Genomic DNA, 80909 nt, shown 5'->3' on the forward strand with positions numbered 1-80909 from the left:
CGGCGTTGAGGGTGTTGTTGGGGCCTTTGCGGAAGGTGGTGCCGATGGGGTGGATGGGCGGGAGGTAGACGACGTCGAAGCCCATCGCGGCGATCGCGGGCAGGCGGCGGGCGGCGGTGCCGAAGGTGCCGTGCGGCCGGGCGGGGGTGCCCTCGGAGCGGGGGAAGAACTCGTACCAGGAGCCGTACAGGGCCCGCTCCCGCTCGACCAGCAGCGGCAGCGGCTCACTGCTGGTGACCAGCTCCCGCAGCGGATGCGCGGCCAGCACCGCGTCCACCTCCGGCGTCAACGCCGCCGCCAGCCGGGTGGCGCAGGGCAGGGAGTCGTCGCGCAGGGTCTCGGCCGCCGCCAGGACCACGTCCTGTCCCTCGTCCCGCGGCACCCCGGCCGCCGCGCGCTCATGGAGGTCGGCGCCCTCCTCCAGGACCAGCCCGGTGTCGATGCCCGCGGGGACCTTGATGGCGGCGGTCCTGCGCCAGGTGGCCACGGGGTCGCCCCAGGCCTCCACGCGGAAGGTCCACAGGCCCGTGCCGTCCGCGACGACCTCGGCGCCCCACCGGTCCGTGCCGGGTGCCAGCTCCCGCATCGGCGTGAACGGCCCCGGACGCCCCTCGGGGTCCTTCAGCACCACATTGGCGGCCACCGCGTCGTGCCCCTCCCGGAACAGCGTGGCCGTGACCTCGAACGTCTCGCCCACGACGGCCTTCGCCGGCCGCCTGCCGCAGTCGACGGACGGCCGGACGTCCCGTACCGGGACACGACCGATGGTCCGGGTCGTCTTCATGGGTCTTCGCACCTCCGCCGTGCTCGACGCCCGGGCCGGTGCCCGGGCGTGGGACCAAACAGCGGCGGGAAGGTCACTGCCTTCCCGCCGGGGAGCGCCGCTCGATGGCCGGCGGGCCCCGTCTGACCGTGGCGGCCGGACGGGGCCTGTCGTTCTGTTCCTGCAGATAGGTGACGACGGTGCTGCGCAGATACCGCTCGGCGGCGTCCGCTGCCTCCCGGGCGCAGCGCTTCCCCATCAGCACACAGAGGGTGTATCCGGAGTCCTCGAAGGTGGCCCGCACCGTGTGGTCGGCGGGGGCCGCGAGCATCACGCGTTCCCAGGCCCGGTAGCGACGCAACTGCCGGGCGACTTCGGCTTTGGCGGGTAGCAGCATGCGCCGTTGACCTTTCCGGGGCTCGATGGAGGCGCGTTGTCCCGACGGTCGGGCAGGAGCGTGCGCACAGGTGCACGGACCCGTAACGGCGATCGAGGTCTTCACACATGGTGCACGGGTGATGACACGTCGTCTTGTTGGATTTTCAATCAGCCTCCGCCGCTTCCTTCGCGCCGCGACGGGGCCTCGAGCGCTCGGTTGTCGCCCCGTACGCCTCACCCGTGCGCTCGTGTTGCACGAATGGACCAACCCCCTCACTCTGAAGGTGACTCAGAAGCGATACCCGCTCACGTTCCGTGTCCGGGGGCCCGTCCCGAAGGGGCGAGGAGGAACGCGAGCTTCGCGGTGAGGAGCCAACGACCATGAAGACCGCAGTGCCCTGCTACTACCACCTCGACGTCGAAGTCAGCCCGGAGAAGGTGGGACAGATCAGCCGCATACTGGCCGCTCACCTCCGGTTCTGGGACCTCGAGAACCTGATGCAGCCCGTCTGCGGCGGCGCCGAGATGCTGCTGCGCGCCATCGCCGAGCACGCGACCGACAGGAACACGTCGATCGAGATGTGGTGGAACGGCCAGCACCTCATCACGGCCATCGGGGACAACAACCGCGCCCTGCGCCCCGACCAGGAACTGCGCGGCTGCCTCGAGCACATCGCGGCGAGCAGCGACGGCTGGGGCTGCTGCGCCACCGAGACCGGCAGCAAGGTCATCTGGTTCTCGCAGCGTGCCCGCGCCGGCGAACGCGTCCCGTTGGTGCCGACGGCGCCCGACCCGCGCGAGAGCGAGGGCCTGGAGGTGCCCCGCGAACCGACCGTCGCCCAGCTCACCGGCCGGGTGCGAACGCCGGGCGGCCTCCTGGAGGAGGTCCGGTGACCCGGCGGCAGAACCGGAAAGGGGCGCCCGCGTGGAGCGGGCGCCCCTACCCGCTGGGTGCGTCCTACGACGGGGAGGGCACCAACTTCGCGCTGTTCAGCGAGGTCGCCGAACGCGTCGAACTGGTCCTGGCCGACGACGACGGCCGGCACCGCACCGTACGGCTCACCGAGGCCGACGGATTCGTCTGGCACGGCTACCTCCCCGGCGTCGGTCCCGGACAGCGCTACGGCTACCGCGTGCACGGACCGTGGGCCCCGGCGGCCGGCCACCGCTGCAACCCGGCGAAACTGCTCCTCGACCCCTACGCCACCGCGGTGGACGGCCGGATCGACAACCACCCCTCGCTGTACGAGCGCAACCCGCACGGCCCCGACCCGGCCGACAGCGCCGGACACACCGTGCTCGGCGTGGTGACCGACCCGGCCTTCGACTGGGGCGGCGACACCCCACCCAGCCGTCCCTACTCCGACACGGTGATCTACGAGGCCCATGTCAAGGGCATGACCCGCACCCACCCCGACGTCCCCGAGGAACTCCGGGGCACCTACGCGGGTCTCGCGCACCCTGCCGTGGTCGAGCACCTCACCTCGCTGGGCGTCACCGCCGTGGAGCTGATGCCGGTGCACCAGTTCGTCCAGGACGGTGTACTGCAGGGCCGTGGCCTGGCCAACTACTGGGGCTACAACACCATCGGCTTCTTCGCGCCGCACAACGCCTACGCCGCCCACGGGACCCGCGGGCAGCAGGTCACCGAGTTCAAGAACATGGTCAGGACCCTGCACGCGGCCGGGCTCGAGGTGATCCTGGACGTCGTCTACAACCACACCGCCGAGGGCAACGAGAAGGGCCCCACGCTCTCCTTCCGGGGCATCGACAACTCCTCGTACTACCGCCTGGTGGACGGCGACTGGCGCCATTACTACGACACCACCGGCACCGGCAACAGCCTGCTGATGCGCCACCCGTACGTACTCCAGCTGATCATGGACTCGCTCAGGTACTGGGTCACCGAGATGCATGTCGACGGCTTCCGGTTCGACCTCGCCGCCACCCTGGCCCGGCAGTTCCACGAGGTGGACCGGCTGTCGGCGTTCTTCGACCTGATCCAGCAGGACCCGGTGATCAGCCGTGTGAAGCTGATCGCCGAACCCTGGGACGTGGGCGAGGGCGGCTACCAGGTGGGCAACTTCCCGCCGCTGTGGTCGGAGTGGAACGGCAAGTACCGCGACGCGGTACGGGACTTCTGGCGCGGTGAGGACCACACGCTCGGCGAGTTCGCCTCGCGGCTGACCGGCTCCGCGGACCTGTACGCCCACAACAGGCGCCGGCCCCGCGCCAGCGTCAACTTCGTCACCGCGCACGACGGGTTCACCCTGCGCGACCTCGTCTCGTACAACGACAAGCACAACGAGGCCAACGGCGAGGGGAACCGGGACGGCGAGAGCGACAACCGGTCCTGGAACTGCGGTGCGGAGGGTGCCAGCCGCGACCCGGCCGTGCTCGAACTGCGCGCCCGCCAGCAGCGCAACTTCCTCGCCACGCTGCTGCTGTCCCAGGGCATCCCGATGCTCTCCCACGGAGACGAGCTCGGCCGCACCCAGCGCGGCAACAACAACGCCTACTGCCAGGACAACGAGACCTCCTGGATCGACTGGCGGCTGACCGACGAGGAGCGCGGCCTGATCGCCTTCACCCGCACCCTCATCTCCCTGCGCGTCACCCACCCCGTGCTGCGCCGCCGTCGCTTCTTCCGGGGCGAGACCGTGCGCCACGCCGGTCAGCCGCTGCCCGACCTGGTGTGGCTGCTGCCGGACGCACGGGAGATGACCGACGACGACTGGCAGCGCTCCGACGCCCACTCGGTCGGGATGTTCCTGAACGGCGACGCCATCGTGGAACCCGGCCCCCGTGGCGGGCGCGTGGTCGACGACTCCTTCCTGCTGCTGCTCAACAGCCACTGGGAGCCGGTCGACTTCCGGCTGCCGGACGCGTCCTACGGCGGACGCTGGACGGCGCTGATCGACACCGCCGACCCGGACGGCGCCCCCGACGAGTCGGAACGCAAGGCCGGTACCACCCTCACCGTCGACGCCCGCAGCCTGGTGCTGCTGTCCCGCCCGTCCCGCACGCCCCGGTGAGGGCGGGTCCCGGGGAGGTGTCAGCGCTCGCGGCGTGAGGTCACCGTGAACTGGGCGCCCTCGTTGTCGCGCAGCACGGCCTCCTCGGGGCCCTGGGAGAGGACACTGCCGCCGTGGAGCTCGGCGGCGCGGGCGCACGCCGCCACGTCCTTCACCGCGAAGTGGACCTGCCAGTGCGGCCGGATCGCCGGATCGGGTGCCGAACCCAGCGCCCCCGACTCGATGCGTGCCACCACGGCCCCGCCGCTGCGCAGCACCACTTCCCCGCCCTCGTACTGGACCTCGCAGCAGCCGGGCTTGTCGGACGCCCAGTCGAAGACCTCGCCGTAGAAGATGGCGGCGTCGAACGCGTCCCGGGTGTGCAGCCGGATGAACGCGGGCTGCGCCCGCCGCCAGGTGGGCCAGTCGGTGAACAGCTCGCCCTCCCACACGCCGAACGTCGCACCGTCCCGGTCGGCCAGCAGGGCCGCGCGGCCCGGCGGCAGGGAGATCGGACCGACCGCCGCGGTGCCGCCGCGCTCCTGCACCCGCGCCGCGGCCTCGTCCGCGCTGCGCACCGCGAAGTACGGAGTCCACGCCACCGCCATGTGCCACATGCCGGCCACCGCGGCGATCCCGGCCACCGGCTGACCGTCGGCCAGCGCGATGCGGAACCGGTCGCCGAGGCGCACCGGACGCCACTCCCAGCCCAGCACGGCCCCGTAGAACTCCTCGGTGGTCTTCACGTCGCGGCTGGTCAGACTCACCCAGCAGGGCGCACCGAACACGGAGTGCGTCGAGAAGACGTCCGTCGAGCCGGCGGGGGAGGGCATGTCGTGGTTCATGGAAGTCGCGTCCTGATCTCGTCGGCCTGGCAGCCACCCGGATGGCACCAGTGTCCGCCGGGTACCGGCCCGGGCGCCTGCCGAGTACCCCGGCGGCGGCCCCGAAACGGTGACCCGGGCCGCCTGCGGACCGCCCCGGTGGCACACGGCGGCCCGAGTGGCGACGATGGATGTCGGACACTGGGTGAACGCACTCAAGCACTATGCGAAGGCAGCACCGGAGCGGCACACCGGACCCGGAGGTGACCATGCCCACGGACGGGGGCGCGGACCGCATCCTCCAACTGGAGGAAGAGATACAGCAGCTGAAGGAAGCGGTCGTCTCGCACGCGGTGGTGGACCAGGCGATCGGCATGATCGTCGCACTCGGGCGGGTCTCGCCCGACCAGGGCTGGGCCGTGCTGAAGGAGGTCTCCCAGCGCACGAACATCAAGCTCCGCAGCGTCGCCGACATGATTCTCCTCTGGGGGCGCACCGGACTGCTGCCGACGGAGGTGCGGACGGTGCTGGAGGAGGTACTGGACCGGCTCGGCCCCACCCGGCTCCCGGGCGTGCGGCCGGAGCGCTGAGCGTCCGCGCGGCGGGTGCGGCGGTCAGCCGGCCTCGGCCTGCAGTTCCTCGCGCAGCCGGGCGAAACAGCTGCTGAGCAGCCGGGACACATGCATCTGCGAGATGCCGAGCTGCTCGGCGATCCCGCTCTGCGTCATCCCCTTGAAGAAGCGCAGGTACAGGATGAGCCGTTCGCGCTCCGGCAGCGCCTCCAGGCAGGGCCGCACCGCCACCCGGTCGACGACGGTGTCGTAGGCCGGGTCCGGGCCGCCGATCACGTCCCCGAGGGCGTATCCGTCGGTGCCCGGCATCTCCGCCTCCAGGGACAGCGTGGAGAAGCACTCCAGCGCCTCCGTCCCGGTGCGCACCTCGTCCTCGGTGAGCCGGGCGTGCGCGGAGATCTCGGCGACCGTCGGCGCCCGGCCCGGAGTCGTCTGCGCCAGCTCCTTCGCCGCGTGCCGCACGCGGTTGCGCAGGTCCTGGACCCGGCGCGGTACGTGCAGCGTCCACATGTGATCGCGGAAGTGGCGCTTGATCTCACCGGTGACGGTCGGCACGGCGTACGCCTCGAAGGCGTTGCCGCGCGCCGGGTCGTAGTGGTCGACGGCCTTCACCAGGCCGAGGGCCGCCACCTGGTACAGGTCCTCCAGGGCCTCGCCACGGCCCCGGAAGCGGACGGCGATCCGCTCGGCCATGGGCAGCCAGACCGTGACCAGCTCGTCGCGCAGCATCCTGCGCTCCGGCCCTTCGGGCAGCCCGGCCAGACGTGCGAACTCTCCGGCCGTGTCGGGGGCGTCGTCGTGCGGGTGCGGCTTCCTGGGGCTGACGGTACGCATCGCGCGCACCTCCCTGAGCGGGGTGCCGGATGGACGGACCCCGTGGGAAGCGGCGGCTCGGACCAGGGCGGGCCCGGGGCCGGCGAGCCGGTTCCCACGGACGTGCCTCCTGTCCGAAGCACTGAGAATTCCATTCCCCGTGCGCCCGCGTGTCAAAACCCTTTCCCGAATTCACGCGCACGCATTCCGGAAATGCGCACGGTCCGGAACCAAGGGAATTCGTGGGGTGAAACGCACGGCGCCGGCGCGGGCGGAGGAGGCCCGGCCCGCGCCCGGCGGCGCGGACCGCCCCCTCGGCCCACCGGTGATCACGGCGGCGGACGTGATGTGCGGCACGCCGCGGCCGTGGCCCGGTCGGCCGGTCGGGGGATTCCTCCAGCGCAGCGCTTGATCGTCGATCAGATCGGGCGAACTGCCTGACCACGGCGCATTCCGCTCATTTGACAGTGCGCCGAACCCACAGATAGGAAGCAGCGGACAGAAGTCGAGAGGTGGACTGTGTACGAGCCGAACGTGGTCGGGGACTGGCAGGAGTACGACGAGCAGGCCGGTCTGCGGGTTCGCGTCCATCGTCTGGAACCGGGCGAACCGCCACGCGGACGGGACGACGCCGCCGAAGGGCTGACGTACTTCAGTGTCCGTGTCACCGTCGAAAATCGCGGCGACCGGCCTTTGTGCATTCACCTCGAGGACGGCCAGATCGACGTGAGGACCGGCCCGGACGGCGAAAGCGCGTTCATCGACTGGCGCAACTCGCAGTTCATCGAGGGATTCGACGTCTACCCGCTGCGCCGTGCCACCGCGGTCCTCTACGCCGCCGGTCCCGAGGCGTCCCTGGGCCAGGTCGACGTCCAGGTGCAGTTGCGCGCCGACGAGGAGTGGGCCGGCCGCCGGTTGTGGACGGGCGGCGTCGGCGTGCACGAGGGGACCGCGGGGGCGCCCGTCGGCGCGTGCCGGGACACCCTCGCGCAGCAGGTGAGCGTCTTCCTGCAGGAGCAGGCGGAGGAAGGCACCTCCTGACCCGGCGTCAGTGCGGGATGCCGTCGATGATCTCGCGGGCGCCCTGACGCAGCAGGGCCACGGCGACGGACGTGCCGAGGGTGGCGGGATCGAGCCGCCCCGCCCACTCGTGCGCGTTCAGCCGCGTCTTGCCGTCCGGGGTGAAGACGCAGGCCCGCAACGACAGTTCGCCGCCGCGGTCCACCCGTGCGCACCCGGCGATCGGGCTGTTGCAGTGACCCTGCAGCACGTGCAGGAACATGCGCTCCGCGGTGGCCTCGCGGTGGGTGTCCGGGTGGCCGAGGGCACTGACCGTGTCGATCAGGCCGGTGTCGCCCTCGCGGCACTGCAGCGCGAGGATGCCCGCTCCGACGGGCGGCATCATGGTCTCGGGGGAGAGCACCTCGCTGATCACGTCCGTGCGGCCGATGCGTTCGAGGCCGGAGGCCGCCAGCAGCAGGGCGTCCGCCTCACCGGCCGCGAGCTTCTCCAGCCGCCGGTTGGCATTGCCCCGGAACGGCACGCACCGCAGGTGCGGGTGGGTGGCGGCCAGCTGGGCGGTCCGGCGCACCGACGAGGTGCCGATCCGGGTCCCGGGCGCGAGCTCGTCCAGGGTGAGTCCGCCCGGGTGCACGAGGGCGTCGCGGACGTCGTCCCGCCTCAGGAACGCCGCGAACACCGTGCCCGCCGGAAGCGGCCGGTCGGCGGGCACGTCCTTGAGGCAGTGCACGGCGACATCCGCCTCACCGGAGAGCAGCGCGGCGTCCACCTCCTTGGTGAACGCGCCCTTGCCCTCCACCTTCGACAGCTCGCCCAGCCACTTGTCCCCGGTCGTTCTGACGGGCACCACCTCGGTGCGCACACCGGGCCGGGCGGCGGCCAGCTCCGCCCGGACACGGTCCACCTGGGCGAGCGCCATGGGGGAGTCGCGGGACACGATGCGGATCAGTTCCGGGACGGACATGCCGACACGATAGACCCTCGCGCCACCCCGGGGCGCCGGGAACGCCGTACGGCGCCCCCGGCGTCAACTCGCTTGTTGCGGTCAGGCGTTCGGGTCGAACGGGATGCCCGGCGGTTTGGCCGCCGCGAGATGGGAGGCGAAGCTGCCGTCCTTCAGTCCGAAATGGGCACTGCCGAAGTCGTGCGAGACGAGCTTGTCGCGCAGACCCGCCGGATAGCCGTTCCAGCCGATCAGGGCCGGGTACTGCCAGCCGCCCCGGTGGTTCTCCGGCGGCTCGTCGCCCGGACCGGCGAGGCGGAAGCAGTGGGTGCCGACGCCGTCCTTGTGGTAGACGATCTTCGGATGGGTGCCGTCGAAGCGGACCGCCGAGCGCGCGTGGATCGAGAACGAGCCGTGGTTGGACGTCGAGACGTACTGCACGGTGTCGTTCTGCACCCACACCACGACGTGCTCCCAGTCGTGGCGGTGGCCCCCGAGGCTGACGCCCGGCAGGGCCTGGTCCTTCTCGAAGTACAGGGCGTAGACGACGGCGCACCAGCCGTTGTTGCACGTGGTGCGGGCGTAGCCGTTGGTGTTGTCCAGGTCCGAGGCGTCACGGCAGTTGCCGTTGAGGGCGCCGGTCGGCTTGAGGCCGGTGTTGACGGAGCCGTCCGGGCCGATCGCGGGTGTGGGGTAGCAGCCGTCGGTGTCGTAGTCGTAGGCGGGCTGGAAGGTCCGCTCCAGGACGTCGGCGTCGGCGGGCAGGGCGGGTGGGGGAGCGGCGTAGGCGGTGGCGGGGAAGGCGATCACGAGTGCGGCCGCGCCGGCCAGGCCGGTCAGCCATCTCCTGCGGTGCGTGCGGAACGTGCTCGACGGCACTGCGTCCTCCTCTTGGTCCGGGCGCAGCCCAACGGCTGTTGGGTGTGGGGGAGTTCAGCATCCCGGCTGGACGTATACATGCCAAGAGGGTCCAGGCGTACCGTGGGTGAAGCGCGGCGCAACAGTCCGGGCGCCGGACGTGCGGATCACACCATGTCGTCCGAGATGTCGGCCGCCGACTCCTCGGGAGCGAGGTCCGGCCGGAGCCGCAGCCAGGACGGCTGGCGCAGCATCCCGTCCCGGGTGCGGGTGCTGTAGCGCACCTCGCCCACCAGCCGGGGCACCACCCAGTGCGCGCCCGGAGCGGCCGGTACGGGGTCGAAGGGGCACACGTCGGTGGCCGCCACCCGCAACAGCCCGGCGAGTTCGGTCCGTTCGGCCTCGCTCCAGCCGGTGCCCACGCCGCCCACGTACCGCAGCCGCCCCGCCGCCCGCTGTCCGACGAGGACGGCTCCCGGCAGGCCGGTCAGCCGCCCCTTGCCGGGCAGCCAGCCGCCGACCAGGACGTCCTCGCTGCGCATGTTGCGGATCTTGATCCAGGAGCGGGACCGCACCCCCGGTTCGTACACCGAGTCGAGCCGCTTGCAGACCAGCCCCTCGAGCCCGTGCTCGGCGGTGGCCCGCAGCGCCTCGGCTCCGTGGCCGACGATCGCGGCGGGGGTGGACCAGGCCGGCCCGTCGAGGCCGAGCCCCAGCAGTGCCTCGCGGCGCCCGGTCCAGGGCAGCCGGATCAGCGACCGTCCGTCCAGGTGCATGACGTCGAACAGGACCAGGTGGACCGGGACCGCCGCCGCCCGCCGGGCCGCCCTGCCGGGAGCGTGCGCCAGACCCATCCGGGACTGCAGCAACTGGAAGCTCGCACGGCCGTGTTCGTCGAGGGCGAGCACCTCGCCGTCCAGGACCGCGGGCCTGGCGCCGAGGGCCGATGCCAGCGGGTGGAGCTCCGGATACGCCCCCGTGATGTCCTGACCGGACCGGGCGCGCAGGACGAGGGTCCCGTCCCCGGGGAGGTAGACCACCGCCCGCTGGCCGTCCTGCTTGGTCTCGTAGGCCCAGCGGGCGTCCGCCGCCGGCGGCGGAAGGGAGCCGGACGTGGCGAGCATGGGCGGGATCAGCGGCAGGGTCACGGGTGAGGTGTGGACACCCGTGCGGACCGCCACGCGCCCGCCGCCGGGCTTTCGCCCGAACGGCCGTGACGAGGGCGGGCCCGCGGCCGGGAGAGGGGCCGCCGGGCGGCCGTGAGAGGGACGGGCGATTGATTGAGTTACGCAATGAAATGGTAAAGTGCGGGCATGTCCGCACCCCCGCTCCCCGACGGTCCCGCCTCCCCGGAAGTGGCCGACATCGAGCGCGCGCTCCACCGCATCACCTATCTGAGTTCGCGCGCCCGTCAGCACGAGCGGCTGATGGCCATGGCGGGTGTGCCGCTGGACCGGGCCGCGGTCGCGCTCCTGCGGAAGATGGCCGACACCGAGCCGATGCGGCCGGGGGAGCTGGCCGCGCGGCTGGGCGTGGAGGCCTCGCACGTCACCCGTACGGTGCAGCAGCTGCAGAAGTCCGGTCACGTCACGCGCGTCCCGGACCCCGACGACCGCCGCGCGCAGCGCATCGAGCTCACCGACGCCGGCCGGCAGGCCATCGCCCGGATCCGTGAGACCGGGGTCCGGGGCATGCAGGCCGCCCTCGCCGACTGGTCGCCCGACGACCTCCGGCAGCTCGCCACGCTCTTCCACCGCATGGTCGACGACTTCTTCGCGTACGCCGCCGACGAGGAGTCCGAGCCCGCGGCCACCCCCTGACCCGGAACCCCGCCGCCCCTCCCCCCGCGGCCGGAACCTGTCACCCCAGCAGTACTTACCGTCGGGTAATATCGCGCGGCAGGTCAATCGGAGGAGGAACCGTGTCACGGTCCGAACGCTCGCCCCTGCTGCTCGCCGGCCTGCTGGCCGCCGCGGGCGCCGCCCACTTCGCCGTCCCGCGCCAGTTCGACCACATCGTGCCGCGCTCCCTGCCCGGCTCGCCCCGGACCTGGACCTACGCCAGTGGCGCGGCGGAACTCGCGCTGGCCGCCGGGGTGGCACTGCCCCGCACCCGCAGGACCGCCGCACTGGCCGCCGCGGCCTTCTTCGTCGGCGTGTTCCCCGCCAACGTGAAGATGGCCGTCGACTGGCGCCACCGCCCCGCCCCGCAGAAGGCCGCGGCCCTCGGCCGGCTGCCGCTGCAGCTGCCCCTGGTGCTCTGGGCGCGCGGCGTCGCCAGGAACGCGGAACGCCGGTCGTGAGCCGGCACCCGGGGTAGGGCGACGCGGTCGAACGACTTCGCGCTGCCGGACGGGACCGGCACCGTACGCCGGCTCTCCGGCCTGCTCGCCGAGGGGCCCGCGGTGCTCTTCTTCTGCCCGGCCGCCCTGAGGCCCGGCTGTGTTGCGGGACTCGATCTTCGGCGCGGGCATGCCCGCCAGGTTCCGGGCCGCCCGCCGGCTGATGGAGACCGGGGTGGACGGGCCGGCAAGGAGGACGCCTGGCGGTGCGCGTCCGGAGGACGGGGTGAACCCGCCGGCGACCAAGGCCGGTACGCGCGCACGCGGCGCTCCCCGGCGGCGTGGACATCGCGGCCACCCAGGTGCGCGGACTCCGGGGTGCCGGCGGGGCGCTGCGCAGGCGCCGCGGGAAGTGGAGCTGAGGTGCCGAATCGGGCCGTGTCCGGTCCGGGGTGCGATGTGTACTGTGGTGGCACATGAAGGCCGAAACCCTCAGGGGCAACCTGGAAGGCATGCTGCTGTCGGTCCTGGAACCCGGGCAGCTCCACGGCTACGCCGTCATCGAGGAACTCAAGAGGCGCAGCGGTGACGCGATCAACCTGCCCACCGGCACGGTCTATCCGGCACTGCACCGGCTCGAGGCCGCGGGTCTCGTCGGCAGCGAGTGGGCACGCCACAACGGCCGCAGGCGCCGCAACTACTACCTGACGGCGGCCGGCCGCCGCGCGCTGGCGGACAAGCGCATGGCCTGGCAGGAGGTCTCCTCGGTGATCTCGGTTGTGCTGGGAGGGGAGGCATGACGGAGACCGCCGTGCTGCGCCGCTACACCGACCATCTCGCCCGGCACCTGGTCGGCCCGGACTCACGTCGTGCGGCGATCCTCGACGAGGTGATGGACGGTCTGGAATGCGCCACGGAGGGGAACCTGGACACCTGTCCGGACCCCGAGGCGGCGGCCCGCCGTGCCGTGCAGGAGTGGGGGCCGCCCGGTGAGGTGGCCCGCGCGTACAACGACGCGACGCTGCGCATCAGCGCCAACCGGCTGTCCATGAGGGCGGTGTGCGTCCTGCCGCTCCTGGCGGCGACCTGGGCCTGTGCGCTGCTCGGAGGGCCGGCCGGCCCGTGGGCGTACCGGCACCCGCCGCTGCTCCTGACCGGGCTGTCCGTCGTCGCGTTCGGCTGCGTCCTCTCCCTCGCCGGAGCGGTGTCCGGACTGCGCAAGGGAAGCGGGTTCGCGGCGGCCGGGGAGCGGCGGGACGCCACGGTGACGACCGGCACGCTGGCGGCTCTCATCGGGCTCCTGTGCGTGCTGGGCGCGCTGGTGGTGCTGCTGCTGAACCGGGGCCTGAGCCATCCGGAGTCCCTCGACTGGCCGATGGTGTCCGTTCCGGCGACCATCACCGTGGTGTCCGGGGCGTACTTCGCCTTCTCGCTGAAGCGCTTCGTCTCCGTCGTCAGAGGTGCCCGGGCGTTTCCCACCGCACCCCAGAGCGCCTCTCGGTAGGCGATCCCCGCGCGCGCCGGCCCCGCCCGCACCGCGTCCCATACCAGAGAGCCCCCGCGAGTCCGTGCCGTTTCGGCATCGTTCCCGCCGGGGCTCTCTCGCGTATCCGGTATTGCCCGATGCCCGCCAACCGGCCTGCTCCGAAGGGTGATTGCGTTGCGGACCGTACGCGCGGAGGTCTATGTTGACCCTCATAAGTAGCGCAGCTACACAATAGCGTCCCTACAGGAGGTTGAACCGTGGAGCGCATGACGCGGTGGGTGCTGTCCCACCGGTGGCCCGTGGTCCTCGTCTGGCTGGTGCTCTTCCTCGTCGGGGGCGCCATGTCCAGCGGAACGATCGACAAGCTCTCCTTCGAGTCCCGGCTTCCGGACAAGCCGGCCCAGGAGGCGAACGACACCCTGGCCCAGCGCTTCGCGCAGACCGGCGGCAAGAACGCCCCCCTGCTGCTGGTGGTCACCGTCCCCCAGGGGGCGACCGTGGACAGCGAGGACGTCCGAGGCCAGTGGAGCGACCTCGTCGCCAAGGTGACGCCCGAGGGCGGGCGGAGCGTCTCGTACGCCGACACCGGCGGCGAAGCCCTCCTCTCGGAGGACAGGCGGACCACCGTCGCGATGGTCTACCCGCCGGCGAACCCGACCAACAACCCCTACGAGCAGTCGCTGCCGGCCATCAAGCAGACCGTCGAGCAGACGCGCATCGCCGGAGCCCAGGTCGAACTGACGGGGCAGCCGGTGCTTTCCGGCCGGGACAGCGGGGCGGAGCGGGGACCGATCTACGAGACCCTCATCGGCGCGCTGGGCGCCCTGGTCGTCCTCGCGCTGGTCTTCGCGAGCGGACTGGCCGTCGTGCCCCTGCTCATGGCCGCCGTCGCCATTCCCACCACGTTCCTCCTGGTCCGCGGTATCACCGGCATCACGGACGTGTCCTTCATCGTCCAGTACCTGATCGCACTGATCGGCCTCGGCATCGCGATCGACTACGCGCTCCTCGTGGTCACCCGGTGGCGCGAGGAGCGTGCCAAGCCCGGTGCCGACGGCCCCGGTCCGGAGGCCCGGCGGCTCGCCGTCGTGCGCTCCGTGGCCAGCGCGGGCCACGCGGTCGCGCTGAGCGGCGCGACCGTCGCCATCTCCCTGGCGGCCCTGGTCGTGCTTCCCGTGCCGTTCCTGCGCAGCGTCGGATACGCGGGCCTGCTCATCCCGCTGGTCAGCGTCGCCGTCGCGCTCACCCTCCTTCCCGTGCTGCTGTACTCGTGGGGCGACAAGCTCGACCGCCCGCGGAGGGCACACCGCCCGGACAGCCGGATGTGGACCCGTATCGCGGGTGTCACCACCCGCAGGCCCGCGCTCACCGCTGCTCTCAGCGGCGCGGCTCTGATCGCGCTCGCCGCGCCCGTCTTCGCACTGCAGCTCGGTCAGCCCGCCACCGCGACCCTCGCGCAGGGCGGCAAGCCCGCCGCGGCCTTCGAGCGGATCGTCGACGCCGGATTCGGCGAGGGCATCGCCCGTCCGGTCGAGGTCCTGGTGGAAGCCGGCGGCGCGGAGGCCATGAAGGGCGACCTCGCGGGCGTGGACGGTGTCGCCGGTGTGGTGGCGCCGGCCGACTGGCAGCGTGACGGACTCGGCATCGTCGACGTATGGACCACCGCGGACCCGTCCAGTGACGACGGCCGCGCGGTCGTGGACGGCGTCATCGACACCGCACGGCAGACGCCCGGCGTGCTCGCCGGAGGCGGGCCCGCCCAGGACGCCGCCTTCATCGAGGCGGTCTACGGCTCGCTGGGTCTGATCCTCGTCTTCGTCGGCCTGCTGACGTTCATCGTGCTCGCCCGGACACTGCGTTCCGTCGTCCTGCCGCTGAAGGCCCTGGTGCTCAACGCGCTCTCCACCTGCGCCGCCTACGGGGTCGTCGTCCTGATCTGGCAGAAGGGCTACGGCAGTGAGCTGCTGTTCGACACCCCGGCGGTGGGGGCGATCACCATCTGGGTCCCGATGGCCGTCTTCGCCTTCCTGTTCGGCCTGTCCATGGACTACGAGGTCTTCATCCTGCACCGAATCCGCGAGACCCATCTGGAACTCGAAGCCGAGGGGGAACGGGACACCGTGATCCCGTCGGTCGTGACAGGTATCAGCCGCACCGGGCGCCTCGTCACCTCCGCCGCGCTGATCCTCTTCCTCGCCTTCACCGCACTCGCCAGCATTCCCGTCACCGACGTGAAGGTGTTCGCCACCGCTCTGGCGGCGGGCATCATCATCGACGCCACCGTGGTCCGGGGTCTGCTCACCCCGGCACTGGTCACCCTCCTCGGGCGGTCCAACTGGTGGTTCCCGCGCGCCTTGGGCCGGTTGCTCGTCACCACCCCCGGACAGGCTTCCGGCCCGAGGTCCCCCTCCTCCTCCGCCGCAGCGACGGCGGAGGAGGAGCCGCCCGGAGGGACGGCGGACCAGACGGCCGCCGGATCGTCCGAGCCGGGCGTGAGCGGACGCGTCTGACCCGAAGGGCCACCGCCCCGGACTTCCGGGGCGGTGGCTCATCCGTACTTTGTCCCGCCTTCATCGCGCTCCGCGAGGCTGGTGGCGACCGACTACGCGAAGGGACCCGACAGTGTCCGAACACAGGCCCGACTACGACGTGGCGATCCTCGGGTCGGGGATCGCCGGCTCCACACTCGGCGCGGTACTGGCACGAGGCGGTGCCAAGGTGCTCCTCGCCGACGCCGGCACGCATCCGCGGTTCGCGGTGGGGGAGTCGATGATCCCCCAGATGATCGCCTGGCTCCAACTGATCGCCGCACGGTTCGACGTACCCGAGCTGGAGGCCTTGGCGGATGCCACCACGATCAACGAGAAGGTGAGCAACACCTTCGGACGCAAGCGCCACTTCGGCTTCCAGATGCACCGGCCCGGCCGGGAACCCGATCCCGCCGAGGGCCACCAGTTCGTCATCCCCGACGCGCTGACCTCCGCGAGCCACCTCTTCCGTCAGGACAGCGACGCCTACCTGTTCCGCGTGGCGGTGGGGTACGGCTGCGACACCCGGCAGCAGTGGCGGGTCGCGGACATCGGCCTGGCGGACGACGGTGTGACACTCACCGGCGCCGACGGCCATGTCGTAAGGGCCCGCTACCTGGTGGACGCGAGCGGCTTCCGCTCCCCGGTCGCGGACAAGCTCGGACTGCGGGAGGAGCCGGCCCGCTTCAAGCACCACTCACGGTCGCTGTTCACCCACATGGTGGGGGTCCGGCCCTTCGACGACGTCGTGGACGTGCCGGAGGACGGCCGTCCCGCCGTCCCCTGGCACGACGGCACGCTGCACCACGTCTTCGAGCGGGGCTGGTTCTGGGTCATCCCCTTCGACAACCATCCCCTCTCGCGCAACCCGCTGTGCAGCGTCGGTGTCACACTCGACCCCAGGCTCTACCCGAAGCCGGCGGACCTGACCCCGGCCGAGGAGTTCGCCTTCCTCGCGGCCCGTTTCCCCGCGGTGGAACGGCAGTTCGCCCAGGCGCGCACGGTCCGGGAGTGGGTGTCGACCGGACGGCTCCAGTACTCCTCCAGCCGCACGGTCGGCCACCGCTGGTGCATGATGTCGCACGCGGCCGGCTTCCTCGACCCCCTGTACTCGCGGGGGATGTCGAACACCTTCGAGATCATCAACGCCCTCGCACCACGCGTTCTCGCGGCGCTGGAGGACGACGACTTCTCCGACGAGAGGTTCCGTCACGTCGAGGAACTGGAGCAGGGGCTGCTGGAGCACAACGACACCCTGGTCAACTGCTCGTTCATCTCCTTCTCGCACTTCCGGCTCTGGGACGCCGTGTTCCGGGTCTGGGGAAGCGGCAACACCCCCGGCGCCATGCGTATCAACAACGCGCTGCGGGCTTTCCGGACCGACCGGGACCCCGCCGTCTTCGACGCCCTGGAGAAGGTTCCGCACACCGGGCTGTGGTGGCCCGACAGCGACGCGTTCAAGGCGCTGCTGGACGAGACCGCCAGAGCCTGCGAGGCGTTCGAGGACGACCTGATCGACGGCGACACCGCGGCGGACCGCATCCTGGAGCACCTGCGCGCCTCCGAGGCCGTCTCCCCGGTCTTCGGCTGGAAGGACACGGCCCACCGGTTCATCCACCCCGACCGGACGCAGATGCGCGAGTTCCTGCGCTGGGCCGCCGAGTCGCCGCTGCCCGAACTGAGCACGGCGGGCCGGCAGAGTCTCGAGGCGTTCCGCGCGACGGGCGGCACGGCGGAGGACGGCCGGTGAACGGCCGAACCGCAACGGACGCCGCTGTGGAGGAGGCCAACAAGGCGCTCGCCAGGTACTGGTTCCAGGAGGGGTGGAACCGGGGCAACGTCGAGGTCGCGGACCGCGTGTTCGCCCCGGGCTTCCTGCTCGGTGGCGAGCCGGTGGGACCGGAGGGGCCCAAGCGCAGTGTCAGGGCGCGCCACGCCGCGTTCTCCGGACTGACCGTGGACGTCGGCCTCCAGTTGGCCGACGGTCCATGGGTGGCGAGTTGGTACGCCATCCGCGCCACCCATGTGGGCACCTTCGCCGGAGTGCCGCCGACGGGACTTCCCGTCACGTCGGAAGGAATTCAGCTGTGGCGTGTGGAGAACGGGCAGGTGGTGGAGGACCGCAACATATTCGATCTGTGGCGCGTCATATCCCAGCTGAAGGACGGCGGAGCGAAAGAGGGAGACGCCATCGAATTCCCTAAGGGCCGGCGTGGATGATGTGCTGCTCGTACGCGAATATCACCGCGTGCACCCGGTTGCGCAGCCCCAGCTTCTCCATTACTTTCTGAATATGGGATTTCACCGTGCTCTGACTGAGTGTCAGTTCCGCGGAGATCTCGGCATTGCTCAGGCCGCGGGTGAGGAGACGGAAGACCTCCGTCTCCCGTTCCGTGAGCTGGTCGAGCGGGGAGGCCCCCGGCGCCGGCCGCACGGTGGGGATCAGCAGGGACCGCCCGGTGGCCATGATGCGGACCGCGGCGGCCAGTTCCCGGGAACTGCTGGCACTCGGGAGCAGCCCTCTGGCTCCGGCGCGCAGTACCTGGCCGGCCGCCGCGTCCACGTCGTCCACCAGGACCAGCACGTTCGCCGCGGAGGGCTCCGCGGACAGCGCTTCCACGCTGTCCAGAGCCTCCTCCGCGGCGCCGTGCGCGTTGACGATGACGACCTGGGGGCGCAGTTCGCGGTACCGGGCGGCGGCGGACGGGCCGTCGTGGGCGACTCCTGCGACGAGGAGATCGGAACAGCTCCCCACGATGGTGCGCAGTCCGGTCAGTGAGATGGGGTGGGAATCGACGAGCAGGACGCTGGTGGGTGCTGAGCCTGACATGTGTTCCCCCGGGATGCGTGGAATCTGCCGAGCGTTCAGACAGAATAGAGTGACGGGCGTCGGTCCGATCCAGGCCGACACTTATCCCATATTGCGAATCGGCGTGGCGGTGCCCCGACGGTTGCCCGGACGTGCGCGGGCCGTACGCGTACCGCGCCCGCCCCCGGTCCGCGGCCCCGGGGGCCGGGCCCGGCGGGCCCGTTCCCCGAGGGCTGTCCTCAGATCTTGCGTCCGACCACCGCAGTCGTCAGCGCGGGCAGTACGGCGGTGCGTTCCACGGTGAAGCCCGCGTCGCACATCCACGAGGCGCACTCGGCCGGGGCGAACAGGCGTGCCCGCGCGGACTGGAGCATCATGACGACGCTCAGCAGCAGTGTCGACGCGCGCTCCCGCGCGTCGTCCGTCATGTTGTCGTAGACGATCACCGTGCCGCCGTCCTCGACGGCGTCGTAGGCCTTGCGCAGCAGCAGCGCGCGCCGGTCGTCGGACCAGTCGTGGAGCACGCCCCCCAGCACCAGCACGTCCGCGCGCGGCAGTTCGTCCTCGAAGAAGTCTCCCTCGGCGAAGCGGAGCCGCTTCGCCACCCCGCGCTCGGCAGCCAGCTCCTCGAAGAACGGCCGCATCGCGGGGCGGTCCAGCACCGTGCCGCGCAGATGGGGGTGGGCGGCGGCGACGTGGGCGGCGAGGTTGCCGCGCCCGCCCCCGATGTCGGCGAAGGTCGTACAGGCACTCCAGTCGATCAGCGCGGACACGCCCGGCGCGATCGCGCCGCTGAAGGCGTCCATCGCCGACAGGAACTGCCGCAGTCTGCCGGGGTCGTGGAAGATGCGGGTGAACGGCACCTCGCCGTCCGCGTCCTGGCCCCGCGCGCTGCCCGTCCGCAGCAGACCGGTCAGGGCGCCGTTCGCGCCGGTCCCCGTCAGCTCGGACGTCATCCGGAGGAAGCCGCCGACGTACCCCGGGCGGCCGGTGACCAGGTGCCGGGCGGCGCCGGGACTGTTGCGGTACCGCCCGTCCCGTCGGACCAGCAGGCCGAGCGACGCGAGGGCGTCGAGGAAGTCGCGTCCGGCGCGCGGGTGCAGGCCGGTGCGGAGGGAGAGTTCCTCCGCACCGAGCCGGCCGTCGCCGAGCGTGTCGAAGACCCCCAGGTCGAGAGCCGCGGTGAGCAGTCCGCCGGAAAGGAACGACCACCCGACGAGCATCACGTCGAACGGATCGTCCAGCGGTGCGGCGGGCGTGCCGGCCGGGACGGCGAACGCCCCGGCCGGTCCGGAATCCGTGTGCCTCATCCGGTCCTGACCTCATTCCTTGGCGGGAGCGGCACCGGCCGCCCGGCGCCGGTCGTCGGCGTGCGGCCCGGTGCGGCCCGGTGAGGCGGGCACCCGCCGCCCGATCCGTGCGCGCAGCCAGAGTTCCGCCGGGCGTTCGTAGAACTGGTGGAGGAGCGCGCTGACGAGGATCGCGAGCCCGAGCGCCAGCAGGACCCACCACAGGTTCGTCCAGCTCGCCCCGGCCGGCATCATGTAGAACTCGACGATGCTGTGGCGGTCGGACACCCGCGACGCGATCTCGAAGAGCACGGTGAAGTGCAGCAGGTAGAAGGCGTACGACCACTCGCCGAGCGCGACCATGGGTCCCCGGGCGAGCCAGGAGGAGCTCCCGCCCATGTCGCGTTGCGCGACCGCCACCACCAGCAGCGCGTAGAGGGGCGCGGTCACCTGGCCCAGGGCGTCGAACACGACGTACAGGCGCCAGGTCTCGTCACGCAGCAGCCACAGCGCGACCAGGCCGGCGAGGAGCAGTCCGGTGGCGCCGCGCACGCCCAGCGGGGAGCGCCAGCCCTTGCGCACGGCGGCCGCCGCGACCACGCCCAGCAGGAACTCCCAGACCCGGGCGATGGGCGAGTACGTGCCGAAGATCAGACCGTCCATGCCGGTGAACGACGGCCTCGGCGTGGGCGGGTAGGCCTCCCACAGCCAGAGCTTGATGCCCCAGCCGACCAGTACGAGCGTCACCGCGGCCCAGCCGAGCCACCGCAGTGAACGGCGCAGCGCGTAGGGGGCGACGAACGGGAACACCGCGTAGAAGAAGGCCTCGCACGCCAGCGACCAGGTCACCGGACTGGTGCCGCCGAGAATCCAGTTCGGCACCCACGCCTGGTAGAGGAGGACGGCGGACACCGCCATCAGGATCAGGGTGTTGGACTGCGCGTCCGGCGCGTCGGGCAGCTGCAGCAGCAGCGGGACGGTGACCCCGATGACCAGCAGCGGCCAGATGCGTGCGAACCGGCGGCCGTAGAAGGGCCCCGTCCGGTCGCCGGACGTCCATGTCCAGGTCAGGACGAAGCCGGAGAGGACGAAGAAGAAGGTCACGCCGGACGAGCCCATGGCGAAGACCGCGTCGGTGTGGGGTATCGGCAGCAGCGTGCTGACGTGGGAGAGGAACACCGCGAGCGCCGCGATCCACCGCAGTCCGGTGAGGGAGTGGAGCCGGGGCGCGGGGCCGCCTTCCGGCGGGAGGACGGAGGCGGGCGGGGATCCGGGTCTCTGTGCTGAGGAGGTCATACCAGTTGCACCAGCCATTTCGACGGTGGCGGGAAGGAGCGGACCGTTCGGCTGCGATTCCGGTCGGAGAATGCATCTGAATGTTGAATGGGTTAATGCCCGGCCGATCGCGCGGGCATCATTACATCATCGGCCGATGAATCCCTGATTAAGCGTCAATAAATTGCTTCCGTGCGGGTATGCGGATCGAAAGGGCTGCTGTATTTCGAGCGGATGCCGGGTATGGTTCGGGAACCGGTCCTGGAATTCGAGGAGATACGGGGAATGGCATGCGACGATTTCCGTACGGCAGGGCGCTGGTCACCGGTGCGTCGAGCGGTATCGGGGAGGGGTTCGCCCGCCGGCTGGCCGGGGAGGGCGTGGACCTCGTTCTGGTGGCACGCCGCGGCGACCGCCTCGCACAGCTGGCCTCCGAGCTCGGCTCGCGTCACCGGGTGGACGTCGAGGTGATGAAGCTCGACCTCACCGACGAGGGGGACGTCGCCGCGGCGGAGGAACGGCTGGCGGCGACGGAACGGCCCGTCGGTCTCCTGGTCAACAACGCGGGATCGAGCGGTTCCGGGTACTTCGCCGACCTCCCGGTCGACCGGGAGGTCCGGACGGCCGTGCTGGGCACCCTGGTGCCGCTGCGGCTCTCCCACGCCTGTCTGCCGCGCATGATCGGCAGCGGGTCGGGCGGCATCGTCAATGTGTCGTCCCTGGTCGCCGTGCTGCCCAAGCCGCGCTCCGCCACGTACGCCGCGTCCAAGGCGTTCATGTCCTCGATGGGGGAGAGCCTCGCCATGGAAGTGGCGCGCCACGGCGTCCACGTCACGACGGTGCACACCGGGCTGACCCGCTCGGAGTTCCACACCGTCGCCGGGGTGTCCCCGGACACCCTGCCGTCCATCAAGTGGCTCACACCGGACCAGGTGGCGCAGGCCGGACTGGAGGCCGTGGCAGCGGGGCGCCCGTCCGTGGTGCCGGGACGCGCCTACCGGATCAGGCTCCCGCTGATGCGTGCCATGCCCCGCTCCGTCGTACGGACCGTCATGCGGCGCGTCCACAAGGCATGACCGACCCCGGGCGACGGCACGGCAGAGCCGGCCCCACCAGTGAAGGAGGGTTTCATGACCACCCCACGCCGCGGCCTCTCCGTACGCCACAGGGCGCGCAACCGCCTCGTCGTGTTCGCCCACCGGGTCGGCCTGCCGTTCGGCCCGATGCACCTGCTGACGGTGCCGGGCCGGCGCAGTGGCGTGCCGCGGACCACCCCGGTGGCACCCGTGCTGATCGACGGCACCCGCTACCTCGTCCAGGCCTACCCCGGCTCCGACTGGGCGAGGAACGCCCGGGCGGCGGGACACGGCCTGCTCACCAGGGGACGCCACCGCGAGCGGGTGGACCTGGTGGAGCTGCCGGTGGACGAACGCGCCGCCGTGCTGCGGCGGTTCCCCCGGCAGAACCCGCGCGGCACGGGCGCGTTCCTGCGCAACGGACTGGTGGCATCGGCATCTCCCGAGCACTTCGCTGCGGCGGCCCCGTCCTGTCCCGTCTTCAGGGTCGTTCCGCGCCCCGGCGGCGGCTGAGCCGGGAGGCGGGTACGGCGAAGGGCGGGCTCCCCGGGGAGCTCCGCCCTTCGCCCGGCCCGCGCCGCGCGTGTCAGTGCGGTACCGGAGTCTCCTGGTGGTCCGGGGGCAGTGCCCTGCCGTGCGCGTCGACCCCCGTGGTGAGGTAGCGCAGCTCCCCGGGTCCCTCGTGACGCAGCCAGTGGGCCATGCGCCGCAGATCGTCGGGTTTCGGATACACGAAGCGGCACGCCGGATCGCGCAGCCCGAGGTGGTCGAGCACCACGGGGGAGGACGCCACGGCATCCAGCAGCCGCGCGCCGGCGACCGCGGCCGGCGTCTCCCCGCGGTCGACCGCTTCGCACTCCCCGACCATCTCGTCGAACAGCGCCTTGTAGCCATCGGATCCGGGCACGGGGAGTCCGGGGTGCGGCGCCTCCTCCATGGCGCGCAGGACGCCGTCGTCCCCGGTCCGGGTGAACCGCTCGGTGAACCGGTCGAAACGCAGGTTCACCGGCACCTCCGCCGCGCACCACACCCGGTAGACGGCGTTCCACAGAGAATGGTCGGCGAAGGACACGAAGGCGCAGTTGACCAGTTCGTCGTTGTAGCGGATGAGCCCCTGCTGCAGCGCGTCGACGTAGGAGAAGCGCTGCTCGTCGAAGTCGTCATCGGCCAGGGCCGCCAGCAGCCGCCACGCCAGGGAGTTGATCACCTCGCCCGTGTTCGTCAGGCCCCGTGAGAAGAGCGGGTCGATGAAGCCGGCCGCGTGGGACATCAGGCACCAGCGGTGTCCGACCGTCCGCTTCGACGCGTACTGGATGCGTCCCGCGGAGACCCACGGACGGACGGTCCGCGCGTCGGCGAACAGCCGCTCGACGGCGGGGAACCGGGCCGCGAAGGCGCGGAACTCCTCCTCGGGGGAGAGATCCGGCGACCGCGGGTGGAGACGCTCGTCCAGTGTCAGGCCCACGCTGATCAGCGGGTTGCGCGAACCCGGGGCGTTGTTGAAGGGAATCGACCAGAACCAGCCCCGGTCGAAGAGGTGGTGCATCGTGCCCTCGACCCAGGGAATGGGCGGAGCGTCCTCGGGCCCCACCCGAAGGCACTCGTCCGTCGGGCGGACGCCGATCATGTGCGTGAACAGGGAGCGGGAGTGGTGCTTCAGCGCCTCGGGGGGACTTCGCAGGTCCAGCCGGGCGGCGAGGGGCGACCGGAAGCCGCTGGCGTCCACCAGATAGCGGCCCTCGTGCCGCTCGCCGTTCCCGCCCACGACGGCGACGTGGCCGTCGGCCAGTTCCACGTCCGCGACCGGGAACGCCTGCAGGGCGTCACAGCCGTAGCGGATCGCCGTGTGGAAGAGATGGGCGTCCGTGTCCTGGCGGAACAGATGGCTCGTCTGAAGCACCTTCGACGGCGGGCTGAACTGCAGGAACTCGGAGGGATCCGGCTCCTTGCCCTCTTCGTGGCGGATAAAGCCGAAATGGCGCTTGGTGCCGCAGGTGGGGGCGATCTCGTCACGGCAGCCCTCGTACGAGGTGAGCGGTTCGAGTTCGGGAACCCCGTAGCGGCGGGCCAGCAGGCGGAACACCTTCAGGGTGTAGAGCGTGGTGGACTCGCCGACGGCGAACCGCGGGTGTGTCCCGCCGTCGATCAGCAGGACCGACACGCCCTGCCTGGCGAGGATGGCGCCGAGAGTGGAGCCGGCGATACCGGACCCCAGGATGATCACGTCGTGGGCGCGGGGCCGGTCGTTCCGAGGTCGTGGTGGGAGCCCGGGCATGCTGTCCTCCTCCGTGTGCTGTGCGCGCCTGTCGCGGCACTGTGACGTGTGGTCGGAGCTGCCGAGGGGGCGCGGCCGCCGGCCGTCAGGACCTGGGCGGGCCGCGCCCCCGGGGCGGGCGGTTCAGCGGCGGCCGGCGGCCGGCCGGGCTCCCCGCGACGGTCCGGGCAGGTCGCCGTGGGCGCCCGGCGGCGGCTGGAAGCCGCGCATCCGGTGCTCGTTGGCGAGCTCCTGCATCTTCGCCCAGTCCGGCTTGCCGTTCGCGACCAGCCGGGACAGCCCGATGAAGAAGTTCTCGACGCCACCGGGCGTCGCGATCACCAGCAGCTGGCCGGGCTCCTCGCCGACGTTGAGGAACTTGTGCGGCACCCCCCGGGGGCCGAAGATCACCGTGCCCTCGGTGATGACCTGGGACACGCCGCCGACCTCGAATTCGTAACGGCCCTTGTTGACGAAGAACGCCTCGTCGGCGGTCTCGTGCACATGCAGCGGCGGACCGCTGCCGGGACGCGTGGTGATCTGGTAGAAGCTGTAGAGTCCGCCCGTGTCCTCCTTTCGGAGAAGGAACCGGCCCTCCTCCCCGAACCAGCAGACGGGCTCGACCTCGTCCCGGCTGACGACTTTCCTCTCGGGCTTCGACACGATGCGTTTCCTCTCGATCGGTTGGTCAACGGCGCGGCCGCTGAGCTCAGCGAAGCAGCGGCTCGAAAGGGGCTGATAAAGAGGCGGAAAATCCGCTGGCCCCGCAGTGCGTGGCGGGTCAGGCGAAGGTCGTGCCGCCGTCGGCGAGGAGGCAGGCGCCGGTGAGATAGCCCGCCCGTTCCGACGCGGCGAAGGCGATGATCTCGGCCACGTCCTCGGGAGTACCGTTGCGGCGCAGCGCGGCGCGCTCGGCAGCGGCGCGGCGCTGCTGCTCGGGAACGCCGTGTGCGAGTTCGGTGAGGACGAGGTTCGGCTCCACCGCGTTGACGCGCACACCGTGGGGGCCGGCCTCCGTCGCGAGGGAGCGCACCGCGGCCGCGACGCCGGCCTTCGCGACGGCCAGCGGCAGGAACCGGGGTGCCGGCCTGCGGGCCAGGGCCGCTCCCACCGCCACGATCGAGCCCCGGCCGCGTTCCGTCATACCGGGCAGCACGACCCGTGTGGTGAGGAACAGCGCCTTGAGCTGCCGGACGACCACGAGCTCCAGGTCGTCCCAGCCGAGCTCGGCCGCGGGCGCGATCCGCGCCTCGTGCGCGCCGATGCCCGCCGCGTTGAGCACGAGGACGTCCACCGGGCCGAGTTCCGCCTCGACGGCCGCCACGAGGGCGTCCACCTGCTCCGCGTCGGTGACGTCGCCCTGGAGCGCGACCGCGCGGCCGCCCGCCCGGGTCACGGCGTCGACGACCTCCTGCGCCCGCTCGGCGCTCTTGCGGTAGTTGACGGCCACGGCGGCGCCCCGGGCAGCCAGCAACCGGGCCGTCGCGGCACCGATGCCGCGTGCCGCGCCGGTCACGAGGGCGACGCGGCCGGCGAAGTCCCCTCCGGCATCCGCCCGCAACGGTGGCGGGGTGCCCGTAGGCCGTGCTGTCTCTTCGTGATCCACCGGATCAGCTCCTCGCAATGATGGGAAGTCAGGGCCTGCCGGGCGGAACGGGCCGGGAGCCCGCCGCCCCGGTAGGTGCGTTTCGGTCAGCAAGGCGCCCCCACCGCGTTCGCCGCGGCGGGTGCGGACCGGTGACCGGCCGGTGCGGCTGCGGTCCGCGGCACCGTCACCGGGCACCACCGGTGTCGCCACGCCCGGGCCGTCACCGGGCCACCGGTGCCGCTACGCCCAGGCCAGCGCGCAGCCGCCCAGCGCGGCGAGGAACGCGAACACGGCGAACGCGGTCCGGGTCCGGTTGGCCCGGGCCCAGTCGGAACGCAGTTCCGTCCAGGTCTCCGGGTACTCCCCGGCCCTCGCCCAGGCGTCGACGCGCCGGTTCATACGGACGTTCCGCAGCTCCGACACCAGTGCCACACCGACGACTCCGGCCAGCGCGGCGGCGAAGGCGGCCTTCGCCGCCGCGCCCGGGGCGAGGAGGGCGAGCGCGAGGCCCGCCGCCAGCGCCACCTTGTTGACCCGCGGCATCAGCGGATCGAAGCCCGGGTCGAGGAGCCGGTGCACCTCGGACCAGGTCTGCCGAGCGAGGCTGAGCAGCATGGGCACCACCGCGCGTTCGACGGCGACCAGCGCACCGGCGAGCGTGCCCGTGCACATGACGAACACGGCGGCCACGGTGGGGAGGAGCATCAGGAACCCCTTCGGTCCGGTACCGGGCCGGCTGGTCCGGCGATCGGCACGGGGTCCGTCTGCAGCCGGTCGTCCAGCATGAGCGAGTAGCTCTGTCGCCGGGCCACGCTGTCGAAGAACGTGTACATCATCAGATCGCGCAGCCGGGACGGGATCGCTCCGTGCATCAGCCCCAGCCTGCCGATGTTCCACGAGGTGTCGACCATGTCCGCCGCACGTCCCCGGCGCACCTCTTCGAACCGGCTCAGCACGGACGCCACGTCCCGCCGGTCGCACGCGCCGAGCATCGAGGCGAGCACGACACCGCTCTCCACCGCCTGGCCCGCCCCCTGACTGAGGTTGAGCGTCATCGGATGTGCCGCGTCCCCGACGAGCACCACACGGCCATGACTCCATCCGCCGCCCGGCGGGCGGTCGTGGATGGCCACGGGGAGCAGGGCGTCGTCGCCGGTCGAGGCGATGATCTCGCCGACGGGGTCGGGCCAGTCACGGTACGCCGCGGCCAGAGCGGCCCGCGGGCTGTCCCGCACGGTGTCGAGGCGGGCGGCCGCCCGGTCGCTGGTGATGGCGTCCCAGTAGACCTCGTTCTCGCTGAGGCGGCAGTACAGGAACCGCAGTCCGCCCTTCCCCCACAGGTTGAAGAAGGTGCCCGTGGGCACCAGCGACTCGCCCGGCAGCCGGGTGATGGCCTGCCAGGCCGTGTAGCCGGCGTACCGGGGCGGCACCTCGAAGCCCCGGCGCATCGTCGAGCGGACCGCCGAACGGAGCCCGTCGGCGCCGACCAGCGCGTCGCCGCGGGCGGAGGAACCGTCCGCGAACCGCGCCGTGACGCCGTCGTCGTCCTGGGTCCAGCCGGTCAGCCGCGCACCGAGGCGTATCCGGTGCTCGCCCACCGCCCCGGTGAGGATCTTGTGCAGGGACGACCGGCGCAGCGCGCACGCCGGCGCCCCGCACGCGCGGGTGGGACCGTCGAGGTCCCACCGTGCGAGCCGGCGGCCGCGGTCCGAGCGGAACTCGTGGACACGCATCCGCACCGCGTCCGCGGCGACGGCCGTGTCGAGGCCGATCCGCCGCAGTGACAGGAAGGCGTTGTGCCACAGCATGAACCCGCCTCCGGTCAGCAGGCGGCCCGGCGACGGGCGGGCCTCGAAGACCTCGACCTCGACACCCTGCCGCACCAGTCCGGCCGCCGTGGTGAGTCCTCCGATGCCGGCGCCCACCACCAGTACCTTCTTCACGGTCGTCGTCGCCATGACCGGCCGTTCAGGTGTGTGTGGGCACACTGTCGAGCCGGGTCCGCAGGTCGTAGATCCGCCGCTCGATGCCCCCGCCGCTCCAGTACGGGAACATCGGAGCCGCCGTCTCGCGGTGGGAGGGCGCGTCCTCCCAGCGCCGGAACGCCTCCTCGCTCTCCCACTCGGCGAGCAGGATGTAGCGGCCGGGTTCCTCCGCGTCCCGCAGCAGTTCGTCGCGGAGGTGGCCCGGGGTGCCGCGCACGGCGGCGGCGACCGACCGGTACGCCTCCTCGAAGGCCTCCCGGTCCTTCTCCTCGATGCGGGCGGAAACCATGACACGTACGGTCATGCCGGATCACTCCCCAGGTTCTCGTCGGTGGTCACGTGCTCGAGCGCTTCGAGCACACGCTTGTGCGCGGAATCGCGGAACTGCTCCAGACGCGCGCTCAGTTCCGCGCGGGCGGGACCCGACCGGAACGCCTCCAGGGCGTCCCGGTCGGCCCAGTCGGCCATGATCAGATGGGTTCCCGGGCGGGAGGGGTCCCTCAGCAGCGTCTGGGCGACGCTGCCCGGCAGCAGGGCCGCCGCCCGCGCGGTCTCCAGCCAGGCCGCGCGGAACTCCTCCTCGCTCCCCTCACGGACGGTCATCTCCAGTACGGTGCGCAGCACCTCATGTCTCCTTCTCACCGGCCGTGTCAGATGCCGCCGTCGGCGTCGAGAGTGGCGCCGGTGACGTAGCGGGCGGCGTCCGAGACGAGGAAGAGCACCGTGTCGGCGATCTCCTCGGGGGCTCCCATCCGGCCCAGCGCGATCATCTGCTCGTAGCGGGCGCGGCCCTCGGGCGTCACGGTCCGCATCTGGTCGGTCTCCACGAGACCGGACGCCACACAGTTGACCCTGACGCCGCGCGGGCCGAGTTCCTTGGCGAGCGCCCGGGTCAGCCCCATCACGCCGGCCTTGGAGGCCACGTAGTGCGCAGCCGCCGGCATGCCGTGGTGGGCGACCGCCGAGCTGATGTTGACGACCGAGGCGACCTCGGACAGGTGGGGCAGCGCCGAGCGGATCACGTGGTACATGCCCGTGAGATTGGTGTCCAGGACGCGGTGCCACTCGGCGGGTTCCAGCTTCTCCAGCGGCAGGTGGCTGATGACGCCCGCGTTGTTGACCACCGCGTCCAGCGGCCCGTGTGCGTCGTGCGCCTCCGCGCACAGGCGCGTCGTCTGCTCGATGTCCGCGATGTCGCACCGGACCAGCCGGTTCGAGGTCCCGCGGTCGCGCAGTTCCCGCCGCAGCGACTCGACCTGCGCGCTCTCGTTGACGTAGCAGGCCGTCACGGAGGCGCCCTGGCTGGCGAGGGCGAGTACCGTGGCACGGCCGATGCCGCGGGCACCACCCGTCACCAGCACATGCCTGCCCTTCAGCCCGAAGTCCACGGCGTTCACCGGGTCACCGCCGCCGCGCTGCGGGCCTCAGCCTCGACACGCTCCTTGATCACGGCGAGTTGCGCCGCCGAGTTCGTGTTGATGCGCTCCGTCATGCCGGCGTCGTCGATCGGGGCGTCGCGCCTCATGTGGAACTCCTGCACCCAGCGCATCTCCACACCGCCGTCCACCTGCCGGTAGTACCAGCGGATGTTCATGAAGGCGAAGGGCCCGGGTTCCACGCGGTGGGCGCGCACCGTGAGGGCCGACCGGTCGGCCACCCGCTCCGACACCCAGCTCCACACCTTGCCGTCCGGTTCGGGGTGCAGCGAGAGCCGGAAGCGCACGGTGTCGCCCGAACGGTGGAGGATCTCCGCGGAGGCGTACTCGGTGAAGAGCCCGGGCCACTTCGCCACGTCGTTGGTCATGTCCCACACGAGACGCAGCGGGGCGTCGATGACGACGCTGTTCTCCGTGCGCGCCGCGGCCGGCGCCAGTTGCTCGTTGATCAGCGCGTGGATCTCCGAGAAGCAGGTGACGCCCTCCGTCTCCAGCCGGACGTCGTAGCGGTTCTCCACCTCGGTGACGACGCCGAGCAGGCCCAGGGAGTCCACTCCCATGTCCTCGATGGTGGTGTCCGGGCCTTCCGTGCCCAGCACGTCCGCGGGTACACCGGTGCAGCGCTGCACTATCGCGAGGAAGTCCTCGTAGGTCAGGGGGTCGTCGGTCATGGGTCCGGTCCCTTCGCGGTCGGATGGGTCTGTCGCGCCGCGCTCCGCGGCGGTCACGTGAGGCCCCTGACGACGAGGGCCGAGTTGAAGCCCCCGTAGCCGCGGGCGATCACCAGAGCGGTGTGCAGGGGCGTTTCACGGGGTCGCGTCACCAGATCGATCCCGAGCGCGGGATCGGCCCGCACGTGCGGGCCGGTCGGCGGGATCACCTGGTCCCGCAGCGCCAGCAGGGCGGTCACCACGTCGAGCGGCGCGCCGCCGGCGTAGAGGCGTCCGTAACGGGCCTTGGGCGCCGTCACCGGGACCCCGCCCGCGCCGAAGACCTCGGCCAGGCAGGCCGCCTCGGCCCGGTCCAGTTCCGGGGTGGCCGCCGCGTCGGCGAAGACCATGTCGATGTCCGACGCGTCCACCCGGGCATCCGCCAGGGCCAGTTCGACCGCCCGCCGCAGCGAGTCGTGGCCGGCCGGGCCCGCGCCCGGAGCGGGGTCGAACGTGGCGGCGTGCCCGGCGATCTCTCCGTAGGGCCGGTCCACCCCGCGACGTCGTGCCGCGTCCCGCGACTCGACGACGAGCAGGGCACCGCCTTCGCCGGGCACGTGCCCCGCCGCACCGGCGTCGAACGGGGTGTACGCCCGCTCGGGGTCCGTGCCGGCGCTCAACCGTCCCGACGTGGTCTGACAGGCCAGTGCGTACGGACTGAGCGGCGCCTCGGTGCCACCGGTCAGCACGACCTCGGCGTCTCCCGTCACCACCGCGCGGCGGGCCTGCGCGATGGCGTCCAGACCGCCGGCCTGCTCGGCGACGGCCACATGGCACGGCCCCCGCATCCCGTGCCTGATGGACAACTGGCCGGTGGTCGCCGCGTAGAACCAGGCGATCGACTGGTAGGGGCCCACATGGCGCGGCCCCTTGGACCACAGTGCCTGGATCTCGCGCTGGCCGAAGGCGTTGCCGCCGGACGAGGAAGCGGTGATCACACCGAGGCCGTACGGGGCCGTGCCCTCCGGACCGACCCGTGCGTCCGCCAGTGCCTCCTCGCCGGCCAGCAGGGCGAACTGGGTCCAGCGGTCGGTCTGCACCGCGAGTCGCGGATCGATGCCGGGCAGTGTCCCGTCCGCGTGGACCTCTCCGGCCACGTGCACGGGGAAGCCGTCCGTGCCGAAGTGCGTGACGGGCCCGAGGCCGCAGCCGCCGTCGAGTACGAGCCGCCAGAACTCCTCGGCGCCGCTGCCGCCCGGGGCGATCGCCGAGAGACCGGTGACCACGACCGGGCCACGGGCCGTCGTCGTGTCACCCATGACCGGGCTCCCCCCGGGGAGCGGTGAGCACCACCGCCGTCTGGAAGCCGCCGAAACCGCTGCCCACGCTCAGCACGGTGTCCGTCCGGTGCTCCCGGGCGGTGAGCGGTACGTAGTCCAGGCCCAGTTCGGGGTCCGGCGTGTGCAGATTGGCCGTCGGCGGCACCGTGTCGGTGTCGATCGCCAGTGCGCAGGCGGCGAGTTCCAGGGCTCCGATGGCCCCCAGCGAGTGGCCCACCATCGACTTGATGGAGCTGACCGGTACCCGGTGGGCGTGTTCCCCGAGCGAGCTCTTGAAAGCCGCCGTCTCGTGCCGGTCGTTCTGCCGGGTGCCCGAGCCGTGCGCGTTGACGTAGTCGACGCTCTCGGGGGCCAGCCGGGCGCGATCGAGTGCCACCCGGATCGCCTCGGCCATCTCCACGCCGTCGGGACGCAGTCCGGTCATGTGGAACGCGTTGCTGCGCTGTGCGTATCCGGCGACCTCGCAGTAGACCCTGGCTCCCCGGCGGCGTGCCGCCCCGGCCTCCTCCAGGATCAGAGCCGCGGCCCCCTCACCCAGGACGAAGCCGTCGCGGTCCCGGTCGAAGGGGCGCGAGGCGTGGCCCGGGTCGTCGTTGTTGGCGGAAGTGGCCTTGATGGCGTCGAAGCAGGCGACCGTGATCGGCGAGATGGGCGCCTCCGTGGCACCCGCCACCACGATGTCGGCGGACCCGTCCTCGATGAACTGCGCGCCCAGCGCCACCGCGTCCAGCCCGGAGGTGCATCCGGTGGAGACGACACGGACCGGGCCCTGCGCGCCGGACGTCCAGGCGACCTCCGCGGCCAGACCGCTCGGCACGAGCGCCCGGTACAGGTGCGGATACGGGTCTGCGGCGTCCACGACCCAGCGGCTGCCCGCGTCGCTGACCCTGGTGTACTGCTGTTCCAGGGTGACCGTCGCACCCACCGCACTGCCCAGCGAGACCCCGATCCGGTGGGGCGGCACGCCGACGTCGCCGGCACCGCTGTCCGCGAGCGCCTCCCTGGCCGCGACGACGGCGAACTGGGCGGCCCGGTCCATGCGCCCGGTCTCCTCACCGCTCAGCCCCGAGCCGTCGGGGTCGAAGTCGCACTCGGCCGCGATCCGGGACCGGTAACCGGAGGCGTCGAACTGGCTGATCGCCCGGGTCGCGCTGCGCCCGGAGGTGAGCAGTTCCCAGAACGCCTTCGTCCCCACGCCGCCGGGAGCGACCACGCCGATGCCCGTGACCACGGCCCGACGGGTGTTCACACCTTCTCCTGGCCGGGCAGCGGTTCCGTGTCCACGTGGCCCAGTTCGGGGCGCGGAGCCAGCGGTCCGAGCTGGAACACCATGAAGGCGGGCGCCGGGCCGTGGTTCTCCAGCCGGTGGCGGACGTTCTTCTGCAGATGGAGCGCCTCCCCGGCGGACAGCCGTACCGGTTCGCCGTCCACGCGAGCCGTGATCTCGCCGCTCGCGAGGTAGAGGAACTCCTCCGAATACGGGTGGTAGTGCTCGGTGACCACCTCACCGGGCTCCATGGTCAGCACCCCCATGAAGCCGGAACTGGCGCCCGCCGTCGCAGGGCTCAGCAACGTGCGCAGATCCCCGCCCCTGCGCCGGTTGGGCTCGATGTCCTTCGCCGCGATCTTCGTCATTCGGTTGCCGGCCACGCCGGCCTCCTCTCGTAGTCCCGCACACGCGGTGCGGCCCCCCGGAACCGGCGACCCCGTCGTCGCCGGAGCGCGCGTACGCCGGAGTCAGCCGTCCGCATGCCAGGTGTAGAACTCGTGAGCCATCGCGTCCCGGGGGCCGCGCCAGGTCCGCGGGTCGTAGGCGGTGATGTGTGCGCTCAGGCGGTCGCTCACCGACGTGAACAGCTCGTGGCCGCGCATGTCCTCGATCGCGTCGCGCACTTCGTCGTCCGATTCCATGTAGTGCAGGTAGAGGTCGTGGAAGCGGAAAAGCCGGCGCTCCCTGACCCCGATCAGCCCGGGGAGTTCACCGGCGTCGGAATCGGCGAAGATCTGCTTCACATCCGCCGCTGCGTCCGGTTTCATGCGGGCCACGATGAGGGTGCTGCGCATTCTCAGTCCTTTCGTACCGTCCGGTGCCCCCGATGGGCGGCGGAATCAGATTCACCCAGCCCGGTAAAGCGCTGATGAGGTGGCGCAAAAACGCCGTGGGGGTGCGCTGCGCACCGCGTGCGCCGCGCTGCGCGGGCGGGGCTCCGGCACGGCCCCGCGCAGTGGCCCGAACGGGCGGCGGTTCTCCCGTATTGCCCAGTCCATGAGGGTCCGAAGGCCGGCACCGTCCTCTGAGTCACTCGTCTGAGCTGGAGGTTCTTCGCTCCTGGTGCTGAGGTGCGGTTCCCGGACCGGACGAAAGTACGTCGCTGCTCGTCCCTCGGACCGTAGGCGGCACGGACACCGCCTCGTTACCCTCCACCTGCCCCGCGCCGCCATAGCCCTTGTTCCGGGGGAACCGGGGTGCTCATGGCCGTGCGCGGTACTTTCTAGGGGGTTCCAGTGGAAAGCATGACCGTTTCGGAAACCGATGAAAGGCGCCCGCCGCCGGTGGACCAGGCGGCACTCCGGGAGGTGTGCGGAAGGTTTCTCACCGGTGTGACCGTCATCGCCTGCCAGGGGGACGGCAGGGAACCGGCCGGACTCACCGTCAATTCGTTCACTTCGGTGTCGCTCGACCCGGCACTGGTACTTTTCTGCGTGCATACGGGATCTCGGATGCTTTCCGAGATACGTGCCGCCGGCGCATTCGCCGTGAGCTTTCTCGCCGCCGACCAGGCCACTCTGTGCCGTTCGTTCGCCCGCCGGGAGTCGGCCTCCTTCGAGGGCGTCCCCCACCTGCGGGCGGCGACGGGCTCGCCCGTCCTCACGGGAGCGCTGGCTCATCTCGACTGCCGGTTCCGCGCCACCTACCCGGGCGGGGACCACCGGATCGTCCTCGGGGAGGTCGTCGGTGCCGGCCTCCAGAACGAGCAACAGCCGCTCGCCTTCTACCGCAGCGGCCACCCGCGGCTGGAGGCGCGGACATGACCGCCGTCGTCGATCTGCCTGTCGCGCGCGGCACGGCCGACGTCGCACCGCGTGCCGTGGCACTGCGCCTGCTCGGCCCACTGGAGATCGTGGTCGACTCGGTCGAGGCCCCACTGCCGCAGCGCAAACTGCGGCAGCTGCTGGCCACCCTGCTCGTCCGGCCGAACGCGACGGTCTCCAACGAGGCACTGATCAGGGAGCTGTGGGGCGACCGGCCGCCCGCCACCGCCCTCGCCGCCTTACGGGTGTACGTCTCCCAGCTGCGCAAGTTCCTGGTCCGGCATCACCTCGACGGCCGCTGGTGCACCGTGCGCACCCGTGCGCCCGGCTATCAGCTGCAGGTCAACGACGGCGTTCTCGACACCGTGTGCTTCGACCGGCTCTGCGCCCTCGCCGCGAAGACTGCTGAGGCGGGCCTCGCGGCACTCGCCTCGAAGCAGTACCAGGAGGCTCTGGCGCTGCGTCGCGGGCCGGCGCTCGAAGACCTCCGCGACAGCGGCTCCCTGGCCGGTACGGCGCTGCAGTACGACGAGGCGTGGACGACCGCCCTCAAGCGGCGCGTGGACCTGGACCTCCGGCTGGGCAGGCACCTCGAACTCGTCGGAGAGCTGCGGCGGCTGGTCGCCGAGGACCCGCTCAACGAGGGGTTCTGCGCACGGCTCGTGCTCGCTCTGCACGGCAGCGGGCGCAGCGGGGACGCGCTGGCGTGCTACAGCCGGGCGCGCTCGCTGCTGATCGAGGAGCTCGGCATCGAACCGGGCGTGGAGCTGCGCCTGGCCCATCAGACCGTGCTCACCGACGAGCCGGCTCCCCCGGGGCGGCGCGTCCCCGCCTGAACCGGCACGGCAACACGGGAGATGACGGCGTCCGTGGCGGTCGGCGAGACTCGCCGGAGGCGTGCTTCCGGGCGAACGGACCGGCACCCGGTGCGCGGTGCACATCGGCATGGAAGGCGGGCCGGAGCCCGTGACCCGGCGGGGCACCCGTGCGGACCGGGGCCGAGTCCGGGCCGGAGCCCCGCCCAGGAGGCGGAGAAATGAATGATTTGCCCCAGGAGTCCGGACGGCGCACACCCAGATCCATGGTGGTCTACCGTGCGCTCGCCACGCTCCTGTTCGTGATGTCCCTCGTGCAGGTCGGACTCGGCGCCGGGTACGTCGACGGCGACTGGGAATCGATGAACATGCACACGATCAATGCCCGGGTGCTCGTCGCCCTCGCCCTGCTGACCCTCCTCTCGGGCACCTGGCTGCGGTGGCAGGGCGGCCCCGTCAGGGCGGTGATCGTCAACGCCGTACTGCTCCTCGCCATGATCGCGCAGATGGTTCTGGGCATGGAGCGCGTCGTCGCCGTCCACGTGACACTGGGCGTGATCATCTTCGCGGCGGTCGTGGTGATGGTGATGCGCGCCTGGACCGCGGACGTGCCCGCCCGCGCGCGGGGTGAGGCATCGTGAGGCGGCGCCGGTTCGTCGGAGGCGCCGCGCTGGGGGCCGCCGCCCTGGCCGGCCTGACCGCGCCCCTGATCGGCAGCGCGGTGCGCCGCGCGAACGGTGAGAGTCCCGGCAGGCTGCTGACGTCGCGCGCTCGCCTGCCGCGTCCTTACGAGACACCGCTGCCGATTCCCCGGACCCTCGCGCCGGTCGGCCGGGGTGCGACCGACGTCTACGAGATCACCCAGCAGAAGGCGCAGCTGGACATCCTGCCAGGACTGCGCACCGAGGCGTGGACCTACGGCGGAACGTTCCCCGGCCCCACCCTCGTCTCCCGCTCCGGACACCGCACCCAGGTCCGGCACCGCAACACCCTTCCCCAGCCGACCGTCGTCCATCTGCACGGCGGTCACACGCCGGCCGACAGCGACGGATACCCCCTCGACGTCGTCCTGCCCGCGGACGGCAGCATCACCGGGGAACGGGCCCTGGCCGCCATGACGGAGGGCATGCCGGGCCACGCGGGCGGACACCACGGCGGGGCGCCGGGCGTCAGCGGCATGGTCCACGGGGAGCGCCTGCACACCTACCCGATGCGGCAGCGGGCCGCGACCCTCTGGTACCACGACCACCGCATGAGCTGGACCGGCCACGGCGTGTGGCGCGGGCTGGCGGGCTTCCACCTCGTGCGCGACGACGAGGAGGAGGCGCTGCCCCTGCCGAAGGGCGAGCGCGAACTGCCGCTGATGATCACGGACCGGGCGTTCGAGGAGGACGGTTCGTTCCGCTATCCGCTCGCCGACCCCCGGTTGCTGACGCCGGGAGTCGACCACGCGTACATGGACGGTGTGCTCGGCGACGTCGTCCTGGTCAACGGTGCGCCCTGGCCCGTCCACCGTACCCCGCGCGCCCGGCACCGGCTGCGGCTGCTCAACGCGTCCAACGCCCGCCCCTACCGGCTCCGTCTGGAGCCGCAGCCGTCCGGTGGCGACGCGTTCGTCCAGATCGGCGGCGACGGCGGCCTGCTGGCACGACCGGTGCGCCACGACGAACTGCACATCGGCACCGGGGAACGGTTCGACGTGGTCGTCGACTTCGCGCGCTGGAAGCCCGGCACCCTGGTGCGCATGGTGAACACACTCGCCGAGGGCGGAGCGCACGAGGTCATGGCGTTCGAGATCGCGGGCGGCACCGTGCGCGACGACTCGGCGGTCCCCGGGACACTCTCCCGCGTCGAACGCCTCGACCCCGCGAAGGCGGTGGTCACACGGGAGTTCCGCTTCCGGCAGGGCGGGGACGGCTGGACCATCAACGATCACGGATACCTGCCGGGCAGGGCGCTGGCGCGGCCGAGGCTCGGGCAGACGGAGATCTGGCGCTTCACCACCTCGCTGCACCACCCCGTGCACGTCCACCTCGACCATTTCCAGGTGCTCTCCAGGAACAACGGCGCTCCCGGGCCGTACGACGCCGGCTGGAAGGACACCGTGGACCTGCCGCCGACCGAGTCGGTGGAGGTCGCGGTGCGTTTCACCGACTACGGCGGGACGTACATGCTCCACTGCCACAACCTCGAACACGAGGACATGGCCATGATGGCCGACTTCGTGGTCGAGTGAGGCAGCCCCGCCCGTGGCACCCGGCGCCCCGCGGCGTACGGGACACGGGCGCGGCACGGTGCCGTGCCCCATACCGGCGCTTTATCGCGGCTTTCGCGGCAGCGGTCACGATGGCCGGGTGAGAGACGCCATGAGGAAGATGCTCCGGGCATGTATGAAGGCCCTGGTCGCCTATGGGGAGATCTACGTGTACATACCGGCCTGCCGACTCGATGCACCACTCCCGGGACATCCCGAACGGGTGTGCCCCGAACGCCCATTGACGGAAACGGAAAAGGCGCTGGCGAGCCAGCTGTCGAGCATCATCGAATCGAAGAGATCAAGCCGAATGAATGGCCGAAAAAAGCGGTGAGCCGAGAGGTGGATCTTTAACGGACCGCGCTTTCCTCTCGTTCACCGTCCGCCGCCGCACCACTCCCTTCCGCCGGATCGTCACCTTCGCGGGACGCCATCAGGGCGGTGATCACCAACAGGACGAGCGCCACCACCGCCGTGGTCGTGCGCATGCGGTTGAAGAAGTCCCATCGCTGCAGCTGGTCGACCACGTCGGCCGGAGGCGAGGTGACCGCCCACTCCTTGATGCGGCCGTTGATCGGTACGTTCCCGAAGCGGGTGATCAGGAAGGTCGCCACCGCCAGGGCGCCCGCGCAGGCGGCCAGCAGGCGCCGGCGGCCACGGCTGAGAAACGCCAGCGCGAGCGAACTCACCGCGGACAGCAGCATCGCCGTCTGCATGACGGGAGAGTTCATCTTCATGAGTTCGGCGTGAAATGTCAGACGCATCTGCAGAGGAACCTCCCAGAACGTCGGCGCCAGATTGATCGCGCCGTAACAGAAGGCTCCCGCCATGAGTCCCGTGACGACGATCGCCGTTCCTCTGACCACACGAACAAGCACGTTCTCTCCCCACGTCGATGCCGACGGATTCCGGAACAACTGGCAGTCGGAGCAGGATATCCACACGCACGGAGGTCCCATGCACGCCGCGGAACAGACCACGACGGATGCGCCGCGCAGAACCCGCCATCCGGTGGCAGCCCTGCTGGTCATCGCCGCGGCCGAGTTGATGGTGGTGCTGGACGCGACGCTCGTGAACATCGCGCTCCCCAGCATCCAGGCCGGACTGGACGTGCCCGCGGGCGACCTCGCCTGGATCGTCAACGCCTACGCGGTCGCCTTCGGCGGCCTCATGCTGCTCGGAGGCAGAGCCGGCGACCTCTTCGGCCGGCGCAGGATGTTCCGCGCCGGAATCGTCGTCTTCGTGCTCGCCTCGGTCCTCGGCGGCGCCGCGCCCGGCCCGGACCTGCTGATCATCTCCCGTGTTCTCCAGGGCGTCGGAGCGGCCATCGCGGCCCCCACCGCGCTCTCCCTCATCACCACGAACTTCCCGGAAGGCCGGGAACGCAACCGGGCCATGGGCACCTACGCGGCCATGGCCGGCGTCGGATCGACGCTCGGACTCGTCGTCGGAGGCCTGCTCACCGAGTATCTCGACTGGCGCTGGGTGCTGTTCGTGAACGTCCCGGTCGGGCTCTGCGTGCTGGCCGGAACCGTCGTCCTCAGCGAGGCCGACCGCGCCGACGGCCGGCTGGACCTCCCGGGGGCCGCCGCGGGGACGGCGGGCCTGCTCACGCTCACCTACGCGATCACCAGGGGCGGACAGGAGGGCTGGACCGATCCGGCCACCGGGATGTGCCTGGCGGTCGCGGCCGTCCTCCTCACGGCGTTCGTGCTGCGACAGGCCCGCGGCGCACACCCCATGCTCCCGCTGCGCGTGCTGCGGGAGCGCAACCGGGCGGGCACCTACACCGTGCTCCTCCTGGTCGGTGTCGGCATGTTCTCCACCTTCTACTTCCTCACGCTCTACATGCAGCACGTCCTCGGTTACGGCGCGGTGCGCACCGGTCTCGCCTACCTTCCCTTCAGTGCCGGCATCGGCATCATGGCCGCAGCCGGGTCGAGGCTCGTGACCCGGCTCGCGCCCAGGGCACTCGTCGCGCCCGGGCTCGCCGTCGCAGCGGCCGGCATGCTCTGGATGAGCACCCTGACCCCGCAATCGGTGTACACGACGACGCTGATGCCCGCGATGTTCCTGACGGCCCTCGGCCTCGGTTCCGCCTTCGTCCCGCTGACCCTGGGCGCCGTGCGCGGTGTGGCACCCGACGACGCCGGCAGCGCGTCAGGGCTCCTCAACACGGCGCAGCAGAGCGGGGGCGCGCTCGGTCTCGCGACGCTGGCGACGCTCGCGGCGGCCGCGTCCGACGACCGGCTGCCGTTCGCGGACCGTGCGTACTTCGATGCCCTGGCGACGGGCGACCCGGCTTCGCTGGCCGACGCCAGGGAAGCGCTCACCCACGGTTACACCACCGCGTTCACCGCCGCCGCCGCGGTCTTCGGGGCGGCACTGCTCGTGACCCTCGCCGTCATCAACGCGAAGGCACCGGCGTCCGCCCGCCCCGGACCCCGTGACCTCACCACCCCGCCGCCTGAGGCTCCGGCGCGCCCCACCGCCTGATACGCGGTGGTCCCCACCGCTCGAAGCGCGGCCCGCGACTGCTCGTGGCACGTTCACGCCCGCCACGCTCACGGGTCCGCCGCGCCCCGGCGCGCCCGCCGGACCGGCATCGCTTCGTCACCACTCGGAGCGCCGCTCCAGGGGTACCTGTGCCTTTCCTCCGGCGGGGTCGCGAGTGGTGTCGGTGCGCGGACCGGGCCAAGCACACGACAGTGTGCGCGGCGCTGGTGGCTGCCGCTGGACCCGGTGCAGCCGCGTGGGGCACGCTCGTCTGCGCGCGCGTCGCGGAGGACCGGTTTGCACGCCGGACGGCACACCCTCGGCATCCCGCTGCTGTCGGACCCGGCGGCACCGTCCGCGAGCGGTTCGGGGTGAAGCGGGGCATCGCCCCGGCGCCCACCGAGCGGGCCACCCTCGTCATCGCGCGGGAGGGGACCGTCCTGGAGGTCGTGCGCAGCGAACCGCGGATGAACACGCACGCCGACCGGGCACTCGCCGCACTGCACGACCACCGCGCCTGAGACCCGCGGGCACCCGGCCGCGGTTGAGAGCGGATGGCGATGGGCCGATGCTGGACCAATGGAGGAGGCCTCCGCCGCGGTGGTCGTCGATGCCCGCGGCATCGTGACGGGGTGGAGCGAGGAAGCCCGGAGGCTGACCGGGTTCCCCGCCGACGAGGCCGTGGGGCGCGCCGTACGCGACCTGCTCGCCCGGGACGCGCCAGGCGGCGTGCCCGTGCCCTCGGGCGTGGTCGTGATGCGGCACCGCGACGGCCACGCCGTGGCGCTCCGGCTCACGGTCTGCCCCGTCACCGGCGCGGGAGACGCGCCGGGCGGATACGTGATCACCGTGGGCCCCGGCGGACCGGCCGAGCGGTCCCTGGCGAGCCAGGCCTTCCAGCAGGCGTCCCTGGCCATCTCCGTCGTCGACACCGAGCAGCGCTTCGTACGGCTCAACGCCGCCGCCTGCGAGGCGATGGGCAGGAACGAGGAGAGCCTGATCGGGCGGACGTTCCTCGACACCGTCGGCCGCACCGACCGCACCATCGGTGTGGACCGGCATCTGCGCCGTGTCGCCGAGACCGGCGAACCCCTGCACCACGAGAGCTTCGGCCGGGCCCCCTCCGACTCCCGGAACCACGCCTGGAACGTCGAGATGTGGCCGGTCCGCGACGTCACCGGCGAGGTGGTCGGCACCGCGCTGGCGGGCCTGGACAGCACCGAGCACCACCGGGCCCGGCGCCGGCTGGCCGTGCTGAACGAGGCCGCCGCCTCCATCGGCACCACCCTCGACGTCGTGCGCACCGCCGAGGAACTGCTGGAACTCCTGGTGCCGGAATTCGCCGACTTCGCCACCGTCGACCTGCTGGACTGGGTCCTCGGCGCCGCCGAGCCCCCGCCCCGGCCCGACAGCTCGGTCGTCCTGCGCCGGGTGGCGCACCGCTCCGCCGCCGAGGGCACCCCCGAGGCGGTCGTGCCCCTGGGCCGGACCGACGTCTACCCGCCCTTCTCCCCGCCCGCACGGGCGCTGCGGGAGGGCAGGGCGGTGCTCGCCCGCGCCGGCGAGCCGGAGTTCGACCGGTGGATGGGGGAGCGCGGGGTACGCGCCGCCGTCCCCGCGCGTTTCGCGGGCATCCACGCCCAGCTGGCCGTGCCGCTGCTCGCCCGCGGCACCACGCTCGGCGTCGCGGTCGCCGTCCGTAACGTCCGCCCCGACGGGTACGTGGCCGACGACGCCGTACTCGCCGAGGAGCTCGCCAGCCGCGCCGCCGTCTGTGTCGACAACGCCCGCCGTTTCGCCCGCGAACGCGCCACCGCCCTGACGCTCCAGCGGAGCCTGCTGCCGAGAGGCCTGCCCGGTCAGGCGGCCGTCGAGGTCGCCCACCGCTATCTGCCCTCGGCGGCCGGCATCGGCGGCGACTGGTTCGACGTGATCCCGCTGGCCGGCAGCCGGGTCGCCCTCGTCGTGGGCGACGTCGTCGGCCACGGCATCCCCTCCACGGCCACCATGGGCCGGCTGTGCACCGCCGTGCGCACCCTCGCCGACGTGGACCTGCCGCCCGACGAGCTCCTCACACACCTGGACGACCTGGTCACCCATCTGGCCGCCGACGACCGCGAGGACGTCGGCGAACTCGGCGCCACCTGCCTGTACGCCGTCTACGACCCCGTCTCCCGCATCCTGACGGCGGCCGCCGCCGGACATCCCGCGCCGGCCGTCCTGCGGCCCGACGGGACGTGCCGGCTCGTCCCCATGAGCGCGGGCCCGCCGCTCGGTGTCGGAGGGCTGCCGTTCGAGGCGACGGAGCTCCAACTGCCCGAGGGCTGTGTCGTCGCCCTCTACACCGACGGCCTCGTCGAGGACCGCCACCGCGACATCGACCACGTCACCGGGGAACTGTGCCGCGCCCTGGCGGTGCCCGCCGACTCCCTGGGCGAGCTGTGCGACGGCGTGCTGAAGGACGTGCTGCCCGAGGAACCCGGTGACGACGTGGCCCTGCTGCTGGCCCGCACCCGCGCCCTCGGCGACGACCGGGTCGCCACCAGGGACGTGCGGCCCCACCCGGAGGAGGTGGCCGCCGCCCGCCGGTGGGCCGCGGACATGCTGAGCGCGTGGGGACTGGACGAGATCGCCTTCGTGACCGAACTCGTCGTCAGCGAACTGGTCACCAACGCCCTCCGGTACGGCGTGCCGCCCGTCCGGCTGCGGCTGATCCGCGACCGCGCCCTCATCTGCGAGGTCTCCGACGCCAGCTCCACCTCACCGCACCTGCGGCGCGCCCACGCCTACGACGAGGGCGGCCGCGGACTGCTGCTGGTGGCCCAGCTCACCCAGCGCTGGGGCAGCAGACAGACCGGCCACGGCAAGACGATCTGGGCGGAACAGGCCCTGCCGGAACACTGATCCGCCCCCGCGGGCCAAGCCTCCTCGCCCTCCGCGGATCGGGGGCGCCGCGTCCCCCGGCACCCGCTCGCGGCCCGGACGAGCAGCCACGCCTCCGTGCCGTCGTCCGTTCAGAACTCCTCGTGCACCTCCGGATCCCCGCCGATCCGCCGGTGGGCGCGGTCGGTGACGGTCCGCATCTGCGCCGTGTCCAGCTCGAAGCCGAACACGTCGAGGTTGGCGCGCTGCCGTGCGGGGTCGGACGACTTGGGAACGGGGAGCGCGCCCAGCTGGAGGTGCCAGCGCAGCACCGCCTGGGCCGGGGTGACCCCGTGCGCCTCCGCGACGGCGGCGACGGCCAGGTCGTCCAGCAGGGTCGATCCCCGGCCGAGCGGGCTCCAGCTCTCGGTGACCACGCCCTTGTCCGCGTGGTACGCGCGCAGCTCCTCCTGCGGGAAGAAGGGGTGCAGCTCGATCTGGTTGACCGAGGGCAGCACCCCCGTCTCCTTCTCCAGCCGCTCGATGTGGGCGGGGGTGAAGTTGGAGACGCCGATCGACCGGACCAGACCGTCCTCACGCAGCTTGATCATGGCCCTCCACGAGTCGACGTACCTGTCGACCCGGGGGAGCGGCCAGTGGATCAGATAGAGGTCGACGTACTCCAGACCGAGCCGCGCCCGGGACTCCTCGAAGGAGGCGAGGGTCTCCTCGTAACCGTGGTGGCGGCCCGGGAGCTTCGTCGTCACGACGATCTCCTCGCGGGGGACGCCGGTCGCGGCCACGGCGCGGCCGACACCGGTCTCGTTGCGGTAGTTGGCCGCCGTGTCGACAAGGCGATATCCCGTCCCGAGGGCCGTGCCGACCGCCCGCTCCGCCTCGGCGTCGTCCATCGGCCAGGTGCCCAGGCCCAGGGCGGGGATGGTGGTGCCGTCGTTGAGGGTGCGGCTCGGAACGCTGGTCACGGGGCGGCCTTCCGTCGGGAGTGTCGTCCCCCCCAGCCTCGGGGACGGTGGGGGCGGTGCTCAACCGGACGCCGGGGTCCCCGCCGGGCGAGGCCCTGTCGCCCGGCCCGCGCTCGGCTGCCACGATCCTCCCGGGAGCCGGTCCGCACGGGACCGGTGGGACGACCGACGGAAGGGGACGCATGAGGAAGGACAGCGGCGGCGCGGCGGACGGGGAGCGTGCCGGGGCGATGGACATCCGTCCCGTCGCCGGGCACATCGGGGCGGACATCACCGGTGTCGACCTCGCCGGTGACCTCGACGACGCCGTGATCGCGGGGATCCGGGCGGCGGTGCTGCGCTGGAAGGTGGTGTTCTTCCGCGGGCAGCACCTCGACCACGCCGCCCATGTGGCGCTGGCCCGCCGGTTCGGCGAACCGGTCGTCCTGCCCCGGCGCGGCAAGGCCTCGCCGCCGGACTTCCCCGAGGTCGAGACGACCGCCGACCGGCTCGAACTGGGCGGACGCTTCGGCATGGAGCACGACGAGTGGCTGCGGCGCCGCCGCCACACCCTGCTGCGCGGCTGGCACTGCGACCACGGCGCCCGCGTCGACCCGCCGGCCGCGACGATCCTGCGCGCCGAGACCGTCCCGCCCCACGGCGGGGACACCACCTGGTCCAACCTGGCCGCGGCGTACGCCGGACTGTCCGCCCCGGTACGCGAGTTCGCCGACCGGCTGCGCGCCGAGCACCGGCTGGGGGTCGGCTACCAGCCCCGTCCCGGCGACGACGCCTATCTGCGCCACCTGCTGGAGCACCAGACGGCCTCCGAGCATCCGCTGGTGCGCGTCCACCCGGAGACCGGGGAGCGGGTGCTGTTCGTCAACGGCTACTACGTCGAGCAGATCAGCGGTCTGTCCCGCCCCGAGAGCGCGGCCGTACTCGAGATGCTGCTGGAGCAGGCCACCCGGCCCGAGTGGACCGTGCGCTTCCGCTGGGAGCCGGGCAGCGTGGCGTTCTGGGACAACCGGGCCACCATCCATCTGGCCCCGGGCGACACGGCCCATGTCGACCACCCGCGGATCATGCACCGCGTCATGCTCGCCGGGGACGTCCCCGTCGGCGTGGACGGCCGGCCCTCGACGCCGCTCACCGGCACCGCGCCGGGCCGCTGGTAGCCGGCGCGGGGTCACTTCAGCGGGATGGTCACCTCGTCCTCGACCGGCGGGTCGACCTCCTGAGCGCGGTGGCCGGTGGCCGCGTGACAGCGCAGCCGGATCGCCTCCGGGCTCACGTCCAGCCGCAGGAAGCACTTGAAGAACGGCGGGCTGTAGGTGGCCGAGCCCGGCGAGAACAGCGACGTGTAGACCTTGCGCACCGGCAGCCGGAACCGCTTGGCCCGGTCGGGCCGGCGGCCGGTGCCGAGCAGCCCGGCGACCAGCCGCATCCGGCGGGTGATCCGGGGCGGTGCGCCCGGGACCCGGGTGGGCCCGATGCCGAGGCGTTCGGCGATCACCGTCATCGCCTCGGCGTCGGTGAGGGTGAAGAAGCGGCGCAGCCGCAGCCGGCGCCCGTAGAGCCCGCTGTAGAAGGCGAGGGAGTCGCCGCGCAGCGGATAGCAGCGGAAGTCCCGCTCGGTGACACCGGCGACATCGACCCGGGGGATGGTGTGCGTGGCGTGCGTGAACGCGCCTCCGCCGCCCGCCACCACGTACTGCAGGGTGCGGCCGTCCTCCAGCCGCACGGGATAGCGCTGGTAGTTGTGGATGTCGCCGCCTATCGCGGCCACGTAGTGGTGGCCGGGGTCGCGCACGATGTCGTCGACGGTGCCGCCGCCCTCGACGGGACACGGGTGGTGCTCGCCGTCCACGTACAGGGGCGAGCCCGTGACGAGTATCTTCGGGCGCGGGCCCCGGGAGACCTCCCGCAGCCACGCGCCCTGCTCGGCGTCGACCGTGCCCAGCAGCCCGGTGTCGATGCCGACGATCCGCACCGGCCCGGCGTCGATGGCCCAGTACGGTCCCGGCTGCACGGCCCGCTGCGCGGGCCCGGACCGCAGTGCGCGCGCCTGGGCGAGGCGCCCGCCGTCCCCGGCCCGGGGCCGGTGCCACAGCAGGGAGCGCAGCCAGGCCCGGGTGAGGGGGCGCGGCGCGGGTTCCTCGGGCAGCGGCGGGGCGTCGTCGCAGAAGACGCGCATGAAGCCGGCCAGGTCCTCGTACCAGTCGTGGTTCCCCGGTATCGCGTAGATCGGCGCCGGGTAGTCCCGGTACGGGCGGAAGAACTTGGCGCCGTAGTCGTCGGCGCTGCCCACCGGGTAGATCACATCGCTGGCGAGCACGGCGAAGGCCGTGTCCCGGCCCTCTTTCAGCAGGCCCGGCACGACCGCGTACTGCGGCTCGCCGCCCTCCCCGGTGTCGCCGAGGACCAGGAACGAGAAGCGGTCCGGGTCGTCGCGCCGGATGACCTTGTCGGCGGGCGCTCCGGCCGCCTCCCGCTGGGCCACCCAGCGGGCGCGGACACCCCCCGTCGGGTCCCCGAACCACGAGGCCAGCACGCCGTTGCGGGCCGCCCACAGCATTCTCGGGTCGAGCCAGGAGATCTTCTCGGCCCCGTTCGGCATCAGCCGCCGGTACGCACCGCGTTCTGCGGAGCCCCAGCCGGCACCCTCGGCGGTATCGCGTGAAGAGTCGGACACCGGTGCACCGTAACAACGGTGCGGCGGGCCGCCGGAGGCCGGGTGGCCCCCGGCGGGCCCGGTGAACCTCCGTACCGTCCGACGGAGTTGGCGGCAGGCCTCGGCGGTCGCGCCCCAACAGGCCCGCACACGCCGCCCGGTGACGCCCGTCCCGCCTCCTGGTCGTACGCCGCCGTGTCGGACCGGGTGTCAGTGCCCGGCCCCGGTGTACGACTCGCACCGGTGCCGGGCACCGGCGTCCGTCAGCGCCCGCTCCAGGCGCCCGATCCGCTCCGGGGCAGTGAGCGGTCCCGGCCGGCGCGGCCGAAGTACACCTCGGCCGTGATCCGGCGGCCCCCCGGTGCGGGCTGCCCGTCGCCGGCCGGCCCCGTGGAACCCGGCCGGGGTGGGCGCCGGCCGTGCGCGGGGCGAGGGCCGCGCCCACGCGGCAGCCGGTCACCGCCACCGGGCCGTCCGCCGCCGCCGGGCACCCGGCGAGCCACCGCGGACACGCCCCGGCGTCACGCATCGCCTCTCACTCGAACCGCGAGACGTCCCCCGCGCCCCGCCGTACGATCTCCGCCTCCCCGCCGGAGAAGTCGATCACCGTGGTCGGCTCGGTGCCGCAGTCGCCGGAGTCGAGCACCGCGTCCACCTGGTGGTCCAGCCGGTCCTTGATCTCCCAGCCCTGCGTGAGGGGCTCGTCCTCACCGGGGAGCAGCAGCGTGCTGGACAGCAGGGGCTCACCGAGCTCCGCCAGCAGCGCCTGGGTGACGACATGGTCGGGAATGCGCACGCCGACGGTCTTCTTCTTGGGGTGCTGGAGCATGCGGGGCACCTCCTTCGTCGCGGGCAGGATGAACGTGTAGCTGCCCGGGGTCGACGCCTTGACCGCGCGGAACACGTCGTTGTCGATCCGCACGAACTGGCCGAGCTGTGCGAAGTCCCGGCACACCAGGGTGAAGTGGTGCCGGTCGTCCAGCTTGCGGATCGTGCGGATCCGGTCGATGCCCCCACGGCTGCCCAGACGGCAGCCGAGTGCGTAACAGGAGTCCGTGGGGTACGCGATCAGGGCGTCGGCGCGGATGCTGTCGGCGACCTGGGAAATGGTGCGCGGCTGGGGGTTGTCGGGATGAACGTCGAAGTACTTCGCCATTCACCGAGCTTATGCCGCCCGCCCGGGAGCACCGCGCACACCGGGCCCGCGCCGCCACCGGTCACGGGAGCGACGCCGCGCCGGGATGAACCGCGCCCACGGGTGGGGTAACGTCCCCGCACCGGACCGGGAGGGCGAGGAGACGAAGGGGAAGACCGAGGTGGCAGGCCGTAGGGACGGAATCCGGCGGACACCGGCGGCGGCCGGGGAACCCCCGACGTGGGCGCGCGAACTGCTCGAGCACCTGCGGCCGGCCGGGCGGGACGTCCGCAGGGTCGTCGACTGGCTGGCCGCAACCGTGCACGCGGAGGTCTCCCTCCAGGACGCCGCGGGCACGCTCGTCGCCGGCACCCGGCTGCCGCTGGCTCCGTCCCTCGTCGCCGACCTCGGCTCCGGCCGGATCGCCTCCGCCGCCTGGGAGGGGGACGGGCGTCACCAGCGCCTGGTGAGGATCGGCCACGGCGCGCGGACCTGTGTGCTGGCGGTCTCCCGCGTGGCCCCCTTCGACCGGGACGCCTCCGACGTCGTCACGCACACCGCCCAGGTGATCGAACTCCTGCTGACCGCCCACGGGACCAGCGCGGCCGGGCACCGGCTGCGGCGGGCCACCGCCGATCTGCGGCTGGCGATCCTGCAACTGCTGATGGTCGAGGACACCGTCGCGGCCCGCCGGGTCGCCGCGGGGCTCTGGCCGGGCCTGCTGGACGCCGACACCGCGTGCGTCTACGTCGTCGAGTCCGCGCCCGACCGGCGCGAACGGCTCGTGGCGGAGTGCCTGGACACCACGCGGGAGGAGGCGCTGGTCGTGCGGTGCCCGGCGATGGACGGTCATGTGATCGTCGTCAGCCCCCGCGAGACCACCGCGGCCGACCTGAGGTCGCTGGTCGGCCGGCACCCCGACACCTTCCTCGGCGGCAGCGTGTGGCAGAGCCTCGCCCGCACCGCCACCGCCTACGGGCAGGCCGTCAGCGCCCTCGCGGTGGCGCGCTTCCGCGCGGACAAGACGGCCGTGTACGCCGAGCGCACCCACCCCGAACGGCTGATGGATCCCGCCGCCCTGCGGAGCTGGGCGGCCCGGGTGCTGCGTCCGCTGGACGCGCTGGCCCACCACACCCGCGCCGAACTCCTCGCCACCACCCGGCTGGGCCTGGAGTTCACCGCCGTCAACACCGCCAAGATCCTCGGCGTCAGCCGCAACACCGTGCGCGCCCGCATGGAGCGCGTGGAGAGCATGCTCGGCGTGGACTTCGACGACATCACCGCCCGTGCCGTCGTGCACCTGGCGCTCCACACCCAGATCAACCTCCTGGACGGGCAGGCGGGCACCGACCCGGGCGCGCACTCCCCGGGCCTCGCCGGCCTGCTGGCCGACGAGGCCGTCGGCGCCTGGGCGCGGGAGCTGCTGGGGCGGCTGGACCGCGACACCCGCACCGTGCGCCGCACCCTGCGCACCTGGATCGCCGTCGGGGGTAACGCCGAGCGGGCCGCCCAGGTCCTGGGCGTTCACGCCCAGACCGTGCGCGAGCACATGCGCAGCGCGGAACCCGTCCTCGAACGCCAGTTGCTGGCCTCCGGGACCGATCTCTACGAGGTCGTGCTGGCCCATCTGGCCGCGGGCGACCTGGAACAGCCGGTGCTCGCGGGGGAGTGAATCCGGCCTTTCGGACTCAGTTGTGCACGGATGAGCCCTCCGGGGGGCCGCAGCGGGCATCGGCGCGATACACAGGCCGGTCCTCCTCCCCGTAGTTTCGAACCGGGCGGGGCACGACCGGAACGGGGGACCGGTCGCGCTCCGCCCCTTCCTCGCTGTGTGGCCCCGCGGCGGACGGGTACCCGACCGCCGCTGTGGAGACCCGCCCCTCCGGCGTCACGGTCCGGCGGGCGGGTGATCGAGCACCGCGAGGAGGAGACCCGGATGACCAGTGAGACGGAGACCGGCGGCGTCACCGGCACGCAGGACAAGGACTACAACCTGATCTGGTACGTCGAGGCGTGCCTGAGCAACGTGCTGCGCCTGGAGAGCTACATCCAGGACGCGGAGCGCGCCAAGGACACCGAGGTCGCCGACCTGTTCCGCAAGGCTCAGGCGGACAGCCGCAAGGGCGCGGAACTGGGCAAGGGGCTGCTGCGCGCACGCCTGAACGGCGGCTGACCACACGGCCGCGCAGGGTCCGGTCACCGCGTACGGCACGGTGACCGTACCGCGCGCTGCATCCGGCCGCCCGGACCTGGCCGGACACGGCGAGAGCAGCGGCGGCTGGGCGCGCAGCATCGGCATGCCGGCCCCCCGGACACCGGCACATCCGGCCGCCCCGGGTCGCCGCGCGCGCTGATGCGCGGCAGCATGACCGACGTACGCACGCGACCGGGGGGACGACGAGCATCGCAAGGAGCCCACGATCATGACGGACGTTTCGAGCCGGGGCCCCGCTCCGGGCGACGACCGCAAGGTACTCACCAACCGCCAGGGCCACCCCGTCCACGACAACCAGAACCAGCGCACCATCGGTGCCCGCGGCCCGGCAACGCTGGAGAACTACCAGTTCCTGGAGAAGATCAGCCACTTCGACCGGGAGCGGATCCCCGAACGCGTCGTGCACGCCCGCGGCGTCACCGCCTACGGCTACTTCGAGGCGTACGGGAAGTGGGGCGACGAGCCGGTCTCCCGCTACACCCGCGCCAAGCTCTTCCAGGAGCAGGGCAAGCGCACGGACCTCGCCGTCCGCTTCTCCACCGTCATCGGCGGACGCGACTCCTCCGAGGCCGCCCGCGACCCCCGCGGCTTCGCCGTGAAGTTCTACACCGAGGACGGCAACTGGGACCTGGTCGGCAACAACCTGGGTGTCTTCTTCATCCGGGACGCGATCAAGTTCCCGGACGTCATCCACGCCCTCAAGCCCGACCCGGTCACCTTCGAGCAGCAGCCGCGCCGCATCTTCGACTTCATGTCGCAGACGCCCGAGTCCATGCACATGCTGGTCAACCTGTTCAGCCCCCGCGGCATCCCGGCGGACTACCGCCATATGCAGGGCTTCGGCGTGAACACGTACAAGTGGGTCAACGCCGAGGGCGACACGAAGCTGGTCAAGTACCACTGGATGCCCAAGCAGGGTGTCCGCAGCATGACCGAGGAGGACGCGGCGAACGTCCAGGCCGAGGGGCTCGGCCACGCCACCAAGGACCTCTACGAGGCGGTGGAGCGGGGCGAGTACCCGGAGTGGGAACTGCTCGTCCAGATGATGGACGACCACGACCACCCGGAGCTGGAATTCGACCCGCTGGACGACACCAAGACCTGGCCCGAACAGGACTTCCCGCCGAAGCCGGTGGGCCGCATGGTGCTGAACCGGATGCCGGAGAACTTCTTCGCGGAGAACGAGCAGATCTCCTTCGGCACCGGCGTCCTCGTCGACGGCCTGGACTTCTCCGACGACAAGATGCTCGTCGGCCGCACCTTCTCCTACAGCGACACCCAGCGGCACCGGGTCGGCCCCAACTACCTCCAACTGCCGGTCAACCGGGCCAAGCACGCGGACGTGCGCACCAACCAGCGCGACGGACAGATGACGTACTCCGTCGACGGCGCCGGAGAGAACCCGCACGTGAACTACGAGCCGTCGATCACCGGCGGCCTGCGGGAGGCCCAGTACCCGACGCACGACGATCAGGGCCCGGAGATCCGCGGCCGGCTCACCCGCAAGCGCATCGAGCGCACCAACGACTACACGCAGGCCGGCCAGCGCTACCTGCTGCTGGAGGACTGGGAGCGCGACGACCTGGTGAAGAACTTCGTCGACCTGATCTCCCAGTGCGACCGCGCGGTGCAGGAGCGCATGGTGTGGCACTTCCTGCTGGTCGAGAACGACCTCGGCCGCAGGGTCGGCGAGGGCCTCGGGATCATGCCGGAGGACGTCGCCCACCTGGAGCCCCTCGCCGGCCAGGACCTCTCGGAGGAGGACCGCAAGCGGCTCGCCAACCTCGGCGACAACCCGCCGCGTGACGTGGAGGGGCTCACCATGACCCACTGCGTCCCCGACGAACGGCACGTGGTGACCCGTTGAGCGGTCACCCGGACGCGGCCGCCCGCGCCACCGCGAGCGCCCGCTCGGCGTAGCCGCGGCCGAACAGCACGGCGTGCACCAGCAGCGGGAACAGCTGGTGCACGCCGACGCGCGTCTCCCACCCGCCGGCGAGCGGGGCCGCCTCCCGGTAGCCGTCCAGCACCGCGTCCCCGTGGGGGCAGCCGAACAGGGCGAGCATCGCCAGGTCGGTCTCCCGGTGCCCGCCGTGGGCCGCCGGATCGATCAGCCGGACACCTCCGTCGGCGCCCCACAGCACGTTGCCGTTCCAGAGGTCGCCGTGGAGCCGCGCGGGCGGCTCGGCCGGCCCGGAGAGTTCCGGCAGCCGCTCACAGACCCGCTCGACGACGCCCGCCTCGGCCGGGCGGACGACGCCGTCGTCGACCGCCCGGCGCAGATACGGCAGGACCCGGTGCCCGGCGTACCAGCCGGGCCAGTCGTCACCGGTGATGTTGCGCATCGGGGCCGCCCCGATGTACGCCTCCACCGGACCGCCCGGCGGCGGTGCCCCGAACGCCGGTGCCCCGGCCGCGTGCAGGCCCGCCAGGTCCCGCCCGAACCGGACGGCCGCCTCCCGCGAGGGCCGGCCCCGCGTCACCCGGTCGAGGACCAGCCACCCCTCGTGGTGGCCGTGCACCGCCGGGACCCGCACCGTCCCGGCCCCGGCCAGCCAGCGCAGCCCCGCGGCCTCGGCGCGGGCGGCCTCCGCGCCGCCGGTCCGCTTGACGACCACCACCCGGCCGTCGTCGAGCACGGCCTCGGCGAGCGAGCCGGACACGGTGCGCACCCCGGTGACCGTCCGCCCTGTGAGCCGGGCCGCCACGGCCCCCGGCCCGTCGTCGTCCCGGGCGGCCGAACCGGGAGGGAAGGTCATGGGCGGACTCCTCACCGAGGCGACGCGGGATGCCCAGGGTACGGGTACGTCCCGGCCGCCCCCGCCGCCGAACGCTCGCGCAGGACGGTGAAATCCCGGCTCCGACCGATCGAACGGAGCCACGCCGGGGGAGCACTGGGAGCATGACGAGTTCATCGTTCCAGCGCACCCTCACCCTGCCCGCCTCGCTCTGCGAACAGGCCGCCCAGCACCTGGAGCAGGCCGCCCGGCGGACGGTCGACGGAGCCGGAATCCCGCTGAAGGCGTTCCGCGCGGCCGCCGACAGCGACTACACCTTCCCGGTCTCCGTGGTCGAACAGGCGGCGGGCTGTCTGCTGGTCCTGGCCACGGAGACGGCCCAGAGCGTACGGCCGTCGGTCCTGCGCGCCACCATCGGTGTCGCACTGTGCCTGCGCGACGCCGTCGAGGCGGTCCACCAGCCCGCACTCACCACCCGGTTCTGGTGACGGCACGTCGAATGGCCCCCGCCCACGGGGGAACCCGGCGAACCCGCACCACCGACACACAGGAGTAGTCCATGAGTCTGTTGCGTGTCCTCGGCCGGCCGATGCTGGCGTCGATGTTCGTCGCGGGCGGGCTGGATTCCTTGCGCAGTCCCCGCAACGTCGCACCGATCGCCGAGTCGGTCGTCCAGCCCGTCACCGAACGGGTCTCGGTACTGCCGGACCGCACCGAGGACGCCGTGCGCCTGAGCGGCGCCGTCCAGGTCGTGGGCGGGCTGCTGCTGGCCACCGGACGCATGTCACGCCCGGCCGCGCTCGCGATCGCGGTCACGCTGGTGCCCACCACCCTGGCCGCGCACCGCTTCTGGGAGGAGGAGGATCCCGGCCAGAAGGCCCAGCAGCGCATCCACTTCCTCAAGAACCTCTCCATGCTCGGCGGTCTGCTGATCGCCGCCGACGACACCGGCTCGTCCCCCTCGCTGCTGTGGCGGAGCCGGCACGCCGCCCACGACCTGCGGCGCGACGCCCACCTCGTGCGCCACTCCGTCCGGGCCGGTGCCGGTCCCGCGGCCCTCGCCGGCCGCGTCCGGGCCAAGCTGTCCTGCTGACGCACCGGCCGCGTCAGCCCCCCGGCGGCGCGAGGACCCGGGAGCGGAGTGGACCCGGCCGGGTGACACCACCGACCGGAGGTGAGGGACATGGGACACGGAAGCGACCTCATCGACGAACTGATGACCGGCCACCGGGAAGTCGAGGCACTCTTCGGCAGGACCGACGAGGAGCGGAACCTCTTCCCGCGACTGCGTGCCGCCTGCGCCCCGGAGAAACTCGACCAGCTCGGTGACAAGGTCCGGCAGGCGAAGAAGACGGCCCCGACCCGGCCGCACCCGGCCGCCCCGGACAAGCCCCCCGCGAACAAGCTGCCGGCACCGGGCGCCGGCATGGTCGACCGGCTCCGCGACGGGCTGAGCGGACGCGGCAGGATCGGCTGAGGCCGCAGGTGAGGGCCCGTCGCCGCCGCGACGGGCCCTCACCCGTGCCCGCTCGCCCCGGGCGCTCCCCCAGGACCGCTGTGATCAACCCCACTCACTGACCCAAATCCCCGGTACCGCAGCAGATTTGACCCACCGGACCGCCCGGTGCCCGGCTGCCCGGAACCGACTCGGCGCTCCCTTCTGCCACGATGGTCCGCGCCCATTCCCGGCGCCGGGAGCCGCCGCGCAGCGCAGCCGGCGTTCCCCCTTCCCGCGCCCCCTCACGCCGGGCCCTCCGGCTCGTCCCCGAGTAGCGCACCGTGTCTTCCTCGCACACCCCTGCCCCGCCCGTGTCCCGTTCCCCCTGGCGCTCCCTGCGGCACCGCAGCATGCGCTGGTGGTCCGTCGCGAACTTCGTGTCGAACGCCGGTACCTGGATGCAGCTCACGGTGCAGAACCTGCTGGTCCTGCAGATCACCGGGTCCGCCGCCGCCACGGGTCTGTCGATGTCCGTGCAGGCCGCGCCGGCGCTGCTCATGAGCGTCCTCGGAGGCGCGGCGGTCGACCGCTGGCCGCGGAAGCTGACGGCGGCCGTCAGCCAGGCCCTGCTGTCCGCGATCGCGTTCACCACGGCCGTCCTCGTGGCGCTGGACCGGCTGGACATGACGTCCCTGATGGTGCTGGCCGCCGTCACCGGCATCGTCGCCACCGTCGACAACCCGGCCTGCGCCCTGCTCGGCAACGATCTCGTCCCCGTGGAGGACGTGCCCTCCGCGATCGGAGTGGGCGCGCTGGTCTTCAACGCGGGCCGGCTCGCGGGCGCCGCGCTCGCCGGGGTGACGGTCGGGTTCCTCGGGACCGCCGCCGCCTACTTCGCCAACGGGTTCTCCTTCCTCTTCGTGACCGCGGTCATCCCGTTCCTGCGCCCGGCGGCGGGGGCGGTCCGGCACGTCGTCGAGAAGGGCGGGCGCCCGCAGGCCGCCCTGACCGTCCGCGAAGGGCTCGCCTTCTTCGCCCGCCGGCCCCGGCTGCTGGCCCTCGCCGGTGTCACCGGCGTCAGCGCCGTCTTCGGCCGCAACTACGGCCTGACCCTCGCGGTCCTGGTCACCGGGCCGCTGGCGGGCGGCGCGAGCGCGTTCGGCACGGTGTCCACCGTCCTCGCCGTCGGCGGGATCCTCGGCGCGGTGCTCGGCGCGCGGCTGCGCAGGCCGTCCGTGCGGCTGGTCGGCGCCCTCGCGGCGACGGGCGCGCTGCTGCAGGTGGTGGCGGGGATGTCACCGTCGCTGGCGGTGCTGCTGGTGCTGGTGCTGCCCATGGCCGTCGTCGAGTCCGTCTCCGACACCGCCGGAACGGCCGTCCTGCAGACCGACCCGCCCGCCCACCTGCGCGGACGCGTGCTCGGCGTCTGGGGAAGCATCGGCACCGTGTGGGGCCTGGGCGGCCCGCCGGCCCTCGGCCTCCTCATGGAACTGGCGGGCCCGCGCGGTGCCCTGGTCACCGGCGGCCTCGTCATCGCCGGCTCGATCGCGGCAGGCCACCTCCTCCACACCCGCCGCACACCCGCCCCCCTCCTGCTGACCCCGAAGGACACCCCCCGCCCGGCCCTGCGAACGGCAGCCTGATCCCCGCCGGGCGCCAGCTCTGTCCGCACCCACGGCCCGTCCGGCGTTCGAAGACGAGGCCCGTCCAGGGCCGGAAGGGGGCCCGGGGGCAAAGCCCCGCCCCCTCACCCCTCCGCGGACCGCAGGGTGACCGCAGCCGCATCCGCCGCCCGCCGCGCCAGCAGCGTGGTGGACCGCCCGTCCAGGTACGGCAGTACCACCGCCTGCCCGCCCCAGCCGCGCAGCACCTCCGCCTCCGGCAGATCCTGCACGGAGTAGTCGCCGCCCTTCACCCACACGTCCGGCCGCAACCGCCCCAGCACCGCCTCCGGCGTGTCCTCCTCGAAGACCACCACCGCGTCCACACTCCCCAGCGCCGCCAGCACCCTCGCCCGGTCCGCCGCGGGATTGAGCGGCCGGCCCGGGCCCTTGCGCCGGGTCACGGACGCGTCGGAGTTGAGACAAACGATCAGACAGTCACCGATCCGCCGCGCGCTCTCCAGCAGTCCGACATGACCGGCGTGCACCAGGTCGAAGCAGCCGCCCGTGGCGACCACCGTCCCGCCGCGCGCCCGCACGCTCTCCGCCAGTTCGAACGCGTCGGCCGCGGGATGGCGCGCGGGCCCGGGAACGGCCGGCGTGTGCCACAGGTCCGGGTTGCCCGCCCCGCCCGCCGCGACGAACGCGGCGGCCGCGGCCACCGCCCGCTGCAGCGCCTCCTCCGGCAGCAGCCCGTCGGCCAGCGCCGCCACGGTCGCCGCGGCGAAGCAGTCACCCGCGCCGCACGGGTCCCCGTCGGCCCGGAACGGCGCCGGGATCAGCATCGGTGTCCCGCCACCCGGCCGGGTGAGCAGCACCCCGCGGTCGCCGAGCGTCACGGCGACGCCCGCCGCCCGCCAGCGCTCCGCCAGTTCCGCCCCCCGCTCGGCGAAGGCACCCAGCGACGACCCCGGCAGCCCCGGCCCACCGGCGCACAGCGCGACCACCTCGGCCGCGTTGGGCGTGACGATGCGAGCCCCCGGCACCGGCGCGTCGCCCCTGGGGTGCGGGTCCCACACCAGGGGCGTGCGCCGTGCCACGTCCTCCAGATGCGTGCGCACCGCCCCGGCGGTGTGCCGGCCGTAGTCGGCCACGAGCACGGCGTGCGCCCCGGCGAGCGCCTCGCGGACCGCGTCGTCCGGCTCGCCGGGCGTCCCGCCGCCCCGGTCGATGCGCACCACGGGCCGTCCGCCCGCCAGCACCCTCGTCTTCACCGGAAGCGTGCCGTGCAGCGGCAGTTCCAGCAGCCGTACCCGGCCGTCGAGGTCCCGGCGGACCGCCTCGCTCGCCGGGTCGTCACCGAGGGCGGTCACCAGGACGACGTCCCGGCCGCCCCGGGCGGCGAGCGCGGCGGCCAGCCCCGCCCCGCCCGGGTGCCGGCGGTCACCGGTGACATCGACGACCGGGGCGGGGGCGTCCGGGGACAGCCGGGTGGCGACCCCCTCGATGTCCTCGTCCAGCAGCACGTCACCCACGACCACGACGGGCTTGGGACCGGTCATGACATCCTCCCCGGGACGGTCGTCGCGCGCCGCGCGAACGGCGTGGACACGGCGGCGTCGAAGGACTCGCAGAGCAGGTGCACGGCGACGAGATGGGCCTCCTGGACGGTCGCGGTGCTGCCCGCGTCCACGCACAGCGCCTCCTGGGCGGCCTCCGCCAGCGGGTTGGGGCCGGGCCCGGTGAGGGCCCAGACCCGCAGCGCGGCCCGCCGGGCCGCCACCGCCGCCGCGATCAGATTGGCGCTGCGACCCGACGTGGAGAGCAGCATCAGGACATCGCCCGGACGTCCGTGGGCGATCACCTGGCGGGCGTACACATGGTCGAAGCCGTAGTCGTTGCCGATGGCCGTGACGCTGGAGGTCTCGGCGTGCAGGGCGAGGGCCGAATAGGCGCGCCGCTCCTGGCGGTACCGCCCGACCAGCTCGGCGGTCAGATGCTGGGCCTGTGCGGCGCTGCCTCCGTTGCCCGCGGCCAGCAGCCGTCCTCCGTCGGTGAGGTGGGCGGCGAGCCTGCCGCCCCAGTCGGCGATCCGGGGCAGGCCGTCCCGGCGGAGGCCGTCGAGGGCCTCCTGGAGCGACCGGCAGTGCAGATGCGCGGCGTCGAGCGCGGGGTGTTCGGTCATGGCTGTTCGGGCCCACCGCCTCGGTGAGGACGGCGGCGGGACCCGCACCTCCTTCCAACATCGGACGTCGGCGGCCACCGCGGCCGGGCCGTCAGCCGGTTCCGGTCGCGGCCGGCTCCGCGTCGAGGACCTCGCAGTACGCCGCCTCGGTGGCCGCGGCGATCCGCGGCCAGCCGTAGCGGCTGAGCACCCGGCGGCGGCCCGCCACCGCGCAGGCCTCCCGGGCCGCCGGGTCGGCGAGCAGCGCGGCCACGGCCCGGGCCAGCGCCTCCGGGTTGCCGGGCGGCACCAGCCGGCCCGTGCCCGGATCCGTGACGGTGTCGAGCTGACCGCCGACCGCGCTGGCCACCACCGGACGGCCGCAGGCCATGGCCTCCAGCGGGACGATCCCGAACGGCTCGTAGTCGGCGGGGCACAGCACCACGTCGGCGGAGCGCAGGAGCGCGGGCACCCGGGAGGGGTTCACCCCGCCGGTGAAGCGGACCCGGTCGGCGACCCCGGCGTCCCGCGCGAGACCGCGCAGCCGGCGCACCTCCGGATCGTCATCGAGGCGGTCCCGGGGTGGCCCGCCGACCACGAGGAGCTCGGTTCCCGGCAGCCGGGCCAGCGCCGCCACCGACACGGCGGCACCCTTGCGCGGCACCAGCCGGCCCAGCTGCACCAGCCGGTGGCGGAACGGTCCGCGCGGCGCGACGGGGCCCACCGGCGTGAACCGGTCGGTGTCCACACCGCACGGCACGACGCCGACCCGGTACGCCGGCACGCCCATCCGGGCCAGCTCGGCGACCTCGTCCCGGCAGGTGGCGACGACCCGGTCGCAGCCGAGCCCCACCTCGATCTCGCAGCCGATCCGCTCCGGCGGGCTGGTGTCGGCGAGCCCCTGGTGCCGCCGCTTCACCGTGCCCAGCGCGTGGTACGTGTGCAGCAGCGGCAGCCCCAGCTCCCGGGCCGCCCGCAGCGAGGCCAGCCCCGACATCCAGAAGTGCGAGTGCACGACATCCGGGGGGCGCGCACGCCACACCCGGGCCAGGTGCCGCCCGAACTCCTCCATGTACGGCAGCAGCCGGTCCTTGGGGACCGGTTCCGGGGGGCCCGCCGGCACATGGTGCACCTCGACGCCGTCGCGCAGGACCACGCGGCCGGGCAGGTCGGGCCGGTCACGGCGGGTGTGCACGACGACGCGGTGGCCGCGGTCGGCGAGCGCCCCCGCCAGGGCGGCCACATGGACGTTCTGCCCGCCGGCGTCCACTCCGCCGGGCGTGGCGAGGGGGCTGGCGTGCTCCGAGACCAGCGCGACGGACAGCACGCCCGGGGCGAGTCCGTCGTCGGCGGGCGGGCCGGGGACCGAAGTCATGAGCGCACCTCCGTGATCAGGCGTTCCCAGTCGTCGAGGAACCGCTTGAGCCCGTACCGTTCGAGGGCGGCCTGCCGGGCACGGGCCCCGTCCGCCGCGGCCGCCGCGGGGTCCGCCAGGTAACGCCGGGCGGCCCGGGCGAGGACGTCGGGCTGGTTGGACACGGTGCCCGAACCGCGCGGCACGGCCTCCACCGCCTCGGTGGTGGCCAGCGCCAGGACCGGCATGCCCAGGTGCATCGCCTCCAGCAGGGACAGCCCGAGGGAGGTCCAGCGCACCGGGTGCAGGTACATCCGGCGGTCGGCCATGGCCGCGTGCAGTTCGCGCTGCGGCAGGTCGGCGGTGCGGCACCGTTCCGGCGGCAGCCCCAGGCGGCCGGCCAGGCCGTCGGTGCCCATGCCGAACACGTCCAGCGGCACCGCCCCGGCGAGGGCGGGCAGCAGGTCCGTACCGGTGTACCGGCCGCGTCGCAGCGGTTCGTTGACGACGACGGCGGCCCGCTCCAGCCGGCCCGTGTACCGGTGGCCGGGGTCGACGACGCCGTGCTCGATCACCTCGGTGCGGGTGGTGCCGCAGTCCCAGAACAGCCGGTTGAAGTGCGTGACGTGCACGATCGTCAGATCGGCCCGGTCGGCGAACGGATGGCGGGTGGCCGGCACGTCGCCGTCCGGCGCGTTGTGCTCCAGATACACGGCCGGCACGTCCCGGCCGGGACGGCGGCCGCCGAGCCAGCGTTCGGCGAGCCCGAGCTCGTGCGGCCGCTGCAGGACGACCAGGTCGAACGGCGTCTCCCGCAGCTCCGCGGGCGTGGCCTCGCGCACCGACCCGGGCCAGGTGAAGGTCCGGGCACGGCCGAGGCCGTCCGGATCACGGGCGGGGGTGACGGGGACGACGTAGGTGTGGGGACCCTGGACGAACGCCGTCGTCCAGGAACCGTGTACGTGCCACAGCAGAATGTTCATACGGCGGCTCCTCGCCCGGTCCGCTCGCCCTGCTCGTGCGGCGGGCGGGTCATGACGGCGTCCGTTCGCCGGCCGCCGGCGGGTACGCGGGCGCAGCCCCGGACCGCTGGGGGCGGGGCGGTGCCGCGCGGTGCGCGAAGTGGCCGCGCAGCCAGTGGAAGGCCGCGGCCGGCGGGACGATGGTGCTGGTGAGGAGCATGGTGACGATCTCGTCCGGGGTGCGCGGGCCCGGAAGGATCCGGGCGAGCGCGAATTCGGTGGTCCCGGCCAGCCACCCGCCGAGGCAGGCCGCCGCTGCCCGCGGCCGCCCGGACAGCGCGCAGGCCGCGGCCGCCAGGCCCGCCGCGGTCACCGCCAGATGCCCGGGCAGGCGCCCCCGCGGGGCCCCGGCCCGCCGCCACCAGTCCCGTCCGTGCAGCCGGGACATCAGCACGTCGTCGGCGTTGCCCGCCTGGAGCCGCACGGAGACCCAGCGCCCCGCCCGCCGTACCGGATGGGTGGTGGTGCGGCGGCCCTCGGCCAGCGTCCAGCCGGCGTCGAGCACCCGCAGCGCCAGGTCGGCGTCCTCCCGGAAGGCCCGGCGGAACCGCTCGTCGAAACCGCCGGCGGCCTCCAGCGCCCGGCGGCGGTACACCATGTCGGCGGTGATCCAGCGGGCGCCGGCGAGACCGGCGGTGTTGCGCTCCCAGTCGGTGGGCGGCCGGTCGGCGGGCAGCGGCACCTCGATCCGGGCGGTGATCCCGGCGGTCGCGACACTCGCCCCGGCGAGGTCGAGGGCCAGGTCGTCGGCCCAGGTGGGGCCGGGGACCACATCGTCGTCGAGGAACACGATCCACGGCACGTCCCCGGCGGCCCGCCAGCCGGTGTTGCGGGCGGCGGCCGGTCCCCGTGCCCCGCCGGGCACCACGAGGGTGCGCACGCGCAATGACGGCGGAACGGCGGCGGTCAGCGGGGCGCCGGAGGGGTCCGGGCGGTCGTCGACCACCACGACCCGGGCCGGGCCCGGCCCGTCCGCATCGGCCAGCGCCCGCAGGCACCGGCCCAGGCAGGACCGGCCCAGTGTGGGCACCACCACGGCGTACTCGCCGCTCGGAGCGGGGGACCCGGTCATCGCAGCACCTCGCCCTCGTCCGCGGAGCGGAAGAAGCCGCCGCGCCGGACCGCGTACGGGCCGATGGCCAGCAGGTCGACGGGGGAGGAGCCGAAGCACTCCAGGGCGTCGCGCGGGTCGTCCACCATGGGACGGCCCGCCGTGTTGAGGCTGGTGTTGACGACCACCGGCAGCCCGGTGAGCCGCTCGAACTCGCCCAGCATCCGCGCCACCAGGGGCTCGCGCGCCGGATCGACGGTCTGGATGCGGGCGGTGCCGTCGACATGCACCACGGCGGGGATGCGGTCCCGCCAGGCTGGGGCCACGTCGTGCACGAACAGCATGTAGGGGCTGGGCAGCGGGCCGTCGAAGATCCCGGCGGCCCGGTCGGCGAGCACCATCGGCGCGACCGGCCGGAACTGCTCGCGTCCCTTCACGTCGTTGAGCCGTTCCAGATTGCCCGCGTGCCCGGGATGGGCCAGCAGCGAGCGGTGGCCGAGCGCCCGGGGGCCGTACTCGCTGCGGCCCTGGAACCAGGCGACGATGCCGTTGTCGGCCAGTGCCCGGGCCACGGTGGCGGCGATGTCGGACGGCCGCTCGAAGGGCACGCCGGCCGTCTTCAGCCACGCCCCCAGCTCCGCGTCGGACCAGTCCCGGCCGAGGTCGGCGCCGGTCATGGGCTCCGGTCCGTCGCCGGCCGCGGCGGACAGCAGCAGGGCGCCGCCCAGAGCGGTCCCCGCGTCACCGGCCGCCGGCTGCACCCACACCCGGGAGAACGGGCCCTCGCGGGCGATACGGGAATTGGCGACGCAGTTCAGGGCGACGCCCCCGGCGAGGGTGAGCACGGAGTCGTGGGTGCGGCCGTGCAGCCAGCGCACCAGGTCAAGCAGCGTCTCCTCCAGCACGGCCTGCGCGCCGGCGGCGACGTCGGCGTGGTCCCGGGTCCACGGTTCGTCCGGGCCGCGCGGCGCGCACAGCTCGTGCCAGGGCACTCCCGTGGCATGGAAGCCGCCGTCGCCCGTGGGGTACACATGGCGGCGCAGTTCGGCCAGCATGCGCGGTGTGCCGTGGGAGGCGAGGGCCATCACCTTGAACTCGTCGGAGGACCGCAGGAACCCGAGGTGTTCGGTGAGCTCCTCGTAGACCAGACCGAGCGAGTGCGGGAGGTCCTGCGCGCGCAGGGAATCGAGCCTGTCGCCCACCCGGCGGGCGGCGAGGTGGGAAGCGCGCTCGCCGCGGCCGTCCAGCACGAGGACGGAGCTGTCGCCCGCGTCCGGTGCCGCGAAGGCGCCGGAGGCGGCGTGCGCCATGTGGTGCGGTACGAAGCGGACGGCGGCGGGGTCCAGACCCGGCAGCGCGGTCCGCAGGAAGCCGGGTGCCTCCCGCGCGTAGGTGAGCCGCAGGTGGTCCCACGGGTCGTCCAGGCCCATCGCGTCGGCGGGGCGGGCGAGCGCGGGGTCGAAGGAGTAGGCGACCGCGTCGAGGTCCTGGGGGCGCAGTCCGGCGCGCTTCAGACACCAGGCGGCGGCCTTCTCGGGCAGCTCCCAGGCGGAGAAGGGCAGCGGTCGCTTGCCGTGTTTGCGCCGGGTGAACCGCTCCTCCTCCGCGGCGGCGACGGTCCGCCCGTCGATCACCAGGGCGGCGGCGGGGTCGTGGAAGAGGGCGTTGATTCCGAGGATGCGCATGGCGGGCGGCCTTTCGCGGATCGGGGGCGGCCTGCGGGCCGCGTGTCCTGGGCGGGAACGCCGTGCTCAGTGACCGGCTTCGGCGCGGAACCAGGCGATCGTGCGGCGCAGCCCCTCCTCGGCGTCCACCCGCGGCTCCCAGCCGAGCTTGTCGCGGGCCAGCGTGATGTCGGGGCAGCGCACGGCCGGATCGTCCACCGGGCGCTCGATGTAGCGGATCCCGGACGCGGACCCGGCCAGCCGGACGACGAGCCGGGCCAGCTCCAGCATGGTGATCTCATCGGGGTTGCCGATGTTGACGGGCCCGCGCATGCCGTGTGCGGCCGCCGCGAGGATGCCGGCCACGGTGTCGTCGACGTAGCACAGAGAGCGGGTCTGGCGGCCGTCACCGGTCACGGTGAGGGGTTCGCCGGCCAGGGCCTGCCGGACGAAGGTCGGCACGGCGCGGCCGTCGTGGCCGCGCATCCGCGGGCCGTAGGTGTTGAACAGCCGCACGATGCAGGTGTCGGTGCCGTGGGCGTCCGCGTGGGCGGTGGTCAACGCCTCACCGAACCGCTTGGCCTCGTCGTAGACGCTGCGCGGGCCGACCGGGTTGACGTTGCCCCAGTAGCGCTCGTCCTGCGGGTTCTGGCGCGGGTCCCCGTAGACCTCCGAGGTCGAGGCCAGGACGAAGCGGGCCTCGCACTCCTGGGCGAGCCGCAGGGCGTTGCGGGTGCCGAGGCTGCCGGCGTCCATGGTGTGCAGCGGGAGCCGCAGATAGTCCGCCGGTGAGGCGGGGGAGGCGAAGTGCAGGACCAGGTCGGGCCGCCGGTCGACCGGCAGCCCCTCGGCCACGTTCGCCCGTACGAGGGTGAATCCGGACCGTTCCAGGAGCGGGGTGACGTTCTCCGGGCGGCCGGTGCTGAGGTCGTCCACGCAGGTGACGGCGGCGCCCGCGTCCAGCAGGGCGGTGCACAGGTGGGAGCCGACGAATCCGGCGCCGCCGGTGACGACGACGTGCTCCCAGTTCCGGGATATGGCGGTGGTCATGTCGTTCAGCCCTCCGTCGGAGGCGTCGGTGTCCGGGCCGACACGGTGTGTCCGGCACCTGGGCCGAGGCCGTCGACCCCTCGACCAGCCTGAGCCGCCGCTCCCTCCGCGGCACGGTCGCCTACTGCAAACCGGTGAATCACGGAGCGTGAGCGCGGTGCGGCCCGCGCTGCGCCGGCAGGCTCGGCAGCGGTGAGGGGGCCCCGACGGACGGCGCGCCCGGGAGCCCGCCCGATGTCCACCCGGGTGCGCCCTTCGGGGGCCCGCGGTCAGGCCACGAGGGTGGCGTCCGGGCCGAGGCGGCTGTGGAGGAACGCGTGGTGGAGGGTGGCCGCCGCACGGAACGCCGACGGCCCCCCCGCCCCGCCCGATGTGACGCGTGCCTCCCGCGGCGTGTGGCCTCGGCCGCACCCGTACGGGTGTCCTGGCCGTCGCCGGAGTGTCCGGGGGAGCCGGCCGGGCACCCGGCGGCCATGGACGTACTCAGCCGCCCCTTGATCGACCGCACCCTGCCCCTGCTGGCCGAGGGTTACGCCTGGCTGCCCAACCGGATGCGCGACGCCACGGGACCCGTGGTCCGCACCCGGATCATGGGCCGCCCCGCACTCGCCCTGCGCGGGCCAGAGGCGGTGCGGTTCTTCTACGACGAGGAGAACGTGCACCGGCACCGCGCGATCCCCGAACCCGTACTCGCCACCCTGTTCGGCCACGAGGCCGTGCACACCCTCGACGGCCCCGCCCACCGCGCCCGCAAGTCCCTGTTCCTGCCGCTGCTCGAGCCCGGCCGTGTCGCGGGCCTCGTCGACCACGTCACCGCGGCCTGGGACGAGGCCGTACCGGCATGGGGCCGGCGCGGCTCCGTCGTGCTGTTCGACGAGGCGAGCACGGTGCTCGCCACCGGCGTCCACCGGTGGGCCGGCATACCGCTGGACGACGCCGGCGCCGAGACGACGGCCCGCGACATGATCGCCATGGTCGACGGCTTCGCCACCGCCGGACCGCGCCATCTGCGCGCCCGGCGCGCCCGCGCACGGCAGGAGGACCGGCTGGGCCGGCTGGTGCGCGACGTGCGCTCCGGCGCGGTCACCGCGCCCGCCGACTCGGTGCTCGACCTGGTGTGCCGTCACCGCGACGCGGACGGCGAGCCGCTCGACGAGAAGACGGCCGCGGTGGAACTGCTCAATGTCGTCCGCCCGACGACCGCCGTCGCCTGGTTCGTCGCCTTCACCGCGCACGCCCTGCACCGTTGGCCGGAGCACCGGGGGCCCCTGGCGGACGGGGACCTCCCGTTCACCGCCGCCTTCGCGCACGAGGTGCGCCGCTTCTACCCGTTCGTGCCCTTCCTCGGCGGCCTGGCCGCGCGCGACCTGTACTGGCGGGGCGAGTGGATCCCGGCCGGGGGACTGGTGGTGCTCGACGTGTACGGGCAGAACCACGACGAGTCGCTGTGGGGCGATCCGTACGCCTTCCGCCCGCAGCGCTTCCTCCAACGGCCCGTGGAACGCGACGAACTGATCCCGCAGGGCGGTGGCGACCCGGCCACGGGCCACCGCTGCCCCGGCGAGGGCATCACCGTCGGCGTACTGGAGGCGCTCGCGGGGCGGCTCGCCCGGATGGAGTACACCGTGCCGGAGCAGAATCTGACGATCCCGCTGAACCGGGTCCCCACGCGTCCGCACAGCGGCGTTCTCCTTTCGGGAATACGCCCGGCCGCCGGTTAGCTGTTCTGTCGTGGGTGGGGGGCTGTGGACAGGTGAGCCAGGTCCCGGCTGAGGGATCTTGAACACGCCCTGGCCGCCGCCACCGGAACCCCGTGGGCGGACCTGATGGCCGATCGGCTGCTGCGGCCCCCCGCCCTCCGTGACACCGCCCTGCGAACCGGCACGTGCACACCGTCGCCTGGTTCCGTCACCCGACGGACGGCGGGCCCCTGTACTTCCACAGCGGGGCCACTCCCGGCCAGCCAGGCCTTCCTAGGCTTCCGGCCCGACACCGGCACCGCCCTGGCCGCCTCTGCACCCGCCGCTTCCGCCCCCACGACCCGTTCCCCGCCACGGCCTGCGCCCTGCTCGCGGAGCGGTGGCGCGACCTCGCGCGGAAACGGCACGGCGCCGGCGGCGGCCCCCGGGGGCCGCCGCCGGCGCCGTGCCGGTCATCCGGTCACAGCCGCTGCCACAGCGCCGGTGTGCCGGCGGGCGCCCACGCGCCCTGCGCCTGGTGGGTCTGCAGGCACTGGTACGTCACACCGTCGCGGGTCACCGTCGTCCCCGCCTCGTACACCCGGCCCGCCGTCCACGCCTGCACGCCGCCCTCCTGCCGGCCCGGCGTGGTCAGCGCGGCCGCGGTGGTCAGCGTGAGCCCGAAGTCGCTCAGGATCGGGTTCACCGGCTGGTAGAAGGTCGTGCCTCCCGAGGTGCAGTCACCGGAACCGCCGGAGGTCACACCCTGCGCCTGCGCGCCCGTGACATACGGCCCGCCGGAGTCCCCGGGCTCGGCGCACACCGTCGTCCGGGTCAGCCCGTCGACCGTGCCCTCGGCGTAGCGGACGCTCGAGTCGTGCTGCTGGATGGTCCCGCAGTGCCACCCGGTGGTCGAGCCGGAACGGCACACCGACGCCCCGACCAGCGCCTGGGCCGAGCCCGTGACCTGCACCTCCTGACCGCCCTGCGCCTTCACGTCGGGCGTGGGCGTCCACTGGTCGTTGGCGGCCACCCACGCCATGTCCTTGCCGGGGAACGTGGACGCCTGGAAGGTGCCCTGCGCGGTGCGGTCGTACCCGGTGGTGGTCGCCCCCTGACTGCCGCAGTGACCGGCGGTGGCGAAACCCGCCCGATCGCCCTTGGTGACGGAGAAGCCGACGGAGCAGCGCGCGGAGTCGTTGATGTAGAAGGGGTCACCGCCGGTGATGTCCTGGAGCAGTCGCGGACGTTCCGTCGTCACGCGGACGCCGATGTCCTCGCCCTCGAGCCCCGCGGCCCTCACGAAGGCCGTGCCGGCCGCCTGACTGGTCGCCTGCACCATGATCCGGTTCTTCACCACGTCCACGTACCAGACGGGTGCCTCGAGGGACTTGACGCGGGTGGCCGCCGCGTCCAGCTTCGCCTTGACCGCCTTCAGTTCGGCCAGCGTCCGCCCGACCACCGTCGCCGTGGCACCCCGGGCCTCGATGACCGCCACGTCCTTGGCGTCGGTGGTCGCGACCATGAGCTCCGCGGCGGTGTCGCCGCGCACCCAGGCACCGGCGAACCGCTCGCCCAGGGCGTTGCGCAGCAGTCCGGCGCGGGTGCCCGCCTCCGCCTCGTTGACCAGCCGCTGCGAGGCCTGCTCCGCGTTCAGGCCCAGGTCGCGCTGGAGGGCGCCGAGCAAATGGGGCGACGGCCGGTCGGCGCCGAGGGTCTGCGCCGCGCTGGGCGCCGGCCCCGCCACGGGTATGGGGTCGGCCGCCGCGGCGGAGGGGAGTCCGGCGAGGACGAGGGCGCCGAGTGCCGTGAGGGCCGACCGGCGCACGGTCCGGACGTGACTGGGGACCATTCGGTACGTCTCCTTCGTTCGGGGCGGCGAAGCTGCCGAGGAGACTTAGGCCTTTCCCGGCGCGCCCGACGCGATGTCAGGACACGCCGGCGTTAGCGCTTTGGAGACACGAACGGACGCCATGTGCAGTACGGCCGGTGCGAAGTCGGGGCAGTGGGCCCGGATGGTCCGCGCAGACGTCGAGCCCGCCGGAGCGGCCCACGACGACCTCGGTGGGGTGCGGACCGCAAGGCGGGCAGGTCTCGGTCCTAGCGGCCGGCCGTCGGGTGCCACTCGCGGCGGAGGAGGCCGAAGACCCAGGAGTCGGAGGCGTCGCCGTTGACGACGCAGTCCTCGCGGAGGGTGCCTTCGCGGACGAAGCCGAGCTTCTCCAGGACCCGGGCGGACGCCAGGTTGCGGGTGTCGGTTTCGGCCTGGACACGGTTCAGGTCCAGGGTCTCGAACGCCCACTGCAGGACGGCGTGCGCGGTCTCCGTGGCGTAGCCGTGGCCCCACGCGGCGGCGTCGAAGACGTAGCCCAGGGACGCGCTGCGGAAGTCCGGGTTCCAGCGGGTCAGGCCGCACCAGCCGATGAACGCGCCGTCGGAGACGCGGTCGACGGCCACCCGCGCTCCCGTGCCTTCCTCCTCGATCGTCCCGCAGGTCGCGATGAAGCGCTGGGCGCGAGCCGGTTCGGTCCACGGCGGGGAGTCCCAGTAACGCAGCACGTGAGCGCTGCTGTGCAGCGCGTAGAGCGGCGCCGCGTCGGCGTCGGTGAACGGCCGCAGTCGCAGGCGGGCGGTGTGCAGCTCGGGAGTGGGCAAGGTCATGCGGAGCATCCTGCCGCGTCACGCTCGACCCCGACCATCCGTTTGTCGCCGGACAGCCGGGGGCGCGTACGTTCCCGGCGACGCCGGACGCGCCGCATGGGCGGTGGGTCCGCGGTGACCTTGCCGACATGGCGGGCAAACGGCGGCCGTACTGGCGCGCCCGCGGGACGCCGAACAGCCTCGTCCTGTACCGGAACCCGGACGGATGGAGGTACGCCGTCCACTTCACCGGGCCGACCGGCATCGCCGACGGCGCTCGCCGGTCCTCCGCCCTCGTCCGAGCCGGACATCGCGCAGGTGGCCCTGGCTTCAGGCCGGTGGAAGTGCCCCAGCGACGGTGACCGTGCCGGTCCACCAGTCAGGCTGATCGGGTGCGTGCCGGGGACGCCGAGCCGGCGGCGGGTGGGTTCCTCCGCCTGAAGGAATCGACAGGGTCACGGGTTTCGGCAGCAGCACGGGCACGGAGAGGTTGCTGCTGCATCGGTGCGCCTCGCCGCGGCATGGCAGCAGCATGCGGGCGGGGCCTCGGCTGCCGAATCTGCACGGGAGTGGTTGTCTCCTTAGGAGCACAAGGCCAGGGCGGACGAACAGCGGGAAGCAGCTCAGCGGAAGGCAGAAGCCGGTCGAGGAAGGAGCCGAGCATTCGTCGGGCCCCGCCACTTATCACGGCGTGATGATCACGGAGGCGTCCGTTGACTCGACCGATCCACCGTCCCCTCCGAGCCTGCCCACTGCGGCCACGCCGTCCGCCGGGCGCGAGCAGGCTCCTGAGCTCATCGGCCATGGACTCGCGCACCCTTCAGATGACCGGCCGTGCCGTTTTCCTGAACCGGGGAACGGCTCTGCAGGCCGCAGCTACGATGTCAGGCCGTGACGGCTCAACTGCCATATTTATGAAGCAATCTGATGGTGCTACAGAAAGGCCATGGCGTGTACCTGAGTGTCCCGTTCGAAGACGGTGAGGTCTTCGTCGTCGAGCTGTCCGACGAGCAGGGTTCCGGGGTGATCCGGGCAAGTCGCGGTGACGAGCTCTTCGAGACGTCCGCCGACACGTTCGAGTCGGGCATGGCCCGGGTGCAGCGGGTGGCCGCGACCATGCTGGAGCGTCTGGCTGATCTGCCACGCAGCCCCGATCACGTCCGTGCGGAGTTCGGACTGCGGGTGACGGCGGAAGCCGGCCTGGTGGTGGCGAAGGGCTCCGGGGACGCTCACATCAAGCTGGAACTGGAGTGGAGCCGCCCCGAGGGCGGCAGGTGACGTCGGGGGGCGAGCCGGACTCCGCGTGGGAGCGCGGGACGGCCCGGGTACTGCACGACGGCCGCCCGGTCGGGGTGGCGTTCCTGATCCCCGACCGGCTGCTGCTCACGTGCGCCCACGTCGTCGCCTCCACCGCAGGCCTCCCGGAGGACGAACCCCTCCCGGATTCCCTGCCGGTCACCCTCGACTTCCCGCTGCTCCCCGGGCGTCCCACGGCCACGGCCTCCGTGCACTTCAGCGTGCCCGTGGCCGGTGACAGCAGCGGCGACGTAGCCGTCCTGCAGCTGAGCGACGAGCCCCCGCCGGGTGCTGCGCCCCTGCGCATCGTGGAGGCGGAGGACCTGGCCGGGCACCGCTGGCGGGCCTTCGGCTTCCCGAAGTACGCGGGACGAGGCGGCAGCAAGGACGCCGGCATCTGGACGCGCGGCACCATCGAGGGCCGCGAGGGCACCGGCTGGTGGCAGCTCACCTGCGACGAGAACGTACCGTTCCCGCTGGCAGGAGGCTTCAGCGGGGCTCCGGTGTGGGACGAGGAGTACGGCGGGGTCATCGGTGTTGTCGTCGCCGTCGAGGGGGACCAGCGGCGCCGGACCGGCTACGCCCTCACCGTGGAGTCCTTGACCCGGGAGTGGCCCCAACTGCGCAGAAGGCTGCTGGCCGACAGTCCGTACCGCGAGCTGCTGTCGTTCACCGAGCACGACCGAGCCGTCTTCCACGGCCGTACGAACGAGACGCAGCAGCTGGTCGAGCTCCTCGAGCAGCAGGTACCTGTCCTGCCCGTGCTCGGACCCTCGGGAGTCGGCAAGTCCTCACTGGTCGCCGCCGGTCTGCTCGCGCACCTCGACCGCGACCGGTACGTGATCGCCCGCCTGCCCCACGGCCTGCGCCTCACGGCCGAGGAGCTGCTGGCCTGGGCCCTGGCCTCGGCGGGAAACGCGGACATCATGCAGACGGACTGGCACGACCGGTGGTCGGCGCTGGCCCGGCAGCTCACCGACGAGCAGGACATCCGCACGGCAGTGGAACAGACACTGGCCCACCACGGCAGACGGACCCAGCTGGTGATGGTGGCCGACCAGTTCGAAACGCTCCTTGTGGACTCGCCCGAGACCGCCCGCCGGCTGGACGCCATGCTCGGGGTTCTGACAGCCCGCCGGACGGACGGCAGCCGTCCCGCCCAGGCGGTGGTCGTCGCCCGGATCGACTTCCTCCCGCAGATCGAGCAGCTCCCTCATATCCGTGCGGCATGGGAAGCCACGTCCGTGGTGGTACAGCCGATGACGCGGACGCAGTTGCGCGAGGCGATCACCGGCCCGCTGACAGGGCTCGCGGGGGTCCGCTTCGCCGACGGCCTGGTCGAGCAGATTCTGAGGGACACCCCGCCCGGCCCGGCCGCGCTGCCCATGCTCGAGTACGCCCTGAGCCGACTGTGGGGGCGACAGGAACGCGGGTGGCTGACCACCACCGCGTACCAGGAGCTCGGCGGCGTGGAGGGAGCCCTGGCGGAAGACGCGAAGCACCGACTGTGGGAATGGGCGGACGAGACCGAGCGGCAGGCACTGGAGCGGATCTTCATCCAGCTCGTACGTCCCGGCGAGCAGCTGGACGCCGGGGAGCGCGGCCCGGACACGCGCCGGGTCGCCACCCGCACCCAGTTCTCCGCAGCTGACTGGGCGCTGATCCACCGGCTGGCCAGCACGCGGCTGGTCGTCGTGACGCGCCGCCCGACAGGGCAGGACACCGCTGAACTCGCACACCAGGCCCTGGTGGAGAAGTGGCCGCAGCTGCAACGCTGGATCGAGGAGAACCGCGAGTTCCGCACCTGGCAGGAAGGGCTGCGCCGTTCCCTGCGTGCCTGGCAGGAACAGGGGCGCCCGCCCGCACTGGCCCTCACCAGGGAACAGGTCACGGAGGCACGGCGCTGGATCCGCGATCGGGCCGCTGAAGTACCCACCGAAGAGACCGACTTCGTAGCGGCCAGTGACCAGGTCCAGCAGAGTCGCGCCCGTCGGCGCCGCCTGGCCCTCGCGGGCTTCGCCGTACTCACCGTACTCGCCCTCGTCGCGGTCGGCCTGGCCACCCGCAGCGCCCGCGACAGCAGCGAGCAGCGCGCCCTGGCCGCCACCCGCAGCCTGACCGAGCAGAGCCGGCAGTATGCCAACGCCGACCCGGCCCTGGCGGCCCGCCTCGCCCTGGCCGCGCAGCACGTCTCCCCGACCCCGCAAACGCGCGCGCAGCTCCTGTCCACGGTGTCCTCACCCCTGCGAGCCACTCTCACCCGGCACACCAAAGAGGTGGAGTCGGTCGCCTTCAGTCCGGACGGCAGAACTCTCGCGAGCAGCGGAAGCGACGGCACGGCACGACTGTGGGACGTGGCCGGGCGCCGGCAACTGGCGTCCCTCGACGGGCACGGCAGCCAAGTGCTCACGGTGGCGTTCAGTCCCGACGGCAAGACGCTGGTCACCAGCCACAGCGGCTTGATCGCACAGGTGTGGGACGTCCGCACGTACCAGCAGATCGCCGTCCTGACCGGCGTCGGAGCCCCGGCGGTCTTCAGCCCGGACGGAGACACGATCGCCACCGGCGGGAACAAGGGCAGGGTCCAGCTCTGGAACGCGCGTACCTATCAGAAGACCGGCGAGCTCCGGGTCCACCGCAGCGACGAGGGCGTCTGGCCCCACCGTCTCGCCTTCAGCCCGGACGGCCGGACGCTCGCCGTGGCCGTCACCGGCCACCGGACCAGCGACAGCGACAAGTCCTCGGTGCAGCTCTGGGACGTCCGGGGGAAACATCGCACGGCCACGCTCACGGGCCACACGGGCTGGGTGCACTCGCTGGCGTTCAGCCCCGACGGCGAAACGCTGGCCACGGGGGCGAGCGACTCCACGGTGCTTCTGTGGGACGTACGCAGGTACCGCTGGCTGGCCAGGCTCACCGGGCACAGTGGCACCGTGTTCGCCCTGGCCTTCAGCCCGGACGGCCGGACCCTGGCGAGCGGAAGTCAGGACCGTTCCGTATGGCTGTGGGACGTTCCGGCGCGGAAAGCCGTGACCAGGCTGACCAGCCATACCGGTTTTGTGAACGCTCTCGCGTTCAGCTCGGACGGCGCGATGCTGGCCAGCGGGTCCGAGGACGGCACCATCCGGCTGTGGGACATGCGGGTGGGGCGGCCACGGGCCACGATCGCCGGATCGAACCGCTCACAACCCAAAACCATCGTTGCGAGACCCCAAGCGGCATACAGCCCGGACGGGAAAATGCTGGCGGTCAGTGACGCCACCGGGGCCGTACGTCTGTACGACACCCGCACCCAGCGCACACGGGGCCGGCTGACCGGACACAGCGGCATGGTGAGCTCGGTGGAGTTCAGCCCGGACGGCAGGTATGTCGCCGCGAGCAGCCATGACAGTGCGGCGGTGATGCTGTGGGACGCACGTACCCACCGTCGCGTCGCCGTCCTCGAAGGCCACCGCAGGCCCGTGCAGTCCCTTCGCTTCAGCCCGGACGGCCGGACCCTCGCCACCAGCAGTTACATCGACGGGACGACCCGCCTGTGGAGCGTGCGCACCCACAGGCAGCTGGTGTCCATCAAGGCTGGGGCGAGGACGTCCTTCAGTCCGGACGGCAGAACCCTGGTGACCGGCGACTTCCGGTCCTCGTCCGTGGACCTGCTGGACGCTCGGACTCATCGTCGCCTCGGCACCCTGGACGCGGTCAACAAGAGTCTCCGCTCCGTCGTCTTCAGTCCGGACGGCAGAACCCTGGCCATGGCGAACGGTGACGGCAAGCTCAGGCTGTGGGACGTCAGCCGTCGCCGCCTCACCGCGGCCATCCTGGGACACGCCGACATGGCACAGGCGGTGGCCTCACCCCGGACGGGGAGACCCTTGTCAGCAGCGGCCAGGACGGTACGGTGAAACTCTGGGACGCACGCACCCACCGTCGCCTCGCCACCCTCACAGGCCACACCGCCACTGTCGGATCGGTCGTCGTCAGCTGGGACGGAAAGACCCTCGTGACGATCAGCGAAGACCGCACCATACGCCTCTGGGACCTTGAGACCCACCAGCAGGTGGCCCTGTACACCGGCCACACCGGCGTTGTGAACTCCGCTGTCTTCTCCCCGGACGGGAACACTCTCGTCACCAGCGCCTCCGACCAGACCGTACGGCTGTGGGACGCCCGTGTCTTCCGCGATCTTGCCGCCCTCACCGACCAGGTGTGCGCGATCGCGGGCCGGTCCCTGACGGAGCGGGAATGGCACCGCTACGTCCCCGACGGAGTCCCGTATCGGCGGATCTGTCCCTGAGCTGACTGTCCCCTCGAGAAGAGTCCGCCACTCGATCGCGATCCGTCCACGTCGGGCGCAGAGTAGATGTCAGTGGTGCGCAGAGTTGTGTCAGTGGCCCCGTAGAGGTGCCAGATGGCGACGAGAGTGGTGAGCGCCGACGACTCGTGTTCCGGAGCAACAGGTACCGCTTAGATTTATGGCTCAGAATCTGACACCGTCTCAATCTCTGTTACAGGAATGCCACAGTGATGGAAACTTGCTTCGATGGGTAACCGATGCGCAGCTGGCGACTGCGCGAGGCCGCTGTACTCGCGCGGCTACTGCAACTACCACTACGACCGCTTGCGGCGGAGCGGGAACTTGCCACCACTTCAGAAACGGATGCCGACAGACGGGCCGTGCGCCTTCAACGGATGCACGACGAAGGTGTACGCGAAGGGCATGTGCAACGCGCACTACCAGCAGGCAAAGCGCGGGTTGGAGCTGACGGCGGTTGGGTCTTGGCTGATCCCGCCGAACGCGAAGTGCGTGGGGCCAGAGTGCGGGCGGCAACAGTACAGCCGCGAACTGTGTAACACCCACTACTACCAGCGGAGTGCGGGGCGCGAGCTGACGATCCTTCCAGCACAGAGATCGAGGCCGGACGGGTCGTGCGAGGCGAGCGGGTGCCGGCGTAGCGCCGAGGACGCGGCCCGAGGGGACGTACTGTGCGTGTCCCACGGCATTATGCAGCGCAGGGGAGGCGACTTGGTGCCGCTGGTGACGCGGACGGAGACTGCTCAGATGCCGGCACTGCTGGCGCGCGGCGTCTACTGGTGCACCTGCTGTCAGCAGGAACTGCCGCGTGACCGATTCCTCACAGACGCACAACGTGGCGGCGCCCCGCGGACGCCATGCCGCGCTTGCTCGGGGAAGGCCACCCGAGCGAAGAAGTTCAACATCTCGTTCGCCGCGCTGGACCGGTTGTTCGCATCCCAGGATCACAGGTGCGCACTGTGCGGCATCGAGGCGGAGGACGGTGACGGGCTCAACCTCGACCACGACCACGAGTGCTGTCCGGAAAAGGGGACGTCATGCGGTAAGTGTGTACGCGGATTGCTCTGTTGGGCATGCAATGCAGGAGTAGTGACCTGGTACGAGCGGATGCGGGACAGGGTTCCCGCATACCCGCTGTTCGACGAGTACCTGAACAACCCACCCGCTGTGAAGATCGGGCTAGTCGATCGCCGCACGTAGTGGCAGATGCCTGATGCCCTTGCGTCGCGGTGCAGGGCACCGGGAGCATTCATTGCTCCGCGATACGTCGTGTGTCAGTGGTGGCGATGGCTTCGTCGTGTGCGGCCAGGGTCCGGTAGAGGGTGGAGCGGCCGACGCCGAGGTGCCGAGCGATCGAGGTGACGGGTTCGTTGGCGTCGCGGCGCCGGAGCGCGATGGCGAGCATGTCCTCGACGAACTCCCCGACCTACCCGTCCGCGCCCTGCTCGAACTCGCCCGCCGCCTCGACATGCACCCGGCCGACCTGGTGCCCGGCTCCGACGAACTCTTCGAACTGCCCCGTCACCGCCAGGTCATCGACCGACGCCCGGCCAGCGCCGCCCACGACGCGCTCACCGTCATCACCGTGTTCACGCACGCGGGCAGGCCCCTCACCACCGACGCCCTGGCCGCCGCCCTGTCCTGGACCCGCCACCGGCTCGATGCCGCCCTCGACCGCGCCCGCGCTCTCCCCGGTGCCAGCGGCGTGCTCATCCTGCGCCAAGTCCCGCCCGAGGCTGACCGGGAGTAAGAAGGCGCACGCCTCGGTACGCGGCCCGATCCAGCCCGCCGAGGCCGAGGTCCTCCTCGGCGTCTGGGTTGATGGCGGCATCGACCCCCACGACGTCGCCCAGCGCCAGGCCCTTGAAGACCTCGCCGCCGAGATGGTCACCCGCGGCGACATCATCGATCGGTTCCACGACAACGTGCTCTACAGCCTTCGGATGCTCTCCGAGCCGTCGCCGCCTACTGACACGGACTCTGCGATCCCACTGTCATAACCCTGCGCATCCTGCTGACATCCACCCCGCGCACGACACTCGGTGCCTTGGTCCGGCCCGGCATCGTTGACTGCTCCCGCGTGCCGCTCTATCGTCACCACTCAATCAAGATCCAAAAGAATGGACAAAGGTACGTCCCCTACGGGAACGTATGCGGCCGTTGGCCGCCAGGGCCCAGGGGGGAGGGGCAGCAGCCGACGGCCTGGGTCACCGGGATCGTGGATGACGGGTAGGTCGAGTACCGCCTCACCGGCCATGCCGGCTGCTACGTCCAGCACGACGGCGAGAGCCTCGCCGGGCAGGCCCGACCGGCTGCCGGTGACCGGATCGAGTACCGCATGGACGCCGCCGAGGACGGCACGCTCGTGTGGATCGGCGAAGGACTCACCGACGTCGGCCAGACCACCGGCACGTTCCTCGATGAGGAGGGCAGGCAGCCCGCACGGGCCCTGAGCAAGGGCGTCCACCCCCTCACCGGCGAGCAACTAGTGCGCCCCGAGCTTCGCGCACACCCGCGTGCCAAACTGACCGGCGCCCGACTCGTGGAGGCGGTCGAGGCGGCCGCCGAGGTCGCAGGGTGCGAGCCCGCCGGACTGTTCACCGGCAAGCCCAAGCAGGCGAAGAAGTGGGCGACGCTCGCGCGGATCGTGCGTCAGAAGGGTGAGCGGCATCAGCTGCAGGTCGACTCCCTGCACCGTCTTGCTCGCGCGGCCGGGCTCGCCCTGGAGGACATCTACGACGCCGGCCGACTCGCCGAGGCCCGCGCTCACGAAGGCGAGCGGGTCAGCATCCGCATCCGGGCCTACGACCTCGTCGCCGACCTGCCGAAGAGCGACTCCACCTTGTGGGCGCTGCTCGCCGGGCGGCACGAGAAGGAGTTCCGAGCCCTGGTCCACCAGGCCAAGCGGGAGGCCTTCGCCCAACTGGAGCAATGGATCGGCTACGGCCTGGCGGGCGAGGACGGCGAGCTGCGCCGCATCGCCACCGGCGGACTGCTCGGCTGGAGCGTCGAGCACCAGTCCGCCCGACCGGTCGACGACACACCCGGCGACCCCCACCTGCACGTGCACATCGTGATCGTCAACATGGCCCGCTGCGAGGACGGCCAGTGGCGTGCCATCGCCAACGGCGGCATGGACCTGTACCGGCACGCCAAGGCATTCGACGCCCTGTTCAAGGCACGGGTGCGGGCCCTGACGCACGCGCGGTTCGGCGTGGTCCGAGCGCGTTCCCCGCGCACCGGTGCCTGGGAGATCGAGGGCATCCCCGAGTCGCTGCGCGACCACTACTCCCGTCGTGCGGCCCAGGTCGACGCCATCGCCGGTGCCGACGCGGGCCGTGAGGAGAAGCTGCGGGTGTCGGCCGATACCCGGCACTCCAAGCACGACACCGGCACCATCGACCTGCGCGCCACCTGGCGCCGACGTGCCGAGGACCTCGGTTACGACGTCGACGCGATGGTTGCGGTAGCCGCCCCAGGGCCGCATGGTCCCGATGGGCCGTTTTCCGTGGACGGTCCCGACGGTTCGCGCACCCCTCCGCCCGAGCGGATCGCCGCCGAGGTGTTCGACCCGCAGCACGGGCTGACCGCCTCCGACAGGGAGTTCAGCAGGGCCCAACTCCTCGCCCGGGTTGCGGAAGCCTGCCCGCTCGGCCTGGAGACGAGCGAGCTCGAAACCCTGGCGGCGCGGGTACTCGCGGTGACGGGGTACGTCCAGGCGCTGCCTCCGCGCGGTTCGCAGCTCATGGCGCACACCGAGCGCTACACCACCCATGACATCCTCCGGGCCGAGCAGACCATCGTGGACCAGGCACGGGCCCGCTACGCCGACGGGTCAGCCGGCCTGAGTCCGGATCAGGCGGCCGCCGCCATTTCTGTGTTCGAGGTGGCCGCCGGGTTCTCTCTCGACGTCGAACAGCGGCGCGCGGTGGAACGGCTACTCACGGCCGGACACGGGGTCGAGGCCGTCGCCGGCGTGGTCGGATCCGGTAAGACGAGCGTGATGGAGGCTTGCCGGATCAGCTGGGACGGGCTCGGGCTGACGTACGCCGGCGCCTCTCCGTCGGCGGTGGCCGCGCAGGCCCTCTACGAGGGCTCCGGCATTCCCTCCCGCACCGTTGCCGCCTGGCTGCAGCGCATTCACGACGGTGACGGACTCACCGGCATCGACGTCCTGGTCCTTGGCGAGGCAGCCATGACCGACGCCCGGTCCATGGCCGCATTGCTCACCGAAGCCGCCCGCACCCACACCAAGGTCATCGCGGTCGGCGACCCGCAGCACCTGCAGACCATCGGCCCCAGCGGCGGCTTCGCCGAGGTGCACCGCCTGGTCGGCGGCGAGACGCTCACGGTCAACCGGAGCCAGAAGGACGCGGGCGAGGCGGCCGCGCTGGACATCTGGCGCAATGGCGCACGCGAGCCTGCCCTGCACCTGCTGGCCGACCGCGGCCGCGTCCACGCTACCGACAGCGCCGACGACGCCCGCCGCTGCATCCTCACTGCTTGGAATGAGACCCGCACCCGCTACGGTGACGCGCACGGCCTGCTCGAGAACCTGGTGGTGCTGACGGCCCGCGATCACGATGCCGCCCTGCTGAACGCCGGTGCCCAGACTCTGCGCCGCGCGGCTGGCGAACTGGGCCGCGCCCACCGCTACGCCCTGCCCGGCGGCGACCACCTCACCCTGGCCATCGGTGACATCGTCAGGGTGCGCACCGATGACTACCGGTTCCGTCGCGACGCCGTCCCCCACGTCCGCAACGGCTCCCGCGCTGTGGTTACCGACATTGCCGACGACCAGCGAGTGCAGATCACCTGGCGGTGCAAGAACGACGACGGCGGCACTCGTAGCGATCAATTCTGGCTGACACCCGGGCAGGTCACGTCCGGGGCCCTTGCCCTGGGCTATGCGATGACCATCGCCGCGTCCAAGGGCATGAGCACCGACACCGCCCTCGTGTACGGGCTGGGCGCGAACCCTTACGCCCTCTACTCCGGCGTTGCCCGCGCCCGTACCGCCAACCACGTGTGGCTGCCCACCGCCGCCCTGGAGGACCCGGAGACCCGGACCCGGCTCGGTGACCTCCGCGACGGGACCGAGCTCCTGGAACATGCCCTGCAGGCGTACACCGTACTGCTGCGCCAGAACCAGGCCGACACCATGATCAGCGACCGACCGCGCGCCGTACTGGAACCGGTCACCCCGCCGATGCCCACCGCCGACGAACCCGCCTTCCCGGCCTGGGACCACCTCGACGCCCGCCCGTACGGTGCCCTGCCCGCCGACGAGCTGGAGATCCGGCTGGCGAAGGCACTGCGGGCGGCTGCAGCCACCGAACACGCTGCCGAGGCGCAGACCCGCCAGGCCCGGGAGTTGGCGGACGCCGCGGAGGAGGAGCCCAGCGCCGGTCAGCGCACCGCGCAGGCCGCAGCCGCCGTTCTTGCCGCGGCCGACCAACTTGCCGTCCGGGCCCAGCAGGAGGACGGCGTCGCGCGCCGCGCTGCGGCCGCTGCCGCGCAGAGCAGGGGCTTCAAAGAGAGGATCGAAGCGTCCTTCGGCCGCAGTCGGATCGCCCTGCGGATGGCTGGTACCTCCCGCACCGAACAACAGACCTTGCTCGCCCAATACACGCAACAGTTGGCCGATGCACGTGAGAGGCAGCAGCGTGCCGAGCGAGCCGCCGCCGCTGCCCGCCAGCGGGCCTGGCAGATGCTGCACACCTCCCCGTACGCTGAGGTCTTCCGCGCCCACGGCGCGCTCGGCGAAGTTCCTGATGACCCAGCAGCCATGCGGCAGTGGTTCACCACGATGCACGCTCACCTGCCCACGGTGGCCATGCAGATCGACACGGTCCGCACTGAAGCCGCCCAGCATGCCCGTTGCAATGCCGCTGCGCTGCGCAGCAGGGCCAGTGACCTGCGTGTGGTCGTTGAGCAGCTTCAATCCGAGCAACGGTTGCGTCGGCAGATCATTGCTGAGGCTCCGCGCCGGCACGCATCCGACGAGGCAACTCGCGCCGCGCTACAACAGGAGTTGCGGCACATCGCGTGGAGCACCCAGCCAGCTCTCCAACAGACCCGCTCTCCGCAACCGAGCGATGGCCTCCGCACCGGCATGCGACCGAAGGCTGACTGAGTACTGGGCGTCGAGTTGCGGAGTCCCGCTGGAAGGCGTTCATAGAGCGACCCCGCAGGCGCGGGGACGACTTCAGAACGACGACCGGCTCTCTGACGAAGATCGAGCAACCCCCGCAGGCGCGGGGACGACGGGAAGCACGGGGGTGGTCATACGGCCTCGCACGAGCAACCCCCGCAGGCGCAGGGACGACAAACGCGTGTGCATGGTCTACTCGGCCCGCGGGCGCGGGGACGACGGTTCGCGCGTCACGACGGGGAGGACGTCCGTGGAGTAACCCCCGCAGGCGCGGGGACGACGAAGCCTCGTCGGCACAAGAAGACGTACTGGGAGAGCAACCCCCGCAGGCGCGGGGACGACCGCTGGGCACAGTCCCGCATCAGCCGGGTGGCCGAGCAACCCCCGCAGGCGCGGGGACGACGGTGAACGAGTCGTCGCCCGGGTCCTGGAGGAGGAGCAACCCCCGCAGGCGCGGGGACGACCCGACGTGACCAACCCCTGGAACGTTGGTGCCGGAGCAACCCCCGCAGGCGCGGGGACGACAGGCTCACAGGCGCTCAGACGGCCGCTCAGCGCGAGCAACCCCCGCAGGCGCGGGGACGACGCCAGACCGGTTTTGATCATCTGGCCGACAGCAGAGCAACCCCCGCAGGCGCGGGGACGACGGGCTTCGGGGGTCAGTCCGTGGCGATGTGCCAGAGCAACCCCCGCAGGCGCGGGGACGACGGGCAGGCACCCGGGCCGCTGGTCCCCCTCCCGGAGCAACCCCCGCAGGCGCGGGGACGACATGTCGTAGGCCTCGGCGATGCGCATGGCCGAGGAGCAACCCCCGCAGGCGCGGGGACGACGCCGATGAAGCCCGGAGCCTCACCGCTCCGGGCGAGCAACCCCCGCAGGCGCGGGGACGACAGGAGGGCGCGGTCCTTCTGGTCCTGCGTCCACGAGCAACCCCCGCAGGCGCGGGGACGACGTCAACGCCGGACTCACCTCCGGCACCTACCGGGAGCAACCCCCGCAGGCGCGGGGACGACACACCTGGAACCGCCCGGCGCCGCACCGGGCGGGAGCAACCCCCGCAGGCGCGGGGACGACGTGCGACCTCATGGCGCCCTGCCACTGCCTGACGAGCAACCCCCGCA

Annotated in this window: 71 protein-coding genes, 6 pseudogenes and 1 CRISPR repeat array; of the genes and pseudogenes, 38 read left to right on the plus strand and 39 right to left on the minus strand. The window is 72.5% G+C overall.

What is annotated here, in order from left to right; genetic code table 11:
• A partial coding sequence (locus tag F1615_RS33215; RefSeq protein ID WP_149552761.1) for a maltotransferase domain-containing protein occupies window positions 1-784 on the minus strand: 784 nt, incomplete at its 3' end.
• Between the two features lie 73 nt (window positions 785-857).
• A complete protein-coding gene (locus F1615_RS33220) occupies window positions 858-1160 on the minus strand; it encodes a DUF5133 domain-containing protein (RefSeq protein WP_149552762.1) in 303 nt (100 codons plus the stop codon).
• 362 nt (window positions 1161-1522) lie between these two features.
• On the opposite strand from F1615_RS33220, the gene F1615_RS33225 reads away from it, so the two are divergent.
• The gene (locus F1615_RS33225) at window positions 1523-2035 is read left to right on the plus strand and encodes a pep a2 (protein WP_149552763.1); all 513 of its coding nucleotides are present in this window, start codon (window positions 1523-1525) and stop codon (window positions 2033-2035) included.
• Window positions 2032-4176: a glycogen debranching protein GlgX gene (glgX, locus tag F1615_RS33230; RefSeq protein WP_149552764.1), complete on the plus strand. Its 2145-nt coding sequence runs from the start codon at window positions 2032-2034 to the stop codon at window positions 4174-4176. Before F1615_RS33225 ends, glgX begins: the two co-directional genes overlap by 4 nt.
• A 20-nt stretch (window positions 4177-4196) precedes the next feature.
• Here the strand turns inward: glgX and F1615_RS33235 are convergent, their stop codons facing one another.
• Window positions 4197-5000, minus strand: coding sequence for a VOC family protein (locus F1615_RS33235; RefSeq protein ID WP_149552765.1), 804 nt, complete (start codon window positions 4998-5000; stop codon window positions 4197-4199).
• Between the two features lie 242 nt (window positions 5001-5242).
• Here F1615_RS33235 and F1615_RS33240 point away from each other — a divergent pair, with 242 nt between their 5' ends.
• On the plus strand, window positions 5243-5569 hold the full coding sequence (locus tag F1615_RS33240; RefSeq protein ID WP_149552824.1) for an ANTAR domain-containing protein: 327 nt from the start codon (window positions 5243-5245) through the stop codon (window positions 5567-5569).
• Window positions 5570-5593: 24 nt separating this feature from the next.
• Here F1615_RS33240 and F1615_RS33245 read toward each other — a convergent pair whose 3' ends face one another.
• A complete protein-coding gene (locus F1615_RS33245) occupies window positions 5594-6385 on the minus strand; it encodes an RNA polymerase sigma factor SigF (RefSeq protein WP_149552766.1) in 792 nt (263 codons plus the stop codon).
• A 498-nt stretch (window positions 6386-6883) separates the two neighbouring features.
• On the opposite strand from F1615_RS33245, the gene F1615_RS33250 reads away from it, so the two are divergent.
• Window positions 6884-7405, plus strand: a complete 522-nt coding sequence (locus F1615_RS33250; protein ID WP_149552767.1) for a hypothetical protein — start codon at window positions 6884-6886, stop codon at window positions 7403-7405.
• Between the two features lie 7 nt (window positions 7406-7412).
• On the opposite strand, the gene hemC is transcribed toward F1615_RS33250, so the two are convergent.
• The 3 genes from hemC to F1615_RS33265 all read right to left on the minus strand — a co-directional run bounded on the left by hemC (window position 7413) and on the right by F1615_RS33265 (window position 10333).
• Window positions 7413-8348, minus strand: a complete 936-nt coding sequence (gene hemC / locus F1615_RS33255; RefSeq protein WP_149552768.1) for a hydroxymethylbilane synthase — start codon at window positions 8346-8348, stop codon at window positions 7413-7415.
• An 81-nt stretch (window positions 8349-8429) separates the two neighbouring features.
• A complete protein-coding gene (locus F1615_RS33260; RefSeq protein WP_149552769.1) occupies window positions 8430-9206 on the minus strand; it encodes an NPP1 family protein in 777 nt (258 codons plus the stop codon).
• A gap of 146 nt (window positions 9207-9352) precedes the next feature.
• The gene (locus F1615_RS33265; RefSeq protein ID WP_149552770.1) at window positions 9353-10333 is read right to left on the minus strand and encodes an ATP-dependent DNA ligase; all 981 of its coding nucleotides are present in this window, start codon (window positions 10331-10333) and stop codon (window positions 9353-9355) included.
• A 165-nt stretch (window positions 10334-10498) separates the two neighbouring features.
• Between F1615_RS33265 and F1615_RS33270 the strand changes: the two genes are divergently transcribed.
• The 8 genes and pseudogenes from F1615_RS33270 to F1615_RS33305 all read left to right on the plus strand — a co-directional run bounded on the left by F1615_RS33270 (window position 10499) and on the right by F1615_RS33305 (window position 17700).
• Window positions 10499-11005, plus strand: coding sequence for a MarR family winged helix-turn-helix transcriptional regulator (locus F1615_RS33270; protein ID WP_149552771.1), 507 nt, complete (start codon window positions 10499-10501; stop codon window positions 11003-11005).
• 101 nt (window positions 11006-11106) lie between these two features.
• Window positions 11107-11487, plus strand: a complete 381-nt coding sequence (locus F1615_RS33275) for a hypothetical protein (protein WP_149552772.1) — start codon at window positions 11107-11109, stop codon at window positions 11485-11487.
• A 42-nt stretch (window positions 11488-11529) separates the two neighbouring features.
• Window positions 11530-11634 (plus strand): annotated as a pseudogene (locus tag F1615_RS33280) (peroxiredoxin); the annotation flags it as partial.
• Between the two features lie 308 nt (window positions 11635-11942).
• Window positions 11943-12266 carry a PadR family transcriptional regulator gene (locus F1615_RS33285; RefSeq protein WP_149552773.1) on the plus strand — a complete coding sequence of 108 codons (324 nt, stop codon included), beginning with the start codon at window positions 11943-11945 and terminating at the stop codon, window positions 12264-12266.
• Window positions 12263-12970, plus strand: a complete 708-nt coding sequence (locus F1615_RS33290) for a hypothetical protein (protein ID WP_149552774.1) — start codon at window positions 12263-12265, stop codon at window positions 12968-12970. Before F1615_RS33285 ends, F1615_RS33290 begins: the two co-directional genes overlap by 4 nt.
• Window positions 12971-13218: 248 nt before the next feature.
• Window positions 13219-15462 carry an MMPL family transporter gene (locus F1615_RS33295; protein ID WP_244328942.1) on the plus strand — a complete coding sequence of 748 codons (2244 nt, stop codon included), beginning with the start codon at window positions 13219-13221 and terminating at the stop codon, window positions 15460-15462.
• Between the two features lie 112 nt (window positions 15463-15574).
• A complete protein-coding gene (locus tag F1615_RS33300; RefSeq protein WP_149552776.1) occupies window positions 15575-17230 on the plus strand; it encodes an NAD(P)/FAD-dependent oxidoreductase in 1656 nt (551 codons plus the stop codon).
• The gene (locus F1615_RS33305) at window positions 17227-17700 is read left to right on the plus strand and encodes an ester cyclase (RefSeq protein WP_167533931.1); all 474 of its coding nucleotides are present in this window, start codon (window positions 17227-17229) and stop codon (window positions 17698-17700) included. Before F1615_RS33300 ends, F1615_RS33305 begins: the two co-directional genes overlap by 4 nt.
• On the opposite strand, the gene F1615_RS33310 is transcribed toward F1615_RS33305, so the two are convergent.
• The 3 genes from F1615_RS33310 to F1615_RS33320 all read right to left on the minus strand — a co-directional run bounded on the left by F1615_RS33310 (window position 17681) and on the right by F1615_RS33320 (window position 20874).
• A complete protein-coding gene (locus tag F1615_RS33310; RefSeq protein WP_149552777.1) occupies window positions 17681-18310 on the minus strand; it encodes a LuxR C-terminal-related transcriptional regulator in 630 nt (209 codons plus the stop codon). The genes F1615_RS33305 and F1615_RS33310 overlap by 20 nt on opposite strands.
• Window positions 18311-18528: 218 nt before the next feature.
• Entirely contained in the window at window positions 18529-19599 is a 1071-nt protein-coding gene (locus F1615_RS33315; protein ID WP_149552778.1) for a methyltransferase, read from the minus strand.
• 12 nt (window positions 19600-19611) lie between these two features.
• A complete protein-coding gene (locus F1615_RS33320; protein ID WP_167533932.1) occupies window positions 19612-20874 on the minus strand; it encodes an acyltransferase family protein in 1263 nt (420 codons plus the stop codon).
• 269 nt (window positions 20875-21143) lie between these two features.
• Here F1615_RS33320 and F1615_RS33325 point away from each other — a divergent pair, with 269 nt between their 5' ends.
• Window positions 21144-21929 carry an SDR family NAD(P)-dependent oxidoreductase gene (locus tag F1615_RS33325; protein ID WP_149552780.1) on the plus strand — a complete coding sequence of 262 codons (786 nt, stop codon included), beginning with the start codon at window positions 21144-21146 and terminating at the stop codon, window positions 21927-21929.
• 54 nt (window positions 21930-21983) lie between these two features.
• Entirely contained in the window at window positions 21984-22442 is a 459-nt protein-coding gene (locus tag F1615_RS33330; protein WP_149552781.1) for a nitroreductase family deazaflavin-dependent oxidoreductase, read from the plus strand.
• Window positions 22443-22515: 73 nt separating this feature from the next.
• On the opposite strand, the gene F1615_RS33335 is transcribed toward F1615_RS33330, so the two are convergent.
• From F1615_RS33335 to F1615_RS33395, 14 genes and pseudogenes are all read right to left on the minus strand, one after another.
• Window positions 22516-24204 (minus strand): NAD(P)/FAD-dependent oxidoreductase, encoded by a 1689-nt coding sequence (locus F1615_RS33335; protein ID WP_149552782.1) that lies wholly within the window; start codon window positions 24202-24204, stop codon window positions 22516-22518.
• Between the two features lie 123 nt (window positions 24205-24327).
• Window positions 24328-24846, minus strand: a complete 519-nt coding sequence (locus tag F1615_RS35825; RefSeq protein WP_167533933.1) for a cupin domain-containing protein — start codon at window positions 24844-24846, stop codon at window positions 24328-24330.
• A 118-nt stretch (window positions 24847-24964) separates the two neighbouring features.
• A complete protein-coding gene (locus F1615_RS33345; RefSeq protein WP_208818467.1) occupies window positions 24965-25789 on the minus strand; it encodes an SDR family NAD(P)-dependent oxidoreductase in 825 nt (274 codons plus the stop codon).
• A gap of 222 nt (window positions 25790-26011) precedes the next feature.
• Window positions 26012-26476, minus strand: coding sequence for an anthrone oxygenase family protein (locus F1615_RS33350; protein ID WP_149552784.1), 465 nt, complete (start codon window positions 26474-26476; stop codon window positions 26012-26014).
• On the minus strand, window positions 26476-27729 hold the full coding sequence (locus F1615_RS33355) for an FAD-dependent oxidoreductase (protein ID WP_149552785.1): 1254 nt from the start codon (window positions 27727-27729) through the stop codon (window positions 26476-26478). The genes F1615_RS33350 and F1615_RS33355 overlap by 1 nt, the downstream gene beginning before the upstream one ends.
• Window positions 27730-27739: 10 nt before the next feature.
• Window positions 27740-28060, minus strand: coding sequence for an antibiotic biosynthesis monooxygenase family protein (locus F1615_RS33360; RefSeq protein WP_149552786.1), 321 nt, complete (start codon window positions 28058-28060; stop codon window positions 27740-27742).
• Window positions 28057-28380 carry an antibiotic biosynthesis monooxygenase family protein gene (locus tag F1615_RS33365; RefSeq protein WP_149552787.1) on the minus strand — a complete coding sequence of 108 codons (324 nt, stop codon included), beginning with the start codon at window positions 28378-28380 and terminating at the stop codon, window positions 28057-28059. The genes F1615_RS33360 and F1615_RS33365 overlap by 4 nt, the downstream gene beginning before the upstream one ends.
• A gap of 26 nt (window positions 28381-28406) precedes the next feature.
• Window positions 28407-29153, minus strand: coding sequence for an SDR family oxidoreductase (locus tag F1615_RS33370; RefSeq protein WP_244328935.1), 747 nt, complete (start codon window positions 29151-29153; stop codon window positions 28407-28409).
• Window positions 29150-29629: an SRPBCC family protein gene (locus F1615_RS33375; protein ID WP_280118918.1), complete on the minus strand. Its 480-nt coding sequence runs from the start codon at window positions 29627-29629 to the stop codon at window positions 29150-29152. The genes F1615_RS33370 and F1615_RS33375 overlap by 4 nt, the downstream gene beginning before the upstream one ends.
• A gap of 63 nt (window positions 29630-29692) precedes the next feature.
• Window positions 29693-29863: pseudogene (locus F1615_RS36640) on the minus strand (acyl carrier protein); the annotation flags it as partial.
• Between the two features lie 53 nt (window positions 29864-29916).
• Window positions 29917-31161, minus strand: coding sequence for a ketosynthase chain-length factor (locus F1615_RS33380; protein ID WP_149552788.1), 1245 nt, complete (start codon window positions 31159-31161; stop codon window positions 29917-29919).
• Complete coding sequence (locus tag F1615_RS33385) at window positions 31154-32431, minus strand: beta-ketoacyl-[acyl-carrier-protein] synthase family protein (protein WP_149552789.1); 1278 nt, start codon at window positions 32429-32431, stop codon at window positions 31154-31156. The genes F1615_RS33380 and F1615_RS33385 overlap by 8 nt, the downstream gene beginning before the upstream one ends.
• Window positions 32428-32832, minus strand: coding sequence for a cupin domain-containing protein (locus F1615_RS33390; protein WP_244328936.1), 405 nt, complete (start codon window positions 32830-32832; stop codon window positions 32428-32430). The genes F1615_RS33385 and F1615_RS33390 overlap by 4 nt, the downstream gene beginning before the upstream one ends.
• Before the next feature lie 87 nt (window positions 32833-32919).
• Window positions 32920-33246, minus strand: a complete 327-nt coding sequence (locus tag F1615_RS33395) for a TcmI family type II polyketide cyclase (protein WP_149552790.1) — start codon at window positions 33244-33246, stop codon at window positions 32920-32922.
• Window positions 33247-33696: 450 nt separating this feature from the next.
• Between F1615_RS33395 and F1615_RS33400 the strand changes: the two genes are divergently transcribed.
• From F1615_RS33400 to F1615_RS37245, 5 genes are all read left to right on the plus strand, one after another.
• Window positions 33697-34215 carry a flavin reductase family protein gene (locus F1615_RS33400; RefSeq protein WP_244328937.1) on the plus strand — a complete coding sequence of 173 codons (519 nt, stop codon included), beginning with the start codon at window positions 33697-33699 and terminating at the stop codon, window positions 34213-34215.
• On the plus strand, window positions 34212-35051 hold the full coding sequence (locus F1615_RS33405) for an AfsR/SARP family transcriptional regulator (RefSeq protein WP_149552791.1): 840 nt from the start codon (window positions 34212-34214) through the stop codon (window positions 35049-35051). The genes F1615_RS33400 and F1615_RS33405 overlap by 4 nt, the downstream gene beginning before the upstream one ends.
• Window positions 35052-35296: 245 nt before the next feature.
• Window positions 35297-35671, plus strand: a complete 375-nt coding sequence (locus F1615_RS33410) for a hypothetical protein (RefSeq protein WP_167533934.1) — start codon at window positions 35297-35299, stop codon at window positions 35669-35671.
• Window positions 35668-37266, plus strand: coding sequence for a multicopper oxidase family protein (locus tag F1615_RS33415; protein WP_149552793.1), 1599 nt, complete (start codon window positions 35668-35670; stop codon window positions 37264-37266). Before F1615_RS33410 ends, F1615_RS33415 begins: the two co-directional genes overlap by 4 nt.
• A gap of 154 nt (window positions 37267-37420) precedes the next feature.
• The gene (locus F1615_RS37245) at window positions 37421-37618 is read left to right on the plus strand and encodes a DUF6059 family protein (RefSeq protein WP_425385675.1); all 198 of its coding nucleotides are present in this window, start codon (window positions 37421-37423) and stop codon (window positions 37616-37618) included.
• Between the two features lie 16 nt (window positions 37619-37634).
• On the opposite strand, the gene F1615_RS33420 is transcribed toward F1615_RS37245, so the two are convergent.
• Window positions 37635-38162 (minus strand): DUF1772 domain-containing protein, encoded by a 528-nt coding sequence (locus F1615_RS33420; RefSeq protein WP_149552794.1) that lies wholly within the window; start codon window positions 38160-38162, stop codon window positions 37635-37637.
• Window positions 38163-38241: 79 nt separating this feature from the next.
• On the opposite strand from F1615_RS33420, the gene F1615_RS33425 reads away from it, so the two are divergent.
• The 3 genes and pseudogenes from F1615_RS33425 (at window position 38242) to F1615_RS33435 (ending at window position 42684) form a co-directional block, all read left to right on the plus strand.
• On the plus strand, window positions 38242-39780 hold the full coding sequence (locus F1615_RS33425) for an MFS transporter (protein ID WP_149552795.1): 1539 nt from the start codon (window positions 38242-38244) through the stop codon (window positions 39778-39780).
• A 303-nt stretch (window positions 39781-40083) separates the two neighbouring features.
• Window positions 40084-40301: pseudogene (locus tag F1615_RS33430) on the plus strand (peroxiredoxin); the annotation flags it as partial.
• Window positions 40302-40359: 58 nt separating this feature from the next.
• Complete coding sequence (locus tag F1615_RS33435) at window positions 40360-42684, plus strand: SpoIIE family protein phosphatase (RefSeq protein ID WP_149552796.1); 2325 nt, start codon at window positions 40360-40362, stop codon at window positions 42682-42684.
• 110 nt (window positions 42685-42794) lie between these two features.
• Here the strand turns inward: F1615_RS33435 and F1615_RS33440 are convergent, their stop codons facing one another.
• Window positions 42795-43625, minus strand: a complete 831-nt coding sequence (locus F1615_RS33440) for an aldo/keto reductase (protein WP_149552797.1) — start codon at window positions 43623-43625, stop codon at window positions 42795-42797.
• Window positions 43626-43807: 182 nt separating this feature from the next.
• Between F1615_RS33440 and F1615_RS33450 the strand changes: the two genes are divergently transcribed.
• Entirely contained in the window at window positions 43808-44782 is a 975-nt protein-coding gene (locus tag F1615_RS33450; protein WP_149552799.1) for a TauD/TfdA dioxygenase family protein, read from the plus strand.
• A gap of 11 nt (window positions 44783-44793) precedes the next feature.
• On the opposite strand, the gene F1615_RS33455 is transcribed toward F1615_RS33450, so the two are convergent.
• On the minus strand, window positions 44794-46299 hold the full coding sequence (locus F1615_RS33455; protein WP_149552800.1) for a metallophosphoesterase family protein: 1506 nt from the start codon (window positions 46297-46299) through the stop codon (window positions 44794-44796).
• A gap of 514 nt (window positions 46300-46813) precedes the next feature.
• Complete coding sequence (locus tag F1615_RS33465; RefSeq protein ID WP_037939193.1) at window positions 46814-47434, minus strand: L-threonylcarbamoyladenylate synthase; 621 nt, start codon at window positions 47432-47434, stop codon at window positions 46814-46816.
• A 160-nt stretch (window positions 47435-47594) separates the two neighbouring features.
• On the opposite strand from F1615_RS33465, the gene F1615_RS33470 reads away from it, so the two are divergent.
• The 3 genes from F1615_RS33470 (at window position 47595) to F1615_RS33480 (ending at window position 51495) form a co-directional block, all read left to right on the plus strand.
• On the plus strand, window positions 47595-49085 hold the full coding sequence (locus F1615_RS33470) for a helix-turn-helix domain-containing protein (protein WP_244328938.1): 1491 nt from the start codon (window positions 47595-47597) through the stop codon (window positions 49083-49085).
• 264 nt (window positions 49086-49349) lie between these two features.
• Complete coding sequence (locus F1615_RS33475; protein ID WP_149552802.1) at window positions 49350-49586, plus strand: hypothetical protein; 237 nt, start codon at window positions 49350-49352, stop codon at window positions 49584-49586.
• A 250-nt stretch (window positions 49587-49836) separates the two neighbouring features.
• Window positions 49837-51495, plus strand: coding sequence for a catalase (locus tag F1615_RS33480; protein WP_149552803.1), 1659 nt, complete (start codon window positions 49837-49839; stop codon window positions 51493-51495).
• A gap of 4 nt (window positions 51496-51499) precedes the next feature.
• Here the strand turns inward: F1615_RS33480 and F1615_RS33485 are convergent, their stop codons facing one another.
• Entirely contained in the window at window positions 51500-52387 is an 888-nt protein-coding gene (locus F1615_RS33485) for a fructosamine kinase family protein (protein ID WP_149552804.1), read from the minus strand.
• Between the two features lie 143 nt (window positions 52388-52530).
• Here F1615_RS33485 and F1615_RS33490 point away from each other — a divergent pair, with 143 nt between their 5' ends.
• From F1615_RS33490 to F1615_RS33505, 4 genes and pseudogenes are all read left to right on the plus strand, one after another.
• Window positions 52531-52854 (plus strand): hypothetical protein, encoded by a 324-nt coding sequence (locus F1615_RS33490; RefSeq protein ID WP_149552805.1) that lies wholly within the window; start codon window positions 52531-52533, stop codon window positions 52852-52854.
• A gap of 71 nt (window positions 52855-52925) precedes the next feature.
• Window positions 52926-53459, plus strand: coding sequence for a DoxX family protein (locus tag F1615_RS33495; protein ID WP_149552806.1), 534 nt, complete (start codon window positions 52926-52928; stop codon window positions 53457-53459).
• A gap of 108 nt (window positions 53460-53567) precedes the next feature.
• A pseudogene (locus tag F1615_RS33500) lies at window positions 53568-53843 on the plus strand (hemerythrin domain-containing protein); the annotation flags it as partial.
• A 371-nt stretch (window positions 53844-54214) separates the two neighbouring features.
• Entirely contained in the window at window positions 54215-55447 is a 1233-nt protein-coding gene (locus F1615_RS33505) for an MFS transporter (RefSeq protein ID WP_149552831.1), read from the plus strand.
• Between the two features lie 104 nt (window positions 55448-55551).
• On the opposite strand, the gene rfaE2 is transcribed toward F1615_RS33505, so the two are convergent.
• From rfaE2 to F1615_RS33540, 7 genes are all read right to left on the minus strand, one after another.
• The gene (gene rfaE2, locus F1615_RS33510; RefSeq protein WP_149552808.1) at window positions 55552-56967 is read right to left on the minus strand and encodes a D-glycero-beta-D-manno-heptose 1-phosphate adenylyltransferase; all 1416 of its coding nucleotides are present in this window, start codon (window positions 56965-56967) and stop codon (window positions 55552-55554) included.
• Window positions 56964-57590: a D-sedoheptulose-7-phosphate isomerase gene (locus F1615_RS33515; protein WP_149552809.1), complete on the minus strand. Its 627-nt coding sequence runs from the start codon at window positions 57588-57590 to the stop codon at window positions 56964-56966. Before F1615_RS33515 ends, rfaE2 begins: the two co-directional genes overlap by 4 nt.
• Window positions 57591-57681: 91 nt before the next feature.
• Window positions 57682-58944: a glycosyltransferase gene (locus F1615_RS33520; protein ID WP_149552810.1), complete on the minus strand. Its 1263-nt coding sequence runs from the start codon at window positions 58942-58944 to the stop codon at window positions 57682-57684.
• Entirely contained in the window at window positions 58941-59906 is a 966-nt protein-coding gene (locus F1615_RS33525; RefSeq protein WP_149552811.1) for a glycosyltransferase, read from the minus strand. Before F1615_RS33525 ends, F1615_RS33520 begins: the two co-directional genes overlap by 4 nt.
• 49 nt (window positions 59907-59955) lie before the next feature.
• On the minus strand, window positions 59956-61017 hold the full coding sequence (locus tag F1615_RS33530) for a glycosyltransferase family 2 protein (protein WP_149552812.1): 1062 nt from the start codon (window positions 61015-61017) through the stop codon (window positions 59956-59958).
• Window positions 61014-62681 carry a carbamoyltransferase family protein gene (locus F1615_RS33535; RefSeq protein ID WP_149552813.1) on the minus strand — a complete coding sequence of 556 codons (1668 nt, stop codon included), beginning with the start codon at window positions 62679-62681 and terminating at the stop codon, window positions 61014-61016. The genes F1615_RS33530 and F1615_RS33535 overlap by 4 nt, the downstream gene beginning before the upstream one ends.
• Window positions 62682-62747: 66 nt before the next feature.
• Window positions 62748-63710 carry an NAD-dependent epimerase/dehydratase family protein gene (locus F1615_RS33540; protein ID WP_149552814.1) on the minus strand — a complete coding sequence of 321 codons (963 nt, stop codon included), beginning with the start codon at window positions 63708-63710 and terminating at the stop codon, window positions 62748-62750.
• A gap of 473 nt (window positions 63711-64183) precedes the next feature.
• On the opposite strand from F1615_RS33540, the gene F1615_RS33545 reads away from it, so the two are divergent.
• Window positions 64184-65431, plus strand: coding sequence for a cytochrome P450 (locus F1615_RS33545; protein ID WP_149552815.1), 1248 nt, complete (start codon window positions 64184-64186; stop codon window positions 65429-65431).
• Window positions 65432-65586: 155 nt separating this feature from the next.
• Window positions 65587-65787: pseudogene (locus tag F1615_RS36650) on the plus strand (penicillin-binding protein); the annotation flags it as partial.
• Between the two features lie 83 nt (window positions 65788-65870).
• Here the strand turns inward: F1615_RS36650 and F1615_RS33555 are convergent.
• Together F1615_RS33555 and F1615_RS33560 are read right to left on the minus strand one after the other, a co-directional pair.
• Window positions 65871-67241 carry a trypsin-like serine protease gene (locus F1615_RS33555; protein ID WP_149552816.1) on the minus strand — a complete coding sequence of 457 codons (1371 nt, stop codon included), beginning with the start codon at window positions 67239-67241 and terminating at the stop codon, window positions 65871-65873.
• Window positions 67242-67489: 248 nt separating this feature from the next.
• Entirely contained in the window at window positions 67490-68050 is a 561-nt protein-coding gene (locus F1615_RS33560; protein WP_149552817.1) for a GNAT family N-acetyltransferase, read from the minus strand.
• Window positions 68051-68956: 906 nt separating this feature from the next.
• On the opposite strand from F1615_RS33560, the gene F1615_RS33565 reads away from it, so the two are divergent.
• From F1615_RS33565 to F1615_RS37250, 4 genes and pseudogenes are all read left to right on the plus strand, one after another.
• Window positions 68957-69307 (plus strand): CU044_2847 family protein, encoded by a 351-nt coding sequence (locus F1615_RS33565; protein WP_244328939.1) that lies wholly within the window; start codon window positions 68957-68959, stop codon window positions 69305-69307.
• Complete coding sequence (locus tag F1615_RS36655; RefSeq protein ID WP_244328940.1) at window positions 69304-73224, plus strand: trypsin-like peptidase domain-containing protein; 3921 nt, start codon at window positions 69304-69306, stop codon at window positions 73222-73224. The genes F1615_RS33565 and F1615_RS36655 overlap by 4 nt, the downstream gene beginning before the upstream one ends.
• A pseudogene (locus F1615_RS36660) lies at window positions 73203-73616 on the plus strand (WD40 repeat domain-containing protein); the annotation flags it as partial. The gene F1615_RS36655 and the pseudogene F1615_RS36660, both read left to right, overlap by 22 nt.
• Before the next feature lie 765 nt (window positions 73617-74381).
• Entirely contained in the window at window positions 74382-74834 is a 453-nt protein-coding gene (locus tag F1615_RS37250; protein WP_167533935.1) for an endonuclease domain-containing protein, read from the plus strand.
• 49 nt (window positions 74835-74883) lie between these two features.
• On the opposite strand, the gene F1615_RS37255 is transcribed toward F1615_RS37250, so the two are convergent.
• Entirely contained in the window at window positions 74884-75039 is a 156-nt protein-coding gene (locus F1615_RS37255) for a helix-turn-helix domain-containing protein (protein WP_149552821.1), read from the minus strand.
• Here F1615_RS37255 and F1615_RS33590 point away from each other — a divergent pair.
• Entirely contained in the window at window positions 74977-75384 is a 408-nt protein-coding gene (locus F1615_RS33590; protein ID WP_167533930.1) for a hypothetical protein, read from the plus strand. The genes F1615_RS37255 and F1615_RS33590 overlap by 63 nt on opposite strands.
• Before the next feature lie 588 nt (window positions 75385-75972).
• Window positions 75973-79770: a MobF family relaxase gene (gene mobF / locus F1615_RS33595; protein WP_149552823.1), complete on the plus strand. Its 3798-nt coding sequence runs from the start codon at window positions 75973-75975 to the stop codon at window positions 79768-79770.
• Window positions 79771-80041: 271 nt separating this feature from the next.
• Window positions 80042-80862: a CRISPR direct-repeat array (repeat unit 28 nt; unit sequence GAGCAACCCCCGCAGGCGCGGGGACGAC).
• Window positions 80863-80909 lie beyond the last annotated feature (47 nt).

The sequence above is a fragment of the Streptomyces marokkonensis genome (assembly GCF_008312835.1).
In the GTDB taxonomy this organism is placed as follows: Bacteria; Actinomycetota; Actinomycetes; order Streptomycetales; family Streptomycetaceae; genus Streptomyces; species Streptomyces marokkonensis_A.

Coding starts and splice junctions, on each gene's coding strand:
- mobF (WP_149552823.1), top strand. CDS start 75,973: ATGGACGCCGCCGAGGACGGCACGCTCGTGTGGATCGGCGAAGGACTC.
- F1615_RS33490 (WP_149552805.1), top strand. CDS start 52,531: ATGACGAGTTCATCGTTCCAGCGCACCCTCACCCTGCCCGCCTCGCTC.
- F1615_RS33525 (WP_149552811.1), bottom strand. CDS start 59,906: ATGAACATTCTGCTGTGGCACGTACACGGTTCCTGGACGACGGCGTTC.
- F1615_RS33485 (WP_149552804.1), bottom strand. CDS start 52,387: ATGACCTTCCCTCCCGGTTCGGCCGCCCGGGACGACGACGGGCCGGGG.
- F1615_RS33560 (WP_149552817.1), bottom strand. CDS start 68,050: ATGACCTTGCCCACTCCCGAGCTGCACACCGCCCGCCTGCGACTGCGG.
- F1615_RS33330 (WP_149552781.1), top strand. CDS start 21,984: ATGACCACCCCACGCCGCGGCCTCTCCGTACGCCACAGGGCGCGCAAC.
- F1615_RS33530 (WP_149552812.1), bottom strand. CDS start 61,017: ATGACCGGGTCCCCCGCTCCGAGCGGCGAGTACGCCGTGGTGGTGCCC.
- F1615_RS33410 (WP_167533934.1), top strand. CDS start 35,297: ATGGTGGTCTACCGTGCGCTCGCCACGCTCCTGTTCGTGATGTCCCTC.
- F1615_RS33540 (WP_149552814.1), bottom strand. CDS start 63,710: ATGACCACCGCCATATCCCGGAACTGGGAGCACGTCGTCGTCACCGGC.
- F1615_RS33495 (WP_149552806.1), top strand. CDS start 52,926: ATGAGTCTGTTGCGTGTCCTCGGCCGGCCGATGCTGGCGTCGATGTTC.
- F1615_RS33425 (WP_149552795.1), top strand. CDS start 38,242: ATGCACGCCGCGGAACAGACCACGACGGATGCGCCGCGCAGAACCCGC.
- F1615_RS33475 (WP_149552802.1), top strand. CDS start 49,350: ATGACCAGTGAGACGGAGACCGGCGGCGTCACCGGCACGCAGGACAAG.
- F1615_RS33380 (WP_149552788.1), bottom strand. CDS start 31,161: ATGGGTGACACGACGACGGCCCGTGGCCCGGTCGTGGTCACCGGTCTC.
- F1615_RS33400 (WP_244328937.1), top strand. CDS start 33,697: ATGACCGTTTCGGAAACCGATGAAAGGCGCCCGCCGCCGGTGGACCAG.
- F1615_RS33270 (WP_149552771.1), top strand. CDS start 10,499: ATGTCCGCACCCCCGCTCCCCGACGGTCCCGCCTCCCCGGAAGTGGCC.
- F1615_RS33285 (WP_149552773.1), top strand. CDS start 11,943: ATGAAGGCCGAAACCCTCAGGGGCAACCTGGAAGGCATGCTGCTGTCG.
- F1615_RS33395 (WP_149552790.1), bottom strand. CDS start 33,246: ATGCGCAGCACCCTCATCGTGGCCCGCATGAAACCGGACGCAGCGGCG.
- F1615_RS33335 (WP_149552782.1), bottom strand. CDS start 24,204: ATGCCCGGGCTCCCACCACGACCTCGGAACGACCGGCCCCGCGCCCAC.
- F1615_RS33555 (WP_149552816.1), bottom strand. CDS start 67,241: ATGGTCCCCAGTCACGTCCGGACCGTGCGCCGGTCGGCCCTCACGGCA.
- F1615_RS33520 (WP_149552810.1), bottom strand. CDS start 58,944: ATGACTTCGGTCCCCGGCCCGCCCGCCGACGACGGACTCGCCCCGGGC.
- F1615_RS33350 (WP_149552784.1), bottom strand. CDS start 26,476: ATGCTCCTCCCCACCGTGGCCGCCGTGTTCGTCATGTGCACGGGCACG.
- hemC (WP_149552768.1), bottom strand. CDS start 8,348: ATGTCCGTCCCGGAACTGATCCGCATCGTGTCCCGCGACTCCCCCATG.
- rfaE2 (WP_149552808.1), bottom strand. CDS start 56,967: ATGACCGGTCCCAAGCCCGTCGTGGTCGTGGGTGACGTGCTGCTGGAC.
- F1615_RS33515 (WP_149552809.1), bottom strand. CDS start 57,590: ATGACCGAACACCCCGCGCTCGACGCCGCGCATCTGCACTGCCGGTCG.
- F1615_RS33360 (WP_149552786.1), bottom strand. CDS start 28,060: ATGACCGTACGTGTCATGGTTTCCGCCCGCATCGAGGAGAAGGACCGG.
- F1615_RS33405 (WP_149552791.1), top strand. CDS start 34,212: ATGACCGCCGTCGTCGATCTGCCTGTCGCGCGCGGCACGGCCGACGTC.
- F1615_RS33325 (WP_149552780.1), top strand. CDS start 21,144: ATGCGACGATTTCCGTACGGCAGGGCGCTGGTCACCGGTGCGTCGAGC.
- F1615_RS33355 (WP_149552785.1), bottom strand. CDS start 27,729: ATGGCGACGACGACCGTGAAGAAGGTACTGGTGGTGGGCGCCGGCATC.
- F1615_RS33320 (WP_167533932.1), bottom strand. CDS start 20,874: ATGACCTCCTCAGCACAGAGACCCGGATCCCCGCCCGCCTCCGTCCTC.
- F1615_RS33450 (WP_149552799.1), top strand. CDS start 43,808: ATGAGGAAGGACAGCGGCGGCGCGGCGGACGGGGAGCGTGCCGGGGCG.
- F1615_RS33465 (WP_037939193.1), bottom strand. CDS start 47,434: ATGGCGAAGTACTTCGACGTTCATCCCGACAACCCCCAGCCGCGCACC.
- F1615_RS33535 (WP_149552813.1), bottom strand. CDS start 62,681: ATGCGCATCCTCGGAATCAACGCCCTCTTCCACGACCCCGCCGCCGCC.
- F1615_RS33245 (WP_149552766.1), bottom strand. CDS start 6,385: ATGCGTACCGTCAGCCCCAGGAAGCCGCACCCGCACGACGACGCCCCC.
- F1615_RS33565 (WP_244328939.1), top strand. CDS start 68,957: ATGGTGCTACAGAAAGGCCATGGCGTGTACCTGAGTGTCCCGTTCGAA.
- F1615_RS33480 (WP_149552803.1), top strand. CDS start 49,837: ATGACGGACGTTTCGAGCCGGGGCCCCGCTCCGGGCGACGACCGCAAG.
- F1615_RS33315 (WP_149552778.1), bottom strand. CDS start 19,599: ATGAGGCACACGGATTCCGGACCGGCCGGGGCGTTCGCCGTCCCGGCC.
- F1615_RS37245 (WP_425385675.1), top strand. CDS start 37,421: ATGAAGGCCCTGGTCGCCTATGGGGAGATCTACGTGTACATACCGGCC.
- F1615_RS33295 (WP_244328942.1), top strand. CDS start 13,219: ATGACGCGGTGGGTGCTGTCCCACCGGTGGCCCGTGGTCCTCGTCTGG.
- F1615_RS33290 (WP_149552774.1), top strand. CDS start 12,263: ATGACGGAGACCGCCGTGCTGCGCCGCTACACCGACCATCTCGCCCGG.
- F1615_RS37250 (WP_167533935.1), top strand. CDS start 74,382: ATGCCGGCACTGCTGGCGCGCGGCGTCTACTGGTGCACCTGCTGTCAG.
- F1615_RS33545 (WP_149552815.1), top strand. CDS start 64,184: ATGGACGTACTCAGCCGCCCCTTGATCGACCGCACCCTGCCCCTGCTG.
- F1615_RS33225 (WP_149552763.1), top strand. CDS start 1,523: ATGAAGACCGCAGTGCCCTGCTACTACCACCTCGACGTCGAAGTCAGC.
- F1615_RS33235 (WP_149552765.1), bottom strand. CDS start 5,000: ATGAACCACGACATGCCCTCCCCCGCCGGCTCGACGGACGTCTTCTCG.
- F1615_RS33435 (WP_149552796.1), top strand. CDS start 40,360: ATGGAGGAGGCCTCCGCCGCGGTGGTCGTCGATGCCCGCGGCATCGTG.
- F1615_RS37255 (WP_149552821.1), bottom strand. CDS start 75,039: ATGCTCGCCATCGCGCTCCGGCGCCGCGACGCCAACGAACCCGTCACC.
- F1615_RS33505 (WP_149552831.1), top strand. CDS start 54,215: ATGCGCTGGTGGTCCGTCGCGAACTTCGTGTCGAACGCCGGTACCTGG.
- F1615_RS33220 (WP_149552762.1), bottom strand. CDS start 1,160: ATGCTGCTACCCGCCAAAGCCGAAGTCGCCCGGCAGTTGCGTCGCTAC.
- F1615_RS33310 (WP_149552777.1), bottom strand. CDS start 18,310: ATGTCAGGCTCAGCACCCACCAGCGTCCTGCTCGTCGATTCCCACCCC.